Raw genomic sequence first — 115,343 nt, 5'->3', positions numbered from 1 at the left:
ATTTCAAACTTGGTGGAGTTTGGGGGCAAGAGCTTATTCATACAGTTGCCCTCACAATATTGATGCCAGTGCAAAAAGCCACTTGACCAATGGATGTATCGATATTGCCTGCAGGTGAAATCAGGTTGACTCGACTAACACCAGGCTGATGCAATGCTTGATAAATTCCTGATAGAGAAATGCCGTCATTAAATGAGTGACTTTTTTTTGTATATTCTTGGGCTGCCTTATAGCAGCTGTCTAAGACAATATTTTCATCTGGACCTTCATCAATAAAGATCTCAGCATCAATGCTGTAATTTAAAATCGATGCTGAATAAATGATTGGCTTGTCTGTTAAAGGTCGTACTGACTTGGCATTTAATGCAGTACTTACAACATTGAGTAAATCTTCTGGTGCAGTACCATCACTTTCATTTGAAAGAACATAAATATTGCAAATGCCAGTTGGATTACCGGCTTCATCTAATGGGGCGTATGGGTAAATGTCTTTGACACGTGGGTCAGCATTTAAACCGTGAAAAATATATGATCCTTCACTGCCTGCGGTCGTTTGACCTTCAGGTGCAAGTTGCACACGTTTACGCAAAGAATCATTAGATTCTTTGACTTCAGGTGTATTTTCTGTGGCTGGGCTAATAATTCGACGTTGAAGATTTCGTTCAGCTGCTTTGTGATCAAGATCATTGTCTTTTGCAAATGCAAGCAGTACTGCCAAAGCCTGTTCATTAGATTCTTTACGGACCAACATTTCACGATAAGCAAAAGCTTCAGCAAGCTTCATTGCTGGATCTGACTCAAGATAACGTTGAAAATTTGGCTGAACTTCTTCCATGCGCTGATAAAAATCTTCAAGACCTTCTTTTAAAATGGTCTCAAAATCAATCTGACGCACCACATCAGGTGGATTCAGCTGTGATAAATCAATTGCGGTTAAATTTGAATTTGCCATTTGTTGATCACTTATAAAGTTGCACCAAGATCCAATGGGATTTTTAAAGATTGGTTTTGATTGTTTGAAGTCATGGTCAGATCTAAATCAAGAACATGACGACCACCTTCAGATTCATAGAGAGAAATTGAATTTGGCATGACACGTGGTTCCCACTGCAAAATGGCATTTGCTGTGGCAGCTTTAAGCTGTAATGCCGTAATTTCATTAAAGGGTGCATCAATCAGCTGTGGAATAAGCGAACCATATTCACGACGCATGACACGTGAGCCAATTGGCGTGGTCAAAATATCGTGGATAGATTGACGGATCTGATCTAATTCATCGGCAACCATTGTGCCTTGCTCACGTGACATCATGGAATTGGTCCTCCAGAAGTTCCAGAACCAGGTTGAACACCTGAGGTCTTATGATTTTTCAGGCTGATATCTCCAGCAGTGACATCATCTTCAGTGCTGAAATGACCGGTTGAATGACTGGATCCTTGCACAAGTTGACTGCCACCTACGGTGTGATTGCCACTAATGACTGTGCTGCCATTGGTGGTTTGATTACCGTTTAGGGTTAAATCACCATTAATAGTTGTATTTCCATTCACAATGACACCACCATCAGCAGTCAAAACAGCAGTACCGCCACTTGGTAAAATTGCAGACAGATGATGGGCTGATACGTCATAAGCGATGACACAACCGTCAGCAAACATGCGGATTTTTTGATTGAGATCATCAGAAGGTGCAGGGTGGTCGTCGTTATAAAAGCCGTACAAGACAAAACTAGTTGGACCGATTTCACCGCAGGGTGATACAACAACGCATTCTTCACCATCCGATGGCATATCCCATGTGGCATCTGCACCTGAACGTACATTCAGACAGCGAATTTCAGGCGTGTCGATATCGCCAAGATTAACAATGACTCGTGGAATAGGTTTAGACGGATTGATGGTCTTGATAGTTCCAAAACGAATTAGATTTTCAAGACGACGATTAAGGTCAGCACTCATGCCAACACTTTGCTTTATAGGTTTCTACATTTCAGCTGAGTAAAGTTGTATAAACCTATTTTCACAAGATGAAAGAATTTAAAGTTTGATATGTTTTAGGAATGAGTCTTCAACCAATTTAATGTCTTGTTCAGTAAAACCAAGTAATTCACGTTTTGGATAGACCACATCTGGTGCACCTTTTTCTGCACGATCTTTTAAACCTTCCTGGTGCACACGTGCAATTCTAGCGACACGACCGACAAAGCCAATTGCAATAGAATCAGCATTGCTGAGTACTTTTAAATTGCTCGTATTCTTTATTTTTGTGAACATTTTTCTTTTGATTTTGCCTTTTTGCTCACGTAGGCGTTTACGTCGTGGGGTATAACTAGATCCGTCAGGATTTTTCTGTTCAGAAATTCGCTTTCCTTGGCTTTTTCTTAAATCACGACCAATTTGTTTGGCAAGTCTTGTACGTTCACCCATCGACAGCCGTTCTAATAACGGCTGAAGATAATTGGCCAATTCAAGTACATTGCTGCTCATGGATTTTTACCTGGTGGCATAAACGCCATTGAATAACCTTCTTTTTCAGCTGTGGTCCATGATGCTAATTCATGACCGGATGAATCAGTCAGTATGACGTTTGTAGGTTTTTCAAATGGTGTGTATTGCGGTTCAGCCGGATAACTTAATTCAAGTTTTCCTTCGGCATTCTTTTTCACAATGACACGTTCAGTCAGTGGAATTTGAAAGTTGATATCGTATTTACTGTTATCAATTAATTCAGCTTCAAAGGTGATCGACTGTTTGCCTTTTTCATGGTTGGCCATGAGCTCAGATTGATGTTCTGCAATCCATGTGAACAGCACAACACCAATCACATCAATATCACCGGCATAATCTGTGATAATGACATCAAGCGTATATGACTGCTCAAAACTAAAACCGCCTGCCATCGTGCTTCGCAAGCTGCCTTGGTTTGCAAAAATTAGTAAGCGGTCCTGATCTGGGCTTAGAACAGGAATCGCTTTTAATAGATATTCTCTTAAATGATGTGGCTTTTTCATGCAGCTTTAGCACTCTTATAGTTTGGATCGAGGCGATTCATCACACGTAAAAACTTGCTGTCATAGCCTAATTTTTTATAATTTCGACCGTTATACAGTGTAAAAACCACATGCCAATTTTCTTGACGTAATGCATCGATCAACTTCCAATGCTTATCATCAACTTCACCAGACTTGTTTTCACAGTAACGAAGGAATGCTTCAAACTGCAGGCTTTCACTTTGTTCATGTTGAGCCACAAAATCTTGCACAGATTTATAGCCAAGGTCTTTCCAATTCTCACCCATCAGCTGAAAACGGCCCCAACTAGCAGATTGCAACGCACACGATTCATCAAGCTGTTTTGCTTGACTTAAACGTGTGTACTCAGCAGATCCACCGTGATAACCACCGGTTTTTGTATTCACAATATTCGGATGTTTGGCCATCAATGCATTGGCTTTGGTTTTGCCTAATTTCTGATTCAAATAGAAATACATGCGATGACGTTCAAATAAGATTTTCGGTTTACCATTTGGCAAATATCCTTCACCCAGCGTTTCAACTTCAGCAATGGCTTTGATTACGATGACAGGCACACCCAAACGTTTGGCACCTTCAACTAAATCACTTTCTTTTAAAAGTTTACTGGTGCATTCACCACGTAGGGCTTTTAGTGTGTAGTCACCGACCAGTCCATCGACTTTCAGATTTTTCATTTTCTGAAATTGAATCACTGCATATTCAGTATTTTCACCAAAATCGCCATCAATGGTGATTGGTTTTTTATTGCGTCCAGTAATGCCATTTTTAATCAGCAGTTTTTGCAATTCAGTGACGGCTGAACCTTTTGAACCTAATTTTAAAATGCTCATGGTGTGCTCCTTATCATTGAAACGACATTGCCTTTACTTCGAAAAATAAAGACCACTAAGAACACCGCGAGAATGGCATCCCAAATCGTGACCGGATCTTTAATGAAAATGATATGAATGCTTTGTGCAAGGAATGCACCGATCAGAACAACTGCAAATAGTCGAAACGAACATTTTTGCAGGTGCAAACGATCAAAACATAAAATACGGAATGCACATGCCACATAGCACAGCACGGCAACGATGGAAAAAATTGTTTGTGCCAATGGCGACAACAGGAGTTGCATCATTTTTTATTCTCCTTTCCAAAAGTGTTGGACAGGGCAGAAAAGAACTTTGAAGTGGTGTTGAATATCTCAGTCAATGTCGACTTATTCACCCATTTCATGACCTTCACCAAAACAGGCAAGGCAAACATGCTGGTAAAGCAAGCAATGACCGTGTGACTGTTCACACCAGTTCGGTTGGAAATTTCAGGGGCTAAGGCATAGCCCAAGGCAACGGACAACATGAGCGAAAAAATACGTTTTCCGTAGCTCAGTGACACTTGGGTGTATGCCAAAAATGCTGCACCAATTACTGCACCAAACAGTGCATCACCATTCACGAATGGAAGGAGTGATACCAAGCCGGCAGAAGCGGTAATTGCGACAGTCGTTGATGTGGTTGGTTCAGCCATATTTTTGTTCTCAGTCCCAAAGCTGAATGCTTTGCGTTTTATTTTGTTGTGTTTGAAGTTCTGGTAACTGAACCTTTGTCCCCATCGGGAGAAATGGACCAAATTCAGATAAGTGTGGATTGGCTTCAAGTACTGCTTCGACCACACCAGATGAGCGTCCATAGTTGCGCCAACAAATAGCGTCAACCGTGTCATCTTGAAGTGCATAAACAGTTTTCATTTAGACCAGCTCCACATTCAAACGACGAATTTTTTTTAAATCACGAATGGCAAAGCGCAGATCACGACGATAGTCATCAATGGTTGGTGTCAATTCATCAGCTTTTTGGCCACCATTATTTGTGGTGTCATAAGCGCGATATTGTTCATTCAGTTCAGCACCAACAGCTGCAGCAACGGCACGGAAATATAAAACTTCAGTAATCGGTTTTGTGGTGGTACCTGAAGTAATGGTTTTTGTGCTGAGTTCAGCAAGTGTGGCTGCTTTTGATGTGAGTGATTCAAGTTGATCATTCACTTCAATGATGGCTGATTCGATGGCAGGGATTAAACGCTCATTGGTGACACTACTATCAAAGCGCAATTTTTCACGAATGGCTTTTGAAGAAATTTCAGGAAAGAATTCTTCACTGGTGATGACAACTTCTTCATTGTTGCGGTTGCCGTTTGCAATTAGTCCGGTCATTGTCATTCTCAAATAGTTGAGGGGTGGAGAATTGAGTTTGTAATTACGCATAAAAATGTCATTACAGCGTCAATTCTGCCCCTCGGTTGGCGCGGGGCACTCGTTACGTCGGATGAAACATCAAGTTGCCTTGATCATCGACGACCTGTGAACCATCAGCATTCAGCATCGGTTCAGGTGAATTTTTTAATTGTTCTTTGTAAAGTTTTTCAGCCTTTTTCAGATCAGTTTTACCGCCACAGTTTTCATTTTTTGCAATCGCCATTTTGAGGAATGCAACGGCTTCAGATCCACGATCTAACTGCAGGAAAGTACGACCAATACCTAAATATAATTTGGCGCGAATCTGGTCATGCATATCGTAATCAGCAGTTAATTGAGTGGCTTTTTCAAGAACATCAAGTTTAAAGACTTGGCCATCTTGATAAGCTTTGTGTGCAGCATTACCAATTTCTTCAGCAACAATACTTGCAGTACTGCGACTAAATGAATCAGGCATTTTTAAGTTTTGTTCTAAAGCATATTCAGCAAGGCTTAGACCTTGATTGAATAGACCACAGTCAAAGCACCACAGCATGATGGTGGTAATGACTTCATCCTGTTCAACTTTTGCGCCTGACTGAACAATACCCAACACATAAGGCATGTGCTTTGGAATAAGTTCTTTTTTCGCTTCAGCACGTTTTTCTTGCGACTGAATTGAACGTAAAACATGAATATCGTTTTTGAGTTCGGTCAGTTGTAATTGGTAGACGCTTGCGTCTGGACGTACACCACCAAATTCATCAGCCTTGGCAGCTTCAATCGCTGCCTTGGCTTTCAGTAGGTGTCGTCGAGCTGGACTCAACATAATTCACCTATTTATAGAATTTCGATATTTTCCACGAAACCTACTTTTTCGTAGTTTTCGATGACATACGCATCATTTGAAGATTGATATTCTTCAACTTGATCCAGTGATGAGTTATCAACAATTTGACGACGCTTGCCAGTTTCTTGGAAGTAAATTGACAAGTTGTCTAGTGATGTCACCAGTAGTGCATCATCTGGGAAGAATGGAACACGAACTGCTGGTAAACCACCAATTTGTTTTTGGCTTACTAATACTTGGCCAGCCAAAGTATCAGTGTTGTCAGATGCATCATTCACCAATGGGAAGTTTTTATCATTCAGCAATTGACGACCACAGATCACCACCAGATCGGTATCATCTTGATGGATCTCACCAATCAAGTTGCTGACAACATCGACAACCAGTGCATCTAAGTTTTTATAATCACCTGCTGCACCGATTTTTACTTTTCCTGATGCTTCAACCACTTCAGGCATATAGCGTTCAGGTGCATTTGTACGGATTTTTTGCAACCAGCCAATATTCACATCTTGAAGAAGTGGATTCGCTTGGCGGTCAGTCTGTGCAGCAGCACTTGTACCATTCCAGCCGATCATGATCATGTCTAGAGCAATCGCACGGTCAACAAATTTTTTCCAGCGCGCATAGAAATCTGGGAATTTTGCCCACGCATCTAATTTTTCGTAACGAATAGCCACGTCAAAATCGGTTTTATGGCATTTGTATGGATTAGACTTTAATCCAGTTGGATCTACTGGTGTACGTTTAGTTCCACCTTTAGTGTTTGAACGACCTGCGATGGTTGAACCTTGAGTCAAGCCAATTGCTTCACCTTCCAGATCATCAACTGGCTGCATATTAATTTGTTGAAGAAAGGCTGAAGACTCTTGAAGTGCATCTACCATCTTCTGAGCAATAGAAGGATCGACATTAAATTTGTCAGACGCAACAGCAACACCGTTGGCAGTTGCGATACTTAGCATAAGTGCTGAGTACTTTAAACGAGTTGTATTTTTCATCTTTAATTTCCAGTTATTTTAAGTATTTGACTTAAAAGTTTTGAATTTTAGTAATCAACTTTTTCAGAGAAGTTGCCAGTGTTTTCAGGGGCAGGTGGTGTACCTGGATTTTCTTCGCCTTCTAATTTGGCTTTCAGATCAGTGAAGTCTTTTTCCAATTTAGAATGCTTGGTTTTAAGTTCCGAAAACTCAGTTTCGACCTTTTGCAACTTGGTCTGACTTTCACCAAAGGTTTTGGCAATCGCTTCAAGTGAGTCAGATACTTCTTTGAATTGGCCTTTATTTTTATTGTCTTGTTCTTCTTGTTGTGGCTTCAGCCAACCCAAAACTTTAGAAAACAGTCCTTTTGCTTCTGTCTCAGGATCAGGACTGTCTTCAAACTGGAGATCCACTTCTTCAGCAGCAGTAAATAAATTGTCTTTATGCTGCTTTTTAGACGTGAATGGGTTTGCTTCAGGATTCTTAGAAGCAAATTCCATAATTTGTGTACCTAACGAAGCAGGCGTATCAGTGAATGCGATACCGACCAAATAAGCTTCATTGGTGTCAGCAAAACTTGGATTTACTTCAATAGAATTGAAAAGTTTTTGTTTTTTACCGTGCAGTTCAATCAGATTGTCGAATGCTTCAAGTTGTGCATATAAGCACCATTTTTTTTGACCGTTAATGTCATCTTCTTGTGCTTTAAGTCCAAGTACTTTTGCATAATTTCCAAATTCAGAACTTGGAGAAATTCCACGAATATGCTCGATATTCGCTAAAGCAGTATAAGTATTTGGGTCATAATTCTTGGCCATTTGTTGAATCCAAGAAGCTTCAATGATGCGACCATCAGTCGTGGCACCAGCGACAGCAACTCGGTAAAATTTGGATTTCTTCATTTCTGAATCCTGTGTCTATGTCGATAGATAAAATCTATTTAAAGTAGTTAGCAGAATCGGAAGAACAGCCAGAACATTCAATCTAAGTGGGTTGTATAAACACTATTTCACAATATCAGTGCAATGAATAAAAACTGATGTGTTGGCTTAATGAGCCAATGGATAATGCACTTAATACCCCGAAAAACGTGACCTTTGATAAACGCCTTCTAGCAAAATTTTTGTATTGGATGGGGTGGCGAATCAGCTCGATTGCAGATCACATCGACGAACCTGATAAAAACGTTCATGCTTGGAAAACACGTGACGAGTGGGATAAAGATGCACCTGTTGGTCGAGTCGGTGAAGCTTTAACTGCTCAACTGATCAAACTGATTATTCTTGAGAAAAAAACACCTGGTGATTACAAAGAAATTGATTTGCTCATGCGTCAGCTGGAGCGCATGGCACGAATTGAAAAATATGCTGATGGTGGCAATGAAACCGATCTAAATCCAAAACTAAAAAATCGAAATGCTGGACCACGTAAGCCAAAACAACCAAATGCACTGACTGAAGAACAAGTCGAAAAACTTCTTGAAGACTTTGATGACGGTTTATTTGAATATCAAAAAGTTTGGTACCGTGCTCGTGAACAGCGAAATCGTGCCTTATTAAAATCTCGTCAGATTGGTGCGACTTTTTATTTTGCACGTGAAGCATTGATCAAAGCTGTCACCACTGGTCGAAATCAAATTTTCTTGTCGGCATCGAAAGCCCAGGCGCATGGCTTTAAAACTTACATCAAAAACTTTGTCATGCAATCAATTGAAGTGGATCTGCAAGGCGATCCGATTTCAATCACGCTTCCATGCGGTAATACTGTTCAGCTGATTTTCTTGGGTACCAATGCCAAAACAGCACAGTCATACCATGGCGACTTATATTTTGACGAATTCTTCTGGGTACATGGCTTTGCCACACTGAAAAAAGTGGCATCGGCAATGGCTGCCCAAAAACAGTACAAAAAAACCTATTTTTCTACACCATCCAGTAAAACGCATGAAGCATACGCATTCTGGACAGGTGATGCTTTCAATAAAGGGCGTACAAAAGAAAATCGAGTTGAGATCGACACCAGTCACGCAAATTTAAGAGACGGTGCTTTATGTGGCGACAAAATGTGGCGACATATTGTCAATATTCAAGATGCCGAACGCCAAGGCTGTGATCTATTCGATATTGATGAATTGATTGCGGAAAACAGTCCTGAAGAATTTGCCAATCTTTATATGTGTGAATTCGTTGATGATGGCCACAGTGTTTTTCCGCTGTCCATCATTCAGCCATGTATGGTCGATTCATGGGAAGTTTGGTCAAAAGATTTTAAGCCATTGGCATTGCGTCCATTTGGTAATAAACCAGTTTGGATTGGATACGATCCAGCAGAAAGTGGCGACAGTGCAGGGCTTGTGGTCATTGCACCACCTGAACCTGATTATCCTAAATTCCGACTGCTTGAACATCACCAGTTCAAAGGCATGGACTTTGCCAGCCAAGCGCAATACATCAAAAAATTAACGACCAAATATAACGTCAAATATATCGGATTGGATAAGTCCGGTATGGGTACTGGTGTGGCGCAATTGGTTCTTGATTTCTTCCCGAATCTAACGACCTTCAATTATAGCGTCGATGTCAAAACACAATTGGTCATGAAAGCCATGGACGTGATCAACAAAGGACGCTTTGAATTTGATGCTGGATCCACAGACGTGGCCATGTCGATTATGGCGATTCGTAAAACACTGACGGCTTCACAAAGACAAATGACATTTGAAGCATCACGTGCAGAAAACATTGGTCATGCTGATTTGGCTTTTGCCATTTTCCATGCCTTTGCAAATGAGCCTTTGACCCTTGATGACCAAACAAAATCTAAAAAATCCTCTATGGAGATTTACTAATGTCCGACAGCAAAGTGCAGGCATTTACCTTCGGTGATGCTGAACCGGTGATGAATGGCCGTGACTTATCACAGTTCTATGAAACATGGCTGTGTGGCAATTACTATGAACCACATATCAGTATGAACGCTTTGGCAAAATCCTTTAAGGCAATGCCATATTTGTCGACTGCAGTGTTTTATAAAAAGAATCAACTGGTGTCGTCATTCACACCAAATAAATTGATCAGTTCATCTGAGTTTGAACGCATTGCTTTTGATTACTTGGTATTTGGTAATGGCTATTTACAGCGGATCGATAATCGATTGAATGAGCCACATCACTATGATGGACTCATGGCCAAGTACACCAGACGCATGAAAAACTCGAATGAGTTTTTGCAGCTGCTGAATGGTTTTGAAGAACACATTTTTAAACCTGGTACCGTCTGTCACATCAAAGGCATTGATGTCGATCAAGAAATTTATGGAACGCCTGAATATATCGCTGCACTTCAATCTGTTTGGCTAAATGAATCAGCGACTTTATTCCGTCGCAAGTACTACAACAATGGATCTCATGCCGGCTTCATCTTATACATGACCGATTCAGGAATTGATGATGATGACGTGGAAGGTTTAAAACAAGCCATGAAAGATTCACGTGGTCCAGGTAACTTCCGCAATTTATTCCTTCATGCACCTGGTGGGAAAAAAGATGGTTTGCAACTGATTCCGATCAGTGAATTGGCTGCAAAAGATGAATTCTTAAATATTAAAAATGTCACACGTGATGACGTTCTTGCATCCCAACGTACACCGCCACAACTTCTCGGAATCATTCCATCCAATGCAGGTGGATTCGGATCTATCAGTGAAGCACGTGAAGCCTATTGGTATTCCGAAATTGTTCCACTTCAAAATTTATTCGCCAACACAGTAAACGAATGGGCAGGTGATCAGATCATCCGCTTCAAAGAGTTTCATCAACTTCAATTCAAACAGGAAAAACAATAATGAATATTGCTTTGGCAATTAAAAATTGGAAATTCATCGTGATGGCTGCCTTGGCCATCGCTTTGGCATTTTCAGTCACCAGCTGCACAAGTAAGTCACATCAAATTGATTTACTCGAATCACAAAAAACTTTAGCTGAAACACAACGTGATTTGCTTGCATCGCAACGTGCCAATGAAGTGCATGAAGTAGAGCAGGCATGGTCGCAAGAACTTTTGGAGTCAGAACGAAATGCAAATAAAAACTTACAAGTTGCGTTGGCTGCTGCCAGTGACAGTGCTTTGGCTGTTGACCGGTTGTCAAAGCAGATCAGTGATACAAACAAACGTTTGTCCTCAGGTACCCATGAAGCCATCGTTGAATATGGAAAGACCTGCAACTTCGTACTCAAAACAATGGCAGACCGTGGTGGAGCAATCTCAGCAGCAGCTGATGGACACGCAATTGATGCAGAACGATTAGACCAGGCATGGCCACAGCAGGTGAAGCCAGATAAACAAAACTAATCACAGTATTTACACGAAAATAAAAGTCCTCCATGTGTGAGGGCTTTTTTTTGGCCAAAGTTTCCAAAACCACAGAATCCGGTTCAAGCCGGGCGGTTGACCCCCCACCTCACCTGGACAGTAAATATGTCGAATACTCTACAAAAATTCAGACCTGCACTTTCATAGTGAGAGCAATGCTAAACATTGCATACAAGACTATAAAAAGTAGGAAAACTCTTTCTACAAATCTCTACATCTACCCATCAAAATTCTACAGATTGAAATTCAGACTTTTAAGGCTCAAAGAATTTAGTGGTCAAACAAATTATTAAAAATTCCAGAAAAAGGTAAACAAGTGAAAATACACATGGAAATATTATATTAAGTATTTGATATTAAATGTTATTTATTGGTTACCTTTATGGGGTAATCTTAGGTAATCAAGATATTGGTTTTTAAAATAAGTTGTTTTAAATCAATTATATAAAAGGTAATTGCTAATTACCTTTTTTTTAGGTAATTAATTACTCTTAGATTACCTTAAAATTACCTTTTTATTTTAGTTTAAATATCTATAAAAAACATATAAATAAGCTAACTTTTTGTTATCAAGTTACCTTTGTTACCATTTCCCGATACCAATGTAAAAATTTATAAAATCTTTAATTTTGCATCAGCGTCTATTCTAATTTGTTCATTTATTTAAATCACTATATATCGATCTTTTTCCGCTTTTTATCCGCCAATTTCATCTTCTTAGCATTGTTTTTTAAAGCTAGTACGAGTCCGACCCTCGGGACCAAGATTCAAAGACCCCAAGCTGGTATTAAAGGCTTGGGGTTTTTTAATGCCAAATCATTTTTAATTTAAAATTTTATTCCGACAATAAATATAAAAGAGGATTGAATGTTAGATTTAATATAAAAGTATGACTAATTTTTTTAACGATCTTGCAGCTCTTTGCTCGGTTAGATAAAGCAAAAATATTTACTCATAGATGGAAATTCTATAGAGAGCAGTGAGTAGCGATAACTGATTATATCGACAATTATTATGAATAAGACAAAGAGAAGATTGTAAAGGATTGTGCTGCTCAGGCTTTAGTGTGTTCTGAAAAGGTAAGCCATCTTGAAGTTAATTAGTTCATTAAAGAATACCCATAAAGTCTTTTTACTATGATCAGATGCGATAATAGAAATATATGATGATTTAAACATTCAACATGTAGCTAAAAATAAATCTTCGATACATAATTCAATACGTTTAAATTTCATGAAATTTCACGTTTTGTTGCGAATTGATCTAATCAAGAATTGCCTTTTATGTTAAAGTTTGTTAATAGTAGTGATAGTTTTCACATTTTTTCTTATTAAAACGTAAATAACCGAATAACGATAATATCCGAGAGGCAAGCATGGCTATTCAATTACTAGAATTACAGCAAGCCGACAAGTTAAGTGCTTGTAAAATTTCTCTTTCTTTGGGTCTCACTTCAGAGCAAAATTTGCTTGAACAGTTCTTACAATTCAATAAAACATTAATGCAAGTCGGTAAAGCTTTACTTATTTTTCATCAAGAGCCTTATTTTTGGCATCACTGTTCAGAAAAGTTGACTGCAATTGACGCTACAAAAGTCACGAAAAGTTTGAATACTCTATTTGTAAATAATGATTTTATTGATGAAGCTCATCCACATTATTCAAATTTACTTTCGTTTGTACATGCGTTGAAATCTAAAGCACAATCCCTTGTCGCTGTTCATCTGAGGCATCCAGATCAGACCTCTTTAGGTTATCTAATTTTGTTTGATGAAGCTGTCCGAGATTTTAGTGCAGTTCAAAAACAACTTTTACAAGACCATTGTAAAAGCTTTATGCAAAAACTTGAATTGAAACTCAATCACGATGAACTCAAAGAATTATACGAACAAGAGTCTGCATTAAATTTTAGTAAGACAAAATTCTTTTCTATTATTTCCCATGATTTACGCGCTCCCTTCCATGGTTTATTGGGTTTTTCAGAGATTTTGGCTAAAGAGCGCGATACATTGGATGAATCTAGTATCCAAAACATCGCTGACTATCTCTATGAGACGTCACAGTCGACTTACAACCTGTTGGAAAGTTTGTTGAATTGGGCAATGGCTGAAGGTGGGCGTTTTGTATATCACCCAATAAATTTTAAATTAAGACAAATTACCGATATCGTGACCGATATTTTAAAAACCTTAGCGTTGAAGAAAAATATCCAATTGATCAATGAAGTAGATGAGAGTCTTAAAATCTATGCAGATATGAATATGGTGACTTCTTTGATCCAAAACCTTGTTTCAAATGCATTGAAATTTACGGATACGGATGGCGCAGGAAAAGTTTATATTCAAGCCCAACCTCAGGGCGAATTCGTGGAAATACGAGTGAAAGATTCTGGTTTGGGAATGACCGAAGAACAGATACAGAATTTATTTCAACCACGTATGACAGTGAGTTTAAAGGGCACAGCTGGTGAAAAAGGTGCGGGTTTAGGGCTTTCTTTGTGTAAGCGTTTTGTTGAGCTGAACCATGGTGAAATCAGTGTGACATCTCAAGAAGGTGAGGGCACCGTCTTTAAAGTTCGCTTACCTGCTGAACGCCAACATGCTGAATTATCTACCGAACAACATAAATCGAAAGCGAAATTAGTCTAAAGTGATTTTAAAGATAACGATGTAACTGATATAACTACTAGAGATGACCTGACATCAGTTGAGCTTTTTTATATGAATGCGGAACAGCTACATAAAACCTTAGTTGCAAGCCAATATGCAGAACAAGTTTTAAATTTATACCAATCAGAATTAGAACAAGCCTATAGCAAAGATCAATTTTCAACCTCTTTATCTACCGAAACGATTCACCAAACCGTCCAGGAAACGGTTGCAGTTCAGACTGATGAGCAAGCATGGATGAAGGCATTGCGTATTTTGCGTGCTAAATTAATGTTTCGTTGGATTTGGCAAGATGCAAACCAATTAACTGATGTGGTGACACTGACTCGAGAGCTTTCTGATTTTGCTGATGCTTGTATCTGTGTTGCGAAAGATTTTGCACGTAAACCATTGATTGCTAAACACGGTGAACCAATCGGTTATTCAGGTCAGGTTCAGGATTTGATTGTCATTGGAATGGGGAAACTTGGTGCAAAAGAACTGAATTTATCCAGTGACATTGATCTGATTTTTGCTTTTGATGAACAAGGTGAGACTAATGGTCGTAAATGTATTGATGTTCAGCAATTCTGTATTTTGTGGGGACAGAAGTTAATTTATCTGTTAGATCATATCACTGCGGATGGTTTTGTTTTCCGTGTAGATATGCGTTTACGTCCGTGGGGTGACGGTTCAGCTTTAGCGATCAGTCATACAGGTTTGGAAAAATATTTGAGCCAGCATGGGCGTGAATGGGAACGTTATGCATGGATTAAAGCCCGTGTGATTACAGGTGGAAAAGAAGGCGAAGATTTGATGGATATGGCTCGTCCATTCGTCTTCCGGCGTTATGTTGATTATTCTGCATTCGCTGCGATGCGTGAAATGAAAGCCATGATTGAGCGAGAAGTTCTACGCCGTAATATCGAAGATGATATTAAATTAGGCGCTGGCGGAATACGTGAAATCGAGTTTATCGTGCAAGTTTTTCAGTTGATCTATGGTGGTTCCCGACGTGAGCTGCAAGATCGACAATGTTTAGTTAACTTGCATCATTTGGGTGATGCTGAATTATTAGATCAGCAAGCTGTTTTTGATCTTGAAGATGCTTATTTGTTTTTAAGACGAGTTGAACATGCAATTCAGGCATTAAATGATCAACAAACTCAATCTCTACCGTCTGAACCTGAATTGCGCCAACGTATGATAGATACCTTGGGTTTTAGTGATTGGAATTCTTTCTTAAATGTTCTGAATCAAAAAAGAGATAAAGTCAAAGTTCAGTTTAAACAACTCATTCAAGAGAAAGAGTTCTCTGCTCCCATAGATGATTCTGTAGAACTAGAACAACGTCTGAATGCAGTTCTGGATGATGATGCTAAAAACTTGATCCAAAATTTTTGGCATGGGCAAGCACTACGTAAAATTCCTGCGAGTGCTTTAGAACGGCTTAAGAAATTTTGGCCTCATCTAGTCGAAGCCATTTTACAATCAGATCAACCTCAAATGGCTTTATTACGATTAATGCCCTTGGTTGAGTCTGTATTACGACGAACTGTCTATTTAGTCATGTTGATGGAAAGTCGTGGTGCTTTGCAGCGTTTAGTAAAAATGGCGACAGTAAGCCCGTGGATCTGTGAAGAGTTAACGCAATACCCCGTCTTGTTGGATGAGTTTCTTTCGATGGACTTTGGGTTGCCGCAACGCAAAGATTTAGAAGATTCCTTACGCCAACAATTAATGCGCATTGAAATTGATCAGGTTGAAGATCAAATGCGAGTATTGAGATTGTTTAAAAAGAGCAACGTACTCGCTGTAGCTGCTAGTGATGTCTTGGCTGAAAGTCATTTAATGAAAGTCTCAGATGCATTAACAGATATTGCTGAAGTATGTGTCCAAGCGACTTTAAATTTAGCTTATCAAGCGATTGCGCAACGTCATGGTTACCCTGTCAACAGTCAGGGTCAACGATGTGGTTTGGATGCGCAAGCTTTTGCCGTAATTGGTTATGGCAAGCTAGGTGGTATCGAGTTAGGCTATGGTTCTGATTTGGATTTAGTATTTATTCATGACTTTCAAGAGCAAACAGAGACTGACGGACGTAAAGGGATCAGTGGTGCAGAGTTTGCGATCCGTGTTGCTCAGAAATTTATGTCCTTGATGACTACTCAAACACTTGATGGTCGAGTCTATGAAATTGATACCCGGTTAAGACCGTCTGGTGAAGCAGGGATGTTGGTGACGAGTCTGAAAGCTTATGAGCAGTATCAGCAAAAAAGTGCTTGGCTTTGGGAACATCAAGCGCTCGTTCGTGCACGTTCAATTGCAGGTGAAAAAAGTTTATGTGAGCAATTTGAACGGATACGCTGTCAAATCTTAACTCAAGTTCGTGATGAAAATCAGGTACGTGAAGAAGTGTTAAAAATGCGTCAGAAAATGAAAGATCATTTGGGTTCATCTTCTGAGCAAAAAAAACATGGGATTTTTCATTTAAAACAGGACTCAGGTGGTATCGTTGACATCGAATTTATGGCACAGTATGCAGTGCTTGCATGGAGTGGGACGAATACAGATCTCGCCCATTTTTCCGATAATGTAAGAATTCTAGAAGATGCTGCTAAAGCAGGCTGCTTATCCAGTGAAGATGCCACAGCATTAATACACGCTTATCTCCGTGAACGAGCTGAGAGCCACCGTTTAGCACTTGCAAATCAATCTATGCAAGTTAATGCTGCGGATTGGCACGATACCCGCGAGATCGTTTGCAAGTTATGGCAAAGGTTAATTGATCCAAGTGCAATAGCATTGGAAAGTGAATGATTGTGTAAAAAAATGGAGTATGTGCGATGAGTTTGGCTGATCGTGATGGTTTTATTTGGCAAGATGGAAAATTAGTGGATTGGCGTGATGCAAAAATTCATGTCTTAACTCACACACTACACTACAGTATGGGCGTCTTTGAAGGTGTCCGCGCCTATGAAACCCCAAATGGTACAGCAATCTTCCGTTTGCAAGATCACACTAAGCGCTTATTAAATTCAGCAAAAATTTATCAAATGAATGTTCCATTTGATCAAGCGACATTAGAACAAGCACAAATTGACGTTGTTCGTGAAAATAAATTAGCGTCTTGCTACCTTCGTCCATTAATTTGGATTGGCTCTGAGAAACTTGGTATTGCTGCAACAGATAACACGATTCATGCTGCTGTAGCTGCATGGGGTTGGGGCGCATATCTTGGTGAAGAAGCGATGGCACGTGGTATTCGCGTAAAAACTTCTTCATTCACTCACCATCATCCAAACGTGACGATGTGTAAAGCTAAAGCATGTGGTAACTACACAGTTTCTATCTTGGCACACCAAGAAGTCGCACGTTCAGGTTATGACGAAGCAATGTTGCTTGACCCTCAAGGTTTCGTCTGCCAAGGCGCTGGTGAGAATGTATTCTTGATCAAAGATGGCGTATTACATACACCTGATTTGGCTGGTGGTGCATTAGAAGGAATTACACGTCAAACGGTGATCACGATTGCTAAAGATTTAGGTTATGAAGTGATCGAACGCCGTATCACACGTGATGAATTCTATATCGCTGACGAAGCATTCTTCACAGGTACAGCTGCTGAAGTAACACCAATCCGTGAGTATGATGACCGACAAATTGGTTGTGGTTCACGTGGTCCGATTACTACAGAAATTCAAAAGACTTTCTTTGATGCCGTCCAAGGTCGTAATGATAAATATGCAGATTGGTTAACTTACGTTAAATAAGTAAAACTCTGCGAAGAAAGCGAAGCTCATGCTTCGCTTTTTTATTGAAACAATGTCAATAGATTGCAATTAAATCATCATTAATCTTTCATCTAACTTCTTTAGCTTGGTCACTAAGATCAAGAATAAAATCAGAGAACGAATGAAGATTACTGTAGTGGGTGCTGGCTATGTGGGTTTATCAAATGCCTTATTGTTTGCTAAGCAGCATGATGTGGTTTTACTAGATATTGATAAAAGTCGCGTAAAGTTATTAAATCAAAAAGTTTCGCCGATTAGTGATACTTGCATACAACACTATTTAACTGAGTCGCATCTTGAGGCAACGACTGAAAAAGAGCGTGCTTATCAGGATGCTAAGCTGATTATTATTGCAACCCCAACAAACTATAATCCTGAAACCAACTATTTTGATACTTCTAATATTGAATCTGTCATCGATGATATTCAAAAAATAAACCCAAAAGCGCTGATGATTATTAAATCTACAGTGCCTGTGGGCTATACCAAAGAAATTTCGAATAAGCTGAAACTTAAGAACTTAATCTTTGCTCCAGAGTTCTTGAGAGAGGGGCAGGCCTTACAAGATAATCTCTACCCATCTAGAATTATCGTAGGTGAAAGATCTAAACGCGCAGAAAAGATTGCGAAATTGTATTTAAAAGCTACGGTCAGAAAGGATGCAGTTTTACTCTGTGTTGACTCAACTGAAGCTGAGGCCATTAAACTATTTTCAAATACATATTTGGCAATGCGAGTAGCATTTTTTAATGAGCTGGACACGTATTGTATAAAAAATAAACTAAGTGCTTTGGATATTATTAAGGGTGTGGGTTTGGATCAACGCATCGGTGATCACTACAATAATCCTTCTTTTGGTTATGGAGGTTATTGCTTGCCTAAAGATACCAAACAGCTTTTAGCTAATTATGATGATACTCCTCAAGAGCTGATTTCAGCGATCATTCGCTCTAACCAAACTCGCAAACAGGCGATCATTGAAGATATTAAGAGTCATAATGTTTCATGTGTGGGTATATTTCGCCTAACGATGAAAGCCGATTCAGATAATTTTAGAGAATCTGCTGTTCATGATGTATTACAAGGACTTGCTCAAGAGGGTATAAAGATTGTGATTTATGAGCCTACTTTGGATGCTAAAGAGTATTTTGGGCATCCGGTGATGAGTAGTTTACAAAGATTTAAATCGGCTTCTGATCTGATTATTGTCAATCGTATGGTGCCGATGTTCAGTGATGTCATGGAAAAAATCTACACGCGAGATTTATTTGGTATCAATTGATCAGGTGATAAAAACATAAATGGCTTGAAGGGTTTGACGAATTAATAATAAAAAAAGTTACAAGGTCTATGCTAAGATAGCTCAACATTCAGTGCATATTGTTTTGACGATTTGGGATTATTTCCCGCGCATTTAAAATAATATCTAAGGCATTTAAGGTTAGCAGATGGCAGACATTCAACAAGATTCGGCAGCTCATGAAGACAATATTATTTTGTGCATGAAATGGGGAACCAAGTACGGTGCCGAGTATGTCAATCGTTTATATAATATGGTGCAACGCCATCTTACTTTACCTTTTAAAATGGTGTGCTTAACGGATCGTACAGAAGGTATTGATCCGAATGTACAATGCTTCCCGATTCCTCCATTAGATTTGCCTGCAGGAAGTCCAGAGCGTGGGTGGAATAAACTCTCAACTTTTGAACCTGATCTGTATGGTTTAAAAGGCAATGCACTGTTTTTAGATCTCGATGTTGTCATCGTAGATAATATAGATTGCTTCTTCCAAGAACCAGGTGAGTTTCTGATTATTCATGACTGGAAGCGACCTTGGCGCATTACGGGGAATAGTTCGGTTTATCGTTTTAAGTTAGGAGCTTTTCCTGATATTTTGCCGTATTTTCGTGAAAATTTTGATGAAATCCGTCAGAAATTCCGTAATGAGCAAGCTTATCTATCTTGGTTTGTTCACAAAGAAGGAAAATTGAGTTATTGGAATGATCAGTGGTGTAAAAGCTATAAATATCATTGTCTAAGAAAAATTCCATTTGCTTATTTCCAAGCACCAGTAAAACCAGAAGGCGTTAAGATTATTATTTTTCACGGTGAAATTAATCCACCTGATGCAATCAATGGTGGTGGTGGTAAATGGTATCGTTATGTATTGCCATCAGATTGGATCAAGGATGCTTGGCAGTAAATCTGTATTTATGGAAGGTTTTGATTTATGAATCAGGGTTTGCATCCGCTTGATATCGTCATCGCATGGGTCGATGGGAATGATATCTCTCTGAAAAATAAACGCCGTCAATTTATGAATCAAAACGAACCATCAAATGCTTTGGGTGATACTCGTTTTGCAAGTAACGATGAAATCTATTTCTGCATCGCCTCAATTCTTAAGTATGTTCCATATGCAGGCACGATTTATGTCGTGACGGATCAGCAAACACCTTTGTGGTTAGACCAATTTTCCCAGCAAGGTTTATGTCCTGCTGAAAAAATAAAAATCGTTGATCATCTAGAATTATTTCGTGGATATGAGTTTGCTTTACCGACATTCAATTCACTAAGTATTGAAAGTATGTTGTGGAATATTGAAGGGATTTCAAATCATTTTATTTATCTGAATGATGATTTCTTTTTCAATCAACAGTCTGATTTAAGTGATTTTCTTATTGATGGTCAGATGGTGATATATGGACATTGGCAAGCAACACTCATCAAGAAAATGAAATATATTTTCCGAAAATTCTTACAGCAGAATTTTGGAAAGGTAGCTGAAGCGAAATATTCAACGGCTCAAATGTTGAGTGCAGATCGCGTGGGAATGACCAAATATTACGAAATTCATCATCGCCCTCATATTCTCAGTCGTGATTTGCTCAGTACTTATTTTAAGAATAATAAAGAGCTTTTAGACCAGCAAATTCAGTTCAAATTTAGGAACATTGATCAACTGTTACCAGTGGGATTGTCTAATCATTTAGCAATTCAATCTGATCAAGCCATTTTAAAAGATGATATTGATATTGCTTATTTAAAAGATGGTCGTAATTTGGAAAAATTTATATTAGCTTTATCTAATTCTGAGATTAAATTTGGCTGTATACAAAGTCTAGATCAATTGGAATCATTAGCTGAAGGACGCATCCGAGCCGCACTGATTCAAAAATTTACAGGGTTTTTACCCAGCCAAATTCAACCGACTACTGTGGTCTAAACGAAGGAAAGCAAATGAAAGTTGTGACTTATCTTATTAATTTAGACGGCAGTGATCAACGTTTAGCAAGTGCGACAGCTCAGCTCAATCAAGCGGGATGGGATTTTAGCCGATTCTCTGCTTATGATGGGCGAGGTAAAGCCTTATCTGAATTTGAAAACTACGATGATCTTGCTGCTCAGAAAATATTAGGGCGTAGTTTAATCAATTCTGAGTTGGGTTGTTATCTAAGTCACTACGGTTGTGCTGAAAAATTTCTAGAAACGGATGCCGATTATTTAGTTGTCTTAGAAGATGACATTGAAGTGTTGCCTAACTTTAAACAGAAGCTTGAATCTTTATTAAGTTATTTAGATCAACATAAAGAGTTGGATTGGTATACCGTCAATATTGCTGCTAAAAAGAAAAAATTAGCAAAAGACATTGTTGAGTTTGATCATTATACCTTGTGGCATGCATATTATTTCCCAATACGTGGTGTAGGCTTGGTTTGGTCTCGAAAAGGAGCTGAACAGTTTGTACAACTGGGTAAAATCATGACCGTTCCAGTCGATATTTTCTTCCAAAGTTGGTTAAGTAAAACAGGAAAAGGGCTTGGTGTTTGGCAGCCATTTGTGCAGCCAGCAGGTCTGGATAGTGATATTTTAGGTACTGTTGCTGCTCAAGGTATCAAACGGAAGCAACTTGAGAATCGAAGTGCTTCTCATGGATTTAAGAAGCAGAAGCGTATGTGGCGTGATCGCTTTTATGCAATTAAACATTTAATGTCTTGAGTCCTAGTTATAGACTGTAATAAATAATTTTCTTTATTTTGTTGAGTACATTTTATGAAGTTTTTTAAGAAGCTCTTCTATCTTTTGAAATTTTATACAATGTATTCAAACCAAAAAAGAGAAATAAATGAGTCAATAGATAACTACGCGGACCTGATCGTTCTCAATCCTGGTCAGCAAAATGCGGTTATTCCCAAAATTATCTGGATGTATTGGGAAGGACCAGTGGCTGGATTTGTGGAAAAATGTGTTGAGCAAGTTAAAAAGACCAATCCAGATTATGAGGTTCATTTTCTCACGCCAGACACAGTGAAAAACTTTTGTAATATTGATTTTGGTCGTTTCCCAAAGGCAACACCGCAACAAAAGGCCGATTTGCTCCGTTTTGAGTTGATTTATCAGCATGGAGGAATTTGGTTGGATGCAAGCATTCTGGTTTATGAAAGCTTAGACTGGATTCAGGAACTGATTGCGAAGAATCATACCAACAGCTTTGCCTATTACCGTGCCAAGAATACAACACTTAAAGATTTTCCCGTCTTAGAGAATTGGTTATTGGCCAGTGCAGAGAAAAATATTTTCTTTAAAGAATGGTTTGATGAACTGGCGAAAGCGATTGAAATGACGCCTAAAGCCTATTTGCAAAAACTGAAAGAAACAGAACCTGATTATCAGGATATGTTTCAACAGATTGGTCGTCTGGAATATCTAGTGGCGTATGTGGCCTGTCAGAAAGTGATGCGTAATCATTTGCCGAGTATGTGCTTAATTAACTGTGATCAAAATGCGCTGTATTTTCAGGTAAAGCACCAATGGGTGAAAGAAAAAGTGCTGATCGATATGGCAATCAATTACCCGCCTCAGCAAATGCCAAGGTTGATCAAGCTTGCAGGCAAGGAAAGAAAAACCCTGAGTCATTATTATGCAAAAGGGATGTATCTGGAAGGTTCATTATTGGACATTTGTTAACAATGGATGAGTAAATTAATAGTGAAAGAGAGAGGGGAAGGCGGTAAAATGAATCTTTTGAAGTATTAAACAGTTTGTTAAACTTCTTCCTGAGTAAAAGTAGCGTATTATGACTTTTAATATTGAATTGATCGAAGTATTTCTGAATTTTTTTACTTGATAACAGAACATTGAAACATATCAGATACGTTCTATATGTTCTGTTATATTGGTGTTGGGTGTAATGAAGTACAAGTGTTTAGAAAACTTTATCGACATTTGTCTCTTGCAAGTAATTCATATGAAATCAAATTTTAATATTTGATATTTTAAAGATATAGCAAAGTGAAGCAAATTAAACCGATTATAATGGCTGGTGGCAGCGGAACTCGTTTATGGCCATTATCGAGAACACAATTCCCAAAACAGTTTTTGAAACTTGGCTTAGATGGCTATACTTTATTACAGTCAACAATATTACGTTTGAAAAATTTAGATTGTGATGATCCCATCCTAATTTGTAATGAAGAGCATCGCTTTTTAGCAGCAGAACAAATGCGTGAGATAGGGGTTAATGCCAGAATTATACTCGAACCCGTTGGAAAAAATACTGCGCCAGCGATTGCCTTAGCTGCGATATTATTAAGGCAAAAACAAGAAAACAAACTTATGCTCGTTTTAGCAGCGGATCATGCGATTTCAGAACAGACCGCATTTGAAAATAGTATTAAAGATGCAATTGATTTAGCAAGTCAAAATAAATTGGTTACTTTTGGAATTGTACCGACACATGTAGAAACTGGATATGGTTATATTGAAAAAGGTACACCAATCGAACATGGTTTTAATATTGATAAATTTGTAGAAAAACCAGATCAAGCAACTGCCCAAGCATATCTAGAAAGTCAAAGATTTCTTTGGAATAGTGGCATGTTTATGTTTGAAGCAGAGCAATATTTAGAAGAGCTAAAAAAATATGCTTCTGATATTTTTCAAGCATGTAACTTATCTATGCAAAATATATGCTTAGATATTGATTTTATTAGAATTGATCAAATGGAGTTTGAAAAATGTCGTTCTGAATCTATTGATTATGCTGTCATGGAAAGGACAGCACATGCTGTTGTTATTCCTCTTGAGGCTGGATGGAGTGATGTTGGTTCATGGTCTGCTTTATGGGATATCAAGCCAAAAGATCATAATGGTAATGTAACAGACGGTGATGTGCTTTTGCATCATAGTCAAAATAACTATTGTTATAGTGAAAGTCGCCTAGTTTCATTGTTAGGTGTAGAAAACCTTGTTGTTGTAGAAACAAAAGATGCTGTACTGGTTGCTGATAAAAATAAAGTTCAGGATATTAAAAAAATCGTAGAGCAATTAAAAAATGATGATCGTAGTGAATATTACCGTCATAGAGAGGTTTATCGTCCATGGGGTAAATATGATAGTATTGACCAATCATCAAGATATCAGGTTAAGCGTATAACTGTAAAACCTGGTCAAAAATTATCTATACAAATGCATTATCATCGTTCTGAGCATTGGATTGTAGTTAGTGGAACTGCAAAAATTCATAAAGGAACGGAAAGTTTTTTATTAACAGAAAATGAGTCTGTTTATATTCCTTTAGGTGAAATTCATGCATTGGAAAATCCTGGTAAATTGCCGCTTGAGTTAATTGAAGTACAATCTGGAAGTTATCTGGGGGAAGATGATATCGTCCGTTTTGATGATTTATATGGAAGAACTTAAAATGGTGATACCTAAGATAATTCATCAAACCTATAGAGATCATAACTTACCAAATGAGATTACTATAGTCGTTGAAAACTTAAAAAAGTTAAATCCTGATTGGGAATATCGTTTTTATACAGATGAAGATATCTTAGAATATATAAAAAGAAATTTTGATGAAGAAATTTTAAGAACTTATCAAAGTATTAACCCTGTCTATGGTGCAGCAAAAGCAGACTTTTTTAGGTACTTGGTTTTATATAGAGAGGGTGGGGTATATATTGATATTAAAAGTACCTGTATATATCCTTTAAGTGAGGTTATTAAGCCCGATGATCGTTTTGTGGTGACACAATGGCAAAATGGTGTTGGACAAAAGAATGAAGGCGCTGGATTATTTTCACATTTGACTAAAGAACTAGAAATAAAAAATGGAGAGTATCAGCAATGGTTTATTATTGCAGAAAAGAATTCTCCAGTTATGAAATATGTATTAGATACAGTTATAAATAATATTAAAGGTTATAGAGCATGGAAATATAACTTTTATAGTTATGGTAAACGTGGTGTATTGTTTGTTACTGGGCCGATTGCTTATACGAAAGCGATTCATAATATTCAAGATAAATATTTAATTAGATTTGAGCGTTATGATATTGATGTTGGATTTTTATATAATGCATTAGAGGGAAAGTGCCATACGAAGATTCTTGGTAATCATTATGCTAAATATAAAGGTTATATTGTTAATCAAGGTATTATTTTAAATTTTCTTTCTTTAGTTTATATTTTTATAATCCGTCTTAGTCGGAATTTTTTGAAATTCATAGGTAAGTGGAAGGAGTAAGTTTTCATTTTTTAAGTGGAATGGAGACTTTATGTAATTAATTTAGGTGTTCGATGATTTGGGTTAATATTTCAAATATATTAAAAGTAGATAAGTTTAATGGGATTGCTCGGACAGAGTATGAATTATGTACTTATGCTTATAAATTATTTAAACAAGGGTATCCGATTAAATTTAGTACATTTGATGAGTGTCTAGGCTTTATTGAGATCAGTAGTGAAAAATTATCAGTTGTACTGCATAATTTAAAGAATGATTCTGTGGTGTTGAATGGTCGGTTAGCATTTAAGCCAAAATTAAAGCGAAGTATTTTAAAGCGACTTAATATAATTAAAATTTATTGTGGAACAGTTAATTACTGTTTCTCTAATGATGACTCTATTGTTTCAGTGGGGCAAAATCTCAGTTTTGGAGAAATGAGAGCATTTGGAATTGTAAAGAGTAAAATAAATATTCAATTGCGACTACTATGCCATGATCTTATACCTATTAACTACCCAGAGTTTTTTTTAAGTAAAAATACTAATCTGTTTTCAAATTATATGAAACAGACAATTAAAGTGGTTGATTATTTTTACTGTAATTCTGAATTTACAAAACAAGAGTTAACAGATTATCTTGTAAAAATGAAGGTAAAAAAACCACCAATGAATGTTATTACTCTGGGGTGTGATCTGTATACAAAGAAAATTAAAAGTCCGCTAAGTCAGACACTGCAGGAACTAATTAGTCAACCTTATTTATTATTTGTTTCTACGATTGAAATCCGAAAAAACCATAATTTGATTTATCAAATGTATTTGAAATTATTAGAACAAGGTGCTCAAAATCTACCTCGGATTTATTTTGTGGGAAAAAGAGGTTGGAAAGTTGAAAAATTATTAAATAGTTTAGATAATGACTCTAGAATTAAAGAGAAAATTTTTATTTTAGATCGTATATCTGACTCTGATCTTATTCAATTATATAAATATTGTTGGTTTACCCTCTACCCCTCATTTATTGAAGGATATGGACTACCTGTAGCTGAGAGCCTATCGTTTGGTAAATTTTGCTTGTCATCTGATGCAGGTTCTTTACCAGAAGTTGGGAAGAATTGGATTGATTATGCTGATCCATATCAATTGGATCAATGGGTTGAGAAGTTTTTATTTTTAATCAATCATCCAGAGTATATTGTTGAGAAAGAAAAAATAATTCGTGAACAATATCGTCAAGTTTCCTGGGAGGAATGTTCAAGGGAGATTTTAACCTCAGAATTAATTGATTTTAAACAAGAGCTTCCTATTATAACTTGAATTAATTATATAACTGGCAATTTGTATAAAATTGCCAGTTAATTTATTTTAAGGAGTAATTGAATAAAGCAATTTTTAAATTTTTTTAGTCAATATCCATGTTTGTAAAATGTATCTTCGTTGACTGATTGAATTCCTCTAAACCGCTTATATCCCCACATGTATTCAGTTGGAAAGCGGTTGATCATTTGCTCTACCGCTTTATTTAATGCAGTTGTCGCAACTTCTATATCTCGATCATAGAGTTCAGGATCATTGAGATCATCACAGTAGACCTCAAAACCTTCACCATCCTCTCTACGGAAACAACTTAATCCCACTAAGCGGCATTGAGTTTTTTGTGCCATTTTGCTGGCTAAAGTACTAGTTAAGCAGGGAATTCCAAAAAAAGGAACCACGACACCACCAGAGGGTTGAGGGACATGATCTGGCAGAATTACACTGAAACCACCTTGTTTGAGGTTTTTGAATAATGCTTTAACACCGTTGGCATCAGTTGGAACTAGTGTCGCGTTTAACCGTTGGCGAGCATGTAAAGCAAAAGCATTAAATCCTGAGTCTTTCATGGGTTTATACATAATGGTAGGAATACCATATTGGTGTACCCACGCATTCATCATTTCCCATGTACCGAGGTGAGGGGTAATAATTAAAGCACCACGCGGATCACTTAAAGCATTTGTTAATACTTCTAAATTATGTACAGTACGAATTTGCTGAATGCTCCATTCTGGAGGCATTGCCCAGCATTTCCCAGATTCGATATAACTTAAACATTGCTTCGTTACGCTTTCTTTAGCAAGCTTTTCACGCTCACTCTCAGGAATATCTGGATAAGCAAGACTTAGATTTACCCGTGTTTTCCAAAGCATACTTTTATTTGGATTTTGATTAATAAAGTAAGCCGCCACTTTTGCAATACTGCGCAAAAATGCTAAAGGTAGAATACGGAGTAAAGTGGTATAAAACGACATTGCGATTAATCTTGTTTATTCGCGTTGCCTTTGAGGACCATATAAATGAGGGCGACAAAGATGAGAAGTGCACCTGCTAAGCTACTAACGCAAAAATATAAAATGCGTTCATTGGTCGTCATATTGAAAAGTTCATTTGCTAAGATATAGCGCATAAAAAACCATTGTGCCAAAGAAAACACAATAATCACAATTGCATGTCGACGTACATCAGGACGCATTGCCATAACAATGACCTCTCAATAAAAAGCAGTTCATTATGCCACTAGCATAGATATTCTCAAAGTATAAATTATCGTACCAACACTCTCCAAAAGGAGGGGATCTGATAGCCATAAAAAAACCCTGTACGAGACAGAGTTTTATTTAATCCATAAAACTACAGATTATTTTTCTTCAGCTTTCGGCTTTTCACGTAAACGAATGCCTAAGTCACGCAATTGATTTGCTTCAACAGGAGCTGGAGCTTGAGTCAATGGACATTCAGCAGTCTTCGTTTTCGGGAATGCGATCACATCACGAATTGAAGATGCACCAGTCATCAACATGATCAAACGGTCAAGACCAAAAGCCAAACCACCGTGTGGAGGCGCACCATAACGTAATGCGTTCAATAAGAAGCTGAATTTTTCTTCCGCTTCTTCTTCGCCGATACCTAAAGCTTCAAAAATTGCTTTTTGCATTTCTAGTGTATAGATACGAAGTGAACCACCACCGATTTCAGTACCATTCAATACCATATCGTATGCAACTGACAATGCCGCGCCTGGATTGCTCTTCACTTCTTCAACACTTGATTTTGGTAGCGTGAATGGGTGATGAACAGATGTCCATTTACCATCATCAGTTTCTTCGAACATTGGGAAGTCAACAACCCAAAGTGGAGCCCACTCGCACGTTGCAAGATTCAAGTCATGACCGATTTTCACACGAAGAGCGCCCATCGCGTCATTTACGATCTTCGCTTTGTCTGCACCAAAGAATACGATGTCACCGTTTTCAGCACCAACGCGTTTGAGTAGGTCAAGTACGATTGGTTCGATGAATTTAACGATTGGTGATTGAAGACCTTCGATGCCTTTCTCAAGTTCATTGACTTTAATATAAGCCAAGCCTTTAGCACCGTAGATGCCTACGAATTTAGTGTATTCGTCAATCGCACTACGTGGTAGTGAACCTGCACCAGGAACACGTAACGCTACAATACGACCTTTAGGATCTTTTGCAGGACCAGCGAAAACTTTGAACTCAACGTCTTGCATTAAGTCTGCAACGTCAACCAATTTCAATGGAATACGCATATCTGGTTTATCAGAAGCATAATCACGCATTGCGTCGGCATAAGTCATACGTTCGAATTTATCGAATTTTACATTCAATAATTCGTTGAACATTTTAACTGTTAAGCCTTCCATTAAATCCATGATGTCATCGTCACTCATGAACGATGTTTCAACGTCGATTTGGGTAAATTCAGGCTGACGATCTGCACGTAGATCTTCATCACGGAAACATTTCGCGATTTGGTAATAACGATCAATACCACCGACCATCAACAATTGTTTAAACAATTGTGGTGATTGTGGAAGCGCGTAGAAACTACCATTTGAAACACGGCTTGGTACTAAATAGTCACGTGCGCCCTCAGGAGTTGCACGAGTCAAGATAGGTGTTTCAACGTCTAGAAAACCGTGATCTTCGAAATAGTTACGAATTAAGTTAGTAACTTTAGAACGGAAGCGTAAACGATCTAACATTTCTGGACGACGGATGTCCAAGAAACGATATTTCAAACGAATTTCTTCAGAAATATTGGTATTTTCGTCATTTAATGGGAATGGCGGAGTTTCAGAAGCAGCAAGAACTTCGATTTCTTTTGCCAAAACTTCAATTTGACCACTCACCATGTTGGCATTTTCAGTACCTTCATAGCGACGACGTACACGACCTGTAATTTTTAAAACAAATTCAGAACGTGCTTTATCCGCAGTAGCGAATGCTTCTGGTGTATCTGGGTCAATAACGACTTGAACTAAACCATCACGGTCACGCATATCAAGGAAAATCACACCGCCATGGTCACGGCGACGATGAACCCAACCGCATAGAGTAACTGTTTGATCGATTTGGGCTTCAGTTAAAGAGCCACAGTAATGAGTGCGCATCATATTGAATTATTTATCCAAACTATATTGGCTAGAAGGTGAATGCGTAAACAGCGCAGCACCAATGAAGGGGAGATTATGCCTTGTTGAACGTATAGTCTCAAGTCTTAATGCTTTAACAGAATCTTAAACATCCGCTTTTAATTAAAATGAGCTTTAGTTCTTATTTCGATCTAAAAATAATAGGACTAAACATGCGGCAGTAAATAGTATTAACCCTGTCTGAGTAAACTCATTAATTGATTTGCCGATAAAAAAATATCGTTCGGTGTTCCAAAGATCAGAATGGATGTGGTGACTATAGTCCCAGACAGATAACATCCCAGAAATTGTTGAAATTATTAAGCTTATGATCATGAATAGTTTAATTTTTACAGGAACAGCTTTCAGTTGCTTATGGGTATGGTAATAGCTTTTACACATGCAAAAGATAAAAGGTAAAGCCACAACAGATGAAGTAATTTGCAATATGAAATGTAAGGGATAATTTAAACCAAATATTGAAATATTCTGAGCCAGTAAATCTTTAAAAGCGAAAGTTCGAAAATCGAGATGCGTTAAACCATCCCATACTAAGTGGGTTGCGGTACCGATGATAATTGCAAAACAAGTCATTAATACGAAAGTGATGATTTGATCAAACGATTTAATATTTAGAGGATGAATGATTCCAAGTACTCGATACATCACAGGGCGATAGATCAGATACCAAAGTAAGCAGAAAAACAAACCTATCGGAAGATTCGGAAATAAAATACCTGACCACTGATGAGTTGTGTCAATACTTTCATCTGTAAATAAACGATATAGATCAGGTGTCATGCATCCAATCGCCAAAGTAGCAATAGGAAGATGTCCTTTAGTCAGTTTTGATAATGGTGGTGCAAGTACAGCGTGGGAAAGTGTAAAAGGCATATCGTTAGAAAACGAGTTTTTATGAAATCATGGAGCAGCAGTGTAGCAAATGTTTCGTGTTGTGATGTTTCTTATTGCAAATTGGATGAAATGTTATAATATAACAAAAATAAATTGATTCGAGATAATGTTCATGTTGTTTTATAAAAATATATTAACGCTGTCTATATTAGCAGCTGTTTCTGTAACAGCTTTTGCTGCTGAAAACGAAAAAGTTGAAAGCTTAGAAACGATTAGAATCAAAGCGCATCCATTGGAACAAACCTCACAGGATTTTGCGGTAGCCGATAGTGTGATTGATCAAGCTAAATTATCACAAGGTGCGGTAACCATTGGGGATGTACTTGGGCAACAAACGGGGATTTATTCAAATCAGTTCGGCGCTGGTTCAAGTCGTCCTGTCATCCGCGGTCAAGATGGTGCTCGAGTCAAAATCTTACAAAACTCATCTGAAAACATTGATGTATCGACATTATCACCTGATCATGCAGTAACTGTAGATCCTGCGTTAGCAAAACAGGTCGAAGTGATTCGTGGTCCTTCTACATTATTATTTGGTGCAGGTACAGTAGGTGGTTTAGTCAATGTGATTGACAGTAAGTTACCTACGCAAATGCCTGAAAAAGGTTATGAAGGAAATGTTGGATTACGCTACAACACGGGAAGTGATGAAAAGCTGGCAAGTGCTGGTGTTACAGTTGGTTTAGGCGATCAAGTAGCATTACGTGTTGAAGGTTTAAAACGTGATGCGAATAATTACATTGCACCCGATTATTTTCATGAAGGTGAAAAAGAGCGTCGAGTTGATAATACTTTTGCTGAAGGTCAAACTGTAAATGTTGGTTTGTCATGGATCTACGATCGTGGTTTTACAGGGATTTCTTACAGTAATCGTCAAGATAAATATGGTCTACCTGGCCATAGTCATGAATATGAAAGTTGTGAAGCTCATTTAGTTGGGACTCCACATTTACATTGTGGTGATCATGAACACGAAGATGAGCATGGTGGTGATCATCATGATGAATATGAAGGTGAACACGTACATGAAGCAGGACCGTGGATTGATTTAAAATCTGAACGTTATGACATTCGTTCTGAATTAGACAATCCGTTCAAAGGTTTTAAGAAGTTTAGAGTGCAAGCAAGCTATACAGACTATCAGCACGATGAAATTGAAGAAGATAAGATTGCTACTCGCTTCAAGAATAAAGCATATGATGGACGTGTTGAGTTGGTACATAACCCAATCGGAGCATGGGAAGGTGTGATAGGTACTCAGTATGGGCAACAGAAATTAAATTTAACGGGTGAAGAAGCATTTTTAGCGCCAAATACGACAAAAAAATGGAGTCTTTTTGCTCTAGAACATGCTCAATTCAATGACGTACATGTTGAGTTGGCAGCTCGTGTGGATCAACAAAAAATCGATATCGAAGATTCAAGTAAGAAAGATTTTGATGGTTCAGCATTTTCTGCTTCAGGTGCCGCTAACTGGGAATTTGCACCAGACTATAAACTTTCTTTAGTTGCATCGCATCAACAACGCCTACCACTAGCTCAGGAGTTATATGCTGATGGTAAACATTTTGCGACCAATACCTATGAGTTAGGAAATGATCAGCTCAAAAAAGAGCAGTCGAACAATGTGGAATTAGGCTTCCATTATGATAATAATCGTTTTGATTATCATATCCATGTTTATCATAACTGGTTTGATGACTACATTTACGCACAAACTTTAGATCGTTACGAAGACTTCCGCCTAGTAAAATATACTCAAGACAAAGCACGTTTTTATGGAGCTGAGGCAGAAGCTGCTTACCAAATTTCTCCTACATACAAAATCGGTGTGTTTGGTGATTACGTGCGTGGAAAAATCGACAATGAAAATGCTCCACGTGTTCCAGCGGGGCGTTTAGGGACTAAAGTAAATGCTGATTTTGGTGATGGTTTCACTGGATCTGCTGAGTATTATCATGTCTTTAACCAAGATAAAATCACGGCATATGAAACCGAAACACAAGGTTATAATATGTTGAATCTTGGTGTCGCATACTCGGGTCAATATAGTAATTTAGGTAATTATCGCGTTTTTCTAAATGCAAATAACCTTTTAGATGACCAAATTTATCAACATGCATCGTTCCTCTCAACGATCCCTCAAGTTGGTCGTAATTTTACAGTTGGTGTAAATTTTAACTTTTAATTTTCACTGAAATCTTATTGAAATATCAATCTATAAGCTCTAGCCTTGGTTCATTAGGCTAGGGCTTTTTTCTGTTTATATGCGCATCTTCCAAAGAATTCATCAAAAGTTAAACTGGTCAGGTCGACGTTACATGGCAGTGATTTTATGTATTTTAGCTATAGGATATATTGCTTCTGCAATTTATCATACGGTGAAACCTCTTCCTAAAGGATTGAATTTCACTGGTCAATTACGTCATGCCAATGTGAAATTTCTAGCAGACCAAACTTATGTAGATGCGCAAGGAAAGCAACATCTCGATCAGAAAATTTTTACTGAAATTTTTAAATTAATTGATGATGCACAAACCACAATTGTGCTGGATATGTTTTTGTTTAATCAAGAAGTAGGTCAATCCAAGGTTCAGCAAATCCCTTTGATGCAAAAATTAACAGATGCACTGATTCTAAAGCGACAACAGAACCCGGCCATTCAAATTGTATTGATCACTGATCCAATCAACTCTGTATATGGTGGGATTGCACCTGAACATTATCGTTTATTGCGCCAAGCAGGTATTGATGTAATCGAAACAGATTTGAAACCTTTACGTGCATCTAATCCACTTTGGTCTGGTTTTTGGTATATCTGTTGTCAGAATCTAGGCAATAGTTCAGAGGGTGGATGGCTAAAAAATCCATTTGGTGACGATAAAATCACTTTACGTAGTTATTTAGAACTCTTTAACTTCAAAGCAAATCATCGAAAAACTTTGGTTGTGGATACGGAACAAGGTTGGAAAAGCTTAGTGACTTCTGCAAATCCACATGATGGCAGTTCACATCATAGTAATGTTGCTTTAGTTGTAGATGGTCCAACTGCGGTTGATATGCTACAGACAGAGCAAGCAGTTGCATCTATGTCTAAGGGCTCAAGTCCTGTTGTGATCATGGGCGCATTTGCTGAGGATAAGAGCTTGCCACAAGTGCAGGTGCTGACTGAAAAAGCAATTTATGATGCTGTAATCAAGATGATAAATGGGGCTAAAGCTCAAGATCATTTAGATATTGCTATGTTTTATTTATCAGAACGACAAATTATTGAGGCACTTAAACAAGCTAAAAAGCGTGGTGTTGATGTGCGGATGATCTTAGATCCGAATAAAGATGCATTTGGTCGACAAAAAAATGGTATACCCAATCGACAAGTTGCTTCTGAATTGAATGCTGTTGGTATTCCGATTCGATGGTGTGATACTCATGGAGAGCAATGTCATAGTAAAATGCTGCTTAAATATAATCATCAGCATGCAGAGTTGATTCTTGGTTCTGCAAATCTAACTGCACGCAATTTAAAAAATTATAATCTTGAAACCAACATGAAAGTTGTTGGGAATACACAAGCACAGGTTTTTCGTGATGCAGAGACATATTTTAATTCATCGTGGAATAACCTAAATGGCCGTCAAATGACGGTTGATTATGCAAAGTATGCAGATGAATCAAAATTAAAATATTGGATATATCGTTTTATGGAATGGTCTGGATTGTCGACGTTCTAAAAAGAAAGAGGCTTATAGCCTCTTTTTTTATTATGGATTTGGTGGAATCAACTGATCCAAATCCTTATCAGCAAGTTGATCTAATTCACTTAGATCAGTTTGAATTTTCCACTGGCTTTCATCTTCAACAGGGTTGGGCAAACGTGCTTCAAGCCAATCACAAACGGTATTGGGATCAAATTCAGGATGGTTACATTGAATGACCCATGCCAAAAAGTCCTTTGCTTCACCATTCATATAGGGTGGTGGTGACACAGGGAAAAATTGTGTTGGTAAGCGCTCGTTGGTTGATAAGTAATTCAGAACATGTCCAAGTTCTTGAACAGTTTGCCATGCTAGTGCGTGTTCTACATTAATACTAAATTTAAACCACCACGCATGTTGCTCGTCTGTGCCATGTGCAATGATTCTTTCCTTTTGCACGCTTGGAATTTTAGAAAAGAAATCGTAAAGACGATCAAAATTCATTTCAGACACTGAACCACTCCAATACTAAAAAAAAGATATTAACATACTTAAGTTATGCTTCATTCAACATCAGCCCATCTTGTAAATTTTACTGGTTGTCGAAAAAAATATTATTACTACAGTGCTGGTGTTTTTCTGTACTAAACTAATTGTAGAAATCATTTTGAGGCACTAGAAATGAGGAAAAATAAACTTCAAATTTTGAGTTTAACTTTGGCGATCAGTGCTTTGCCAGCCTTAAGCTACGCAAATAACTGGAGCGGCTATCGAGGAGTTGAACGTCGTCCATATCATGAATCTCAACAAACTTATCAACCTCCAGCTCAAGATCCTTTTGCGTTCTCAAATCAGCGTTATACACCTACAGCACCACCGAAGGGGTATTATTATCAACCCTACCAAAATAATCACTACTCTTACCAATATCGCCCAAGTGTCAGTATTGAATACTATCCTGAGACTCACTCTGAACATACATATCACCGAGAGGCATTTGTAGTCGGAAATGAGTTACCAAGTGAGTTTCGGAGTGAGCGTTATGTGATCCGAGATTGGGATTATTATTCTTTACGCAAACCACCACGTGGACGCCATTGGGTGATGATCGATGGAAGATATTTTTTAGTGACTGATGATAATTTTAGAATCGAAATTATTCGATGAGCTTTAATACCTTAGGTTGAGATATCTCCATAGTTTCTCAGTATTGATTACAAAGTTTTGCAATCTCATTCGTTTTATTCATGGTTTCTCCTAGAGTTTTGCTTAATCTGAGTTCAGATCAAAACAGAGGATCAAACAATGAAAAAGACAGTTATGTTGTTGGTATCAAGTTTATTATTTGGTGCATCTGCTTCAGCAATGGCAGATTCAAATCGTTGGAACAATCATCACGACTATAAAGATCGTTATGAGCAGCGTTACGATCGAAATGACCACCGAAATGATCATAGAGATCCACCGCGATGGTCAAATGCAGATCGTGGAAACCATTATGGACAACGAGTAAACTTTAAACGTGGCGAGCGTTTACCATCGGAATTCCGTAGTAAACGTTATGTGGTTTCAAACTATCGCTATCATCGTTTATATCAGCCACCACGTGGTTATAACTGGATGCAAGTACAAGGAAAATACGTGTTGGTTGATTCAAAATATCGTGTTTATCGAATCGCATAACTTAATGAATTTAAAAGCAGCCGTAAGGCTGCTTTTTTATGCAAGCTCATCGTCTTGAGGTCGAGGTGTTTTATTTGCTGGAATTTGCTGTTCCTGCTCTTTGCCTCGGATCACAGAGGGGTAGTTCCATGAAGCAAAACGGACAATCAGAATAGCCAAAGCTAAGATCAAAATGGATCCTGTGATGATGACCTGATCCATAGATGCTTTGTGGTTATGTTGAATATCTGCGATAAGCAAGCGTGTAAGTGCTGTGATTGCAACATAAATCAGAAATCGTACAGGCATATGGTTGGTTTTGAAGTAAATTCCAACCATAGCGCCAAGCTCTAAGTAGATAAATAATAATAAAATATCATCAATCGTCGCATATTTTTTGACGGTTAAAATATCAATTACGGTATGAACTGCTGACCACGCGATCATACAGCCAATAATAAACAAAGCTAAATAATGGAATGCTTCAACGGCATAGTGACCAAATCTGTCAAATAAGCGTTGAATGCTTTCGAGTCTCTCTTTTGAAGTCGGCATAAAGATTAAATATTCTATAAAAATGTATAAAGATATTATGCAATTGTTGTGCAAAAATTTAATTATTGACATAAAAAGCTACCTAAACCAGATGATTTAGGCAGCTTCTAACATTACTTTACTTTGGAGTTAAGATTGATTTGTAAAATAGTCTTCACTGAAGTTCATGATGAGATCAGAACCAGCTTCAACTTTCTTAATGCGTGCCTCTAACTCAGGCAAGATACGAGTCACAAAGTATCGAGCTAAAGCAAGTTTGTTTTGATAGAAGTCACCTGACTTATCTTTAGCAGCAGCAGCAATTTTTGCAAACATGTAGCTGAAGCTGAGTAAGCCAACCGCATGTAAGTAATCTACAGCAGCAGAGTTAGGGAACTCTACATTCTCAGCTGCTTGCTCAATGATGAATTGAGTAACCGCTTCTACTTCAGTTGCTGCATCTAAAGTTGCATCTTTAATGAAGTTCAAATCTGCATCTAATGTATTTGCAAAGTCACGAATTTCAGCAATGTATTCAGCGATGAAAGCACCACCATTCTTAATCACTTTACGACCGATTAAGTCTTGTGATTGAACGCCGTTTGTCCCTTCATAAATTTGAGAAATACGAAGATCACGGATGCACTGTTCCATACCCCATTCACGAATATAACCGTGACCACCAAATACCATTTGTGCATCTAGCGTTGCTTGGAATGCTGTATCTGTTAGATAAGCTTTAGCGATAGGTGTTAAAAGCGCAACACGGTCATTGGCTTTTTTAACAGCTTCAGCATCGGTTGAGAACTTCGTAATATCGAGCTGTTGGCCTACATAAACAGCAAATGCACGTGATGCTTCATTGTTAGCACGTACGTTTAGTAACATACGACGAACGTCACCGTGAACTAAAATGCTGTCTGCAGGTTTGCTTGGTGACTGAACACCTGAAGCGCTACGACCTTGTAAACGATCAGTGGCGTATTGTGCAGCATTTTGATAAGCAAATTCAGAAGCACCTAGACCTTGGATACCCATCGATAAACGTTCATAGTTCATCATGACGAACATCGCTGCAAGACCTTCATTTTCTTTACCAACGAGGAAACCTTTAGCACCGTCAAAGTTCATGACACAAGTCGCAGACGCTTTGATCCCCATTTTGTGTTCGATTGAACCGGCACCAACTAAGTTACGTTCGCCTAAAGAACCATCTTCATTTACAAGATACTTAGGTACGATAAATAAAGAGATACCACGTGAACCAGCAGGAGCATCAGGTGTTTTTGCAAGAACTAAGTGAATGATGTTTTCAGCTAAATCGTTGTCACCACCTGTAATAAAGATTTTTGTACCTGTGATGTTGTAAGTACCATCTTCATTACGTTCAGCTTTGGTTTTAATAATTCCTAAATCTGTACCTGCATGCGGTTCAGTTAAGCACATCGTACCAGACCATTCGCCAGAGTAGATTTTAGGTAAATAAGTTTCTTTTTGCTCTTGAGATGCATAGCTGTTTAATGCCATACCTGCACCCACAGAAAGAAGCGGGTAGAGCAAGAATGATGGATTGGTTGCGAATAACATCTCATCAGCAAGAACAGTCAGCATTTTTGGCATTGCCTGACCGCCCCATTCCTCATCAGCACCTAAGCCAATCCAACCACCTTCGGCATATTGACGGAAAGCATCTTTGAAACCAGCTGGAGTGAATACTTCACCATTTTCCCAACGAGCGCCTTCTTCATCACCTGTACGGTTAAGAGGATGAGTTACATTCTGCGCAAATTTAGCCATTTCTTCTAAAATAGCTTCAGCCGTTGCCGCATCTACATGAGCAAGTTTTTCATTAGCTTGCCAAAATTGTTCTGCGTTAAATACATCATTTAAGATGAATTTCATGTCTGCTAAAGGAGCATTGTAAATTGGCATAATCGTTCCCTTCTAGGCACAGGCTCTGTGCAAAGTGATCAAATAAAACGAACAAATAAATGAATAATCTAAATTTAGCATTGATTAAACAAAAAAAGGACGGTCAAAACTGACCAGTCCTTTTTTTGTGATGAACGTTGCATCTCACTCTAATCTATGATTAGAACGCGAAGTGTTCCGCATCAAGTTCAAACAATGGCGCAACACCAGTTGAAAGTACATCTACATGCGAGCGAACACGTGGCAGGATCTTCTTGAAGTAGAAGCGAGCAGTCGCTACTTTCGCATTGTAGAAGTCAACATCAGTTGAGCCTTCAGCCAGTTTCTCCTGAGCAACAAGTGCCATACGTGCCCATAGGTAAGCAAGTGTGACATAACCAGAGAAGTACATGTAGTCAACCGCAGCTGCACCAACTTCATCAGGGTTTTGCATTGCACGCATACCGATTTGCATCGTGATATCGCCCCATTCTTTGTTTGCAGCAGCCAATGGTGCAAGGAATTCTTGCATTGCTGCGTTGTCTTTGTTCGCTTCAACAAATTTATGGATGATCTTAGTGAAGTCTTTTAACATTGCACCTTGAGTTTGCAATACTTTACGACCTAACAAGTCAAGTGCTTGAATTTCAGTTGTTCCTTCGTATATGCAAGCAATACGTGTATCACGTACAATTTGCTCCATACCGTATTCAGAAATAAATCCGTGACCACCAAATACCTGAACACCATGTTTTGCAGATTCAGAACCAGTTTCAGTTAAGAATGCTTTAGCGATTGGTGTTAACAGAGACAAGATGTTGTCAGCAAATTTACGCTCTTCTTCAGTTTCGCCTTTTTCAACGATATCTGCATACTGAGCCAATAAGTAAACAAGTGCACGACCACCTTCAGCAAATGCTTTTTGAGTTAAAAGCATATTACGAACAGCAGGGTGAACAATAATTGGATCTGCTTCTTTTTCAGGCGCTTTAGGACCTGAAAGTGCACGCATTGCTAAACGATCTTTCGCATATGCTAAAGCACCTTGGAAAGAACCTTCAGATGCAGCAAGACCTTGAACGGCTGTACCAATACGTGCAGTGTTCATGAATGTGAACATGCAGTTTAGGCCGCGGTTTTCTGGTCCGATCAAGTAACCTTTTGCTTTATCAAAGTTGATCACACAAGTTGCGTTACCATGGATACCCATTTTGTGTTCGATTGAAGCACAACGTACAGCGTTACGCTCGCCAACTGAACCATCAGCATTTACAAGGAATTTCGGTACGATGAACAGCGAAATACCTTTAGTGCCTTTAGGTGCTCCAGGTAAACGTGCAAGAACGATGTGAACGATGTTGTCAGCCATGTCATGTTCACCAGCAGAGATAAAGATTTTCTCGCCAGAAATTGCATAGCTACCATCATCATTTGGTTCTGCTTTGGTACGAATAATACCTAAGTCTGAACCTGCATGAGATTCAGTTAAGCACATTGTACCTGTCCAAACACCTGATACAAGGTTTGGCATATACGTCGCTTTTTGTTCATCAGAACCATGGTGTTCAATTGTACGAACAGCACCATGAGAAAGACCTGGGTACATACCCCAAGACCAGTTCGCTGTACCGACCATTTCAGAGATGGCAATCCCTAAAGAGTTTGGTAACGCTTGACCACCGAATTCTTCATCAGCAGATAAAGATGGGAAGCCAAGTTCGATATATTTTTGATACGCTTCTTTGAAACCAGTAGGCGTAGTGACAACACCGTCATTCCAAGTACAACCTTCACGGTCGCCTGATTGGTTGATAGGAGAAAGTTCATTCTCACAGAAATCTGCCGCTGCTTCTAAATATTGATCAACCAATTCACGGCTTACGGTGCCCTGAAATGCAGGCAGTTTTGCGTAATGTACTTCAGCATTTAATAATTCGTGCAATACGAACTGCATATCACGTAAGGGTGCTTTGTATTGTGGCATAGCGGGTTCCTCAATACTGGTCAAACCAGAGTTATAATCTTAGTCAATGATAAATGTGCCCAATTAATGGCACCATTTTGTACCCCTAATCGTGCAACAAGTTATAGTTTGGTACAAGCTATTACAGGTCATTTCTTAGTGACTGCGAAGTCAAAGATTGTCATTTTGTCTGTATAAGCACTGAGATTGTATGTGTTTTTTCTAATTTTTACTTGTACTGCTTGTTTAAAATCGTAAGCAGCTGTGTAGTGGTTATTTTGATCTGAATTAATGATGATAATGTAAGTGAGATCATCGGAATCAATATTTTCACGATTTATTATGGCGCAACTTTGCAAACTTTCATCAGGTTTTTATTTTTAGATTAATTTTTAGAAAATGAAAGTAACCAGTACTCTTGAGTAATTATTAGTTATGATTTTATAAGTGTCTCGTAAGCATTGATAAAAAAAGGCGCTGTGAAGCGCCGTAATGAAGAGGGTTAAGTAGTTGGATGCATTTGACGCTTAAATTGTGATTGATCAGGGCTGAAACGGACTTCACAAGTACCTTCGATGACACGATTATTCCATTGAATATTCACGCGTTCACCAATGCGCTTTCCTTGACATGCTTGTTCGATCTTCGCTTTTTGAGCTTGATGATGTTGACGCATTTGTTCACGTTGTTCTAAACGCTGCTCACGTTTAGCTTGCCACTCGGCACGCTGTTCAGGGCTAAGATTTTGGCGCTGCATTGTATGATGACGATGATGATCTCTATTCATATTTTGTTCAGCAGGCGTAGTGGATTGGCAAGCTGCTAAAGCTAGTGTTGAACCCAGAACTGTGCTTAAAATTGCAATCTGAGTCTTCTTCATTTTTTATCCAGTAAACTACTTGCTCATTGATGAGTTAAAGATTAGACAATAATGATGAAGAAACAATGGAGAGTTTTTTTCTGACATGTTGGTTACAATCAAAAGGTAGATCCATGTTGAGACTATATATTTGAGTATCCGTCGTATTCCTATAGCTTTACGCTTATTCCTAACCGTCTTGTTAACAACTTTGTTGATCGCCACGATTAGTTTGGGGATTTTACATTGGACGATGCAAAAGAACTTTGCTCGATATGTTGCCGATGTGGAAATGCAAAAGTTAGATCGTTTGATTGCCAATTTGGGGAATGTATATAACGTTTATCAAGATTGGGGGAATGCGATTCAGGCGCAAATTTTACAAATCGAAGGAACTGCCGCACCAGATGACTATGATCGTTTATCACAGTGGTGGTTGCGTCGTCAGTACGACATTGCTTTGCAGCAAAGATACTTTAATGAACACACTTTATTAAGCATGTCTCCAAGCTTATCGCAAAATAATCCGGAAATAAGAAATCGCCAAATTTTTAATACCGAAGAGCTGAATATCCTCAAGCAAAATCTGCCGTCGGAATATCAACCATTTGAGGGTTTAAAATTTCCATTAAGTCCAAGTCAATTTAAGTTAAAAAAAGATAGTTCTGAGCAAAAGTCTAATAAGCAAAATGATGATACTCAAAATGGAAAAAAACGTTTTGTTTCGATTCCAGATCGATTGGGATTGAGTTCTCGCTTGTCTCTTTATGATGCAAAACATCAATTTGTTGTTGGTGAACCCGCAACAGATCAAATCTCTTACCGTCCGATTATGGTAGGGCAACAAGTAGTGGGTTATTTAGGTTTAAAGCCTGTGCTTGATCAAGATGATGCCTCAAGTATTAATTTCTTTAGTAATCAGAAACGTTATTTATTCTTGGTTTATGTGCTGACTGTATTGTCGAGTTTGGTTGCAGCATTGTTGATGGCAACTTATTTTAAAAAGCCAATCCAGCGCTTATTAAAAGCGACCTCAGAATTGACCAAGGGTAACTATCAACATCAGGTAGCGGTTAAGCGTAATGATGAATTAGGCGATTTATCTAATCAGTTGAATCATTTGGCTGATATTTTGCATCAACATGAAGAGTCACGTCGTCAATGGGTTGCTGATACTTCGCATGAGTTAAAAACGCCTTTAGCTGTATTACAGGCACAAATTGAAGCGATGCAGGACGGGATTCGTAAGGCAACACCAGAGCACTTAAATGCCATGATGTTGCAAGTCTCTAGTTTGAAAAAATTAACTCAAGATTTAGCGGATTTGGCTCAAGCTGATGCTCAACAACTTAAATGTTATTTTGCTGATGTAAATCCTTGGGAGATTATTCAGCAAGAAGTTGAAAACTTTAAATCAACTTTTGAACAGCATCAGTTAGAAGTCTCACTTTCTGGCGAAGGAGCGATTCTTTCATTAGACCGAGATCGATTTAAGCAAATCATTGTTAACTTGTTCGGAAATAGTGTTCGCTATACCGAACAAGGTGGGAAAATACAGATTCATACTCAACAAAATGCTAAACAGTGGATATTGTATGTGGATGACAGCCCATTTGGTGTGAATGATGAGCAGTTAGCACGTTTAGGTGAGCGTTTCTATCGTGTTGATGATTCTCGTACTCGGAGTACGGGAGGGACGGGTTTAGGCTTGGCTTTGTCTTGTAAATTGGCACAAGCATTGGGTGGTTCACTGACATTTGAGCATTCACCATTAGGTGGTTTGCGTTGTGTTCTGACTTTTCCAAAACAAATCAAATAACTTTTTATTCCTCTATTTCTGAGGATGTGATGTATAGGATGTAGACCATGAAACATATTATGTTGGTTGAAGATGAAGTAGAGCTGGCACAGTTGGTTCGAGATTATTTAGAGGCTGCTGGTTTTGAAGTCAGCATGTTTCATGATGGTCAAGATGCTTATACTCAATTTCAGCAACGCAAACCAAGCCTGATGATTTTAGATTTGATGGTGCCACGTATGGATGGATTAACGATTTGTCGTAAAGTCCGTGAGCAATCAGATTTACCAATTATTATGGTTACTGCACGTACTGAAGAAATCGATCGTGTGTTGGGGCTGAATATGGGGGCTGATGACTATATCTGTAAGCCATTTAGTCCGAAAGAGTTAGTTGCGCGAGTTCAAGCCGTGTTACGTCGCCTAGAGCGAAAAGCTGAGCCTGAACAGAATGATTTATTCCGTATTGATAAAGCTCAGCAACGAATTTGGTATCAACAAAAAGCGCTGACGCTAACGCCAACAGAGTTCCGTTTATTAGAATTGTTTTTAGAGCATTTGGGGCAAGTATATTCACGGGCGCAATTATTAGATCATATTAACCCTGACAGTTTTGATGTGGCAGATCGTGTAATTGACAGTCATATTAAAAATCTTCGTCGTAAAATTACCGAAGCTGCCGAAACAGGTAATCGTCATGAATGGATTCAGGCCGTGTATGGGGTGGGTTATCGTTTTGAATATCCTGAATAATTTTATGCTAGCCTTATGGTCTTCATAAGGCTAGCTTTTCTTTTTTTAGAAACACACCAAGAAACACATGATTTGTGACTTATCTAAACTTACATTAATTGTATCGCCATCTTTGGAGATGGTCACAGGTTTCTCAAAAGAAGTCCCTTCTTTCACAATATAATTCCAACGAGCAATTTGGTCGTTTGAGCCGACATATTGATTCCCCACATAAACATCAGTTCGTCCAACGACTTCAGTATGGCTAACATTTTTTTCATAAGAAAAATTTGCAATGAGAATGTATTCACCAGCAGGTAAGTTGGTAAATTTAAAACGTCCTTGATCATCTAAGATACGCGTAGACATGAAATGTTTGAGAATAGATTCTGGAATATGAGTTGGCAGCTTTTGATCACGTTTAACTTTTTCATACCATGCTTTAAATTCATCTGTCATCCAGATTAAACCAACGGCTTGTGTTCCTTTGGGTGGATATTGTTTTTTTGCAAGAATTGCACCTTTGTAAAATGCTTGTCCTGTGATCGTTGAATTACCAACAGGGCGAATTTCAGCTGTTGCTTGTTTTAGTGATTTTATTTTGACCGCTTTACCCGCGAGACAATCCTGCATCGTTGTTCGTGCTTGAGCTAAACCATCATAGTCAAGTGTGTAAATCGTGGCATTGTTCAATTTTAATTGTAGGTTTTTTTCTTTATCACGCATAGATTTAAGCGTTTGCTGAATATCTCCTGTGTTAACTGCAAGCATACCTGTACTTGAACTTGGCAAAAGTTGAGCTTTTAGGGGTGTCGCAGCTAAATCTTGCTGTCGGAGTTCGACTCGCATTTCTTCTGCTGTATGTGTGGTAGGAATGTTTTTACCTTGAAATAGGATCGTTGCATGTGAAGTTTTTTTTGTAGCACCAAAAATAGAAAAACTGTTTTCAGTATCTTTAGTAGAAATAAATCGAATAGCACAGTTGAGTTTAGGCTGGTTTAAGTCTTGTTTTAGCATCCAAACGCCAAGAGGAGATCTTGAAATGATTTGTGTATCTTCATCAAACGAAGGTGCTGCATGCAGCAGACACGAACTGGAAAGTGCAAAAGCAAATAGTATTTTGGTAAGTGTGTTGAAAGGCATCTGAAAACTAATCCTAATCATGTGTAGTTTATTGTTTTAAACCCAATTCGCTATGTTTCATTTCAATCTGAATGTATATGCTAAATTCACCATGAATTCTAGTCACAAAAGCTGAGTGCTGATCCAAAATTTAAAATCACCAAATCTTGGGAAGAGATTATATTGTGTTGTTTGAATTTTATACAAATTGTACTATCTTAGGCCTAAGACTTAAAAGACTAACAACGAATTTGATTGTGAGCTTATTTTTTACATAACTTTATTGGGGTGTTTGGATGTGTAGAATTCTTTCACAAAGAGATAAATCTAATAAGAAAAATGAGGCTTTAATTTTATCCTGTGGATAACCACAGTATTATCCACAGAAAATGTGGATAGTTTGATAATGATTTTGCAGAAATAATCTACTGGTAAAGTACTTAGAGAATCAATGAACGGTCTAGTATTAAGCGTATTTTATTAATTTACAAAAGCTTATGCTGATTTTTTAAGTGCTAGGGGATATAAATCTAGATGATGAACTTATGCTGTGAATAAGCCTTGTCCAGTTTAATCATAATACTTATCTCTAACACAGCTTCAATGGGCTTGATTCAATTATGGATGAATAATTATTTGCGTGCCATTTTTAACAAGTTGCCAAATTTCATCCATATCAGCATTTGTCACTGCAATACATCCTAAAGTCCAGTCTTTACGAGGCATATAAGTGGAACTCGCAGGGAATGATGTTGCAGGAGTAGGAACAGTGCCATGAATCATCACATCACCACCAGCTGACTTTTGCCGTTGCTTTGCATAAGCGAGATCATTCGGATTTGGATAGGAGATATGCAAAGATTTATAATAAGCACTTTGAGGATTGCGCCAGTCGATTGTATAAGTGCCTTCTGGTGTTTTACCATCACCTTCAAATTGTTTATGCCCCATCGGATTGAAGCCTAAGCGGATCGGATAGCTTCGAATGACTTGATCATGGTGTTTGAGTTTCAGTTGCCGTTGTTGTTTAAAAACTTCTATTGTCGTCACAAGCTTAGTTTTATTAATCTCTTCTATTTCTTGAGCTGAAAGAGCTGGGTGAATAGGAGCTAAGTTAGGAATAAACTTTTCATATTTATAAAAAGCTAATCCTAACAAAATAACAAGTAATGCAAATCCAATAGCCAGCCCTAATTTCATACAATATCTTCTATGATGAACAACTTACTGATATCTCAGGTACATCACTTGGAAGTGGGGCAGTATCTTGTTCAGTTTCTAAGTCTAGTTGTCGTGTGTAGGGTTGATTTAGCAACTTGAATAAACGATCAACTTCACTAAAGTCTCCACGTTCCGCTTGTTCAATGGCTTTTTGAGCCATGTGATTACGCAAAATGTATTGAGGATTCACTTGTTTCATTACAGCATCTAATTCATCCGTATCCTGATGTTCTCGAATTGTTTGATACTGTTGGAGAAAGCTATCAAACTGACGGATATCTAAACAATCATCACGAAGAGCTTTATATTGCCTATCCTGAAGGCGAATAAAACTTTGCGTATAGTCCAATTGTTCTGTTTGTAATATTCGTAAGAATGCAAAACTGCAATCCAAGCTGTCTTTATGGAAATGTGGCAGTCCCATTTTTTGGCACAAGCCTTGACCATAATGCGCTAAAAAAGCTGGCTCAAACTGTTCTAAACATTTTGCCAAATCCAGTTTGAACTGTTCTTTTTGTTCAGGTTTGGCTAGTGGAATCAGATTATTTAACCACGTCCACAGATTCCAGTGTCCAATGCTTGGTTGATTCTGATAGGTATAACGCCCCTGATAATCTGAGTGGTTATTGATCCAATTCGGACGGAAACGTTCCATAAACCCATATGGACCGAAATCTAAAGTTGAACCTGTGATATTGAGATTATCAGTATTCATCACACCATGAGCAAAACCCACCAATTGCCATTTCGCGATCATGATTGCAGTACGCTCAATCACGCTTTGAGCAAATGCGAGTATTGGATTCTCTGATTGTAGGCATTCTGGATAATGCCATTCGATACATTTTTCAGTGAACTCGGTTAATAATTCAGGTGCGTATTGATTGATCCATTCAAAATGACCGAGACGAATATGACAGTCCGAAGTGCGTAATAACATCGCACCAAGCTCTAAAGTTTCACGTTGTACGCCTTGCGTAGAGGTAGTGAAACCTACCGCATGACTTGAAGCTACACCAAGTGCATTGAGTGCATGACCCGCAAGATACTCTCGAATTACCGAGCGAAGTACGGCACGACCATCACCCATACGCGAGTAGGGTGTAGAGCCAGCACCTTTTAAATGTAAATCGATCGTTTCACCATGCTTATTGAGTATTTGTCCGATCAATAATCCTCGGCCATCACCCAATTGTCCTGCCCATTGACCAAACTGATGACCCGCATAAACCATGGCTAAAGGTGGGAAGTCGCTGAAGGTTTTTTGACCGCTGCAAATTTCAACCCAGTTAGATTTATCATCTGCATTCCAAAGTAATTCATCTGCCAGAGCCTCATTAAAGTGACCTGCTTTTGCACCACGTAAAGGGCTTGGTTGTTGTTGGTGATAGAACTTAGGATTCAGTGAATTGTAACGGGGATTAAATTGCATAAAATAAGGTCAAGAGATGGGTTGAGTAATCACTATATCAAATATAGGTTTGAATAGGCGAATGCTTATAGGTATAAAAAATGGCCTCATTGAGAGACCATTTTGATTGAGTAAATTGATTACTCTGAAACAGGTGCTTTTTTGATATTTCGAACTAAAGTTTCTAAGCATTCACGGTGATGAGCAAGACGATGCTCAAGCAGTTGGAAATCAACTTTAAGCTTATGATCCATTTGATGAATCTTTTCAGCCATAGCTGCTTTTTTAGTTTGAAGTTCTTGCTCTTTCAACTTAGCCCAATCATTTAAGGTATTGGTAAATGCTTCATATTCTTGAGCAATACGTTGTTTCATCTGAGCAATATCTGTATTGACATCGTGACCATAAATCGCAAGGTCTTGTTCAGCATATTTAAACTTCATCGCAAGTTCGGCTTTTTGGATATTGAAGCTAGGAATGCGACGTAAGTTTTTGGCTAAACCAAGTTTAGAGCTTGTCCAAATTAACCATTTAGTAGGATCATATTGCCACCATTTCACGCCATTACGGTAATCGTATTGGAAGATATGGTGATAATTATGGTAACCCTCACCCCAAGTGAGAATCGCTAAAATGAAATTGTCACGTGCTGTGTTTTCGTCAGTATATGGACGTTTGCCCCACATATGACAAAGAGAGTTGATGAAGAAGGTAACGTGATGGCTAATGAATAAACGAATTAAACCACCAAGTATTAATACGCCCCAAACATCGCCAACAAGCCAACCGATTGGTAATAGAAGACCTGCATGCACTGCGATCACTAATGGAACATAATATTTATGTTGGAACATGACGAGCTTGTCATTTAACAAGTCAGGTGCATTTTTATAGTTTGGTTCAGCCGCAGGGTAGTTACGTAACATCCAACCCATATGTGCATACCAAAAACCGTTATTGATCGAATAAGGATCTTGATCGACATCATCAACGTGGCGGTGATGAGTACGATGACCTGAAGCCCAAAACAAAATACTGTTTTGAACCGCAAAAGTACCAGCAATCATCAGTAAGATTTTAAGAGGTAAAGCTGCTTCATAAGCACGGTGTGCCCATAAACGGTGATAACCAGCGGTAATACCTAAACTGCTTACAGCCAGTAAAAAGAACATGCTAATCCATGCGCCCATACTGAAGTCATGATGGTAGCTATAGATTGGAACCGTAATTAGCGCAACGATTGGTAAAAATACCAATGCAAAAATTGCAATCCAATTAATGGGTGCTTTCTTGAGTGGGGCGGAATTCATATCCGTCAGCGCTCCTAATAATCTTGTTTGCACAAGATAATAAAACTAAACGAGATAGCAAAACCAATCATGACGATATATTGCTATTTTATCACTGATATTAGCATGCCCAGATTCATAAGCACTAGTATTATTGTACAGTTGTATCGAAAGAACAGTAACAGAATTCATTTGTTAATATGGTCAATGAATTAAAAGGTGAACTAAATCAATGTCTGAGCAAATTACCGTGAAAAATATCATTTCTTATTTGAAGGCATTTTTTAACAAAAGTTTAATCATATCGACAGCTCTTGTGATTTCGGCTTGTCAAAGCCAACCACAAACGACCCAGTCTAAAACCTTGCAGCCAAAACGTGTGAATCAACTTCCAACGCTACAAGTTCGCAAGAGTACAGATGGCGTGCAAGATGTGACGTGGCAAATTACTCACATTCATAACAAAAGGGCATTATTCTTTAATCAATATCCAAATTTCGCTCTTAATTCTGCAACAAATCTGGTCTCTGGTTATACAGGGTGTAATAACCTATATGGTCGTTATACGTATAACTTTGCGCAACACAGATTAGATTTTGATGTGATGGCTGGACACAGTAGTTGTGACAAGGCTTTGGCCCAAGAAGCTGATTTAATGGACTCCATGCAGCGTGTGAAAAAGTTTCAGTTTGATGGGGCGAATTTATATTTGTTAGATGAAAAAGGTCAGCGTCTAATTCAAGCCCAACGCCAAAGATAAAGACGACATAAGTCGTCTTTTTTTACAGCTTGAGGTGTTGCAGCATGAGTTGAGGAACATCTGTAATCAACCCCTCTATACCGAGTTGTTGAAGATATTTTGCTCGATCAATGTCATTCACAGTCCAAACACTGGTTTTTAAATTCGCATGTTGGGTGAGTTTGATGATCTCATCAGTGACAAGCTGGTCTTTCCAACCTATTTGCTGACATTCATATTGTTGAGCAAGTTCAATGGCATATTCACCAATTGGGATTTCAACCAACAAACCGCGTTTATAGTGACTACGAATGTGTTGTAGGGCAGCTAAAATTTTGACATCAAAACTTGTGATCGTTGCTGAAGTCTCAAAACCTTTTAAATCTTGATGTAATTGCTCGATCAGGCGTTCGGCAGCAGCTTCATCTGCGACTGCTTTGATTTCCACTTCGATGTGGTCAAAATCTGTTAGGCATTCTAATACATGCGGCAAACTTGGGGTGTATTCTTCAAATATCCAATGCTGCCATTGATGGCGATGATCGAATTGTTGAGCTTCAGATAAATCGCAGCTTTCAACATGTTGTGCTCGACCTGTGGTACGCACAAAATCATCATCATGAATAACTACCAGTTGCCCATCTTTGAGTTGACGTACGTCAAACTCGACTGCACGTATCCCCAGTCCATGTAGATAGCGAAATCCACCTAGTGTATTTTCAGGGGCTTCACCACGTGCACCACGATGACCAATGATTCGCATTTCGACTCACCTTAGAAATAATTATGCTTGTTCAATGCTGTCATTAATGTTCTTTTGCCAGAGTACTTCGCTACCGCCTTCTGCACGTTGTAAAGCACGGGAAGCAACAAATAACCAGTCTGATAGACGATTCAATAGCTGTAAAGCCGTTGCTTGAATATTTTGATCACGACTGTGTACCGACATTAATGCACGTTCAGCACGACGACATACAGCACGTGCCTGATGTGCATAGCTACATGCCAGACTACCTGAAGGTAAAATAAACTCTTTGAGCATCGGCAGCGATTCGTTCATTTGATCAATTTCTTTTTCAAGGAATTCAATACAAATCGGTTGGAGTAAATGATAGTTTGGAATACAAACCTCACCACCTAAATCGAATAGCCAATGTTGAATAAGACTTAAGCTTTTGTCCCATTGGGCTTTGCTTTCTATTTGGCTAGCTGTGATCTGAGCACGAAGTACACCTATCGTTGCATTCAGTTCATCAACATCACCTAAGGCTGTAATACGCAAATCATCTTTAGCTACACGTGAACCATCTCCAAGCCCTGTTGTACCTGAGTCGCCAGTGCGAGTGTAGATTTTACTTAAACGATGTCCCATCAAACTGTCCTACCAATAAAAAGGGGATAATGTCGGTCAAAACATTACCCCGAAAATGGAGTTAATAAAATATTTTTAGGATATTATTGCGCGATTAATAACGGAACGTAACGCCTGCTGAAGCTAGACGACCACCGTTAACGTAGTAAACACCACCACCGTTATAAGCGGTTTTGTAGTTCACATCACCGATGTTCTCGAGATTAGTGAAGATTCTGATCATTGGCGTTGGTTGCCAATATGCATTGACATTAGTAGTTACGTAACCTGGTGTTGTGGTTGGGGTGGTTGAAGGCCAGTCGGCAAAATCTTTAGATTTAGATTTCGCAACGATAGATGCTGAAATACCGTAGATTCCATCATCCCAACCAGTGGTTAACGTTAAGCTTTGTTTCGGACGACGATTTAACTCTTTATTTGTTTCATCATCTTTGGCTTGAACATAGGCATATGTTGTATCTAAAAACAACTCATCTTGTTGCCACTTAAATGATGCTTCGCCACCTGTAAACGTTGCTTTGTTAACATTAATCAGTTTGCCTGCTTGGAAGCTAATTAAATTATCCACTTTGTTACGGTAAACCGATAACCCCAAATCAATACCATAGTTTAGCTTTTGGTCTACACCAATTTCATAAGAAAAACTTTCTTCTGGTTTTAGGTCAGGATTGGCGCCCCAAGACATCGCATACAGATCATTTGTAGTTGGCGCGCGGAATGCAGAGCCAATATTCGCATAAACACTTGTTAGTGGTAATACTTGGTATCTGATCGCACCTTGACCTACAGTATGTGTACCAAACTTATCGTTATCCTCAACACGAACACCAACTTGAGTTTCTATGCCATTTTGTTGATATTGATGCTGAAGAAAATAACCAACGGTATCGATAGATTCTCTGTATTTTACGTCTTCTCCACCCCAAAGATTTTTAGAGTACACATCACCTTTAATGTCTTTAAAGGTTGAACCCAATAAAATGTTTTGTGCAGGTGTGAATTGCCATTTGGTATAGAGTTCTGCCTCTTGAGTCGTGCTATATACGTAGTCAGGAGAATTATTTTGATTCAGGTCGTCTTTATACTGTGATAGTCGTGCATGTACAGCTAAGTTCTCTAGAATATTGGCACGCGCTTTTAGGTTAATCGCTTCATTTTTAAAGTCTTGAGAAACTAAATTGCCGTAATTGTCGTAGTCGCTGTAGCCTTCATTTTCACTATAATCAACAGAAGCAGCATAGTTTTCTTGTTCTACACCAATTTTTGCACTATAGCCTTTTTGATCAAAACTCGCTTTCTTCGAGTTTTTAGCATCAGTGACAGGCGTACCATCAGTTTCTAAACGTTGACCACGCAGTTGTGCATAAAAACCATTTTCTGCTAGGTCTGCACCAATTACAGATTTATAAGTTTTATTTTCACCGATCTCACCTGTTACAAAAGCTGAAGTTTTTTCAGGTGTTTTTGAAATGAGTTGCACTACACCGCCAATAGCATCCGCACCGTATAAAACAGATGCTGGACCTTTTAATACTTCAATTTGTTTGATGTCAGTGGTATCAATAAATGGAAGAGAAGCGGCACCAGATGTATTTGAGTTAAGGCGAACACCATCTCTTAATAATAGTGTGTGATTTGAATTAGTGCCTCGTAAAAAGATTGAGGCTGCTTGTCCGTAACCACCGCTTTGGACCATATTGATTGAGGCATCTGTTTGTAACAATTGCGGTAATGATGCAATTGGAGATTGCTCAAGAATCTTCGGTTCTATGATGTTGATACGGGCAGGGACATCACTAATTTTTTGTTCTGTACGTGTTGCTGTGACCACGATCGTATCGAGTGATGCAGTTTTATTAGTTGATACGGTTTGAGCAAAAGCAGTTGAACTTAACCCCATCGCAATAGCGATAGCCCCAGCCAAATGTGCCGGTTTTAAATGTGTAGACATGATGTCGCTCCATACATTCACCCATCGTGAATGTTAATGTGGAAGTAAACAACAAGCAGGTCTCCGGACTTCACTATATCATCACAATCGTGATGCTATTAATCATCTTCCCACATCATTCAGATGCAGTGATTTGGCTTAGAGCTGAGATTAATAATTCGGTGTTACCGTTGCGAGGGCAGTGTTGGATTTGCACCAACTTCCCTATAAGCAAAAGATTTTGCTTTAGACTTGTTGCGAGATTGAGCGCAGTATAAAGTGTTCACGTTTTTTAAACAATCGCATTTCAGACTGAACTTTGCCCCAAGCTGGTTAAATTGGATTACAATGCGGTGCAATCAAATTTTAATGCTAAAATTGGACTTATTATGCGCCAAATTCAAAGCCGAACTCGCGCCAAGATTTGTGGCATCACACGTGCACAAGATATTCAAGCCGCAATAAGTGCTGGCGCAGATGCAATTGGTTTGGTTTTTTTCCCTCCGAGTCCAAGGCATGTCACTATTGAAAATGCACAGGAACTTGCGAATCTCGTTCCTCCCTATGTGCAATTGGTGGGTTTATTTGTCAATGCAAGTGCACAAGAAATCCAAACGGTGCTTGATTCAGTTCCTTTAGATGTATTACAACTACATGGTGATGAAACCCCTGAGCAATGCCAACAAATTGCTGCGCAATGTAAGCGCCGTTGGTACAAAGCGATTCAAGTTAAGCCTGATTTAGATGTTGTGACTGAAATTCAACGTTATGAAGCTGCGGGAGCCAGTGCAGTACTTTTAGATGCATGGCATCCTCAGTTAAAAGGTGGGACGGGGCATTGTTTCGATTGGAATCAATTTCCTCAACTTGATATCCCACTGATTTTGGCAGGCGGTTTAACCCCTGAAAATGTGAGTGAAGCTATACACACTACGGCTGCTTTTGCTGTAGATGTGAGCGGAGGCGTAGAGTCCGCAAAAGGTATAAAAGACCAACAACTCATTGAAAAATTTATGCAAGGAGTCCAACGTGGATCAGCAAAATAATGTGATTGACTACACCCAGTTTCCAGATGCTCAAGGGCATTTCGGTATTCATGGTGGACGTTTTGTGTCAGAAACGCTGATGGCTGCGCTTGAAGATTTAGAAAATCTTTATAATCGTATGAAAAATGATGAAACGTTTTTGGCTGAGTTTGATCGTGATCTTGCGTACTATGTTGGTCGTCCTAGTCCTCTTTATCATGCTGAGCGATGGTCTCAGCACCTCGGCGGTGCGCAAATTTACTTAAAACGTGAAGACCTAAACCATACTGGCTCTCACAAAGTAAATAACACGATTGGTCAGGCATTATTGGCAAAACTTTCGGGCAAAAAACGAATCATTGCTGAAACAGGTGCTGGTCAACATGGTGTAGCAACCGCAACAATCGCTGCTCGCTTGGGTATGGAGTGCGTGGTGTACATGGGTGCTGAAGACGTAAAGCGTCAAGCGATGAATGTATATCGTATGCGTTTGCTTGGCGCAAAAGTTGTACCAGTGCAAAGCGGATCCAAAACTTTAAAAGATGCATTGAATGAAGCGATGCGTGATTGGGTAACCAATGTCGATACGACATATTACGTAATTGGTACAGTTGCAGGGCCACACCCATATCCACAACTTGTACGTGATTTCCAGTCGATTATTGGACGTGAAGCGCGTCGCCAAATCCTTGAGCAAGCGGGTCGTCTTCCTGATGCATTAGTTGCTTGTGTCGGTGGTGGTTCAAATGCGATGGGCTTGTTCTATCCATTCCTGAATGATCAAGATGTCAAAATGTATGGCGTTGAAGCTGCTGGTTACGGTATTGAAACAGGCAAACATTCTGCTCCATTAAATGCAGGTCATGTTGGTGTATTGCATGGTAACCGTACTTACCTCATGTCTGATGCACAAGGTCAGATCATTGAAACACACAGTATTTCCGCAGGTTTGGATTATCCTGGTGTTGGACCAGAACACAGTTTCTTGAAAGATATGAAACGCGTTGAATATGTTCCGATTATGGATGATGAAGCTCTGCAAGGTTTCCGTGATCTCACCAAAATTGAAGGAATTATTCCTGCTTTGGAAAGTTCACATGCGATGGCGTATGTCACTAAACTGGCACCAACAATGTCAAAAGATCAAATCATTATTGCGACTGTTTCAGGTCGTGGTGATAAAGATTTAATGACGGTAGCCCGTATTGATGGCGTCGAAATGGTTGAAATGTAAGTCAACCTCATGCCAAGTTTGTTTATGGTGATGTTGGGTGGTCGACATGCTAAAGCCATTACCGAAGTCCATGATGTGGTTATGGCAATCGGTGATGATGTGCAGGAGATCATTCCTCAACTGAAGCAAGCTTGGTTTGGTGAGTTGAAGGGTTTACATATTGACGCTTGGGCTCAGTTTTCTGGAGTTCAGACGCAAGGTGTAGATTATCAAATTCACTTCGCGCTTGCTGCCCCAGCAGTAGACGAGCAAAAGTTATATTTGATCAATCTCGGCGGATATTCAGCAAATCAATTTGGCGAGTTACATCGTTATCACTTGGTGGTTGCTACAAATACTACTCAAGCTAAACAGATTGCGAAGCAGTTGATTCCACCAGAGTGGGGTAAACCACATACTGACCGTGTTATTGAGGTGGATGATTGTATCCCAATCGATCATGTTGCAGGGCGTTATGTGCATTTAGTGAAAGGTCTGTTTAAGCCGATAACTTGGCAAAATACTTATCTTCCAATTGATTAAATATCATAAAAAATGGGGAGACGAAAGCTTCCCCATTTTTTTATGTGAACTACTGAATAACTTTAATACGGTTGGTTTCAGGTGCTTGAACAGGTGAATTTTGGTTGATGTATTTTTCTAATGCATCAATGTCTTGTCCACCACCTACACGATTGGTTCCTTTTGTGAGTACAGTAAAGTTATCGCCACCATCTGCAATAAAACTATTTACGGTGACTCGATAAGATTTGCTATCCATTAAAGCCTGCCCAGAAATCATAATTTGAGTAGCACGTGGGACAGCAGTTGCATCTTTTTTATAAGCATAACTCAGCTCTTTAGACGGCTGTAATATGCGCGGTCGATCAGCATTTGCCCCAGACCATTGTTGTTCTAATAGTTCACGGATTTGTTGGCCAGTCAGACTTAAAGTGACAATCGAATTACCAAAAGGTTGTACTGCAAATACGTCTCCAAAAGTGATTTGATTATTACTGTTGGTTTGAAGGTCAGCACGTACCCCACCTGGATTCATTAATGTGAAATCAGAGCCTTGATTGCTTGCAGTTAAAGCTGCTGCTTGTTGGGCATCTGCAATTAAATTACCTAAAGCGGTTTCACCACTTTCAGCTGCATTTCGATTAATGACTGTAGTCGCAGTGCCTACGATACGTGCAGAAATTGTAGTTACAGCTTGACGATATTTATCAAGAATTGCTTCGATATTTGGTGTTTTGTTAAATTTCTCATATAAGTTAGTCAAGTTAACTGTAGTCGTTCCAGACGTATATGCTTCGCTTTGAATAGGTACTTGTTGAGCATCTTTCTTGATGACATCCCCAGTTTTACCATCGAGCTCAAGTTTAATGTTGGTAATTGCTGTGCCGTATTGTCCTGCTGAGGTCAATAGAAATGGCTTTTGTGGGTTTAAGGTTGAATAGTCACAGATATAAGACTGGTGGGTGTGTCCTGAAACCACGACATCAACCGCAGTATCTAAACGATCTAATATTCCAGTCAAAGGTCCACTTAATCCTGCGCAGGTTTTCGCATTAAATTTAGTACTTGGCGCTACACCCTCATGTACCACTACAACAATTGCTTCAACCCCTTGCTTTTTTAACTCAGGTATAAGTGAATTGACAGTCTCTGCTTCATCATGAAAATCAACATCTTTGATACCTGCCGCTGAGACAATTGTTGGTGTTGCTTCTAAGGTTAAACCAATAAACGCAACAGGGATATTGCCATAGCGCTTAATTTTATATGCAGGAAATAGTGTTCTTTTGGGATCAGCTTTCAAAGAGACATTTGCTGCTAAAAAGTTAAATTTTGCACCAGCGAAATCTTTGTTAATTTGGCAAGGTTTAGTGGTGGTATATTGCTGACAACCACCATTTTGCAAACGACGTAATTCATCAGTTCCACGATCAAATTCATGATTACCAACCGCGTTAAAATCAATTTTGATTTCATTCATGGTTTCAATGGTCGGTTCATCCAAGAATAGAGATGAGGTAAGTGGAGAGGCACTAATTAAATCACCCGCAGATACTACGGCATTGTTAGGATATTGAGCACGGAGTTTATTGATTGCATCTGCAAAATAACTGACACCACCTACAGGAATTCGTACCGATTTATTCGTGTCAGTGGGGTCTTCAGCCTCAATAAAACGTTTTGGTGGTTCTAAATTACCGTGAAAATCATTGAAAGCTAAAATATTAATACTTTGATTTTGTCGTTCTGGTTGGGTTGCGGAGCTATTTTGATCATCGTTGTCGTTACATGCTGTCAGTGCTAATACTATGAATCCCAACGCGTTGACTTTTAATAATGGATGTAGAGTCATGTTTTTTGATCGAGTGGTATAAGATTGTTTTTTAAAATAAAACTTGAGTATGAATATTTGATGAAATATTAAGCTAAAATACATCTTGCTGCTCACTCGCATGAGTCTGAACTTATTTGAGTAATTTTGATGGTTCGAGATAATGCTTGAGAAATCATAGAGCTTGGACTTTATGACGGCAATAGATGCAATGACGCAATCATGGAAATCGACAATGGATTTGATACAAACAAATGGTCAACCTCGTTATGGACGATTCGAACACGTTCCATCACGTATTAATTTAGATGACTATATTTATAAAACCCCTTATGGTCAGGTATTAAAAGGTTGGCGAAAACAGCTTAAATATAAGAAGTTTAAATTCTGTGGATTACAACATGAGCATTATAGCATCGGGATTGCGATTGTTGATTTGTCATGGGCAGGGCATGCTTTTTATTATGTGTATGATCATCTCTCGCAAAAAGTCATTGAGTGGAATGCGATACAGCCTTTGGCTTTAAAAACACAACTGGACGAACAGCCTTTGTTTAGTCAAAGTTTTTTTAAAAAGTCTGCCTACCAATTTGATATGCAACATGCGAATGGTGTGCGTTATATTCAAGTGACAAAACATGGCGAAACACAGCTGAAAGCACGGATTTTTTGCGCAGGAACTGATGCTTTGAGTATGTGTTCACCGACAGGTATTAATGGATGGACGTATACACAGAAGCAAACCACTTTAGCTGTTGAAGGTTTTTTTATTAGTCCTGATCAGCAACGCATCGACTTTAATGAACAAAGCCTAGCAGCTTTAGATGATACTTGTGGTTTTCTTCGCCCAGAAACTGCTTGGTTTTGGTTGTCGTGTCAATTTAGAGATCAACAAGAGCGACGGATCGGTTTAAATCTAGCGTCAGGTGTGAACGAAAGTTTTGGCAATGAAAATGCTTTGTGGGTCAATGGTCGTCTCTATCCGCTCAATGATGTTTTATTTGAACAGCAAAACGAAACAACATGGTCAATTCGTTCTTTAGATCAACGTCTCAACCTACTTGTTGAAACAGGGTGGTGTCGTTTTGAAAATATTAATTTGCGTTTGATTGGCAGTCAGTTCAATCAATGGCAAGCGAAAGTAACAGGGACGATTGATTTGGAAGCGGTTGAACCTGTTGTTCTAAATGAACAATATGGTTTATTAGAGCAGCATTACGCGAAGTGGTAGGTTCTAAAAAAACCTCCCGTTTAAAGGGAGGTTTTTTATGGTTTATAATCCAGCCTGCCAAAAGGCTTCGCCCGCAGCAATCGGATCATTAGTTTTTGCTAAGGTATCGATCCAAACATCATATTGACGAATAATCGGATGCTGATTGGGATGAAAGTCTTCTTTGAACCAATCGCTGTATTGTTCACGTTTAGAAGTCAAAATACCTTTTCGACCAAAGAACCAAGGTAAACCTTTACGTGCTAAATCTAGGCGTTGTTTTAAATTAAAACCATCTTTTTTCAGCATGACATCGGTACGATACATCGTAAAACCAAACATCAGAACTGTAGTGAGTACTAATGCTGAGCGACGTGTGAACTCAGATACATCGCCCACTTCTTTCATGACATCAAAGGCAACATCACGGTGCTCCATTTCCTCGATCGCATGCCAAGCAAATAGCGCTCGAACAAAGGGATCAGCATCCGCAAGAGTTTCCTTTTTACTGTAGAAAGTATCTGCCATGAGCGCTGTCAAATGTTCCGCTGCGGCAGTCATCGCAATGTTGTACTGTGGCGAACGATATTTGAGTTCAAATTTAAAAATTTTCTTCAAACGATCAGTGAACTGATCAACAGGCATACCTTGCTCTTTCATGACCTCATTCATTTTGTCATGGGCAATACCGTGTTGTGCTTCTTGACGAATAAAGTCAGCCACACGTGCTTGCAAGTCAGGATCTTTGATTTTGTCACGAAACAAACGAACAGACTCGATGAAATAGCGCTCCCCATCTGGGAATGTCAGACTCAATGCATCGAACATACGAGTACGGAATGGATCACCACCAAACCAAAAGCGTGGTGCTTCATTAAGGTGAAAATCTAGTTTTGTTCTTACAATTGGATCAACTTGATAGGAAACATGTGCATTCATCTTTGCTCTTCCTTTTTCTTTTTCATGTACTCAGTATGGAAAAAGTCCGATGAAATGTTTTGACAGTTACAGCCAAGTTTTATACAAATAACGACATATCAGGATGAGATTGGCATATGTCAGTTAAAATTATAATTGGATATTTGCGATTGTTTAATCGTGTTCTTCAACAAGAGCAAGTCGATTTGTCTAAAGTTGTGGAACAAGAATTATGGTTAACATTTCAAAATTGTTTAGAACATCCTGATAAGCAAGATTTTGATGTAGAACGATATGTTGTACTTCTACAAGCAGCACAAAGTTATTTTTCGCGGCCCATTACACTTGTTTTGGCTGAACATGCTAACTTGCAAGATTTAGGGCTAATGGGATATTTGGCTTCAACCAGTTTAGACTTACAACAAGCATTGCAACTCTTACAACGATATTATTCTTTGGTCTTTAAGCAAACAAATCTGGAACAGTTGAGCGTGCAACAGTTTGCCGAGTACATCCAAATTGTTTGGGGAGCATCGTATAGTGACTATCGTGAGATGTATGAACTGAATTTGGCATTGATCTTTAAAATTGCGCAATCCATCGTACAAGATGCCCTTGTTCCACCTCAAAAAATACAGTTTGGTTATCTTCCTCATACGGCATTGTATCATTATGAAAAGTTTTATGGATGTCCTATTCATGTGCAAGCAGGGCAATATGCCATTCGATTTTCAAATCAAATTTTAAAAGCGAAAAGTATTGCAGGAGATCAACAGCTTAATCATGTGCTATCCACACAGGCACAACAATCTTTAAATAGTGTGACTTCTTCTGAGTCACAGCAACAACAATTTAGACAGAAAATACAAACTTATATCGAGCAGGGATTGGCTCAACAAGAAGAGGTCTTGCAAAGCTATGTTGCAAAGCGTTTGCATTGTTCTGAGCGAACTTTGCAACGTCAACTAAAAGCTTATCAACTTAACTTTCAGGATATTTTAGATCAATATCGTTTAGAACAAAGTAAGTTGTATTTGCAGCAAGGAAAATCCCTTTCTGAAATTGCTGAACGGCTAAATTATGCAGATCAAAGTGCATTTGGACGTGCTTTTAAACGGTGGACTGGCGTGACACCGAAGCAGTTTTTAAAGTCTCTTTAATTTTAAAATCAAAACTAAAGAGACTTTGCAAATGTTTAAGATGTTTTTAATCGTGGATAATTAAACAAGATCGCTAAAATCGCAAATACGGCAAGAATCCAGCAATAGTAAATATGTCCGATTAACTCGACTGGCGAGAGCTTTGCAATTGAGCAAGCCAAAAGCAATTGTGCACCGTAGGGAATAATGCCTTGAATCACGCAAGAAAAAATGTCTAACAGTGCTGCACTACGTTTCGGATCAACGCCATATTCTTTAGCCACTTCACGAGCCATATCGCCTGATAAAATGATCGCAACTGTATTATTCGCAACAAACAAATTGGAGAAGACTACAAGAAAACTAATGCCCAACTCCCCAGCACGCTGACGACCAAATTTAAATAGACGGGTAATACGATAAATTTTTTCGATTAACCACTGTAAACCACCTTCTTTTTGCATCAAAGCTGACAGACCCCCAAGTAACATTGATAGTAGTGCAACTTCAAACATTCCCACGAAGCCATCATAAATAGAAGAATTTAATTTCAATAAATCAAATTCAGGCTTTTCAATCAGACCGATGATTCCAGATAGCACCACTCCAGTCATTAAAACTGCAAGTACATGTAATCGGCTGAATGCTAGAAAAAAGACCGCTAGATAAGGCAAAATTAACCATAAATCATAAGTTTTTGATTGAATTGATTCCGCTTGTTGGCTGAGTAGCACATAAGCAATCAAGGTCATGATGGCAGCAGGTAAAGCAATCCAAACGTTGACTCTAAATTTATCTCGAAGTTCGACATTTTGACTTCTTGTGGCAGCAATCGTTGTATCAGAGATCATGGACAGATTGTCGCCAAACATTGCACCACCAACGACAGCTCCAATCGCATAAATTGGTAAAATGTCAGTCGCTTGAGTAAAACCAAAAGCAATCGGTGCACAAGCAGCAATAGTACCCATAGAAGTACCCATAGCAGTAGCAATAAAGGCTGAAATGATAAACAGCATGGGTAACACAAATTCAGCTGAAATCAATGACAAACCTAATTGAACTGTGGCATCAACGCTTCCAATGGCACTTGATACACTTGCAAAAGCTCCAGCCAACATGAATACCATGAACATTAAAATAAGGTTCGGATGACTTGCGCCTTGAAGAAACTCTTCGATGGCTGTGTTGAGTTTCTGTTTGTATAGCAGTAAAGCTAAAATGATGGCAGGGATTGCTGCGACTGGCGCTTTTACTTGATAAAAGGCAAATTCTGTCCCAATCATTGAATGATAGAGACCACTCCCGAGAAAGATGATCAAAAATACCAATAAAGGTAACAAAGCAAGCGCATTGCTTTGCACTTTTTCCTGAGAGTAGGCAGACATAAAAAATAAAAGAATATTTAAAAATTGCGCCTAGTATAAAGGAGCTTTGGTGATTTCTAAAATGCAGGTGGTTTTCTTGAAAATTAGGAATCTTTGATCATTGAGAATTCAGCCAAAATATAGATAAATGTGTCAGGGCTGTTGTAAGTAGCAATATTCACGTTGCAATCACGTCAAAACCTGTTCAATGAGCAAAAAATAGCGTTACAATGCAGTGTTTTTGTATGTCTACAAACAACTCCTCAATTTATATAAATCAAGGAAAGCATAATCCTATGTCACGTCTTGCCACTCGTTTTGAACAGCTTAAATCTCAGCAACGTAAAGCGCTTGTTTCTTATGTTATGGCAGGTGACCCGCATCCACAGGTAACTGTTCCATTACTTCACCAAATGGTTGAAGCTGGCGTCGACGTTATTGAGTTAGGTTTACCATTCTCAGATCCGATGGCTGATGGTCCAGTCATTGCACTAGCTGCTGAGCGTGCATTGGCAGGTGGAACCAATACACTAGATGCGTTGGATATGGTCAAAGCCTTTCGTGAAAAAGATCAAACCACACCTGTTGTTTTAATGGGATATTTGAATCCTGTTGAAGTGATTGGTTATGAAAAATTTGTTGCATATGCAAAAGATTGTGGTGTTGATGGTGTACTTCTTGTGGATCTTCCACCTGAGGAATCTAAGCAGTTTGGTGAAGTCTTAAAACAAAATGAGATGGATCAAATTTTCTTATTAGCACCAACATCAACTGATAAGCGTATTCAGCATGTGGTGAATCATGCGAGTGGTTTTGTTTACTATGTGTCATTAAAAGGTGTGACAGGTGCAGCAACATTAGATACCTCAGAAGCTGCAGCTCGTATTGCGAAAATCAAAACCATGACCAATGTACCAGTTGGTGTTGGATTTGGTATTAGCGATGCTGCATCTGCAAAAGCAATGGGTCAAGTTGCTGATGCCGTGATCGTCGGTAGTGCTTTCGTTAAATCTTTTGCGACATTGCCAGCAGATGATGCTGTGCAAGAGACGGTAAATAAAGTGAAGGAGCTTCGAGCTGCGCTCGATGAGTTAGTATGAGTCAAGAGTTAACAACAGGGAAGGTTCTTAGCCCTTCAACGCCTTGGATTGAGCGTCAAGTCCCTGGTATTCAAGTTGCTACTGAGCAGCAGACATTCAAAGCAACTTTTACTGAGCCTACGATTGAATGCCCAGAGTGTCATGCATTGGTGACACGTACAGCAATGTCTTTCAATGCTTATGTTTGTCCTCAGTGTGACGAACACTTACGTATGCGTGCTCGTGATCGCTTAAACTGGTTTTTTGATCAAGTTAATGCAGAGTTGGGACAAGAGTTTGCTGCTAAAGACCCATTAAAATTTGTGGACAGTAAACCTTATCCTGAGCGTATGCGCGAAGCTCAAGATAAAACAGGTGAAACAGAAGCTTTGGTTGTGATGCAAGGTTCACTCAAAGGTTTAGACCTAATCGCTTGTGCTTTTGAGTTTGACTTCATGGGTGGCTCAATGGGGACAGTCGTAGGTGATCGTTTTGTCCAAGCGGCTGAACGAGCAATTGAATTACGTCAACCTTTAATCTGTTTTGCTGCATCGGGTGGTGCTCGTATGCAAGAGGGTATGTTGTCTTTGATGCAAATGGCACGTACTTCAGCCGCGATTCAGCGAATGAAAGATGCACGTCTTCCGTATCTGGTTGTGTTGACACATCCTGTCTATGGTGGTGTTACCGCTTCACTCGCGATGTTAGGCGATGTACATATTGCTGAACCTAAAGCGATGATTGGATTTGCAGGTAAGCGCGTAATTGAGCAAACAGTTCGTGAAAAGTTAGAAGAACCATTCCAACGTGCTGAATATTTGCTTGATCATGGTGTGGTCGATCAAATTGTTCATCGTCATGCATTACGTGATACTGTATATAGACTTGTTGCTAAATTGATGAACTTACCTTGACACAGCAAACACCACATTCTGATGATACATTAACAACATGGCTCGATTATTGGAGCCATGTTCACGTTACGGGCATTGATTTGGGATTGGAACGCGTTATTCCAGTTGCTGAAAAGCTTGGAGTAATGAAACCCAATGCAAAAGTTTTTACGGTTGCAGGGACCAATGGCAAAGGCTCAACGACAACAACGCTTGCTGCGATTTTAAATGCGCAAGGTTATAACGTGGGGCTTTATCAATCGCCGCATATTTACCGTTTTAATGAGCGGTTAAAGTTAGCGGGGCAAGAGGTTGATGATCAAAGTCTTATCGATGCTTTCGTACTCGTAGATCAAGCACGTCGTGAGTGTGGATTAAGTTTATCTTTCTTTGAAGCAACCACTTTGGCTGCTTTTTTGATTTTTAAACAAAAGCAATGTGATGTATGGGTACTCGAAGTAGGACTCGGTGGTCGCCTAGACGTGGTCAATGTGATCGATCCTGATATTGCCGTGATTACCAATATTGGTTTGGATCATGTGGATTGGTTGGGCGATACAATTGAAAAAATCGCTTTTGAAAAAGCTGGAATTATTCGTCCGAATATTCCCGTGATTTTTGGTGGTAATCAACCTTTACCGCAAGCGATACAAGATAAAGCGCTTGAATCTAACGCTAATCTATACGCATTAAACCGAGATTATTTTTATCAATTAAATGATGACGGTCTGTCATGGTGTTTTGCTTCTTCAGGTACAACATTAAAGTTGCCGACAGGACATTTGGCAATTGAAAATATTTCAACTGCCGTTGCTGCAATCTTAGTAAGTGGTTTGCCTATTTCTCAATCCACAATTGCTCATGGTATTCAGCATGCTTCATTGCAAGGACGATTTGAAATTCGTCAAATTCAAAACAAAACCGTCATTTTTGATGCTGGGCATAACCCTCATGGTGTCGAATTTTTGTTGAACCAGTTGCGAAAATTCTTAAAATACAATAAACAGTACACAGAAGTTGTGGCTGTATTCTCAATGTTGGCAGATAAAGATATTGCATCTGTAACTGATTTACTAAAAACAACAGTAAAAAATTGGTTTATTGCTACTTTAGATGTGCCTCGAGCTGCGCCAATGCAACAGATAAATGAAGCATTGGCAGGTCAACAGGTGCACGAATTTAGCAGTATCCAGCAAGCGTTTGAAATCGTGTTGAAACAATGTAATAACAATCAACTGATTTTAGTCTGTGGTTCGTTTCATACTTTAGAAGCGGTCTGGGAGTATTTAGAAGAATGTCAATGAATAACAAACAACGTTGGATGGGCGGCGTTGTTCTACTTGGAGGAGGTGTTTTATTGGCAGCCTTACTTCTCAAGGGCAATGAAGAAATAGAGCAAGACAAAGCACAAGCAACAATCTCTCATCCGATTCCCAAAACTCAATCAAACTCAAATACCGCACAACCTTTACAAGATGGTGAAATGGTTTCACTCCAACCACTTGCTGTGGATGTAGAAACTGAAAAGCGATTACTCGAAGAGCAGCGCCTCGCTCGTGAAAAAGCTGTTGCAGAGCAAGAAGCCAGAGCCGCTGAGTTCTTGAAAATGCAACAAGAAGCTGAAGCTGCTGCTGCGCGTAAAGCTGCTGAAGAATATGCAGCTTTAAATGCACGCCGTAGTTCAGAGCAAGAAAGTTCAGATAATATTCCTCCTGAACTTGCAGAAGATGACAAAGCAAAAGCTCAGCGTCTTGCTGAGGAAAAGCGAAAGTTAGATGAAAAAAAGAAAGCTGAACAACAAAAGCAAGATCAACTTAAGTCAGATGCTGAAAAGAAGTTAGCGGAAGAGAAACGTAAAGCTGAAGCTGAGAAAAAAGCAGCGGAAGAGAAACGTAAGGCTGAAGCAGATAAAAAAGCTGCTGAAGAAAAACGCAAAGCGGAAGCTGAGAAAAAGGCAGCAGAAGACAAGCGTAAAGCTGAAGCTGACAAAAAAGCGGCTGATGATAAAAAACGTAAAGCTGAAGAAGACGCCAAAAAGAAAGCTGAGGCTGAAAAAGCACGCGATCTTATGGAAAATGGCGATAAGAAGTGGATGGTTCAAGTGGCATTGGCTGCAAACCAAGCAAATGCAGATGCTGTCGTATCCAAGCTACGTGCTAAAGGCTATAAAGTCACAACCAGTTCTACCTCGAAAGGTATTCGTATTATGGTTGGACCTGCCAAAGATCGCGATGTTGCTGATGCAACTCGGAAAAAGATTTCTTCTGATGAAAGTCTGAATATGAAATCAGCTTGGGTAATTGACTGGGTTCCACTAGATCAAAGATAAAAAGTTGTTTAAGTAAGCTAAGTATCTTTGAAGTTGAGCTGATTGTGCGTTTTTCATCGAATAGGAGATGAAGTAATGGAACAAACGGATTTAAAGATACTTGAAAAATTTAGTTTTTCGCCAGACTCAGCAATTGGAGCATTGTCTGGCGTTGCTTACTTAGGCGACTACTTATATTTCGTTGGGGATGATGTTCGTTACTTATTAAAAACTAGCCTAAAAAATAAAATTACTGCAACAACAACTTTTGAAAAAGTCCCTTTATTGGAGTCATCTGAGCAAGAAGCTCTCACCGTATTAAGCAAAGCAGAAAAGCCTGATTATGAAGCATTAAGTTGTATCATTTTTAATGAACAACTTCATTTATTGGTTATGGGCTCAGGTTCGACTGAAAAGAGAAAGCAAGCTCTGTTGTATAATCCATCTAATCATCAAGTTCAGACTTTGCTCGATAAGTTGGATTATGATTATTTGCAGCACTGCGTTGCACTCACAGGCGGAGCAGATTTAAATATAGAAGCAGTATGCTCAGATAATCATCATCTTTATATCTTCCAACGTGGCAACATTAATCACTTTCATGGTGTTTTAGTATTTGATCTAGAAAAAATTCAAGCACATAAATCTTTAGAAAATGCTCTTATACGTTCATTTAATCTCACATTGCCTGAGATTAATGGTTCAGTAAGCGGTATTTCAGATGCTTATTTTCTTGTAGATAAGAATTTGATCGTTGCAACTGCAGCTGTCGAGCAAACCTTAAATACCTACGATGATGGTGCAGTGTTAGGAAGTTATATTTTAGTGCTCTCACCGAAAGGGGAAGTGCTAGATTCCTTTTTGATCCAAGATGCTGAGGGAAACTCTTTAGCTATTAAGGTTGAAGGAATAACTTGGCTTGAGTCAAATGCTGATGGAGAGGTCTTCTTATTAGTCACCGATAGTGATGGCGGTCTTTCCGAAGTGATCACGGTTTTGCTCAAGAATTCGGTTTTTAGCAAACTAGATACTTAGAGATTAGGTTTTATTGGTGATCTCACAATCTGAAAAAAGATGTATTTCTAGAGTCTTAATTATTCTAATAATAGTGAGAGGTTTTTTGCCAAGAAAATCCACCTCTCAAGTGAGTTTTTAAGTTTTAACTTGAAGGGTTGGATAATTGCTGCTGAATCCATTGTACATTTTCTGAGGTAAATAGATTTTCAATGTTTTTCCAAATGATATGGTAGCCATATCCTCCTTGTTTCATTTCTTGGACTGCATTTTCAATTGACCAATTTTCAAAAATAATACGATACATCGCAATGGTTGCACCTGTTCGATCTGATCCGTGATAACAATGAACAAGGACTTTTTGATTATTGTTTTTTGCAATCTGAATAGCTTGCATCGCTTGAAGTAAGTCTTGGCGATTAATTGCCCATGTTTGAATTGGTATATGTACTAAATTTAGCGATTGATTTTGGAGAACTTTTGCATCTTCATTTCGAGCTCTTAAATTGATCACCGTTTCAATCTGATATTTTTTTAGTAAAGGTATTAACTCAGAATTGGGTTGTTCACTGCGATAAACATCCTGACTGATCTGATAAAAATTATGCGTATCCGAGATTAAAGCCCCCCAATTTTGAGGGCGTTGAGATTGCTCTATACTCGGATGTGTCATACATCCATGTAGACTTAATGTTGAAACAACAAAAACAGTAATAAATATTCTTTTCATTTTATTGATAGCGATTAAATTCATAAGGGTCGTGGGCACAAATTAACTCAATGTTGGGTTCATGTTGAGCGAGATATTGTAACTGTTTAAGGTTTTGCAAACGTAGTTGGTTATCTTCAGCCAATAATCGTTCAGTGAAATCTAAAGCTCTGAGCTTGTTTTTTGGGTTTAGCTCAAGATGAGTGTAATAGGCATCGCCACAGTACAACATCCAGCCATCGGCCTTTTTAATCGCAATTCCACAGTGCCCAGCGGTATGTCCAATTAAGGGAATCATTAAAATTTCATCGTGAAATAACGGAAGCCCTTTAACTTTTTGCAAGTTAAACCATGGCTCGCCATCATTATGTTCAGCAAAGTTCCAATAGCGATGCTGTTTAAACTGTTCAGTCTTATAACGAAGTTTGCCTTTGGTTGTAAGTGATTGAGTGGCATTAAATTCCGCTGCTAAGAGATGCACTGTTGCATTTGGAAAATCAGAAATTCCACCAGCATGATCAAAATCTAGATGGGTCACAAAAATATGTTTTACATCACTCGGGTTAAAACCAAGTCGCTGTATCTGCTGAATGGCAGTTAGTTTTAGGTTGGGTACAATTGAGCCAAATTGTTTAAGTAAATTCCCTAAACGCTGTTCAGTATGCAGATAGTCTTGAAGTCCTAAGCCTGTATCAATTAAGACTAGACCGCGATCAGTTTCAATGAGGAGACAATGACAGACTAGATGTGCTTTCCAACCTTTTTGACCAAACAGCGGGGCGCAAACTGGACAGAAACTTCCACAGTGCAAATGATGAATGTTATAAATCATAGCGTTCTTATTTTATTAAAGTTTAAGAATTCTCTTATAACGTATCAAATAAGAAAACTAAAATGAAATTTTATAAGCTTAAAAAAATGCCTATCGATATGATAGGCGCTGGAGTTTGAAAATAAAATTTTGTTTTAATAAGTGGTTTGGTATGGTGCGTTGAATATTTTTATACGATGTATCTCATCAGTCTTGCACTTCGCTCAAAACCTTGAATTAGCTTCAATCTTACTCAGGCTGAGGCGTGAGACGTAAATAAGGTTTTACAGCAGTGTAACCCTTTGGAAAACGTTGTTTAATTTCCTCCTCATCTTTGAGTGATGGGACAATAACAACATCTTCACCGTGCTGCCAGTTTGCTGGAGTCGCCACTTTGTGATGATCTGTCAACTGTAATGAGTCAATTACACGTAATACCTCATTAAAGTTTCGACCAGTTGATGCAGGATAGGTAATAATCAAACGAACCTTTTTATTGGGATCAATAATAACCAATGAGCGCACGGTTAGAGTTTCACTGGCATTAGGATGGATAAAATCATACAGCTCTGAAACTTTACGATCTTTGTCTGCAATAATCGGGAAATTCACCGTTGTGTTTTGAGTTTCATTGATATCCTGAATCCAGCTTTTATGTGATTCCACATCATCCACAGATAAAGCGATTGCTTTTACGCCTCGTTTTGTGAATTCATCTTTGAGCTTTGCGGTGAACCCCAGTTCTGTCGTACAAACAGGTGTAAAATCAGCAGGATGTGAAAATAAAATCCCCCAGTGGTTACCTAGAAACTCATAAAAATCAATTTTTCCTTCGCTCGATTCTTGTTGGAAATTTGGAGCAATATCACCTAAACGTAATGTCATACTTCGTCCTCAGAACATTTCTAATCTTATGTATGTTGGATTAATATGCGCCAGAAGGCATAGAAGTAAAAATATTGTTTTTTGATTTTTTTATGAGTTTAAAAGATATAGAGCTGGGTTTGGTTGGAAAATTGATCGGAAATTCACATTTTAGTCGATGTAACTTATAGTCAAATTTGCTACATTAACTGACTTTGGTTGCTTGTGGTCAGAATTGCCTCGCAGATTTTTTTACCTGTTTGGATGCAAAGCCCTTGTAGTTCTTATTTCTGACTCCATAATAACAGCTAAGAAAAAATTACCTATTTAAACAAACAGGATTAGAGAGTTTATTCATGTTGGCAAGTCTGATCGGAGGTATCTTCGGTACTAAAAATGAGCGTGAGCTCAAACGCATGCGTAAAATTGTTGAACAAATCAATGCGCTTGAACCGACGATATCTGCTCTTAACGATGCAGACCTTTCTGCAAAAACTCAAGAATTCAAAGAAAGATTTAAAAACGGTGAAAGCCTAAATAAATTATTACCTGAAGCATTTGCAGTTTGTCGTGAAGCTGCAAAACGCGTGATGGGAATGCGTCACTATGATGTTCAGTTGATTGGTGGTATCACACTGCACGAAGGCAAAATTGCTGAGATGCGTACAGGTGAAGGTAAAACCCTGATGGGTACTTTAGCGTGTTACCTCAATGCATTGAGTGGTCAGGGTGTGCATGTCATCACAGTCAATGACTATCTTGCACAACGTGATGCTGAACTCAACCGCCCATTATTTGAGTTTTTAGGTTTAAGCATCGGTGTGATTTATTCGATGCAAATGCCTGCTGAGAAAGCACAAGCTTATTTAGCAGACATTACTTACGGTACGAACAACGAATTTGGCTTTGATTATCTTCGTGACAATATGGTGTTTTCTCTACAAGAGAAAAAACAACGTGGTTTAAGTTATGCGATCATCGATGAAGTAGACTCGATCTTAATTGATGAAGCACGTACACCATTGATTATTTCAGGTCAAAGTGAAGATTCATCGCATTTATATCAGTTAATCAATAGCATTCCTCCAACATTAAAACCTCAGAAAGAAGAAAAAGTGGCTGATGGCGGACACTTCTGGGTTGATGAGAAACAACGCTCAGTTGAAATGACTGAGGTTGGTTACGAGACTGTTGAGCAAGAGTTAATCCGTATGGGATTACTTGCTGAGGGTGAAAGTCTTTATTCTGCTGCGAACCTAAATCTGGTTCACCATGTCACTGCTGCGATTCGTGCGCATTATCTATACCAAAAGAACGTTCACTACATTATTGGCATTAATCCTCAGACTCAAAAAGAAGAAGTGATTATTGTTGATGAAAGTACGGGTCGTACGATGCCTGGTCGTCGTTGGTCTGAAGGTTTACACCAAGCGGTTGAAGCCAAAGAAAATATGGAAATTCAGCCTGAAAACCAAACTTTGGCAACCACAACGTTCCAGAACTATTTCCGTTTGTATAAAAAGCTTTCAGGCATGACAGGTACAGCTGATACTGAAGCTGCTGAAATGAAAGAAATCTACGGTTTAGATGTTGTTATTATCCCAACTCACCGTCCGATGGTGCGTAAGGATCACAACGACTTAATTTATTTAAATCGTAACGGTAAATACAACGCAATTATCGAAGAAATTACCAATATTCGTAAGCAGGGTGTTGCGCCGATTTTGATTGGTACTGCAACGATTGAGGCGAGTGAAATTTTATCTGCAAAGTTATTACAAGCAGGTATTCAACACGAAGTCCTCAATGCAAAACAACATGAGCGTGAGGCGGACATTATTGCTCAAGCAGGTAGTCCAAACGCCGTAACGATTGCAACAAACATGGCAGGTCGTGGTACGGATATTTTGCTTGGTGGTAACTGGAAAGCCAAACTCGCAAAAATTGAAAATCCTACGCCAGAAGACGAAGCTCGTTTACAAGCGCAGTGGGAAAAAGATCACGAAGATGTATTGAACTCAGGTGGTTTGCATATCATCGGTTCAGAGCGCCATGAATCACGTCGTATTGATAACCAGCTACGTGGTCGTGCGGGTCGTCAGGGTGACCCTGGTGTTTCTCGCTTCTACTTATCGCTTGAAGATGATTTGATGCGTATCTTTGCGGGTGATCGTGTTGTTGCCATGATGCGTGCAATGGGCTTACAGGAAAATGAAGCCATTGAACATAAAATGGTGAGTCGTTCTATTGAAAATGCACAGCGTAAAGTTGAAGCCCGTAACTTTGATATTCGTAAAAACTTATTGAAGTATGATGATGTAAATAATGAACAACGTAAAATTATTTACTCACAACGTGATGAGATTTTGGCAGAAAGTACATTACAAGATTATATCGAAGAGATGCATAAAGAGGTGATGAAAGGCGTTATCGCGAACTTCATTCCACCTGAATCAATCCATGACCAATGGGATATTCCTGGTCTAGAAACCGCTTTACGTACGGATTTAGGTATCGAGCTTCCTGTACAGCAGTGGTTAGATCAAGATCGCCGCTTGGATGAGGAAGGTCTGATTGCACGTATTTCTGATGAAGTGATTTCACGTTATCGTCAACGCCGTAATCAAATGGGTGATGAATCTGCTGCGATGTTAGAGCGTCACTTTATGCTGAACTCTTTAGATCGCCATTGGAAGGATCATTTAGCTGCGATGGATTATTTACGTCAGGGTATCCACTTGCGTGGCTATGCTCAGAAAAATCCAGAGCAGGAATATAAGAAAGAAGCATTTAATTTGTTTGTGAACATGTTGGGTATTATCAAATCAGACGTTGTGACTGATTTATCTCGTGTTCATGTACCAACAGCAGAAGAATTGGCTGAGCTTGAAGCACAACAACAACGTCAAGCTGAATCAATGCGTTTATCATTTGAACATGATGATGTAGATGGTTTAACGGGTGAAGTGACTGCATCTGAAGAGCCTGAATATACAGTGAATAATGCTCCATTCCCAGTTCCAGAAAGCCGCAATGCACCGTGTCCTTGTGGTTCGGGATTAAAATACAAACAGTGTCACGGTAAAATTTAAACTTCGATATCGTTTGATAAAAAAAGCAGGGTTAATCCCTGCTTTTTTTACGAGAAGTAACTTGAGTCGTTAAGTGCTTTATAGTTTCATTATTCAATAGAATGACTTTGACTGAATTCGCATGAAACGCGGGAAGACAATGAAAAAACCATTACAACTTTTAATTTTAGCGAGTGTTGCGGTATCAAGTGTAGGCTTTGCTAATGAAGCACCACAAGCAACGACCACAACCACAGTCGACAAAGTACTTGCAGCAAAGGGCCCGACGACAGCTGAAGCTCAAGTTAAACGTGAAGTGACCACAGTAATCAGCCCTCGTACAGGGATTCGATATACACTTGGAGATACAGGGAATCGCCCAATTGTTTTGCAAACAGCGGCTATCGCACCTGCTAACTCTGCCAATATCAATCGTATCGTAGCTGCTAACCCGGCATTATCTGCAAAGAGTCAGGAAAAGGCGAAGATCGCACTCATCGGTGAAGCCGCAGTACAAGCTGCTGATGCAGCCGCTGCTCAAACAGCAAGTGCTCAAGCACCACAAGCTACCAATCAATAAAAGTTTCAACAAAAAAGGAGATGCATCTGCATCTCCTTTTTTTTACAGCTAATTAAAGAAAGCTAGGTAATAAAATCAGACCAATAATGATTGCAAACATCAGCCATTTTGCAAGATAGTAAACTTTACGATTACGTTGTTTTAAACCACGACCATAATGATGTACGGCATAGCCATACTTGAAAATTCGATTGATAAAACCTGTTTTATCTTGATCATCATTCGGTGAACTTGCAGCTGACATAACATTCCGACCAAACCAATGATTGATCTTCTGAGCCCAGCCCCATTTCATTGGACGCTCGATGTCACAGAATAAAATAATACGGGTCTGATCCGTTTTATTTTCAGCCCAATGTACAAAAGTCTCATCAAAAACGGTTGCTTCACCATCGCGCCAGCTATAGCGTTCTTGATCAACTTCAATAAAACAGTCATCGCTGTTAGGTGTTACTAAACCTAAATGATAACGAACTGAACCCGCATAAGGATCACGATGTTTACCTAAATAACTTCCAGATGGAAGTTCAGTAAACATTGCTGCTTTTACTGAAGGAATACTTTCTAACAAGGCAACTGTCTTAGGGCAAAGTTGTTGAGCTGATGGATGGCTAGCTTGATACCATTTTAAATAAAAACGTTTCCAACCACGTTTGAAGAAGGTGTTAAAACCAGCATCATTATTCTTTTCAGCTGCTTTAATTTGATTTTGTAGCTGGATTGCTTCTTCACGGATTACTTGCCAATTGTCCTGTAATGGTTTGAGCTCAGGAAACTGCGCCACATCAAAGAATGGTTGGTTCGGTAATTTGGAGAAACCAGTCATAAACATATTAACTGGTGCTAGAAATGTCGAATGGTCGAATAATTGTCGAGATGCTTTTAATCGTTCTTTGCCACGATAATAAGTGTATAAAAAACTGACCAAAAATACGGCAACGATAATCACTGCGTACATGAGCACAATCATCTAAAAAAAGGGAGTCGCGTATTTTAGCACAAAAAATATTAGCGGGAGAGATGTTGTAGCGATTGCAAACAGGTGAGTAGAGTTGCCTGATAAATGGTTTGAGTGAACCTCTCATGACGTTCACTCAATAAGAACATATAGATTAGACTTGGTTATTTACATCATCGTGTTTGGTTTCACGGATGAACAAAAACGCGATTAATGAAAGAATTGACGCTAAACTCAAATACATTCCTACAGCACCTAAACCATAGCTTTCAGCAAGTTTGGTTGCAATATAAGGAGCAAAGGATGCACCAAATATACCTGCCAAGTTGAAAGTTAATGCTGAACCTGTATAACGGACTGATGTTGGAAAAATCTCAGAAAGTACAGTTCCAATCGGTCCGTAAGTGAGTCCCATGATTGATAGACCAATACATAAAAATAGGAACACAAGTAATGGGCTACCTGACCCTAAAAGCGGCGCAAAACAAAGTCCAAATAAGGCTGATAAGATACAGATAGCAACCGATGTATTTTTACGTCCAAACTTTTCAGCAAGAATCGCTGAAACAGGAATGAAGGCTGCAAAGCAAAGTGTTGCGATCAATTGTAATTCAAGGAAATCACCGCGAGCATATCCCAGTTTTGTTGTACCCCAGTTGAGTGCAAAAACAGTTGTGAGATAGAACACGACAAAAGTACAAATCGCAGCAACAGTACCCAAGACCAACATTGGGAAATGTTTCGTCATAACCTCTTTGAATGGGACATTAACTTCTTTTTGTTTGTCTAAAACTTTTTGAAATGCAGGAGTCTCATGCAATTTCAGACGGATATAGAGACCAACCAGAACTAACACCGCACTTGAGACGAATGGAATACGCCAGCCCCAAGTCATGAAATCTTGTTCTGACATAAAAGCATTCAATAATAGGAAAGAACCTGTTGCGAGGATAAAACCAATCGGGGCACCCAGTTGAGGGAACATGCCATACCATGCACGTTTGCCTTCAGGTGCATTTTCAGTCGCCAGTAGAACAGCACCACTCCATTCACCACCAAGACCGAGACCTTGACCTAAACGGCATAAAGCTAATAGTAAAGGAGCTGCAAGACCAATTTGTGCATAGGTTGGCAGTAAACCGATACAAACGGTTGATATCCCCATAGTGAGTAAAGCTGCGACTAAAGTTGCTTTACGTCCAATTCGATCTCCCAAATGTCCAAAAATTGTGGCTCCGATCGGGCGAGCAATAAAGGCAATTGCAAAAGTTGCGAGGGATTTTAGTACAGCGGCACCATCACTACTTTCTGGGAAAAATAAATGAGGAAAAATTAAAACGGCTGCAGTTGCGTAGATATAGAAGTCAAAAAACTCAATCGTGGTACCCACGAGACTGGCAAATAATACCCTTGTTTTTGAATTGCTTGCCACTTCGGGGGTGACAGTCGTAGTGCTAGACGACATACGAGACCTTATTTTATTTGATCAAGACACAGAAATATGGACTTGAGAATTTCTTGAATGCAAAGTCTACTCATGAAACTAGTGTCATTTCTTTTGGCCTGTCGACAGGAGTTAAAGTACATAACAGTAGATTGCAAGAAAGTGTAAACCTGCCCCGATTAGCACAAATACATGCCAAATTGCGTGGGTATATCTTACCTTTTTTAAAGCATAAAACAATGTGCCGACAGTATAAGCAAGCCCACCCGCAATCAATAACTGGATTACTTCTTTTGATAGATAACGTTGCATATCATCCATAACCAACACGGCTAACCACCCCATGATGATATAGGCAGCTAAAGATACTTTTTGAAAACGATGAATCAGGATCAGTTTAAATACGGTACCAATCAAGGCGATGATCCATAGTGCAATTAATAAATAATGTGCTTTCGCTGTCGGGATTGCGATACTTAGAAAGGGGGTATATGTTCCTGCAATCAGATAATAAATCGCAGTATGGTCAAGTTTTTTATACCAGTAGCGTTTCATTCCATCCTGAGAGAAATGGTAAAGCATAGAACTGCTGAGGAGTAATACAAGACTGAACCCATATACCCATAAACTCATCCATTGTCCGAAAGGTAGTCCATATCCTTTGATAATTAGAAACACCGATGCAATTAGCGCCAGAACTGCACCAATCCCGTGACTATAGGCATTAATTAATTCTTCTTTGGGATCATAATTGGTTAGAAAATTAGCGTTCATTGAGCTTCTAATAGTATAAAAATACAACTGTATCGTAATGCAATTTCCCTTTTAAAGTAAGACGCTATAAAATTTAGTTTCTATTTGTCAGGTTTTCACTATGTTTGCGCCCAAATTTTCCTTTGAACAAGAACAGCAATTTTTCTTGGAGATTCAGCAATCTATTGAAAACAATAGTTTTGATCGATTGATCTTGAGTCAATACAAGGGCGAAATGACAGATTTAGAAAAAATGACTTTTCGCATTATTGAACTGCAAAATCAAAGTATGCTGTCCTGTTTATATCATTATAAAACGCAAGATATTACTAAGAATTATCCGATTGAAGAGGGATTAGAGAAAATAGCCGAGCTGTTGGCTCAGTCGAAACAAGCTAATCTATTTACAATGCATCAAGATATTCAACTGAAAAAAAACAAAAAGAAAGCCATGTTGAATGCACAGAAAAAGCAAATCAGTGTAAACCAAGTTCAACAGCATCACGATCGTGAAAAACATCGATTTGTTCAGCAACAAAGTCCATTTCTTAAACATCTTGGAATTACCGATGAAAAGGCACAACTCATTCCAAGTATGGCGCGCAAGTGGAAACAGATTAATAAGTTTATTGAAATTTTTTCAAATGCTTATGAGCAAATTGATGCTTCTCAACAAGAACTTAATATTGTTGATTTTGGTTCAGGAAAAGGGTACTTAACTTTTGCTTTGTATGATTATTTATTAAAGCAAAATAAAACTCCGTTAATCACAGGTGTTGAACTGCGTTCGAATCTTGTACAGTTTTGCCAAAAAGTTGCAGATGATGTTGGCTTTAATCATCTTGATTTCTTTGAAGGTGACGTGCGGAGCTATGCCCCAGAAAAGCTAGATGTCATGATTGCACTACATGCTTGTGATGTAGCAACCGACTTTGCAATTCATACAGGAATTCGTCTGAATGCTTCAATGATCATGTGTGCGCCATGCTGCCATAAAGAGCTGCGACCTCAATTAAAAAGCCCAGAGGTTTTACAACCGATGCTTCAGTTTGGCATTCATGCAGGGCAGCAGGCAGAAATGCTGACAGATACATTACGTGCTTTGTTGCTTAAGGCTTACGGCTATGAAACAAAAGTTTTTGAATTCGTTTCACTGGAACATACCAGTAAAAATAAGATGATTTTAGCGACCAAGCGTAAAGATGTTCAGCAGCCTGATCCGAAAATTATGCAGCAAATTCAAGCCTTAAAACAGATGTATGGTATCCAAAAACAAAGCTTGGAATTGCTGTTACAAGATCAAATGCCGATCGAAAATTTAGGTTGTAAGTGCTAATTAAGCTGAGATCGAGATGTTTATAGTCCAAAGTGGTCACTGGGATAAGTTAGAGCAAGACGCAAAGTTCATTCGAAAACAAGTTTTTATAATTGAGCAGAACATTCCTGAAGAAGAGGAGTGGGATGATCAAGACATGATTTCAGATCATTTTGTTGTCTATGATCAAGATCAACCAATTGCGACTGCGCGTTTATTACAAAACAATAGTGTAGGGCGTGTGGCTGTACTCAAAGCTTATCGCGGACAAGGAATTGGACGTATGATTATGTTAGAGATTATTCAGCTTGCACATCAACAAGATCGAACATTTCTTCAATTATCCTCACAAGTTCACGCCATTTCATTCTATGAAAAATTAGGATTTTCGATACAAGGGGATGCATACGATGAGTGTGGAATTCCTCATATAAAAATGCAGTTGGTGATTGAAACTAAAAAACACTGAAACGAAGATTTAGATCATAACTTGCTCGATCGATGCTCAGATCGAGCAAGTTATATTTCTTTATTGATGTTGCTGATGTTGGGTTTCAACCTCTGAGCTTGCTTGAGCATTTTCTTGAGCGATTGCTTTTTGTTGTTCTGCTGCTCGCTGTGCTCCAGGCATATAATCTGGTTCATTGCTCATAGCTAAGTAGAAGAAACTGAGAAAAATTGTACTAAGTACCCCAACGATAATGACAAATTTCCAACCTAATACGGTTTCACTTGAATCGTTGTGAGAGTTTGAGCGATTACTCATAAAAAATTCCAAAAATAAAATAAATAAAAAACTTGCTAGAACAACATCATTTAATCAATTTGATAAAAAGCCTAAACATTATATGGTTTTATAGTTTGTTTTGGGCTATCTGATGATTTGTATTATTGATTGAAACTTGAAAGTTGATTCGCAAAAGAGAATAGTCTGAAATTAATATTTAGGGCTAAATCTAAGCGATTATTTAGAATTAGATATGATTTACATAAGTTTCCAAGTCTTCAATATTATAGTATTCAAAGACTTGGAATAAGCGTGATGATTATAGGGCGTTCCAATCTTCAATAGCTTTGAAGCCTGTTTCTAGACCAATATCATAACTATAACGAATCTTGGCTTTATTCTTGGTGAGTCGACCCGCCATATGTTTTAAGTCGGGTGGGCAAACCTCCAATATTTTTTGTTCAGATGCTGTTCTAACAAATTCAACAGATTCATTATAGCGTTGCGTTCTTGCTAATAAACTTTTGGCAAAACCATGTCGTTGCTTGAATGCATACCTTGCAAGTAGTTGATCACCTTTACTACTGGCTTTGTAGTAATTTTTGGGGCGAGTTCTCAGTACCATGAGTTTAGATACATTGGTTTGTTTCGCCGTCCAAAGTACGGGGAGAGCATCTGCGACTCCGCCATCAAAGTAGGGTTCACCAAAAACTTCTACTGCTTGACGGGTAAGCACAGGAATAGAACTTGATGCACGTAATCCATCGAGAATGTTGTCTTTGGAGGCTTTGATATATGTTGCATCTCCTGAAATAGCATGGGTCAATACCATGTAGAACTCAGGATGATTGGCAAATAATTGAGTTTGATTGAGTGGATTTTCTTTTTCAACCACTTCCCACATCCATTTCAAATCAAGTAAGTCACCACCTTTGAAGAAGCGTCCATAATGAATGAATTCGGATCGAAGAGAATGATCTAAATAGATTTGTAGGGTGCGACCTTGTTGAGCTGCGAGGTAATTAGCGACATTGGTAGAACCAGATGAAACACCAACACAAAGATCAAATGGATTAAATTGTTGCAGTAAAAATGCATCTAAGACACCGCTGGTAAATGCGCCGCGCATTCCACCACCTTCAACGACCAGTGCTTGACGATTTTGTTGAAGCATTCAATATCTCGAATAGGATGATAAATCCCTGTTTAACACGGATTTATCATCTTCGACAAGAATACTTTAGTGATTGTGTTGCTGATCCTCGCTATGTTGAGCTTCGCCATTTGCTGGAGATTGTGACATTTCAGCTGCTGCCGCTGCTTTTTTTTGATTCATTGGCATATAGTCAGGCTCATTATTTATGGCTAAATAAAAAATCACCATAAAGATAAAGCTTAAAATGCAAGTGATGATCAGTGCTTTCCAACCCCACGGCGAGGTTTCAGGACATAATTTCTCAGACATAAGACAAATTTCCAAAGGACAAAAAGTAAAGCAGAATTGGTATATTTATAGCACAATTTGTGATGGATTAGACGTAATTCGGTTTTATATCAATAAATACAAAAAAGCTCATATCAGTTAAAGAAACTGATATGAGCGTAAAGTGAAGAGAGTGAAAAAATTATTGAATCATTTCTTTCTTCTGCGCTTTGTTTTTTAACAATTGTGGTGGATTGAAACGTTCACCATATTTAGCAGCCAATTCTTCTGAACGTTGTAGTGATTTTTCAATCCCATTTTGATTTAGGAATTGAATTGCACCACCAGTCCATGGAGCAAAACCGATTCCAAAAATTGAACCGACATTGGCGTCAATTACTGATTCTAGAACACCTTCTTCATAGCAGCGTAAGGTATCGAGTGCTTGAACAAACAAGAAGCGATCAATCATATCTTGTTCAGAAATATCATTCGCTTTCGTCCAACGGCTGAGCCCATCCCACAAATGTTTTTTGCCATTTTCTGGATATTCATAGAAGCCAGCACCTGCTGCTTTACCTTTACGATTTAGCTCGTGAATCATGGTGTGAACCACTTCATCTACAGGGGTTTTCGGTAAGTCTTTCCCTTCAGCTTGCAATGCTTTACGCGTTTCGCTTGCTACATGCTCAGTCAGAGTTAGAGATACTTCATCCTGAATCGCAAGAGGACCAACAGGCATACCCGCTTTGAGTGCTGCCATTTCGATTTTCGCTGGATGTACTCCCTCAGCAAGAAGACGCATACCTTCTTGAATGAACGTACCAAACACACGACTGGTAAAGAAACCACGACTGTCATTCACCACGATTGGTGTTTTAGCAATTTGTTGTACAAAGTCATAGGCTTTAGCTAATGTTTCAGCTGAAGTTTCTTTGCCTTTGATGATTTCGACCAATTGCATTTTGTCGACTGGGCTAAAGAAATGTAAGCCAATAAAGTTTTTAGCATCTTTACTTGCTGTTGCTAGACCTGTGATCGGTAAGGTAGACGTGTTCGATGCAAAGATTCCATCTTCCGCTAAATACTGCTCAGCTTCTTGAGTCACCTTGGCTTTGAGTTCTTGATTTTCAAATACTGCTTCAATGATTAAGTCACAGCCTTGTAGATCAGCTGCATCAGCAGTAGCCGTAATAAGCGCTAACACTTGATCACGTTTTTCTGCGGTCATACGACCTTGTGAAACACGTTTATCAAGTAGCTTTTGTGAATAAGCTTTGCCTTTCTCTGCATTTTCTACAGACACATCTTTGAGTACGACAGGAATTCCTTTGATTGCGGTTGAATAGGCAATCCCTGCACCCATCATACCTGCACCTAAAACACCGACTTTTTTCGCTTGCCATTTAGCAACTTCAGCAGGACGACTCGCACCTGATTTAATTGCATTTAGACCATGCCAAAACGTACCGATCATGTTCTTCGACACTTGACCGACAGTCAGTTGCGTAAAGTAACGTGATTCAATACGAAGCGCGGTATCTACATCGACTTGTGCACCTTCAACTGCAGCCGCCATGATCGCTTCAGGAGCAGGGTAGCAACCTTTGGTTTTGTCACGTAGCATGGCAGGGGCAATTGCAAGCACTTGCGCAACCGAAGGCGTTTTAGGATCACCACCAGGGATTTTGTAGCCTTTCACATCAAATGGTTGCTGTGATTTTGGATTAGCTTTCACCCAAGCAATTGCTTTTTCTAACAGCTCTTGTTCATTCTCAGCCGTGTCATGTACCAAACCAAGAGATTTTGCTTTATCGACACCAAATTGCTTACCTTCCATGAGGAACGGGAATGCATTTTGTAAGCCGAGCAGACGCACCATACGGACGATACCACCACCACCAGGAAGTAGTCCTAAAGTCACTTCAGGTAAACCAAATTTAGTTTTTGGATCATTAATCGCAATACGATAATGACAACCTAAAGCGATTTCCCAGCCACCACCAAGCGCAGTGCCGTTTAAAGCTGCAACAACAGGCACACCTAAAGTTTCGATTGTGCGTAAGTCACCTTTGAGTTTTTCAATCATCTTGAAAAATTCAGTAGCGTGTTCAGGTTGTACCTGAATCAGCTCATCTAGGTCACCACCAGCAAAGAAGGTTTTCTTAGCTGAACGGAAAATAATACCTTTCAGATCAGTTTCAGCTTTAAGCTTTTGACTGACTTCATCTAAAGCATCACGGAACTCTGCATTCATGGTGTTTGCAGATTGACCAGATGAATCAAGCGTAAGAATTACAATATTGTCAGCGTTTTTTTCGTATTTAAGAGCGCTCATGTTGTTCTCCTTACACCAACTCGATAATGGTAGCGATACCCATACCACCACCGACACATAATGTTGCTAGACCGCGTTTTTTACCTTGACGCTCTAATTCATCTAGCAAAGTTCCTAGAATCATGGCACCTGTTGCACCCAATGGATGTCCCATCGCAATTGCACCACCATTGACGTTGACTTTCTCAGCAGGAACTTTCAGTTCTGTAATAAAACGCATCACCACAGCTGCGAAAGCTTCATTCACTTCAAATAAATCAATATCGTCGATGCTTAAGCCTGCTTTTTCTAATGCTTTACGTGCAGCAGGAGCAGGACCAGTCAACATAATGGTTGGATCTGTACCGACTAATGCAGTTGCAAGCACCTTGGCGCGAGGTTTTAAACCTTGCTCTTTGACTGCTTTTTCAGAAGCCAATAACACCACCGCAGCACCATCGACGATACCTGATGAGTTACCTGCATGATGGACGTGATTGATTTTTTGAGCTTCAGGATACTTCTGTAAAGCAACAGCATCGAAGCCCATTTGACCCATCATTTCAAAGCTAGCATTCAGTTTTGCTAAACCTTCAACTGTGGTATTTCCTTTGATAAACTCGTCTTTTTCTAAGATTGTTACACCTGCATGATCTTTCACAGGCACTACGGATTTATCGAAATAACCATTTGCTTGAGCAGCAGCGGCCTTTTGTTGTGAACCCACTGCAAAAGCATCTACATCTGCACGGCTATAACCATCTAAAGTTGCAATCAAGTCTGCACTCACACCTTGTGGTACAAAAGATGATTTTAAATTGGTTTCTGGATCAAGCGCCCATGGACCACCATCAGAACCCATTGGAATGCGTGACATTGACTCCACACCGCCAGCAACCACAACATCTTCCCAACCTGAACGAACTTTTTGTGCTGCCAAGTTCACAGCTTCTAAACCAGAAGCACAGAAACGGTTGATTTGTACGCCTGCGACATCATCATTCCAACCTGCAGCAATCGCAGCAGTTTTGGCAATATCCCCACCTTGATCACCAATCGGTGTCACACAACCGAGAACGATATCATCGACTTTAGATGTGTCGAGTTGATGGCGTTGTTGTAATTCATTCAATAATGTTGTGAGTAAAGTAATTGGTTTTACTTCATGTAATGAGCCGTCTTTTTTTCCTTTTCCGCGTGGTGTGCGAATGGCATCAATAATATAGGCCTCGCTCATAGCTGTTCCTTGTATTGCCTTAAATTAAAATCATTGTGCTTCGAGTGTACTCAATTTAAGTGTCAGTGCAATGATGATAAACATTGGTAAGTTTGATGTTTTTCGCCAATTCAGTTCACTATTGAATAGTTGAAATATTTAGTAAAATGCATGTCCATAATTCAACATAATTTGCTTGATGAAATTTATTAATATTATTGGTACTACGGGTTCTGGCAAATCTACGCTGGCTCGAAAGTTGGCGGAAAAATTAAAAATACAATATATTGAACTGGATGATTTGCTATGGCTAGATGATTGGCAAGAATCTTCAAATGATGCATTTTTTTGCAAACTTAAACTGAGTATGGATGCAGCATCAACGGGATGGGTGATCGATAATCTTTATTCACGCAGTATTGATATGATTTGGTCTGAGGTGGATACGGTCATTTGGCTAGATTATTCTTTTTCTGTTAACTTTTATCGTCTTACTAAACGGACTTTGTGGCGTATTTTAAGTCGTGAGCGATTATGGAAAAACTCGAATAATAGAGAGAACTTGAAAATGGTATTCTCCCCAAAATCGATTTTTTTATGGATGTTTCAGAAATATCCACAAAATAAGAAAAGGTATTTAGCGATGATGAATAACCCCAAATACCAGCACATACGATTTATTCACCTAACTTCGCCTCGGAAGACAGCTGCTTTCTTAAAACAAATAAGTGGTGATTGATAATTAGCATTAAAATCAGGGTATTGGCTATGTTTTTTCAAGATAATTTTTGGGCTTTACGGCTGTAATACTTGTTATTAGATTGCTTATCAATGAGTTTTTTTCAAAACAATCTCTTTAAAAAAACAGATTAAAATCTGAGATTAAACTATTGATTAGACAAGTTTAAATGAAAGAATTGGCTATATTCAGATTCATTATATTCAGCAAAGGCTTGACCCTCTACGAAACCAAATTTCTTGTATAGATGAATTGCTGCATCAAAGTGGGAGTCTTTCCCCGTTTCTAAACTCACTTTTTGAAAATTGCTATGTTTAGCAATTTTCAAAAGATAATCGAGTAAGTGTGTCGCTACACCTTGACGTAGATGTTGGGGATGAGTCCGCATCGATTTAAGTTCAGCATGATAGGGGTTAAGCTCTTGAATCGCGCCACAACCAAGAAGCTGATCATCACGCCAAAGAGTATAAAATCGAATGGAGTCTTTTTGTAGGCTGCTGAAATCGAGTGCAAAACTATGCTCAATAGGTGTGTTCTGATGCATGCCGTGCAAATGAATGCGTATGAGGTCTTGAACTTGAGGGTCTGAAAAATCGCCTTTTTTGATTATCATTATTTATCGTGATTGTTGAGGAATATAGTGGATTAATACCATATTTTTCAACAAGTGTTCAACTTTTTAGGGTTGAACACTTTGTCTGATTTAAGTTAATTGTGATGCCCATGCAACTGACGATATAAACCTGGGGTAACACCAGTCCATTTTTTAAAGGCGCGGTGAAAGGTACTAGTTTCACTAAAGCCAACTTGTTGAGCAACATCTTCTAAAGTGAGGTTTGGAGTGAGCAATAAATGAATCGCAGCGTCACGACGTAAGGCATCTTTGACACCTTGATAGCTTTTACCTTCCGCAGCCAAACGACGACGTAATGTTTGAGGAGATAAATACAACATAGATGCCACATCATTTAAAGTTGGCATTTCTTCGCCGATTTGGCTCTTCAATACATCACGGATACGCGAAGTGAGTGAGTTGGTGTTTTTGAATTTCACTAGAAGTTGTGCTGGTGCGGCTTTTAAAAACTCTTCTAAAGTTTTTTCATCCTGACGAATAGGTAGATCTAAATAATCTGCAGCAAAGGTAATTTCTGTACGCGGTGCGTCAAACTGCATCACTGGTGCAAAAAATAGCGCATCATATTCATCAGCATGGTTAGGGCGTTCATAACCAAAATGGACGCGCTCCAAAGGTAAGCGACGTTCGATTAACCACGAAGCAAGACCATGCCAAATCATCAGCATACTTTCCGTAATAAAATGATCAGGGTCAAGCGCTTTAGGAATGTGAGGTACTAAACGAGCTTCGTGTTTATCACGCTCTAAACTTACAGACCATTCATCACCGAATAATTTGTAAAATTGTGAGGAAAGTTCGAGTGCTTGTCCAAGTGTTTTCGAATGTATGATCAATTGGCACATGATCGCAAATGTACCTAAACGACGTGGTTGAACATCGAAACCAACGTGTTCGTCTTGGGTGACCATCCATAACATTTTGACAAAGCGAGTGTATTGCTCTGGGGAGATTCGAGCTTTAGGTTGACGAAGCAATTCTGCTTCAATACCGACATGTGAAAGTAATGTTTCAACGTCCATGCCTAGGCGTTTTACACCTGTTAAAGCCGCATTCACGAAGTGGATGCTGATCGTATCACGGCTCATATTGAATCCTTCAGTTTCTTTACTATTCACGATAATTGACCTAAATAACCGTCTAAAATATCTAATTGAGCAATTGACAAGAAAAAATTGTTGCTCACTAAGTACATGTTAAATTGCCGAAACTATCAAGGTAAATGGCTGAACATGACATTGTTTTTGTGTTTATCCGAACCTAGTATAAAAGAAAATTTGAACAATATGAGTAAAAATTATTATGCCAACTGCTTTAAAGGGATTGAAAGTTCTAGATTTTTCTACTTTGTTGCCTGGTCCATTCGCAAGTATGTATCTTGCAGACATGGGTGCAGAAGTTATCCATGTAGAATCTCCGAGTCGTCCAGATTTGGTTCGAATCATGCCACCTTATGCCAATGGTCAAGCCACTGCGCATAGTTATCTTAATCGAAATAAACAGTCCATTACGCTTGATCTAAAACATGCTGCAAATATTGAGTTAATTAAAAATAAAATTTCAGAGTTTGACATCCTGCTTGAACAATTTCGACCAGATGTGATGCGTCGATTAGGGTTGGATTATGAAACGCTTGCTGAGATCAATCCTCGATTAATCTATTGTTCTATTACAGGTTACGGTCAAACAGGTGCATATAAAGATCGTGCAGGGCATGATATTAACTATTTAGCTTTAGCTGGTATTTCGGGTCATAGTGGTCGACAAGATAGTGGACCACCTCCATTGGGTGTACAGATTGCGGATGTCGCAGGAGGTTCTTTGCATGCGGTTATTGGGATTTTAGCTGCTGTAGTTGAGCGTCAGCGTAGTGGTATGGGGCAATACATAGATATTTCTATGACGGACTGTGTGGCTAGTTTAAATAGTATGGCCGCCTCAGCAAGTTTGGCTGGTCAGACACCGCAAGGTCCTGAGCAAGGGATGCTGAATGGTGCTATTTTCTATGACTATTATGAAACCAAAGATGGTCGTTATTTCTCTGTAGGAAGTTTAGAACCACAGTTTATGGCTGGGTTAGCTGCTGCATTAGATTTACCTATATTGATGGCAAAAGGTAGTTCTTTTGACCCCGAAGATCGTCAAGTGATTAAACAAGCCTTAAAGGAAAAGTTTAGATCCAAAGATTTTGCTGAGTGGCAATCAATTTTTTCGCAATTAGATATTTGTGTGGAGCCAGTGTTGAGCTTAGATGAAGCTTTGACTTCACCGATTGCAAAACAACGCGGTTGGGTGGTCGATGTGCCTTTATCTGAAAATACAGATCAAACTGAGCCTCAATTAGCATGCCCAATCAAATTTTCACGTTCTCAAATGCGCTATCAATTTATCGGACAAGGTTTGGGTCACGGAAAATGGTAGAAAATATGTGCATACAATCACAACTTGGTAAAATATTGCACATTTAATCAAGTGATTAACATTTTGAATAAATTAATCAATTAAAAATGGGCGTAACCTTTTATATACAAAAACATAAAAGGTTACGTAAACATGACAATCTCTAAATCATGGGTTGTATCTTGTTTATCCGTTCTTTCATTGAGTCTTTTCACACATCACACTCAAGCAGCTTCTTCCGCATTTGATCCTCATGGTCAATGGCTGTTGGGTGATTGGAACGGTCAACGCACTGCGTTACAAGATCAAGGTTATAACTTTTCTGCTGATTACACAGGTGAATTTGCAGGGGTTTTAGATTCTAAACAATATTCAAGTCATGGCAGTGAATTCACTGGGCAACTGGCTTTAGGCACACACTTTGACTTAAATAAAATTTTAGGTTGGCAAGACACTGAAGCTCAAATCACTGTGACCTATCGAGATGGCCAATCATTGTCCCAAACTGCAGATGGTTTACAAGGACATCTAAGTTCTACCCAAGAAGTTTGGGGGCGTGGTCAAACTTGGCGTTTAACTGATCTGTGGATCAAAAAGAAATTTTTAGATCAAGCTTTAGATATCAAGGTGGGACGTTTTGGTGAAGGTGAGGATTTCAACAGTTTTAACTGTGATTTCCAAAACTTGGCATTGTGTGGCTCTCAAGTCGGCAATTGGGTGGGTGATCAATGGTACAACTGGCCTGTCAGTCAATGGGCATTGCGAGTCAAATATAACCTGCAGCCAGATTTATATGCGCAAATTGGTGCGTATGAATATAACCCAGAGAACTTACAGCGTGGTAAAGGCTTTAATTTAAGTACAGATGGATCACATGGTGCGATTATTCCAGCTGAGCTGGTCTGGGCACCAAAACTAGGTCAACAATCTCTTTTAGGTGAATACCGTTTTGGTTACTACTACAGCACTGCCGATGCTGCTGAAATTGAAAACCCAAGCAAAACTGAACATAAACAAGGCGGTTGGTTTACTGCCAAACAGCAATTAACACGTCATGATGATCAATCTGATCGTGGTTTAACTGGTTTTGTGAATCTCACAGTACATGATTCAAAAACCAACTCCATCAAAGATATGCAAAATGTTGGATTGGTTTATAAAGGTCTGCTCAATCAGCGTCCACAAGATGAACTAGCACTCGGCGTAGCACGTATTCATGCCAATGACAAAAACAATCCTTTATTGGATGAAGAATACAATACTGAGTTGTATTACGGCATCCATGCAACTAATTGGTTGACCATCCGTCCAAATATTCAATATGTACACCATGTCGGTGCCTTGAAAGATGGCGATAAAACATGGGTGGGTGGCATCAAGTTTCAAACCATTTTTTAAGTGTTTTATTCGGAGTTCTATAGCTCATGTTTGCAACTCAATCGGACTATAGAACGCTTTAGCTTTTCAATTGAATGTTAAGTGAATTGATCATTTGCTTAGTCATTCTAATAAATACAAAGATGCAAGGTGATCTTATGAATCAATCTGCTTCAAAATCAGGATTGCGAACGTTGACGGTAATGATCCTTGCCCTCATTGCTTTGTTCCTGCTTATTGGTGGTGTATGGCTCGCAGCTATTGGTGGGTCTTTTTATTATGTGATTGCAGGTGTGTTGTTACTCATCGTAGCAGTACAACTTTATAAGCGTGCTTCTGGTCCGCTATGGGTCTATGCCGCTTTAATGTTAGGAAGTGTGATTTGGGGTGTTTGGGAAGTTGGAACGGACTTCTGGGCACTGGCTCCACGTCTTGATGTTTTGGGGGTGTTGGGTTTGTGGTTGTTAGTACCTGCTGTAACACGAGGTATTGATAAACTTGGCTCAAGTAAGGTTGCGCTATCATCGACTTTAGTTATCGCTATTGTGGTGATGGTGTACTCGATCTTTAATGATCCTCAAGAAATTAATGGTGTGATTCAAACACCTCAACCTGCACAAGCGAAGGCAGTTGATGGTGTAGCACCTGAGGACTGGCCTGCCTATGGTCGTAGTCAAGGAGGGGAGCGTTATTCTCCTCTGACTCAAATTAATGACAAAAATGTCAAAGATTTGAAAGTTGCTTGGACATTCCGTACAGGTGATTTTAGAACTGAAAATGACTCAGGTGAAACAACTAATCAGGTGACACCAATTAAAATCGGCAACAATATGTATATGTGTACGCCACATCAACATTTGATTGCACTTGATCCCGCAACAGGCAAAGAAAAATGGCGTTTTGATCCAAAACTTAAAACGGACAAGACTTTCCAACATTTAACTTGTCGTGGTGTGATGTATTACGATGCTGCAAACACCACTGAGTTTGCAACCAGTTTACAGGCGAAAAAATCAACTTCGACTGAATGTCCTCGTAAAGTTTTTGTTCCGGTTAATGATGGTCGTTTAGTTGCGGTGAACGCAGATACAGGTAAAGCATGTTCTGACTTCGGTCAAAATGGCGAAGTGAATTTACAAGAATTCATGCCATATGCCTATCCAGGTGGCTATAACCCAACTTCACCAGGTGTTGTATCTGGTACTACAGTGGTAATTGCAGGTTCAGTGACCGATAACCATTCGAATAAAGAGCCATCAGGTGTGATTCGTGGTTATGACGTGAATACTGGTAAGTTGCTGTGGGTATTCGATACGGGCGCTGCTGATCCGAATGCAATGCCAGGTCAAGACACAACATTTGTGCATAACTCGCCAAATGCATGGGCGCCACTTGCTTATGATGCAAAATTGGACATCGTCTATGTACCGACAGGTGTAGGTACACCTGATATTTGGGGAGGCGACCGTACTGAGTTGAAAGAGCGCTATGCGAACTCAATGCTGGCGATTAATGCAAGCACAGGTAATCTAGTTTGGAGTTTCCAAACCACACATCATGATTTGTGGGATATGGATGTACCGTCACAACCTTCATTGGCGGATATTCAGGATAAATCTGGTCAAACGGTCCCTGCGATTTATGTCTTAACTAAAACAGGAAATGCCTTTGTTTTAGATCGTCGTAATGGTCAGCCTATAGTACCGATTACTGAAAAACCAGTTCCGCAAACAGTGAAGTGGGGACCACAAACTAAAGGTGAGTTCTATGCTAAAACTCAACCATTCTCTGACTTTAACTTAGCACCTAAAGATAAATTAACAGATAAAGACATGTGGGGTGCCACCATGTTTGACCAGTTAATGTGTCGGGTGAAGTTTAAACGTTTGAATTACGATGGTATTTATACACCACCTTCTGAAAATGGCACTTTAGTATTCCCTGGTAATCTCGGTGTATTCGAATGGGGCGGTATGTCAGTGAATGCTGATCGTCAAGTTGCAGTCATGAACCCGATTGGCTTGCCATTCGTAAGTCGTTTAATTCCAGCAGATCCAAACCGTCAAGCAGTCGCACGTGGTGCGGGTACAGAGCAGGGCATGCAACCGATGTATGGTACGCCATATGGTGTAGATATTAGTCCGTTCCTGTCTCCATTCGGTTTGCCTTGTAAGCAACCTGGTTGGGGCTTTGTTGCTGGTGTGGATTTAAAAACACATGAAGTGGTTTGGAAAAAACGTATTGGTACGATTCGTGATAGTTTGCCAAATCTATTCCAATTACCACCAGTGAAAATTGGAGTACCAGGTTTAGGTGGTTCGATTTCAACAGCAGGTAATGTGATGTTTGTTGGGGCGACTCAAGATAACTACATCCGTGCCTTTAATGTTTCAAATGGCGATAAGTTATGGGAAGCTCGTTTACCTGCAGGTGGTCAGGCAACACCAATGACTTATGAAGCTAACGGTAAGCAATATGTCGTAATTATGGCAGGTGGACACGGTTCATTTGGTACTAAAATGGGTGATTATCTCGTTGCCTATGCTTTACCAGATAAGAACTAATTTCATTTGGAAATTGAATGTAAAAGCTCAGATTCGTCTGGGCTTTTCCTTTTTGTAGTCATTAGATAGGCTTATCAATAAAACCGTTATTAAATATGCAAAAAAAGCATTTTATTGATGAAACAAAGCTCGTTATGCTAAACGCCTTTATAATGAATGACTAGCCATACGCCATGTATTTATATACGGATTTCGATCAACAACTGATTAACCAACGCGTTGCTCAGTTTCGCGATCAAACAGAACGCTATTTAGCAGGAAAATTGACCGAAGACGAATATCGTCCATTACGTTTGCAAAATGGTTTATACGTGCAACGTTATGCGCCGATGCTCCGTATCGCCGTGCCGTATGGCTTGATGAATACTAAACAACTTAGAAAAATTGCTGAAATCGCGACTCAATACGATCGTGGTTATGCTCACGTTTCAACACGTCAAAACATTCAGTTAAACTGGCCGGCATTAGAAAATGTTCCAGATATTTTAGCTGAACTTGCGACAGTGCAAATGCATGCTGTACAAACCTCAGGTAACTGTATCCGTAACACCACCACTGATCAGTTTGCGGGTGTTGTTGCAGGTGAAATTGCTGACCCGCGTCCTACATGCGAATTGATTCGTCAGTGGAGTACATTCCACCCTGAATTTGCATTCTTACCACGTAAGTTCAAAATCGCCGTTTCTGCTCTTGAAGAAAAAGATCGTGCTGCAACAGCATTTCATGATATCGGTGTTTATATCGTACGCAATGATGCTGGTGAGATTGGTTATAAAATTATGGCGGGCGGTGGCTTAGGTCGTACACCAATTATTGGTAGCGTCATTCGTGAGTTCTTACCACGTGAAGATTTGATTGCTTATCTTGAAGCGACTTTGCGTGTATATAACTTACATGGCCGTCGTGATAACAAATATAAAGCACGTATCAAAATTTTAGTTAAAGCACTTACGCCAGAAGTCTTTGCTCAAAAAGTTGAGGCTGAATTTGAGCACACACGTGAAGCTCTAAGAATTCAACCAGAAATCTTAAAAAAATTGGATGAAGAATTTACACCATTCGATTATCAAGACTTAGAAGATGAGGATTTCACAGCATTATTCGCTGAAAATCCAAAGTTCAAACAATGGTACAACGTCAATACTAATGCTCATAAAGTTAAAGGTTATCGTATCGTTACGATTTCTTTGAAGCGTGCTGGTATTGCTCCTGGTGACGTAACATCAGAAGAAATGAACTTAATCGCTGATTTAGCAGATAAGTATACGTTTGGCGAGTTCCGTACTACACATGAACAAAATATTTCATTGGTAGACGTACCACAGAAAAATTTATTTGAATTGTGGCAAACGCTTGAACAGCACAACATGGCTCGTGCACATATTGGTTTTATTACCGATATTATTTGCTGTCCAGGTGGTGATTTCTGTTCATTAGCTAACGCAAAATCAATTCCTATTTCAGAAGCGATCACACGTCGTTTTGAAGATCTTGATACCATTTATAATTTAGGTGAACTAGACCTAAATATCTCAGGATGTATGAATGCTTGTGGTCATCACCATGTAGGCAATATTGGTATTCTTGGTGTAGATAAAAAAGGTGCTGAGTTCTATCAAATCACTTTAGGTGGTAATGCGAATCATGATGCATCTATTGGTGATATTTTAGGACCATCTTTTGCTGCAGATGCTGTACCCGACGTGATCGAGGAAATTTTGAATACTTACCTAGATTTACGTACTGAAGGTGAGCGTTTTATCGATACATACCGTCGTGTAGGGATTCAGCCATTTAAGGAGCGTGCTTATGCTTAATACATCGCTACAAGTGCTTTCTAAAGATGGCACGATTGCAGACAATACTTATCAAGTGATTGCAGAAGATGGAGCAATTCCCCAAGGTGATGTTGTTTTAACAACAGCTCAATTGAATGAATTGCCAAATATACAAGGTAAAAAAGCGTTGTATATCACTGTAAATGATTCACCTGAAACACATCAGTTCCCTTTAAGCGTATTAGATGCAATATTCATTGAATTTGCTGGTTTTAATGATGGTCGTGGATATTCATTCGCAGCATTATTGCGTCGTCAAGGATATCAAGGTGAGTTGCGTGCAGTTGGTGATATCTTTAAAGATGTTTTAAATTATTTAAAACGCTCTGGGTTTGATACCTTTGTAGTAAAAGAAGGTAAAGATATTCAGGAAGCAGCAGCTGGTCTGCAGGACTTTACAAATCCTTATCAAGCTTCAACAGCTGTACCTCAAGCAAGCTATCAAACTGGTGCATAAGCCACCCGTAATCAATAAGCTGAACTAAGGTTCAGCTTTTTTGTTTTGTAAAATTGGATTAATCAAGAGCTGAAAAATAACAATGCTAACTCTCTTATCAAAAATCAATCCAGGTGTAATTTGGCTATTAATCGCTATAGCAACTGATGTACTTTCAACTTTTTATTCAGCCAAAGCAAATGGATTGGTCAATAAGCTGGATCAAGGTATTGCTTTGGTGCTGTATCTTATTTCGTTTACTTGCGCTGCGATTGCTTTGAAATATATGCAAGCAGGAATTTTATATGTACTTTGGTCTGGTATCGGTGTAATTGCCACAGCAGCACTAGCAAAAGTTTTTTTGGGGCAGAATATTGATTTAGCGGGTTGGATTGGAATCGGTTTTATTACCATCGGTTTGATGATAATTGCACAATACTCAAATATTGATGTTTAAAAGTACTATCAAAAAAGTTTCTTTTGATAGTACTTAAGACTTTTCTTATATATCTTCTAACTGACAATTCACCATCCATTTAATGCCGAACTGATCAGTAAAAGCACCGTAAAGCGCACCCCAGAAAGTTCTCTCAAGTTGCATTTCAATATGACCATGAACGGAAAGCTGATTGAATAGACGGCGTGCCTCAGTTTCATCATGTTCAATATTAATAGAAATATAATGATTGTTTCCTTGAATAAAACCTGCATTTGGGGCACAGAATTGATCGTTTACATCTGATCCCATTAATACTGTATATTCATTGATTGGTAAAGATACATGTAAAATTAAGCTTTTATCTGCCTCAGATAAAGTTACACCTTCTGTCGGTGGCATATCTCCATAACGGCTAATCATTGCAAATTCACCGCCAAAAACTGATTGATAAAAAATAAAAGCTTGTTCTGTTTGTCCTTTAAAGTTCAAATAGTGATTGAGTTGCATTTTTTGCTCCTTGTTGTTTTTTTATACACTGCATAACGTACCGATATTTGAACGCTGGGTGAATTATTTTTTGTAATTATAGAAAACAGAAATCCTGTATATAGCAGGATTTCTGTTGCAACCTTACTATTATTTAATAGTAAGGTTCACACGTTATTTTTAGAGTAGTTCAATCGCAACAGCAGTCGCTTCACCACCACCGATACATAATGCTGCAACGCCTTTCTTACCGCCAGTACGCTTGAGTGCGTGGATTAATGTAAGAATGATACGTGATCCCGTAGAACCAACAGGGTGGCCTAAAGCACAAGCACCACCATTGATATTCACTTTTTCAGCATCTAGTTTAAAGTCATCGATTGGGCACATTGTCACCATAGCAAAAGCTTCATTGATTTCCCAAAGATCAACTTCTTGTGCATCCCAACCTGCTTTCTTCAATACTTTCTCAATCGCACCAACAGGAGCAATTGTGAATTCAGAAGGGTGTTGAGAGTTAGAAGCCGTAGCGATGATTTTTGCTAAAGGTTGTAAACCACGTGCAGAAGCAACATCTGCTGAAGTAAGTACAAGTGCAGAAGCACCATCAGAGATAGAGCTTGCATTTGCAGCGGTAATTGTACCGTCTTTTGCAAATGCAGGTTTCAAACTTGGAATTTTATCAATTTTTGCATTTAATGGTTGTTCATCTTGATCAACAACAACATCACCTTTACGGCTAGAAACAGTTACTGGAACGATTTCATCTTTGAAATAACCTTCAGTAATTGCTTTTTGTGCACGTTGTAAAGAGCGAATTGCAAAGTCATCCATTTGCTGACGGGTATAGCCACGAGTATTTGCCATATCTTGTGCAAATGAACCCATTAAACGACCTGTTTCAGCATCTTCTAGACCATCAAAGAACATATGATCTTTAATTTCACCATGACCCATGCGGTAACCTGCACGGGCTTTTGGTAAGACGTAAGGAGCATTGGTCATTGACTCCATACCGCCAGCAACAACGATCTCTGCGCTACCTGCTTTGATCATATCTGCTGCTTGCATCACTGCTTTCATACCAGAGCCACACAATTTGTTAATTGTTACAGCACCTGTAGAGTCAGGTAAGCCTGCTTTACGCATTGCTTGGCGCGCAGGTCCTTGTTTTAGTCCCGCTGGAAGAACACAACCCATGATAACTTCTTCAACATCAGTTGGTTGTAAGCCTGAACGTGCGATCGCTTCTTTGATCGTGATAGCGCCTAATTCAGGTGCTGTGGCACTCGATAAAGCACCTTGGAAGCCGCCCATAGCTGTACGAGCGCCATTTACAATTACGATGTCAGTCATTGTATGTCTCCAGACTTATAATTTGCTGAGAATGTTCAAAACCTATGCAGTATATTAAAAAAACTCTGTCAATAAAGTGTTTTACATCGTATTCGCTAGACTGAGGAGTTTTTTAGCAGGTGGAAATTTCTTGAGTACGAACATGCCCCATATTACTTAAGATGATTTGGACATGGTGGTTTGATCGACTAGAACAATAATAGAAACTGCCATTTGAACCACGTGGTAACCCCGTATCTCCCTGAAAGGTGAGTGAGTTAATATTTAGAGTTCCACGCCATGCCAATGAGCCATATTTAGGTTGGACTGGATTTGAATACAGAATAGTTTCTGTGTTATCACGTCTTTTATTACGATTAGCGTCAAGGAAACCAATAAATCCATGATTCCAATCGCTACTACAAGAACTAAAGTCTTGAGTTGCACACAACGTCACATTTTTCTGATGAGTCTGTGCATCGGATTTGGCTTTTTGTATGTAAATTGTGAGAGTCTTTTTAATTTGTTCTACTTCATTTGAAATTAATATTTCGATGAAATATGGATGTGCTAGGCTGACTAAAATTGCGGAAATTGCAATCGTTATGATGATTTCAGGCAGCGTAAAGCCGGAAAATTTAAACATAATATTACCTGTTGGTGTTTCTGTAATTTTTTTATTAACAAAGTGTTAAGTAATTACTGTATTTATTAAATTAAGTTTAGTATTAGAAAACTAACCATTACTTCATCAAGCAAATACTGCTAAAATTGAAGAAAGCGAACAATAAGCTATTCGAGCTTTAGAGTTGAATTGAAAATTTACTGAACTACAACGGAAATTGTAAGAAATTTTGTCAATAATTTACGAGGTTAAAGTTATCAAGCACTTGGAAAATTCATCAAGTGTTTGTATGATTCAAAGTGAAGTGAATAGCTTAAAAATAATACTGTGAACACTTCTGTGTTTATGGGGCCAAAACTCATAGGCTAAGCTTGAACAACAAACAATTGTTATCTCTGGAGGATATCCATGAAATTGAGTCGTATTGCACTTGCTATGCTTGTTGCTGCTCCTTTAGCTGCTGCTAATGCGGGTGTAACAGTAACTCCATTAATGCTTGGTTACACATTCCAAGATTCTAAGCACAACAACAGCACTGAAAACTTAACAAATGCTGGTGAGTTACAGGACGATTTATTCGTTGGTGCAGCTCTTGGTGTTGAATTAACACCTTGGTTGGGTTTTGAAACTGAATACAACCAAGTTAAAGGTGACGTTACTAGTGCAGCACCGAATGGTGAATACAAGCAACAACAAATCAACGGTAACTTCTATGTTACTTCTGATCTAATCACTAAAAACTACGATAGCAAAATCAAGCCATACGTATTATTAGGTGCTGGTCATTATAAATATTCTTTCACTGATGCTAACGAAGCTCAATTGGGTCGTGTTGGTCGTGGTTTGAAAGAAGAAGGTACTTTAGGTAATGCTGGTTTTGGTGCTTTCTGGCGCTTAAATGATGCTTTATCTCTTCGTACAGAAGCTCGTGGTACTTATAATATCGATGAAGACTTCTGGAACTACACAGCTCTTGCTGGTTTAAACGTAGTTCTTGGCGGTCACTTGAAGCCAGCTGCCCCAGTAGTAGAAGTTGCTCCAGTTGAACCAGTACCAGTTCAACCACAGCCGCAGCCACAAGAATTGACTGAAGACCTTAACATGGAACTTCGTGTATTCTTTGATACGAACAAGTCTGACATCAAGCCACAATACAAATCTGAAATTGCTAAAGTTGCAGAGAAGTTAGCTGAATACCCGAATGCGACTGCTCGTATTGAAGGTCACACAGATAACACTGGTCCACGTAAGTTAAACGAACGTTTATCTTTAGCTCGTGCTAACTCTGTTAAATCAGCTCTTGTAAACGAATACAACGTTGATGCATCTCGTTTGTCTACTCAAGGTTTCGCTTGGGATCAACCGATTGCTGACAACAAAACTAAAGAAGGTCGTGCTATGAACCGTCGCGTATTCGCTGCGATCACTGGTAGCCGTACTGTTTTAGTTCAACCAGGTCAACAAGCTCAATAATTGAGTTTTTGAACTAAAAAAAGCGACTCTTATGAGTCGCTTTTTTATTGCCAAATTTAAGATAAATAAACATTTTAATTCTCCACACTTTTGAATCTTATATATTCAAGATTTAAGATAAAAATTACCAAACACCTTTACTTAGTTGTTGTTTGGTTTGTTGACGATCCCGACGATGTTGTGCACGAGGCTTCTCAGTTTCATGTATTCCACCTTTCTGTAGTAAAGGGGATAATGCGACGGGATTGCGAACTTTGATTTTAGGCATTTCTTTAAGTTTCATTTATTTAACCTTTTATACATAGAACTTGTTTAAGCGTGTGAATGATCTCGATGAGATCCGATTGATTCTGCATGACTTGATCGATGTCTTTATAAGCGCTAGGAATTTCATCAATTACACTTGGATCTTTTCGACATTCGATTCCTCGAGTTTGTTGAATTAAATCATCTTGGCTAAATAACAATTTTGCCTTATGACGACTCATTCTCCGACCTGCACCATGTGAACATGAGCAGAATGCTTCAGGATTTGCTTTACCTTTAACAATATAAGAACGTGTACCCATAGAACCAGGAATAATTCCTAATTCATCAAGTCCAGCACGAATTGCACCTTTACGTGTTATAAAAAGATCTTCACCGAAATGATTCTCTCGACTGACATAATTGTGGTGGCAATTTATAGCTTCTTTAGTGAGTTGAAAGGGTGGAAGTAGGGGGCGAATGGCTTCTAAAATTAATCGCATCATTTCACGACGATTTTCAAAAGCATATTCTTGAGCCCATTCAACGGCTTCAACATAATCATTAAAACTACATGATCCTTCTGCGAAATAACTTAAATTTTTATCAGGAACATGACCAAAGCGATGTTGAGCTTCTTTCTTGGCCAGTTCGATAAAATACGTGCCGATCACATTACCTAATCCACGACTACCAGAATGTAACATGACCCAAACATCTTGATTTTCGTCTAAGCAGAGTTCAATAAAATGGTTGCCACCACCTAAAGTTCCAAGTTGTTTTTGCCAAGTTAAATCAAAATTTCTGAGCATTCTTATTAAACCAGGATGTTTTTTTACGATTGGTTGTAAGCGTTTTTCTAACGGAATAATGCTAGATGCTTTCGCTTTAACTTGTTTATGTAACTCAAATCCTACGGGAACTTTTCGTTCGATTGCATTACGCAATGATGAAAGATTATCAGGAAGTTGCGAAGCTTTTAAATTGAGTCGAATCGCATTCATACCACAGCCAATATCTACGCCCACAGCTGCGGGTATAATTGCATGTTTAGTTGGTATAACGCTTCCGACTGTCGCACCTTTACCAACATGTACATCGGGCATGACTGCAATATGAGAATAAACAAATTGCAGCTGTGCCATCTTCTTCAGTTGTTCAATGCTCTCATTATCAATATCGTTAGTGAATATCTTCACAGGTACACCGTATTGAGCTTCAGCATTGAGTATTTTTTGTATGCCCATTTTTATTTCTCGATTAGCGAAATTTCTGTCCGAATAGGCATAAAAAAACCTAGCGAATGCTAGGTTTAGAAGAGCATTCGGACAAGTGATCATTTGATTTGTCACTTGTCCGTGAGACGACACAGTGCCAAATCTTAAAGTGTTTTCCTTTGTAGTAATGGCATGTGTGTCCTCCTATATAAATTGCCGATGAAAATATGAGCGTGAATTTTACTCTTATTTCTCAAAGGGTCAAGTGAAATTAAGATTTATTATTCACCTTCTTTCACATTCATCTCTTTGTAAGCAATGAGTTTGGTCTTGTGTTTCCACTTATACCCTAACCAAATTGCAAGAAATAGCGGAATACTGATATAGGTTGAAAGTAGTCCTAACCAGTCAATTTTTCCACCAATCAGGGCTTGATAGTTCTGACCTAAAATAATGATGGAACAGAGAATAAATGCAAACCACGGTGCAAATGGAAAGAATTTTGCACGATAAGCGAGGTCTTCTAACTTATGACCTTGAGCTAAATAGCCTTTGCGGAAACGATAATGTGATATTGCTATGCCTAGCCAGACGATAAATCCACACATCCCAGACATATTAAGTAACCAGTTAAAAACTTGTTGCTCACCGATAAATGTCGTTAGGAAACATAATGCTGCAACTGCTGTAGTTGCATACAGTGCATTCATTGGAACGCCACGTGTATCTAATTTGGAGAACCACTTTGGCGCACGACCTTCTTTAGCCATATCAAATAGCATACGGGTAGAAGAGTACATTCCAGAGTTACCCGCAGATAAAATTGCACTCAGAATAACTGCATTCATTAAGCTTGCAGCAAATGCGAATCCTGCTTTTTCATAGAGAAGAGTAAATGGAGAAAGTGCAATATTTTCACTTTCTGCGGCATGCAGTAACAAAGGATTATCGTAGCTGACCAGTGTACCAATGATGAAAATACACAAAATATAGAAAAGTAGAATTCGCCAAAAAATCTGTTTGATCGCCAAAGGAATCGTTTTCTTAGGATCTTTTGATTCACCAGCAGCTACACCGACCATTTCAGTACCTTGAAATGAGAACCCTGCGATCATTGCAACACCAACCAGTGCTTGTAATCCACCAACGAATGGCGCATCACCTTTAGTCCAGTTGCTAAATGCAGAAACATTTGGAGTCAGCATAATTTTTGCAATCATTGCGATACCGATGATGATAAATACAATAATGGCAATAACTTTAATCATTGAAAACCAGAATTCACTTTCACCAAAGCCTTTGACCGTCATTGCATTGATTGCAAAGATCACAGCCAAAAATACAGCACTCCAATAGAAGCCAGAAATTTCTGGAAACCAAAATTTCATGATGAATTGGACGGCTACTAATTCAAATGCGACTGTAATCGCCCAGTTGTACCAATAGTTCCATCCTAAAGCAAAACCAAAACCTTCTTCTACATAGCGACTACCATAGGTGAAGAAAGCACCAGAACTTGGGTTATGAGTTGCAAGCTCACCTAAACTAGTCATCAAGAAATAAATCATGATTCCAATAAGTGCATAGGCGAGTAGCGCACCGCCAGGACCTGCGGTAGCAATCGTAGAACCTGAAGCAAGGAATAAGCCTGTACCAATCGATCCACCGATGGCAATCATATTGAGATGGCGTGCCCCAAGCTTACGCTGTAGGTGTTGAGGAGCAGAAATATCGCTCATAAGATTTCCTTAAACCGAATAAGGGTCAGTTGACACTTAAAATTACGTGTTAGGTTGAGATGTCAACCAACCTTGCCTGCACAGGCATATAATACTTTGAATCCCTGCTGATCAGCTTTCACTTCACATTGACCAAATTGTTGTTCAATGAGGGGAGGATAATTGAGAAAGCGATTGGCTACGATCCACAGTTCACCCGAACTTTTTAAATGCGATTTTGCTAAGCGACACAGAGTTTCACTTGCATCGTAATTAGTATGTATGCCTTGATGAAATGGTGGATTACTTACAATTGCATCCAAATCTTGAGGGGCGTCACTAAAGCCAGTAACTGGTTCAAGATTTAAATTTTCCAAGTTTAAGCCATTCTGTTCAAATGTGAACTTGGTTGACTGTAATGCAAAGGCATCAACATCAAGTGCAAAAATATGCTGTTCTGGGTTTAATTTGGCTAGATAGGCACTAATCACGCCAGCGCCGCAACCAAAGTCGGCAATCTTACCTGATTTTACTTCTTGAAGGTAAGGGAGCAAAACTGCTGTACCTACATCCAAATGATCTTGACTAAATACACCAGGAAGTGCGCAAATCGTGAGTGATTGCTGGTCGATTTGAATCGTATAGGTTTTTAACCAGTCTCGTAGTGATTTAGGTTGTGCTAATTTTTCGAGTGGCATCTGCCAAAGTTGGCAATGGCGTGCACTATCTAATTTGATAGCTTTTCCATATTGCTGTAATTGTTTAGCAGCACGTTCAATCCCACCTTTTTTCTCACCAACTAAAAAGACTGATTGACCTAGCTCTAAATGGCTGGCAACAGTATGCAAAATATAGTTTAAAAGCTCTTTTGATTTTGGAACAAAAATAACCACCTGATCATAGCGATTTGCTGGAAAATCAACGCAAAAATTTGATTTTATTTCTGCGTTTAGAAAGCCTTGATGATCTGCAAAGTTCCATGTCCAAACGGAAGCTTCGACTTCGACGGGTAAGCTTTTTACGAGCTGATCATTTGGGGCATTGATGAATAAAACTTGCCCTTTTAAATAATCTTGTTGACGTATGACAACTTCACTACGTGGATCCATATTGATCTCTCATCAAAAACAAAGCCCAGTCGTGAAACTGGGCACTTGCAATTGTTAACGAATTATTTTTGAGTTTCAGGTAAAACAATATTCAAAATCAAGGCTGCAATACCACCTGTTGCAACACCTGAGCTGAAAATATTTTTAAATAATTCAGGAAGGTGTTCTAGGATTTGTGGTACTTGTGCTACCCCTAAGCCTAGTGCTAATGAGATTGCAATAATTAACAATGCACGACGATCTAAATGGATCGTTGATAAAATATTAATACCAGATGCAGCCACGGCACCGAACATCACCATCACAGCACCGCCAAGTACCGCTTGTGGAACCGCTTGAATCACAGCAGCCACAGCAGGGAATAAACCTAATAAGATCAATAATGCTGCAATCCAAAGACCTACATAACGGCTCGCAACACCAGTCAACTGGATCACACCATTATTTTGTGCAAATACAGAACTTGGAAAAGTATTGAAAATACCTGCTAAGAAAGAGTTGGCACCATTAACTAGAACACCACCTTTGATGCGTTGCATCCAAATGGGGCCATCTACAGGTTGATTGGAAATTTTGCTGGTTGCTGTGACATCACCAATTGCTTCTAGAGAAGTTACTAGATAAATAAAAGCCATTGGAATAAACAAGCTCCAAGAAAAGCTCAATCCAAAATGCATTGGTGTTGGGATTTGAATAATCGGGGCTTCTTGTAATACGGAAAAGTTTAAATGTCCCATAAATCCAGCAAGTACATAACCGATGACTAAAGCGATCAAAATTGCTGAACTTTTCACCCAAATAATGCGAATTCTATTCAGTAAAATGATAATCCCCAAAACTGTACATGACATAATGAGATTATCTGCGTTTGCAAAGGTATTATCCTGCATTGCGGTATAACCACCACCCATGCTAATCAGTCCTTCTTTGATCAATGTTAGACCAATCAACAGAACGACGATTCCTGTAACGAGAGGAGTAATCAGCTTTTTTACCCAAGGTAAAATTTGAGATACGCCCATTTCGATAAATGAACCAGCGATTACGACACCAAAAATGGCAGCCATAACTTGTTCGACAGGTGTGCCAGCGGCTACCATTGCGCTACCTATACCAATGATAGGACCAATGAAATTAAAGCTAGTTCCTTGAACAATAAGTAATCCAGCGCCAAATGGACCAACTTTCTTACATTGCAAGAAAGTCGCGATCCCTGAAATGATTAATGACATAGAAAGAATCATATTGGTGTCTTCGCGAGACACACCTAATGCCAAACAAATCAATAATCCAGGGGTGACAATTGGCACTAAAATCGCTAAAAGATGTTGAAGCGCCGCTAAAAAAGCAATAAAAGGTTTCAGTCGATCATTTAGCCCATAGACTAGATCGAGCGGTTGTTCAGAGTGGGGATTTGACATGGGAGCATAAAAAAGCGGTAAGCATTAGTTGATTATTCTAATAGACTTAGACTACTTTACCAACGATTCTGTAACTATTCGTCAGAAAAAAATTGCTCTGTCAATAAACTGTCACTACTAAACTTTAGTATTTTTCTGTATAATTTGCCCTCAAATTTAAAGCGTATCGAATTTTACATGTCAGATATTAAAACTCTCCGTAACATTGCCATTATTGCGCACGTCGATCATGGTAAAACGACTCTTGTAGACAAACTTTTACAACAATCAGGTGCTCTTGGTGATCGCGCAGGCGAGATTGAACGTGTTATGGATTCTAACGCGCTTGAGTCTGAACGTGGTATTACCATTCTTGCGAAAAACACTGCAATCAAATGGTTAGATAAGCGTACTGATACTGAATACCGTATCAATATCGTGGATACCCCGGGACACGCAGACTTCGGTGGCGAAGTTGAACGTGTAATGTCGATGGTTGACTGTGTATTGCTTCTTGTTGACTCACAAGAAGGTCCAATGCCACAAACTCGTTTCGTAACGCAAAAAGCGTTCGCACGTGGTTTGAAGCCAATCGTAATCATTAACAAAGTTGACAAGCCAAGCGCTCGTTGTGACTGGGTTATTGATCAAGTATTCGACTTATTTGATAACTTAGGTGCATCTGATGAGCAATTGGACTTCCCAGTTGTTTATGCTTCAGGTCTTCGTGGTGTGGCTGGTCCATCACCAGAAGAATTAGCAGATGATATGACACCGTTGTTTGAAACGATTGTTGATATCGTAGAACCACCAGCAGTTGATGTTGATGGTCCATTCCAGATGCAGATTTCATCACTTGACTATAACAGCTTCGTCGGTGTTATCGGTGTTGGTCGTATTCAACGTGGTTCTGTAAAATTAAACACTCAAGTCACTGTAATTGATAAGGATGGTAAGACACGTAATGGTCGTATCCTTAAAATCATGGGTTACCACGGTCTAGAGCGTGTTGATGTTGAATCTGCTTCTGCTGGTGATATCGTTTGTATCACAGGTATTGATGCACTCAATATTTCTGACACGATTTGTGATCCGAAAAATGTTGAAGCATTACCTGCATTGTCTGTTGATGAACCTACAGTTTCGATGACGTTCCAAGTGAACAACTCACCATTTGCGGGTAAAGAAGGTAAATTCGTTACTTCACGTAATATCCGTGAACGTCTTGATCGTGAATTGATTCACAACGTTGCATTACGTGTTGAAGATACTGATAGTCCAGACCGTTTCAAAGTTTCAGGTCGTGGTGAACTTCACCTTTCAGTATTGATTGAAAACATGCGTCGTGAAGGCTTTGAAATGGGCGTATCACGTCCACAAGTCATCATGAAAGAAATCGATGGTGAAAAACAAGAGCCATACGAAAACGTAACTTTTGACGTTGAAGAACAGCATCAAGGTTCTGTAATGGAACAAATGGGCTTCCGTAAAGGCGAAATGACCAATATGGAAGTTGACGGTAAAGGCCGTATCCGTATTGAAGCAACTGTACCTTCACGTGGCTTGATTGGTTTCCGTTCTGAATTCTTAACCATGACTTCTGGTACAGGGATCATGACATCAAGCTTCTCGCATTACGGTCCAGCGAAAGCAGGTACTGTTGCGAAACGTCAAAATGGTGTGTTGATTTCTATGGTTCAAGGGACTTGCTTGGGCTATGCACTCTTTACACTTCAAGACCGTGGTCGTTTATTTGCTAAGCCACAGCTTGAAGTATATGAAGGCATGATCATTGGTATTAACTCACGTTCAGATGATATGGTTGTTAACCCAACCAAAGCGAAGCAATTAACCAACGTTCGTGCATCAGGTACTGATGAAGCACTGACTTTAACACCTGCATTGGAATATACGCTAGAACAAGCGCTTGAATTCATTGAAGATGATGAGTTAGTTGAAGTAACACCAAAATCAATTCGTATTCGTAAGCGTTACTTGACTGAAAACGAACGTAAGCGTAACCGTGATAAATAATTTTTCTTAACTGAAAAAGAAAAAACCGCTAATTCTATTTAGCGGTTTTTTATTATATAAGATAAATGAATACATCATGCTTAAGTTCATATTTTTATTACAATAAAATATGTTGTTAAAGTGTGAAATAACTTTGTTTTTTTTAGAATAATATTAAATTATCAATATTATGATGAATAACTGTGCCTATGTAATAAACAATGCAAAAGTAGGTGCGATCACGTCAATTCTGGAGAGTTATAAATGAGTATTATTCAAGAATTTAAAGAATTTGCCATCAAAGGTAATATGATGGATCTTGCCATTGGTGTCATCATTGGTGGTGCATTTGGTAAAATTATTGATTCATTGGTGAAAGATATCATCATGCCACTTATTTCAGTTATTACTGGTGGGGGTGTTGATTTTACGCAGAAGTTTATTGTGCTAGGAGACAATCCAAATAATTTACAGTCTTTAGATCAATTAACGAAAGCAGGTGTCAATGTTTTAACCTATGGTAATTTCTTAACCATCTTTATTAATTTCATTATTTTGGCATGGGTTGTGTTTCTTATGGTGAAAGTAATGAATCGTATGCGTAAACAAAAAGAAGCAGCACCAGCGCCTACACCAGAAGATATTCAGTTGTTACGTGAAATCCGTGATGAATTGAAAAAACAGGGTTAATAGACCTTGATACAGAAAACGGCATTTGATATGCCGTTTTTTTATTGTAGATTGGAATAAAATTAGCTAAAGAACGATAGATGAATAATCGTTTTTACATAGAAAACTTTCTACATTCATTTTAAGATGCGGAGCGTATTGCTAGGGGATTAACCAACATGAACAGATTATTTGTTTACGGCACACTTTGTCCAAATCGAGAAAATTCGCATATTTTAGGAAATATAGGTGGTGATTGGCAAAAGGCACAAGTACATGGAACTGTGCATGTACTTGATTGGGGGCCTGACAAAGGTCTGCCAGCCATTGTGCTCAATGAAAATGATCCTTTAGTTGATGGCTATCTTTTTAGTACAGAAAAGTTAGAGCAAAACTGGCAAATGTTGGATGATTTCGAAGGCTTCCAATATCAACGCGTTGTTGCACCAGTGATATTAGATTCAGGTGAAAAAGTTGAAGCTTGGACTTATGTCATGCAGCCAAAGATTTGAATACGTTACTGGAGGGGCGCAGAAATACTTTACTTCGAAGGCTATCTCAGCCCATCCATACGAAATTTAATCTCAACTAAGTGAAAGCCAAATTGGCTTTTGATTGGACCATGTAAAATACGCTCGGCTGCAGTAAAAACTAACTTATCAATCACAGGCACAAGCTGTCCTTTTTTTACTTCACCCAGTTCACCACCGCGTTTAGCTGAATTACAGGTTGAATATTGTTTGGCAATTTTGCTGAAATCAGCACCTGACTGAATTCGTTTTTTTAACTGTTCAGCAAGATCTTTATCTTTTACTAAAATATGTCGAACGATTGCGGTTTGCATGAAATTAGTCTCCCTCAAATAGATTTGCAACTAAGCTTTGGTGGATTTTAGAGGCTGACACTGCGGGCAAAATACACTGGCACGTTGACCAAGTTTTAAATTCTCCAGTGTGGTTTCACAGTTCACACACATTTCACCAGCTCGACCATAAGCAAGGAGTGTTTGTTGGAAGTATCCATTTTCACCCATTGCATTGGTATAATCGCGTAATGTAGAACCACCTAGCTCAATTGCATGCTTTAGAATGCGTTTTACTTCAATCACTAAGCTTTCAATTTGCACTAAACTCAATGTTGAAGCGGGTTGTGCAGGATGTATACCGACATTGAATAAGCTTTCAGTCGCATAAATATTACCAACGCCTACTACATTATGATTATCCATTAAAGCAATTTTGATGCCGACATTCTTTTTTGAGAGTTTTTCAAATAAATAAACAGCGTTAAATTCATCACTTAGCGGTTCTGGCCCTAAGGTATCGATCAATTTCTCTTGATTGTTTTGATCTAACCATAGAATACAACCAAAGCGACGTGGATCATGATAGCGAAGCTGTTGATCTTCGAAGTCGATTAGAAGATGATCATGTTTACGCAATTCTTCGTTTGCTTCACATAAACGAAAGCTGCCTGACATACCTAAGTGCCATAGCATCTGATCTCGTTCAAATTCAGCCAAAATATATTTAGAACGACGTTTAAGCGCCATTAAACGTTGCCCAATCAGTTTGTTCAAATCATCGGGTATAGGCCAACGTAAACTTGAGTTATAGACCTGTATTGATTGGACTCGTTGTTCTAAGAGTGGGAGTAAACTGGTCTTAGTAGTTTCAACTTCTGGAAGTTCAGGCATATTCAGCTCAAGTTGTTTTCAACAACAATACAATGAGGGTAAATGTTTCATTTACAATTATGCTGATATTTATTTTTAATTGCGAATCATGATGAAAAAATACTTTGATCTTTTCGCTAAGGTTAAATCTCTAACACAACAATAAAATAATCAAAATTTAGCTTTAAGAAACTATTTCATCATCGCCACACAGAAATAAGGAATACCCATGCCTTCACTAAAAATTAACTTGTTATACAGTTCAGTTGCAATAACTATGGGCATGGCAAGTACTTTTGTATGGTCAGAGGAATCTAGTAATGATCAAATTGAACCTTTACCTGTAATTAAAGTCGAAGCTACTCGTACTGACACGCCTTATATGCAAACACCAGCATCTGTTTATCGAATTGATGCCCCTAAAAATGATCAATCTTTGCAGGTTAATTTAACAGAACTTGTTAAGGGGATTCCGAGCGTTCAATTACGTAATCGGGAAAATTATGCTCAAGACTTGCAGCTCTCAATGCGTGGTTTTGGTGCTAGATCGACCTTTGGGGTGCGGGGAATACGTTTATATGTTGATGGAATACCTGCAACGATGCCTGATGGGCAGGGGCAAACTTCTAACATTGATATGAATAGTTTGAGTCATTTAGAGGTTTTGACTGGACCATTTTCTTCACTGTATGGTAATTCATCTGGTGGAGCTGTTCTTGCAACTACTCGAGAAGGGCAGGGTAAGGATTCTGTAGAAATGAGTTATTCAGGCGGCAGTCATAACAAAAATCATGCAGGGCTAGTTTTACAAGGGGGCGCTAAAAATCAAAATGAGCCGAGCTATATCATTAGTTCCTCATATTTTAATACGGATGGTTATCGCGATCATAGTAGCGCAGAAAAAGTCTTAAATAATGCGAAACTGACATGGAATTTGGAAGATGGCAGTAAAATTAATTGGGTTACTAACTATGTGAAGATTCATGCTGATGATCCACAGGGATTAAATAGAACTCAGTGGCAACAAAATCCTCGTCAAGTTAATGATGCTAATAATACTTACAATGTTCGTAAAGATATTGAGCAAACTCAGACAGGTGTAACTTGGTCTAAGCCGATTAATGATCACAATGAATTATATGCTATGGCTTATTTTGGTAACCGCCAAGTCACGCAGTATCAATCTATACCACGTGGAACAATAACGTTAGACGATAAGGGTAATCCAGTTTACTCAGGTCAAAGAAATCCTAATCATGCTGGTGGTGTGATTGATTTTGAACGTAATTATTATGGTGCTGATTTCCGCTGGACAGTTAATGAATTATTACCTAATACAAAATTCAGTGCAGGGATTGCTGTCGATAGTATGGATGAGGATCGTAAAGGCTATGAAAACTTTAATTTAGTCAACGGTAATCCATCTTATGGTGTAAAAGGTACATTACGCCGTGATGAAGACAATAGTCTGTGGAATGTTGATCCTTATCTACAAGCTTCGTGGCAGTTTTTACCGACTTGGCGTTTAGATACAGGTGTACGTTATAGCAATGTGCATTATAAATCAAAAGATCATTTTACTGCTGAGCCTGATCAGTATGGAACAGTCAATGGTGATGACAGCGATAAAACTGATTACAACAAGGTCTTACCATCGGCAGTTCTAAGTTGGCAAATAATGCCTGAGTTATTGGCTTATGTCAGTTACGCTAAAGGTTTTGAAACCCCAACCTTTACTGAAATGGCTTATCAAACAGATTCAACGAAATCTGGATTTAACTTTGATTTAAAACCAGCAACCAGCGATAACTACGAATTGGGTTTAAAATCACAAAATCAGCTCGGTGATTTTACGCTGGCTGTTTTCCAGAGCAAAACCCAAAATGATATTGTTTCTGCGGGTACTTCTAATGGACGTTCGACATTTAGAAATGCAGATAAGACTCTTCGTGAGGGAGTTGAATTTAGTTGGAATAAAAAGTTATGGAAAGATCTAGAGATCAACACGAGTTATAGCTATTTAGATGCTAAGTTTGATGCTGCCATTCCTGCTGTTGGCGCAGTAAAGGCTGTTCAAAAGGGGAACGTCATTCCAGGAATTGCAAAGAACCAAGCTTTTCTTGCTTTAGCGTGGAAACCAGAACAGGGCTTCTATACAGGGATTGATGCCCAATATATGGATAAGGTCTATGTAGATGACATAAACAGTGATACAGCACCAAGTTATACTGTTGCTTCAATTTATACTGGCTATGCATGGAAGTATGCAGATTGGCGCATTAATGGCTTTGCGCGTATAGATAACCTGTTTGATAAAAACTATGCAGGCTCTGTAATTGTAAATGATAGTAATAGCCGTTTCTTTGAACCTGCAGATGGCCGGAACTGGAGTGCTGGTCTAAAAGTCTCTAAACAATTTTAAAATTATAAATATTGGCAGCACTTTTTTATGTGCTGCCAATATATGATTACTTTTTAGGTGGTTGAGTTGCTACTGGTGCTGCTTTTTGAGCGGCAATAGCTTGTTCAACTTTTTCCAAAGATTCTTTAGCATTTGGAATATTTTGGGCTGCTAAGGTCTTGAATATTTTTTGAGCTTCAGGAAGATTTTGGTCAACTACATCTCCGTTCGCCATCAAATTCCCAAGAACCATTAACGATGGTGCATATCCTTTAGAGGCTAAAGAGCGAAAGCTGTTCACAGCAACCTGCTGTAGGACAGGATTTTTATTTTTATTTCCCATACCTAGATCGTAGATCGCCTTTAGGTGTATCGCTGGATAATAATTCTTTTGTATCAATGGACGTAGCTGTCGAATCGCCAATTGGTCGTACTCTGGTTTTCCTTGAGCAAATAATATCGTTGCCACCTCTACACCAGCTTCTTCTGAGCCTTGTTTCGCAGCTTTATCTAAATATATTTTATACTTCTGTATGTCTTTCGTGATACCAATATTGCTTTTACCATATCGATATATTTGTGCGAGTTCATAACTCGCCTTGCCAAATCCTTTATTTGAGGCATCTTGAAAGTATTCAAATGCCTTTTTTTCATCTTTTGATGTGCCTAAGCCTTGCTGAGTCATAGAGCCAAGATTATAAATTGCTTGAGCATTACCCGATACCGCAATTCGCTGAATTTCTTGGAAAGCAGCTGTGTAGTTTTTTGCTTCATAAAGTTGGTTTGCTTTAGAAAATATTACATCAGCATTACCTTTTTCTGCAGCAAATACTGAGTTACAGGTTATGGCAATTAAGCTAGCAATAAGCAATTTTTTCATCTTCTTTCCTTTCAGTTTGGTCTGCTATCACTCCTTTGCGTAGCAGAAAGCAATCTTTAACCCTAATCATAAATTTATAATCTGAAATGTAAATCTTGATTTTGTATAAGTGTTGAATGCAATTTATTGGCTTAATCAGAGTATTAATTTCTCTAAATCTATGAAAAATATAATAACGAGTCTTAATAGAAATAACCTTATTCAAACTCTATGGAGATACTGTGAATTAATCATAAATATTCTTTACATTATGAAAGTTTAGCTTTCTAAGCAGTTACTAGTTTTGTTGCAAATCAACAGGAATTGCTGCAATTCGAATTACATTTTTTAAGAAAAACAGATATCTACTCAAAAGGTTAAATTACTGCATGAAGATTTTCGAACAGCTTGAATAATGTGCTTATCGTCATTCAATAGATTTCATTAAGGAGTTGTAGTAAAGGATAACCATGTTATTACAGCTCCAAAAATGAAAAAGGTCTTTACAACTGTTAACTTGGTCTTGCTACATCACCATTCAAAGCCTCTGGTAAATCTAGGATATCTAGTCCTAATTCTTCTAAAGCTGTTGGCTTGGCAATCACGAGCGCTAAATAACCATCATTAATATTTACACTATTTACAACTTCAACATCCTTATTTAGCTGTGTTGCTGGAGCAGGCAGATCACCTTTGGCATGAATTAGATGTAACCAGTGTTTAGGTTTAGCTTTAAACCAAAGACGAGCTACAATTTCTTGACCTAAATAACAGCCCTTATCAAAATGTACGCCGTCTCGCTGATGTAATCGTAATTCTTGTGGCTGGAATAAGTGTTCTGTTGTTTTGCTAATCCAAGCTTGCCCTGACTTGATCGCTTCAATCTGCCAAGTATAGATATCCGTTTCATTTGAAGAAAATTCTGTTTGGATTCCATGTATAGTTGGAAAAACAGAACCTATTTCTTCTAATTTCATCTTAGAAAAAGCACCAAATTTCTTAATGTGCTTGGCAAACTCTTCAGCTTGATCGTGAGTCGTAACTAGTTCAAAACTTTCTGTATTTAGCTTTTTTATCCACAAACCAAAATGAATTCGTCCTTTTAAATCGCAAATAGCAGTGTAGCGACTTTCATTTAAAGCTAAACGTTCAACATGAACTGTCACCTGACCTTGTAAAAATTTTTGTGCATCAACACCATTTAAACTAAAAGCCGTAAAAGTAAGCTCACTCATTGATCGATCCTAAACTATTTGTTCATCTAAAAACATAAAGACATTTTGCGCCATTTTTTATAAAAATGCAGCCTGAAATTCTCGATAATCGTAGCCAAATAGAAGATTAGAAGTGTCGCTAACATTTTGAAAACCGCTATGATATTTTTAGTCAATAAAACTATGCATTAAAAATAAAAATTCAACTCATAAGATGATAGGGAATCAATAATGGCTAATCATTTTGGACTTAACCGAGAGCAAATCGCTCGTGCAGCGATGCGAACAGCATTAGAAAATCAACAAGCTGAAGATAGTGTCGAGTTATTTATTCAACATCACCTCGAAGAGATTGAACCTGATTATTGGGAAAAGCATTTTGGAACCAGTCAACCCAATTGTTTACAAGTTCTAGAACACTTAGTGCTTGTTCATCAATTTGAAGATGAAGACCTAGAAACAATGGAAATGTTGGATTTTAGCTTACCAGAAGAAGTAACTAACTATGTTATTTGCGTGAGTTTTGATGCTAAAGGTGAAGTGGTTGATATCTCTATGGAAAGTTAGTTTTGTCTTTTCAGGTGGTGTTTAATGGATATTCAAATTAAGAGAATTTATGAGGATTATGAAAAATCAGATGGGTTAAGGATCCTTGTTGACCGTTTATGGCCAAGAGGAGTATCAAAGGAAAAAGCACATCTTGATTTATGGTTAAAGGAAATAGCACCATCAACACAATTACGTACTGCATTTTGCCATAAAGTAGAAAATTGGTTGGAATACCAAGATAAATATTATGAAGAATTGTCTAGGAATCCATGTATTACTGAGTTGGTACACTTGGCTGAAAAAAATAAGCTAACCCTTATATGCTGCAAAGGATCCAAACTTGAATCATGCTTTGGTGCTTAAAAATTTTATATTAGCTAAGGAAAAATGAATTTTTATAATTTTAACAATACTTAAAATGATGTTTTGAAAAAAATTGTCTTTGATTCATAATAGCATTTTGAGTTTCTTTTATGTCTTTGCCAAATTGTCCAAAATGCCAATCAGAATATACTTATCAAGAAGCTGATTTATTTATTTGCCCTGAGTGTGCACACGAGTGGAAAGAGGGTTCTGTTGCCACAAATGAATCAGAAGAAATCATTAAAGATGCAAATGGTAATGTATTGGTTGATGGGGATAGTGTTACTGTTATTAAAGATTTAAAAATAAAAGGTTCGTCTTCTGTTGTAAAAGTTGGTACAAAAGTAAAAACGATTCGTTTAGTTCACGGTGCAAGTGATGGTCATAATATCGATTGTAAAATTGATGGTATAGGCGCTATGAAACTTAAAGCTGAATTTGTAAAGAAAGCGTAGTTTAAGCATAAGAAAAGCAGCAGAAATGCTGCTTTTCTTATAAATTACTAAATGAGAACAAAAAACAATCTTCTATAGTTTTCTACTCAACTATATTGAAACAACAATTTATAAATAACAACTCCGATAAGAGAGGTTCTCATGGCAGGTTGGTTTGAAGTCAGTCAAGCGAATGATGGGCAGTATCACTTTGTTTTAAAAGCAGGGAATGGTGAGCCCATTCTAAATAGTGAACTTTATAAAACAAAAGCCGCAGCGCTCAATGGTATAGCATCTGTTCAAAAAAATAGTCCAGATGATGGGCGATATGAGCGAGTGGTAGCAAAAAATGATAAACCTTATTTTAATTTAAAAGCAGCGAATCATCAGGTGATTGGAACTAGCCAATTGTATTCAAGTGAACAATCACGCGATAAAGGGATTGAATCTGTTAAAAATAATGGTTCATCAGAGACCATAAAAGATTTAACTGCCTAAATTTAGAAAATAAAAAAAGCCGTTTCAAAAACGGCTTTTTTACTATCTGATAATTAGCAATTAACCAGCAAGTTTTTTGATTAACTCTTCTTTACTTAGATTAGTTGATTCTTCATCACGACGACCTTTGTATTCAAAAGTACCAGCGTCTAAGCCTTTTTCACCGATTACAATACGATGAGGAATACCCATCAATTCAAGATCAGAGAACTTAACACCAGGGCGTTCATTACGGTCATCTAATAACACGTCATAACCTTGGGCTTGTAATTCAGCATAAAGTGCTTCTGCTGCCTCAAGAGTACGCGGCGATTTATGAGCATTCATTGGAACGATTGCAACTTCGAATGGTGCGATTGCTTGTGGCCAAATAATGCCTTTATCGTCAAAGTTTTGCTCAATTGCTGCAGCAACTACACGTGTGACACCGATACCATAGCAACCCATTGTGACAGTAAATGGTTTCCCATCTTCGCCAAGTACTTTACAAGCTAATGCTTCAGAATATTTCGTACCGAGTTGGAAGATATGACCAACTTCGATCCCTCGTTTAATCTGCAAAGTACCTTTACCATCTGGTGATGGATCGCCTTCAACCACATTACGAAGATCATAAACTTCACTATACTTCGCATCTCGTTCCCAGTTTAAGCCAGTAGCATGCTTATCAACTTGGTTAGCACCCGCGATAAAATCAGATAATACAGATGCTGCACGATCAACAATTACGGTTAAGCCTTTTTCTACAAGTCCCTGAGGACCACAGAAGCCAGCTGTTAAACCATTTTGCTTTAATTGTTCTTCTGTAGCAAAGCTCAGAGGCGCTGCAATAAGAGGATGTTTTTCAGCTTTAATCTCATTCAGTTCGTGATCACCGCGTAAGAAAAGTGCAA

General features: G+C 38.7%; 109 protein-coding genes, 1 pseudogene and 1 riboswitch (2 of these 111 cut by a window edge). Of the genes and pseudogenes, 51 read left to right on the top strand and 59 right to left on the bottom strand.

Features of this window, described 5'->3' with window-relative positions; translation table 11 throughout:
- The 14 genes from IRT38_RS15710 to IRT38_RS15645 form a co-directional block, all read right to left on the bottom strand.
- Window positions 1-41: the 5' portion of a phage tail protein I gene (locus tag IRT38_RS15710; protein ID WP_194598200.1), read on the bottom strand. It extends 559 nt beyond the left edge of the window; the window shows 41 of its 600 coding nt (coding positions 1-41); it begins with the start codon at window positions 39-41; its stop codon lies off the left edge, out of view.
- On the bottom strand, window positions 38-952 hold the full coding sequence (locus tag IRT38_RS15705) for a baseplate J/gp47 family protein (protein WP_194598199.1): 915 nt from the start codon (window positions 950-952) through the stop codon (window positions 38-40). Before IRT38_RS15705 ends, IRT38_RS15710 begins: the two co-directional genes overlap by 4 nt.
- An 11-nt stretch (window positions 953-963) precedes the next feature.
- Window positions 964-1,311 (bottom strand): GPW/gp25 family protein, encoded by a 348-nt coding sequence (locus tag IRT38_RS15700; protein WP_194598198.1) that lies wholly within the window; start codon window positions 1,309-1,311, stop codon window positions 964-966.
- Window positions 1,308-1,958 (bottom strand): phage baseplate assembly protein V, encoded by a 651-nt coding sequence (locus tag IRT38_RS15695; protein WP_194598197.1) that lies wholly within the window; start codon window positions 1,956-1,958, stop codon window positions 1,308-1,310. The genes IRT38_RS15700 and IRT38_RS15695 overlap by 4 nt, the downstream gene beginning before the upstream one ends.
- 78 nt (window positions 1,959-2,036) lie before the next feature.
- Window positions 2,037-2,486, bottom strand: a complete 450-nt coding sequence (locus IRT38_RS15690; RefSeq protein WP_194598196.1) for a phage virion morphogenesis protein — start codon at window positions 2,484-2,486, stop codon at window positions 2,037-2,039.
- Entirely contained in the window at window positions 2,483-3,010 is a 528-nt protein-coding gene (locus IRT38_RS15685) for a phage tail protein (RefSeq protein WP_194598195.1), read from the bottom strand. The genes IRT38_RS15690 and IRT38_RS15685 overlap by 4 nt, the downstream gene beginning before the upstream one ends.
- The gene (locus IRT38_RS15680) at window positions 3,007-3,864 is read right to left on the bottom strand and encodes an N-acetylmuramidase domain-containing protein (protein ID WP_194598194.1); all 858 of its coding nucleotides are present in this window, start codon (window positions 3,862-3,864) and stop codon (window positions 3,007-3,009) included. Before IRT38_RS15680 ends, IRT38_RS15685 begins: the two co-directional genes overlap by 4 nt.
- Window positions 3,861-4,154, bottom strand: a complete 294-nt coding sequence (locus IRT38_RS15675) for a phage holin family protein (protein WP_194598193.1) — start codon at window positions 4,152-4,154, stop codon at window positions 3,861-3,863. The genes IRT38_RS15680 and IRT38_RS15675 overlap by 4 nt, the downstream gene beginning before the upstream one ends.
- On the bottom strand, window positions 4,151-4,543 hold the full coding sequence (locus IRT38_RS15670) for a putative holin (RefSeq protein WP_002060577.1): 393 nt from the start codon (window positions 4,541-4,543) through the stop codon (window positions 4,151-4,153). The genes IRT38_RS15675 and IRT38_RS15670 overlap by 4 nt, the downstream gene beginning before the upstream one ends.
- Before the next feature lie 10 nt (window positions 4,544-4,553).
- Entirely contained in the window at window positions 4,554-4,763 is a 210-nt protein-coding gene (locus tag IRT38_RS15665; protein ID WP_194598192.1) for a tail protein X, read from the bottom strand.
- A complete protein-coding gene (locus IRT38_RS15660; protein WP_194598191.1) occupies window positions 4,764-5,228 on the bottom strand; it encodes a head completion/stabilization protein in 465 nt (154 codons plus the stop codon).
- Between the two features lie 103 nt (window positions 5,229-5,331).
- Window positions 5,332-6,078, bottom strand: a complete 747-nt coding sequence (gpM, locus tag IRT38_RS15655; RefSeq protein ID WP_004670239.1) for a phage terminase small subunit — start codon at window positions 6,076-6,078, stop codon at window positions 5,332-5,334.
- An 11-nt stretch (window positions 6,079-6,089) separates the two neighbouring features.
- Window positions 6,090-7,100, bottom strand: coding sequence for a phage major capsid protein, P2 family (locus IRT38_RS15650; RefSeq protein WP_137311828.1), 1,011 nt, complete (start codon window positions 7,098-7,100; stop codon window positions 6,090-6,092).
- A gap of 47 nt (window positions 7,101-7,147) precedes the next feature.
- Window positions 7,148-7,981, bottom strand: coding sequence for a GPO family capsid scaffolding protein (locus IRT38_RS15645; protein WP_194598190.1), 834 nt, complete (start codon window positions 7,979-7,981; stop codon window positions 7,148-7,150).
- A gap of 158 nt (window positions 7,982-8,139) precedes the next feature.
- Between IRT38_RS15645 and IRT38_RS15640 the strand changes: the two genes are divergently transcribed.
- The 14 genes from IRT38_RS15640 (at window position 8,140) to IRT38_RS15575 (ending at window position 26,720) form a co-directional block, all read left to right on the top strand.
- A complete protein-coding gene (locus IRT38_RS15640) occupies window positions 8,140-9,927 on the top strand; it encodes a terminase large subunit domain-containing protein (RefSeq protein WP_409514098.1) in 1,788 nt (595 codons plus the stop codon).
- The gene (locus tag IRT38_RS15635; RefSeq protein WP_004996164.1) at window positions 9,927-10,922 is read left to right on the top strand and encodes a phage portal protein; all 996 of its coding nucleotides are present in this window, start codon (window positions 9,927-9,929) and stop codon (window positions 10,920-10,922) included. Before IRT38_RS15640 ends, IRT38_RS15635 begins: the two co-directional genes overlap by 1 nt.
- Window positions 10,922-11,428, top strand: a complete 507-nt coding sequence (locus tag IRT38_RS15630; RefSeq protein ID WP_194598188.1) for a hypothetical protein — start codon at window positions 10,922-10,924, stop codon at window positions 11,426-11,428. Before IRT38_RS15635 ends, IRT38_RS15630 begins: the two co-directional genes overlap by 1 nt.
- A gap of 1,396 nt (window positions 11,429-12,824) precedes the next feature.
- Entirely contained in the window at window positions 12,825-14,096 is a 1,272-nt protein-coding gene (locus IRT38_RS15625; protein ID WP_194598187.1) for a sensor histidine kinase, read from the top strand.
- 72 nt (window positions 14,097-14,168) lie between these two features.
- Window positions 14,169-16,916 carry a bifunctional [glutamate--ammonia ligase]-adenylyl-L-tyrosine phosphorylase/[glutamate--ammonia-ligase] adenylyltransferase gene (gene glnE, locus IRT38_RS15620; RefSeq protein WP_194598186.1) on the top strand — a complete coding sequence of 916 codons (2,748 nt, stop codon included), beginning with the start codon at window positions 14,169-14,171 and terminating at the stop codon, window positions 16,914-16,916.
- A gap of 26 nt (window positions 16,917-16,942) precedes the next feature.
- A complete protein-coding gene (locus IRT38_RS15615) occupies window positions 16,943-17,869 on the top strand; it encodes a branched-chain amino acid transaminase (RefSeq protein ID WP_004950342.1) in 927 nt (308 codons plus the stop codon).
- Between the two features lie 142 nt (window positions 17,870-18,011).
- Complete coding sequence (locus tag IRT38_RS15610) at window positions 18,012-19,172, top strand: nucleotide sugar dehydrogenase (protein ID WP_004908945.1); 1,161 nt, start codon at window positions 18,012-18,014, stop codon at window positions 19,170-19,172.
- 166 nt (window positions 19,173-19,338) lie between these two features.
- A complete protein-coding gene (locus tag IRT38_RS15605) occupies window positions 19,339-20,094 on the top strand; it encodes a hypothetical protein (RefSeq protein ID WP_004950347.1) in 756 nt (251 codons plus the stop codon).
- A 27-nt stretch (window positions 20,095-20,121) separates the two neighbouring features.
- Window positions 20,122-21,117: a Stealth CR1 domain-containing protein gene (locus IRT38_RS15600; RefSeq protein ID WP_004964093.1), complete on the top strand. Its 996-nt coding sequence runs from the start codon at window positions 20,122-20,124 to the stop codon at window positions 21,115-21,117.
- A gap of 14 nt (window positions 21,118-21,131) precedes the next feature.
- Window positions 21,132-21,890: a glycosyltransferase family 25 protein gene (locus tag IRT38_RS15595; RefSeq protein ID WP_004908939.1), complete on the top strand. Its 759-nt coding sequence runs from the start codon at window positions 21,132-21,134 to the stop codon at window positions 21,888-21,890.
- Between the two features lie 54 nt (window positions 21,891-21,944).
- A complete protein-coding gene (locus IRT38_RS15590) occupies window positions 21,945-22,859 on the top strand; it encodes a glycosyltransferase family 32 protein (protein WP_075696793.1) in 915 nt (304 codons plus the stop codon).
- Window positions 22,860-23,207: 348 nt separating this feature from the next.
- Window positions 23,208-24,593 (top strand): mannose-1-phosphate guanylyltransferase/mannose-6-phosphate isomerase, encoded by a 1,386-nt coding sequence (locus IRT38_RS15585; protein WP_075696792.1) that lies wholly within the window; start codon window positions 23,208-23,210, stop codon window positions 24,591-24,593.
- Window positions 24,580-25,422: a glycosyltransferase family 32 protein gene (locus IRT38_RS15580; RefSeq protein ID WP_167543106.1), complete on the top strand. Its 843-nt coding sequence runs from the start codon at window positions 24,580-24,582 to the stop codon at window positions 25,420-25,422. The genes IRT38_RS15585 and IRT38_RS15580 overlap by 14 nt, the downstream gene beginning before the upstream one ends.
- 53 nt (window positions 25,423-25,475) lie before the next feature.
- On the top strand, window positions 25,476-26,720 hold the full coding sequence (locus IRT38_RS15575; RefSeq protein ID WP_075696791.1) for a glycosyltransferase family 4 protein: 1,245 nt from the start codon (window positions 25,476-25,478) through the stop codon (window positions 26,718-26,720).
- An 89-nt stretch (window positions 26,721-26,809) separates the two neighbouring features.
- Here IRT38_RS15575 and IRT38_RS15570 read toward each other — a convergent pair whose 3' ends face one another.
- From IRT38_RS15570 to IRT38_RS15555, 4 genes are all read right to left on the bottom strand, one after another.
- On the bottom strand, window positions 26,810-27,694 hold the full coding sequence (locus IRT38_RS15570) for a lysophospholipid acyltransferase family protein (protein ID WP_075696790.1): 885 nt from the start codon (window positions 27,692-27,694) through the stop codon (window positions 26,810-26,812).
- A 5-nt stretch (window positions 27,695-27,699) separates the two neighbouring features.
- On the bottom strand, window positions 27,700-27,921 hold the full coding sequence (locus IRT38_RS15565) for a hypothetical protein (protein WP_004908914.1): 222 nt from the start codon (window positions 27,919-27,921) through the stop codon (window positions 27,700-27,702).
- Window positions 27,922-28,080: 159 nt separating this feature from the next.
- The gene (gene aspS / locus IRT38_RS15560; RefSeq protein ID WP_004950367.1) at window positions 28,081-29,862 is read right to left on the bottom strand and encodes an aspartate--tRNA ligase; all 1,782 of its coding nucleotides are present in this window, start codon (window positions 29,860-29,862) and stop codon (window positions 28,081-28,083) included.
- Window positions 29,863-30,015: 153 nt separating this feature from the next.
- Complete coding sequence (locus tag IRT38_RS15555; RefSeq protein WP_194598185.1) at window positions 30,016-30,774, bottom strand: DUF4184 family protein; 759 nt, start codon at window positions 30,772-30,774, stop codon at window positions 30,016-30,018.
- A gap of 133 nt (window positions 30,775-30,907) precedes the next feature.
- On the opposite strand from IRT38_RS15555, the gene znuD reads away from it, so the two are divergent.
- The gene (gene znuD / locus IRT38_RS15550; RefSeq protein WP_136695195.1) at window positions 30,908-32,983 is read left to right on the top strand and encodes a zinc piracy TonB-dependent receptor ZnuD; all 2,076 of its coding nucleotides are present in this window, start codon (window positions 30,908-30,910) and stop codon (window positions 32,981-32,983) included.
- A gap of 79 nt (window positions 32,984-33,062) precedes the next feature.
- Window positions 33,063-34,526 (top strand): phospholipase D family protein, encoded by a 1,464-nt coding sequence (locus tag IRT38_RS15545; protein WP_194598184.1) that lies wholly within the window; start codon window positions 33,063-33,065, stop codon window positions 34,524-34,526.
- A gap of 30 nt (window positions 34,527-34,556) precedes the next feature.
- Here the strand turns inward: IRT38_RS15545 and IRT38_RS15540 are convergent, their stop codons facing one another.
- Window positions 34,557-35,003, bottom strand: coding sequence for a hypothetical protein (locus tag IRT38_RS15540; protein ID WP_004908900.1), 447 nt, complete (start codon window positions 35,001-35,003; stop codon window positions 34,557-34,559).
- 168 nt (window positions 35,004-35,171) lie between these two features.
- On the opposite strand from IRT38_RS15540, the gene IRT38_RS15535 reads away from it, so the two are divergent.
- The gene (locus IRT38_RS15535) at window positions 35,172-35,657 is read left to right on the top strand and encodes an RcnB family protein (RefSeq protein WP_004964059.1); all 486 of its coding nucleotides are present in this window, start codon (window positions 35,172-35,174) and stop codon (window positions 35,655-35,657) included.
- Window positions 35,658-35,795: 138 nt separating this feature from the next.
- Window positions 35,796-36,173: an RcnB family protein gene (locus IRT38_RS15530; protein WP_004964056.1), complete on the top strand. Its 378-nt coding sequence runs from the start codon at window positions 35,796-35,798 to the stop codon at window positions 36,171-36,173.
- Between the two features lie 36 nt (window positions 36,174-36,209).
- Here IRT38_RS15530 and IRT38_RS15525 read toward each other — a convergent pair whose 3' ends face one another.
- The 4 genes from IRT38_RS15525 to IRT38_RS15510 all read right to left on the bottom strand — a co-directional run bounded on the left by IRT38_RS15525 (window position 36,210) and on the right by IRT38_RS15510 (window position 41,440).
- On the bottom strand, window positions 36,210-36,707 hold the full coding sequence (locus tag IRT38_RS15525; protein ID WP_004950384.1) for a phosphate-starvation-inducible protein PsiE: 498 nt from the start codon (window positions 36,705-36,707) through the stop codon (window positions 36,210-36,212).
- A 129-nt stretch (window positions 36,708-36,836) separates the two neighbouring features.
- Entirely contained in the window at window positions 36,837-38,618 is a 1,782-nt protein-coding gene (locus IRT38_RS15520) for an acyl-CoA dehydrogenase C-terminal domain-containing protein (protein WP_194598183.1), read from the bottom strand.
- Window positions 38,619-38,778: 160 nt separating this feature from the next.
- Window positions 38,779-40,581 carry an acyl-CoA dehydrogenase C-terminal domain-containing protein gene (locus IRT38_RS15515; protein ID WP_194598182.1) on the bottom strand — a complete coding sequence of 601 codons (1,803 nt, stop codon included), beginning with the start codon at window positions 40,579-40,581 and terminating at the stop codon, window positions 38,779-38,781.
- Between the two features lie 481 nt (window positions 40,582-41,062).
- Window positions 41,063-41,440 (bottom strand): hypothetical protein, encoded by a 378-nt coding sequence (locus IRT38_RS15510; protein ID WP_004908890.1) that lies wholly within the window; start codon window positions 41,438-41,440, stop codon window positions 41,063-41,065.
- A 130-nt stretch (window positions 41,441-41,570) separates the two neighbouring features.
- Between IRT38_RS15510 and baeS the strand changes: the two genes are divergently transcribed.
- Together baeS and IRT38_RS15500 are read left to right on the top strand one after the other, a co-directional pair.
- On the top strand, window positions 41,571-43,238 hold the full coding sequence (gene baeS / locus IRT38_RS15505; RefSeq protein ID WP_194598181.1) for a sensor histidine kinase efflux regulator BaeS: 1,668 nt from the start codon (window positions 41,571-41,573) through the stop codon (window positions 43,236-43,238).
- A gap of 47 nt (window positions 43,239-43,285) precedes the next feature.
- Window positions 43,286-43,969, top strand: coding sequence for a response regulator (locus tag IRT38_RS15500; RefSeq protein ID WP_100834006.1), 684 nt, complete (start codon window positions 43,286-43,288; stop codon window positions 43,967-43,969).
- A gap of 45 nt (window positions 43,970-44,014) precedes the next feature.
- On the opposite strand, the gene IRT38_RS15495 is transcribed toward IRT38_RS15500, so the two are convergent.
- The 4 genes from IRT38_RS15495 to IRT38_RS15480 form a co-directional block, all read right to left on the bottom strand.
- Window positions 44,015-45,091: a hypothetical protein gene (locus IRT38_RS15495; RefSeq protein ID WP_194598180.1), complete on the bottom strand. Its 1,077-nt coding sequence runs from the start codon at window positions 45,089-45,091 to the stop codon at window positions 44,015-44,017.
- A 597-nt stretch (window positions 45,092-45,688) separates the two neighbouring features.
- The gene (locus tag IRT38_RS15490; protein ID WP_194598179.1) at window positions 45,689-46,270 is read right to left on the bottom strand and encodes a murein L,D-transpeptidase family protein; all 582 of its coding nucleotides are present in this window, start codon (window positions 46,268-46,270) and stop codon (window positions 45,689-45,691) included.
- 10 nt (window positions 46,271-46,280) lie between these two features.
- Window positions 46,281-47,723 carry a protein adenylyltransferase SelO gene (locus IRT38_RS15485; protein ID WP_194598178.1) on the bottom strand — a complete coding sequence of 481 codons (1,443 nt, stop codon included), beginning with the start codon at window positions 47,721-47,723 and terminating at the stop codon, window positions 46,281-46,283.
- 119 nt (window positions 47,724-47,842) lie between these two features.
- Entirely contained in the window at window positions 47,843-49,012 is a 1,170-nt protein-coding gene (locus tag IRT38_RS15480; protein WP_004950413.1) for an acyl-CoA desaturase, read from the bottom strand.
- Between the two features lie 211 nt (window positions 49,013-49,223).
- On the opposite strand from IRT38_RS15480, the gene IRT38_RS15475 reads away from it, so the two are divergent.
- Window positions 49,224-49,751 (top strand): META domain-containing protein, encoded by a 528-nt coding sequence (locus IRT38_RS15475; RefSeq protein ID WP_194598177.1) that lies wholly within the window; start codon window positions 49,224-49,226, stop codon window positions 49,749-49,751.
- Window positions 49,752-49,773: 22 nt separating this feature from the next.
- On the opposite strand, the gene IRT38_RS15470 is transcribed toward IRT38_RS15475, so the two are convergent.
- From IRT38_RS15470 to IRT38_RS15460, 3 genes are all read right to left on the bottom strand, one after another.
- Complete coding sequence (locus IRT38_RS15470) at window positions 49,774-50,493, bottom strand: glycerophosphodiester phosphodiesterase (RefSeq protein WP_194598176.1); 720 nt, start codon at window positions 50,491-50,493, stop codon at window positions 49,774-49,776.
- A 21-nt stretch (window positions 50,494-50,514) separates the two neighbouring features.
- Window positions 50,515-51,102, bottom strand: a complete 588-nt coding sequence (locus IRT38_RS15465; RefSeq protein ID WP_004950418.1) for a cob(I)yrinic acid a,c-diamide adenosyltransferase — start codon at window positions 51,100-51,102, stop codon at window positions 50,515-50,517.
- 94 nt (window positions 51,103-51,196) lie between these two features.
- A complete protein-coding gene (locus IRT38_RS15460) occupies window positions 51,197-53,053 on the bottom strand; it encodes a TonB-dependent receptor plug domain-containing protein (protein WP_194598175.1) in 1,857 nt (618 codons plus the stop codon).
- A 36-nt stretch (window positions 53,054-53,089) separates the two neighbouring features.
- Window positions 53,090-53,303, bottom strand: a riboswitch (cobalamin riboswitch).
- A 118-nt stretch (window positions 53,304-53,421) separates the two neighbouring features.
- Between IRT38_RS15460 and IRT38_RS15455 the strand changes: the two genes are divergently transcribed.
- The 3 genes from IRT38_RS15455 to IRT38_RS15445 are packed head-to-tail and all read left to right on the top strand — an operon-like array spanning window position 53,422 to window position 55,813.
- Window positions 53,422-54,078 carry a phosphoribosylanthranilate isomerase gene (locus tag IRT38_RS15455; protein WP_153569610.1) on the top strand — a complete coding sequence of 219 codons (657 nt, stop codon included), beginning with the start codon at window positions 53,422-53,424 and terminating at the stop codon, window positions 54,076-54,078.
- Window positions 54,062-55,291, top strand: coding sequence for a tryptophan synthase subunit beta (gene trpB, locus IRT38_RS15450; RefSeq protein WP_194598174.1), 1,230 nt, complete (start codon window positions 54,062-54,064; stop codon window positions 55,289-55,291). The genes IRT38_RS15455 and trpB overlap by 17 nt, the downstream gene beginning before the upstream one ends.
- Window positions 55,292-55,300: 9 nt before the next feature.
- Window positions 55,301-55,813, top strand: a complete 513-nt coding sequence (locus IRT38_RS15445; RefSeq protein ID WP_004950425.1) for a DUF1543 domain-containing protein — start codon at window positions 55,301-55,303, stop codon at window positions 55,811-55,813.
- A 49-nt stretch (window positions 55,814-55,862) separates the two neighbouring features.
- Here IRT38_RS15445 and IRT38_RS15440 read toward each other — a convergent pair whose 3' ends face one another.
- Window positions 55,863-57,644 (bottom strand): bifunctional metallophosphatase/5'-nucleotidase, encoded by a 1,782-nt coding sequence (locus tag IRT38_RS15440; RefSeq protein WP_194598173.1) that lies wholly within the window; start codon window positions 57,642-57,644, stop codon window positions 55,863-55,865.
- Between the two features lie 214 nt (window positions 57,645-57,858).
- On the opposite strand from IRT38_RS15440, the gene IRT38_RS15435 reads away from it, so the two are divergent.
- Window positions 57,859-58,854, top strand: coding sequence for a DUF2804 domain-containing protein (locus IRT38_RS15435; protein WP_125318598.1), 996 nt, complete (start codon window positions 57,859-57,861; stop codon window positions 58,852-58,854).
- A 42-nt stretch (window positions 58,855-58,896) separates the two neighbouring features.
- Here the strand turns inward: IRT38_RS15435 and IRT38_RS15430 are convergent, their stop codons facing one another.
- Window positions 58,897-59,772, bottom strand: a complete 876-nt coding sequence (locus tag IRT38_RS15430; RefSeq protein WP_194598172.1) for a metal-dependent hydrolase — start codon at window positions 59,770-59,772, stop codon at window positions 58,897-58,899.
- A 116-nt stretch (window positions 59,773-59,888) separates the two neighbouring features.
- On the opposite strand from IRT38_RS15430, the gene IRT38_RS15425 reads away from it, so the two are divergent.
- The gene (locus IRT38_RS15425; RefSeq protein ID WP_194598171.1) at window positions 59,889-60,911 is read left to right on the top strand and encodes an AraC family transcriptional regulator; all 1,023 of its coding nucleotides are present in this window, start codon (window positions 59,889-59,891) and stop codon (window positions 60,909-60,911) included.
- A 35-nt stretch (window positions 60,912-60,946) separates the two neighbouring features.
- Here IRT38_RS15425 and IRT38_RS15420 read toward each other — a convergent pair whose 3' ends face one another.
- A complete protein-coding gene (locus tag IRT38_RS15420) occupies window positions 60,947-62,278 on the bottom strand; it encodes a Na+/H+ antiporter NhaC family protein (protein WP_194598170.1) in 1,332 nt (443 codons plus the stop codon).
- A 275-nt stretch (window positions 62,279-62,553) separates the two neighbouring features.
- Between IRT38_RS15420 and trpA the strand changes: the two genes are divergently transcribed.
- From trpA to IRT38_RS15395, 5 genes are all read left to right on the top strand, one after another.
- Window positions 62,554-63,357, top strand: coding sequence for a tryptophan synthase subunit alpha (gene trpA, locus IRT38_RS15415; RefSeq protein WP_004908864.1), 804 nt, complete (start codon window positions 62,554-62,556; stop codon window positions 63,355-63,357).
- Window positions 63,354-64,250, top strand: coding sequence for an acetyl-CoA carboxylase, carboxyltransferase subunit beta (gene accD, locus IRT38_RS15410; protein WP_004908863.1), 897 nt, complete (start codon window positions 63,354-63,356; stop codon window positions 64,248-64,250). Before trpA ends, accD begins: the two co-directional genes overlap by 4 nt.
- Entirely contained in the window at window positions 64,247-65,533 is a 1,287-nt protein-coding gene (folC, locus tag IRT38_RS15405) for a bifunctional tetrahydrofolate synthase/dihydrofolate synthase (RefSeq protein WP_194598169.1), read from the top strand. Before accD ends, folC begins: the two co-directional genes overlap by 4 nt.
- On the top strand, window positions 65,524-66,558 hold the full coding sequence (locus IRT38_RS15400) for an SPOR domain-containing protein (protein WP_194598168.1): 1,035 nt from the start codon (window positions 65,524-65,526) through the stop codon (window positions 66,556-66,558). Before folC ends, IRT38_RS15400 begins: the two co-directional genes overlap by 10 nt.
- 75 nt (window positions 66,559-66,633) lie before the next feature.
- Window positions 66,634-67,572: a DUF6929 family protein gene (locus tag IRT38_RS15395; protein WP_194598167.1), complete on the top strand. Its 939-nt coding sequence runs from the start codon at window positions 66,634-66,636 to the stop codon at window positions 67,570-67,572.
- 124 nt (window positions 67,573-67,696) lie between these two features.
- Here IRT38_RS15395 and IRT38_RS15390 read toward each other — a convergent pair whose 3' ends face one another.
- The 3 genes from IRT38_RS15390 to IRT38_RS15380 all read right to left on the bottom strand — a co-directional run bounded on the left by IRT38_RS15390 (window position 67,697) and on the right by IRT38_RS15380 (window position 69,956).
- A complete protein-coding gene (locus IRT38_RS15390; RefSeq protein WP_194598166.1) occupies window positions 67,697-68,281 on the bottom strand; it encodes a dual specificity protein phosphatase family protein in 585 nt (194 codons plus the stop codon).
- Between the two features lies 1 nt (window position 68,282).
- Window positions 68,283-69,092: an MBL fold metallo-hydrolase gene (locus tag IRT38_RS15385; protein WP_194598165.1), complete on the bottom strand. Its 810-nt coding sequence runs from the start codon at window positions 69,090-69,092 to the stop codon at window positions 68,283-68,285.
- A gap of 228 nt (window positions 69,093-69,320) precedes the next feature.
- Window positions 69,321-69,956, bottom strand: a complete 636-nt coding sequence (locus IRT38_RS15380; protein ID WP_099949110.1) for a peroxiredoxin — start codon at window positions 69,954-69,956, stop codon at window positions 69,321-69,323.
- Between the two features lie 335 nt (window positions 69,957-70,291).
- Here IRT38_RS15380 and secA point away from each other — a divergent pair, with 335 nt between their 5' ends.
- Together secA and IRT38_RS15370 are read left to right on the top strand one after the other, a co-directional pair.
- The gene (secA, locus tag IRT38_RS15375; protein WP_194598164.1) at window positions 70,292-73,027 is read left to right on the top strand and encodes a preprotein translocase subunit SecA; all 2,736 of its coding nucleotides are present in this window, start codon (window positions 70,292-70,294) and stop codon (window positions 73,025-73,027) included.
- A 139-nt stretch (window positions 73,028-73,166) separates the two neighbouring features.
- Complete coding sequence (locus IRT38_RS15370; RefSeq protein WP_099949109.1) at window positions 73,167-73,586, top strand: hypothetical protein; 420 nt, start codon at window positions 73,167-73,169, stop codon at window positions 73,584-73,586.
- Between the two features lie 52 nt (window positions 73,587-73,638).
- Here IRT38_RS15370 and lpxO read toward each other — a convergent pair whose 3' ends face one another.
- The 3 genes from lpxO to trhA form a co-directional block, all read right to left on the bottom strand.
- Complete coding sequence (gene lpxO / locus IRT38_RS15365; protein WP_035338465.1) at window positions 73,639-74,544, bottom strand: lipid A hydroxylase LpxO; 906 nt, start codon at window positions 74,542-74,544, stop codon at window positions 73,639-73,641.
- A gap of 154 nt (window positions 74,545-74,698) precedes the next feature.
- Window positions 74,699-76,009, bottom strand: coding sequence for an MFS transporter (locus IRT38_RS15360; RefSeq protein ID WP_004908848.1), 1,311 nt, complete (start codon window positions 76,007-76,009; stop codon window positions 74,699-74,701).
- 111 nt (window positions 76,010-76,120) lie between these two features.
- Entirely contained in the window at window positions 76,121-76,762 is a 642-nt protein-coding gene (gene trhA / locus IRT38_RS15355; RefSeq protein WP_194598163.1) for a PAQR family membrane homeostasis protein TrhA, read from the bottom strand.
- Between the two features lie 100 nt (window positions 76,763-76,862).
- On the opposite strand from trhA, the gene IRT38_RS15350 reads away from it, so the two are divergent.
- Together IRT38_RS15350 and IRT38_RS15345 are read left to right on the top strand one after the other, a co-directional pair.
- A complete protein-coding gene (locus IRT38_RS15350) occupies window positions 76,863-78,077 on the top strand; it encodes a class I SAM-dependent methyltransferase (RefSeq protein ID WP_194598162.1) in 1,215 nt (404 codons plus the stop codon).
- A gap of 16 nt (window positions 78,078-78,093) precedes the next feature.
- Complete coding sequence (locus IRT38_RS15345; RefSeq protein ID WP_194598161.1) at window positions 78,094-78,525, top strand: GNAT family N-acetyltransferase; 432 nt, start codon at window positions 78,094-78,096, stop codon at window positions 78,523-78,525.
- Window positions 78,526-78,585: 60 nt separating this feature from the next.
- On the opposite strand, the gene IRT38_RS15340 is transcribed toward IRT38_RS15345, so the two are convergent.
- The 5 genes from IRT38_RS15340 to IRT38_RS15320 form a co-directional block, all read right to left on the bottom strand.
- Window positions 78,586-78,822: a hypothetical protein gene (locus IRT38_RS15340; protein WP_004963976.1), complete on the bottom strand. Its 237-nt coding sequence runs from the start codon at window positions 78,820-78,822 to the stop codon at window positions 78,586-78,588.
- Between the two features lie 280 nt (window positions 78,823-79,102).
- On the bottom strand, window positions 79,103-79,957 hold the full coding sequence (locus tag IRT38_RS15335; protein ID WP_194598160.1) for a patatin family protein: 855 nt from the start codon (window positions 79,955-79,957) through the stop codon (window positions 79,103-79,105).
- A 66-nt stretch (window positions 79,958-80,023) separates the two neighbouring features.
- Entirely contained in the window at window positions 80,024-80,248 is a 225-nt protein-coding gene (locus IRT38_RS15330) for a hypothetical protein (RefSeq protein ID WP_194598159.1), read from the bottom strand.
- A gap of 160 nt (window positions 80,249-80,408) precedes the next feature.
- The gene (locus tag IRT38_RS15325) at window positions 80,409-82,544 is read right to left on the bottom strand and encodes a 3-hydroxyacyl-CoA dehydrogenase NAD-binding domain-containing protein (protein ID WP_194598158.1); all 2,136 of its coding nucleotides are present in this window, start codon (window positions 82,542-82,544) and stop codon (window positions 80,409-80,411) included.
- Between the two features lie 10 nt (window positions 82,545-82,554).
- Window positions 82,555-83,760 carry an acetyl-CoA C-acetyltransferase gene (locus IRT38_RS15320; protein WP_194598157.1) on the bottom strand — a complete coding sequence of 402 codons (1,206 nt, stop codon included), beginning with the start codon at window positions 83,758-83,760 and terminating at the stop codon, window positions 82,555-82,557.
- A 178-nt stretch (window positions 83,761-83,938) separates the two neighbouring features.
- On the opposite strand from IRT38_RS15320, the gene IRT38_RS15315 reads away from it, so the two are divergent.
- Complete coding sequence (locus IRT38_RS15315) at window positions 83,939-84,478, top strand: AAA family ATPase (RefSeq protein ID WP_194598156.1); 540 nt, start codon at window positions 83,939-83,941, stop codon at window positions 84,476-84,478.
- A gap of 148 nt (window positions 84,479-84,626) precedes the next feature.
- Here the strand turns inward: IRT38_RS15315 and IRT38_RS15310 are convergent, their stop codons facing one another.
- Window positions 84,627-85,091 (bottom strand): GNAT family N-acetyltransferase, encoded by a 465-nt coding sequence (locus IRT38_RS15310; protein ID WP_194598155.1) that lies wholly within the window; start codon window positions 85,089-85,091, stop codon window positions 84,627-84,629.
- Window positions 85,092-85,186: 95 nt separating this feature from the next.
- The gene (locus IRT38_RS15305) at window positions 85,187-86,200 is read right to left on the bottom strand and encodes an AraC family transcriptional regulator (protein WP_004908826.1); all 1,014 of its coding nucleotides are present in this window, start codon (window positions 86,198-86,200) and stop codon (window positions 85,187-85,189) included.
- Window positions 86,201-86,414: 214 nt separating this feature from the next.
- On the opposite strand from IRT38_RS15305, the gene IRT38_RS15300 reads away from it, so the two are divergent.
- From IRT38_RS15300 to IRT38_RS15275, 6 genes are all read left to right on the top strand, one after another.
- A complete protein-coding gene (locus tag IRT38_RS15300; RefSeq protein ID WP_194598154.1) occupies window positions 86,415-87,533 on the top strand; it encodes a CaiB/BaiF CoA transferase family protein in 1,119 nt (372 codons plus the stop codon).
- A 132-nt stretch (window positions 87,534-87,665) separates the two neighbouring features.
- The gene (locus IRT38_RS15295) at window positions 87,666-88,910 is read left to right on the top strand and encodes a carbohydrate porin (protein WP_194598153.1); all 1,245 of its coding nucleotides are present in this window, start codon (window positions 87,666-87,668) and stop codon (window positions 88,908-88,910) included.
- Between the two features lie 137 nt (window positions 88,911-89,047).
- The gene (locus IRT38_RS15290; RefSeq protein ID WP_194598152.1) at window positions 89,048-91,453 is read left to right on the top strand and encodes a glucose/quinate/shikimate family membrane-bound PQQ-dependent dehydrogenase; all 2,406 of its coding nucleotides are present in this window, start codon (window positions 89,048-89,050) and stop codon (window positions 91,451-91,453) included.
- 173 nt (window positions 91,454-91,626) lie between these two features.
- Window positions 91,627-93,270 (top strand): nitrite/sulfite reductase, encoded by a 1,644-nt coding sequence (locus IRT38_RS15285; RefSeq protein ID WP_004908811.1) that lies wholly within the window; start codon window positions 91,627-91,629, stop codon window positions 93,268-93,270.
- The gene (locus IRT38_RS15280; RefSeq protein WP_151690704.1) at window positions 93,263-93,748 is read left to right on the top strand and encodes a DUF934 domain-containing protein; all 486 of its coding nucleotides are present in this window, start codon (window positions 93,263-93,265) and stop codon (window positions 93,746-93,748) included. Before IRT38_RS15285 ends, IRT38_RS15280 begins: the two co-directional genes overlap by 8 nt.
- 82 nt (window positions 93,749-93,830) lie before the next feature.
- A complete protein-coding gene (locus tag IRT38_RS15275) occupies window positions 93,831-94,184 on the top strand; it encodes a DMT family transporter (protein WP_004908805.1) in 354 nt (117 codons plus the stop codon).
- Between the two features lie 45 nt (window positions 94,185-94,229).
- On the opposite strand, the gene IRT38_RS15270 is transcribed toward IRT38_RS15275, so the two are convergent.
- The 3 genes from IRT38_RS15270 to IRT38_RS15260 all read right to left on the bottom strand — a co-directional run bounded on the left by IRT38_RS15270 (window position 94,230) and on the right by IRT38_RS15260 (window position 96,633).
- Window positions 94,230-94,673, bottom strand: a complete 444-nt coding sequence (locus IRT38_RS15270) for a VOC family protein (RefSeq protein WP_087539796.1) — start codon at window positions 94,671-94,673, stop codon at window positions 94,230-94,232.
- Between the two features lie 159 nt (window positions 94,674-94,832).
- The gene (locus tag IRT38_RS15265) at window positions 94,833-96,008 is read right to left on the bottom strand and encodes a thiolase family protein (RefSeq protein WP_005402111.1); all 1,176 of its coding nucleotides are present in this window, start codon (window positions 96,006-96,008) and stop codon (window positions 94,833-94,835) included.
- A gap of 112 nt (window positions 96,009-96,120) precedes the next feature.
- Complete coding sequence (locus tag IRT38_RS15260; RefSeq protein WP_004950507.1) at window positions 96,121-96,633, bottom strand: GspH/FimT family protein; 513 nt, start codon at window positions 96,631-96,633, stop codon at window positions 96,121-96,123.
- 387 nt (window positions 96,634-97,020) lie between these two features.
- On the opposite strand from IRT38_RS15260, the gene omp38 reads away from it, so the two are divergent.
- Window positions 97,021-98,085 (top strand): outer membrane protein Omp38, encoded by a 1,065-nt coding sequence (gene omp38, locus IRT38_RS15255; RefSeq protein WP_004963936.1) that lies wholly within the window; start codon window positions 97,021-97,023, stop codon window positions 98,083-98,085.
- A 124-nt stretch (window positions 98,086-98,209) separates the two neighbouring features.
- On the opposite strand, the gene IRT38_RS15250 is transcribed toward omp38, so the two are convergent.
- The 5 genes from IRT38_RS15250 to IRT38_RS15230 all read right to left on the bottom strand — a co-directional run bounded on the left by IRT38_RS15250 (window position 98,210) and on the right by IRT38_RS15230 (window position 103,796).
- A complete protein-coding gene (locus IRT38_RS15250) occupies window positions 98,210-98,368 on the bottom strand; it encodes a hypothetical protein (RefSeq protein ID WP_004963933.1) in 159 nt (52 codons plus the stop codon).
- Between the two features lie 4 nt (window positions 98,369-98,372).
- Window positions 98,373-99,578: an RtcB family protein gene (locus IRT38_RS15245; protein ID WP_125272093.1), complete on the bottom strand. Its 1,206-nt coding sequence runs from the start codon at window positions 99,576-99,578 to the stop codon at window positions 98,373-98,375.
- Between the two features lie 251 nt (window positions 99,579-99,829).
- Window positions 99,830-101,287 (bottom strand): amino acid permease, encoded by a 1,458-nt coding sequence (locus IRT38_RS15240; protein ID WP_004950518.1) that lies wholly within the window; start codon window positions 101,285-101,287, stop codon window positions 99,830-99,832.
- 62 nt (window positions 101,288-101,349) lie between these two features.
- Window positions 101,350-102,375: a class I SAM-dependent methyltransferase gene (locus IRT38_RS15235; protein ID WP_005402116.1), complete on the bottom strand. Its 1,026-nt coding sequence runs from the start codon at window positions 102,373-102,375 to the stop codon at window positions 101,350-101,352.
- A 62-nt stretch (window positions 102,376-102,437) separates the two neighbouring features.
- On the bottom strand, window positions 102,438-103,796 hold the full coding sequence (locus IRT38_RS15230; protein WP_194598151.1) for a uracil-xanthine permease family protein: 1,359 nt from the start codon (window positions 103,794-103,796) through the stop codon (window positions 102,438-102,440).
- Window positions 103,797-103,973: 177 nt separating this feature from the next.
- Between IRT38_RS15230 and typA the strand changes: the two genes are divergently transcribed.
- From typA to IRT38_RS15215, 3 genes are all read left to right on the top strand, one after another.
- Window positions 103,974-105,809 carry a translational GTPase TypA gene (gene typA / locus IRT38_RS15225; RefSeq protein ID WP_112986186.1) on the top strand — a complete coding sequence of 612 codons (1,836 nt, stop codon included), beginning with the start codon at window positions 103,974-103,976 and terminating at the stop codon, window positions 105,807-105,809.
- A gap of 243 nt (window positions 105,810-106,052) precedes the next feature.
- A complete protein-coding gene (gene mscL / locus IRT38_RS15220) occupies window positions 106,053-106,478 on the top strand; it encodes a large conductance mechanosensitive channel protein MscL (protein ID WP_151814596.1) in 426 nt (141 codons plus the stop codon).
- 158 nt (window positions 106,479-106,636) lie between these two features.
- Entirely contained in the window at window positions 106,637-106,969 is a 333-nt protein-coding gene (locus tag IRT38_RS15215) for a gamma-glutamylcyclotransferase family protein (RefSeq protein WP_126131736.1), read from the top strand.
- 41 nt (window positions 106,970-107,010) lie between these two features.
- Here the strand turns inward: IRT38_RS15215 and IRT38_RS15210 are convergent, their stop codons facing one another.
- Window positions 107,011-107,301, bottom strand: coding sequence for a peptidylprolyl isomerase (locus IRT38_RS15210; RefSeq protein WP_004908776.1), 291 nt, complete (start codon window positions 107,299-107,301; stop codon window positions 107,011-107,013).
- Window positions 107,302-107,331: 30 nt separating this feature from the next.
- A complete protein-coding gene (gene mutM, locus IRT38_RS15205) occupies window positions 107,332-108,153 on the bottom strand; it encodes a bifunctional DNA-formamidopyrimidine glycosylase/DNA-(apurinic or apyrimidinic site) lyase (protein WP_194598150.1) in 822 nt (273 codons plus the stop codon).
- A 208-nt stretch (window positions 108,154-108,361) separates the two neighbouring features.
- Here mutM and IRT38_RS15200 point away from each other — a divergent pair, with 208 nt between their 5' ends.
- On the top strand, window positions 108,362-110,554 hold the full coding sequence (locus tag IRT38_RS15200) for a TonB-dependent receptor family protein (protein WP_194598149.1): 2,193 nt from the start codon (window positions 108,362-108,364) through the stop codon (window positions 110,552-110,554).
- 46 nt (window positions 110,555-110,600) lie between these two features.
- Here the strand turns inward: IRT38_RS15200 and IRT38_RS15195 are convergent, their stop codons facing one another.
- Entirely contained in the window at window positions 110,601-111,413 is an 813-nt protein-coding gene (locus IRT38_RS15195; RefSeq protein ID WP_194598148.1) for a tetratricopeptide repeat protein, read from the bottom strand.
- A 491-nt stretch (window positions 111,414-111,904) separates the two neighbouring features.
- Entirely contained in the window at window positions 111,905-112,627 is a 723-nt protein-coding gene (locus tag IRT38_RS15190) for a YgfZ/GcvT domain-containing protein (RefSeq protein ID WP_194598147.1), read from the bottom strand.
- A gap of 210 nt (window positions 112,628-112,837) precedes the next feature.
- On the opposite strand from IRT38_RS15190, the gene IRT38_RS15185 reads away from it, so the two are divergent.
- The 4 genes and pseudogenes from IRT38_RS15185 to IRT38_RS15170 all read left to right on the top strand — a co-directional run bounded on the left by IRT38_RS15185 (window position 112,838) and on the right by IRT38_RS15170 (window position 114,450).
- A complete protein-coding gene (locus tag IRT38_RS15185) occupies window positions 112,838-113,173 on the top strand; it encodes a DUF2004 domain-containing protein (RefSeq protein WP_004963907.1) in 336 nt (111 codons plus the stop codon).
- A 24-nt stretch (window positions 113,174-113,197) separates the two neighbouring features.
- Window positions 113,198-113,546 (top strand): annotated as a pseudogene (locus IRT38_RS15180) (DUF488 domain-containing protein).
- 82 nt (window positions 113,547-113,628) lie between these two features.
- A complete protein-coding gene (locus IRT38_RS15175) occupies window positions 113,629-113,973 on the top strand; it encodes a zinc ribbon domain-containing protein YjdM (RefSeq protein ID WP_194598146.1) in 345 nt (114 codons plus the stop codon).
- A gap of 141 nt (window positions 113,974-114,114) precedes the next feature.
- Window positions 114,115-114,450: a YegP family protein gene (locus IRT38_RS15170; protein ID WP_194598145.1), complete on the top strand. Its 336-nt coding sequence runs from the start codon at window positions 114,115-114,117 to the stop codon at window positions 114,448-114,450.
- Window positions 114,451-114,510: 60 nt separating this feature from the next.
- On the opposite strand, the gene IRT38_RS15165 is transcribed toward IRT38_RS15170, so the two are convergent.
- Window positions 114,511-115,343, bottom strand: the end of a protein-coding gene (locus tag IRT38_RS15165) for a proline--tRNA ligase (protein WP_194598144.1). 883 nt of this gene lie beyond the right edge of the window; only the last 833 of its 1,716 coding nucleotides appear in the window; its start codon lies beyond the right edge, outside the window; it ends in the stop codon at window positions 114,511-114,513.

Origin of the sequence: Acinetobacter sp. SK-43 (assembly GCF_015351505.1) — a bacterium.
Taxonomy (GTDB): Bacteria; Pseudomonadota; Gammaproteobacteria; order Pseudomonadales; family Moraxellaceae; genus Acinetobacter; species Acinetobacter junii.
The sequence above is the reverse complement of the archived record's forward strand: the minus strand, read 5'-3'. Positions and strand labels throughout refer to the sequence as shown.

Excerpts from the sequence above, each read along its gene's own strand:
- IRT38_RS15370 (WP_099949109.1), top strand. The coding sequence starts at position 73,167 with ATGAAAAAACCATTACAACTTTTAATTTTAGCGAGTGTTGCGGTATCA.
- IRT38_RS15485 (WP_194598178.1), bottom strand. The coding sequence starts at position 47,723 with ATGCAATTTAATCCCCGTTACAATTCACTGAATCCTAAGTTCTATCAC.
- IRT38_RS15335 (WP_194598160.1), bottom strand. The coding sequence starts at position 79,957 with ATGCTTCAACAAAATCGTCAAGCACTGGTCGTTGAAGGTGGTGGAATG.
- IRT38_RS15675 (WP_194598193.1), bottom strand. The coding sequence starts at position 4,154 with ATGATGCAACTCCTGTTGTCGCCATTGGCACAAACAATTTTTTCCATC.
- IRT38_RS15195 (WP_194598148.1), bottom strand. The coding sequence starts at position 111,413 with ATGAAAAAATTGCTTATTGCTAGCTTAATTGCCATAACCTGTAACTCA.
- IRT38_RS15665 (WP_194598192.1), bottom strand. The coding sequence starts at position 4,763 with ATGAAAACTGTTTATGCACTTCAAGATGACACGGTTGACGCTATTTGT.
- IRT38_RS15475 (WP_194598177.1), top strand. The coding sequence starts at position 49,224 with ATGTCTGAGCAAATTACCGTGAAAAATATCATTTCTTATTTGAAGGCA.
- IRT38_RS15290 (WP_194598152.1), top strand. The coding sequence starts at position 89,048 with ATGAATCAATCTGCTTCAAAATCAGGATTGCGAACGTTGACGGTAATG.
- IRT38_RS15625 (WP_194598187.1), top strand. The coding sequence starts at position 12,825 with ATGGCTATTCAATTACTAGAATTACAGCAAGCCGACAAGTTAAGTGCT.
- IRT38_RS15395 (WP_194598167.1), top strand. The coding sequence starts at position 66,634 with ATGGAACAAACGGATTTAAAGATACTTGAAAAATTTAGTTTTTCGCCA.
- IRT38_RS15400 (WP_194598168.1), top strand. The coding sequence starts at position 65,524 with ATGTCAATGAATAACAAACAACGTTGGATGGGCGGCGTTGTTCTACTT.
- IRT38_RS15530 (WP_004964056.1), top strand. The coding sequence starts at position 35,796 with ATGAAAAAGACAGTTATGTTGTTGGTATCAAGTTTATTATTTGGTGCA.
- IRT38_RS15445 (WP_004950425.1), top strand. The coding sequence starts at position 55,301 with ATGCCAAGTTTGTTTATGGTGATGTTGGGTGGTCGACATGCTAAAGCC.
- IRT38_RS15170 (WP_194598145.1), top strand. The coding sequence starts at position 114,115 with ATGGCAGGTTGGTTTGAAGTCAGTCAAGCGAATGATGGGCAGTATCAC.
- trhA (WP_194598163.1), bottom strand. The coding sequence starts at position 76,762 with ATGAACGCTAATTTTCTAACCAATTATGATCCCAAAGAAGAATTAATT.
- IRT38_RS15210 (WP_004908776.1), bottom strand. The coding sequence starts at position 107,301 with ATGCAAACCGCAATCGTTCGACATATTTTAGTAAAAGATAAAGATCTT.
- IRT38_RS15615 (WP_004950342.1), top strand. The coding sequence starts at position 16,943 with ATGAGTTTGGCTGATCGTGATGGTTTTATTTGGCAAGATGGAAAATTA.
- IRT38_RS15595 (WP_004908939.1), top strand. The coding sequence starts at position 21,132 with ATGAAAGTTGTGACTTATCTTATTAATTTAGACGGCAGTGATCAACGT.
- IRT38_RS15610 (WP_004908945.1), top strand. The coding sequence starts at position 18,012 with ATGAAGATTACTGTAGTGGGTGCTGGCTATGTGGGTTTATCAAATGCC.
- IRT38_RS15300 (WP_194598154.1), top strand. The coding sequence starts at position 86,415 with ATGCCAACTGCTTTAAAGGGATTGAAAGTTCTAGATTTTTCTACTTTG.
- IRT38_RS15520 (WP_194598183.1), bottom strand. The coding sequence starts at position 38,618 with ATGCCAATTTACAATGCTCCTTTAGCAGACATGAAATTCATCTTAAAT.
- IRT38_RS15305 (WP_004908826.1), bottom strand. The coding sequence starts at position 86,200 with ATGAGCCGTGATACGATCAGCATCCACTTCGTGAATGCGGCTTTAACA.
- IRT38_RS15345 (WP_194598161.1), top strand. The coding sequence starts at position 78,094 with ATGTTTATAGTCCAAAGTGGTCACTGGGATAAGTTAGAGCAAGACGCA.
- IRT38_RS15235 (WP_005402116.1), bottom strand. The coding sequence starts at position 102,375 with ATGGATCCACGTAGTGAAGTTGTCATACGTCAACAAGATTATTTAAAA.
- IRT38_RS15525 (WP_004950384.1), bottom strand. The coding sequence starts at position 36,707 with ATGCCGACTTCAAAAGAGAGACTCGAAAGCATTCAACGCTTATTTGAC.
- znuD (WP_136695195.1), top strand. The coding sequence starts at position 30,908 with ATGTTGTTTTATAAAAATATATTAACGCTGTCTATATTAGCAGCTGTT.
- IRT38_RS15325 (WP_194598158.1), bottom strand. The coding sequence starts at position 82,544 with ATGAGCGCTCTTAAATACGAAAAAAACGCTGACAATATTGTAATTCTT.
- IRT38_RS15315 (WP_194598156.1), top strand. The coding sequence starts at position 83,939 with ATGAAATTTATTAATATTATTGGTACTACGGGTTCTGGCAAATCTACG.
- IRT38_RS15245 (WP_125272093.1), bottom strand. The coding sequence starts at position 99,578 with ATGGGCATACAAAAAATACTCAATGCTGAAGCTCAATACGGTGTACCT.
- IRT38_RS15250 (WP_004963933.1), bottom strand. The coding sequence starts at position 98,368 with ATGAAACTTAAAGAAATGCCTAAAATCAAAGTTCGCAATCCCGTCGCA.
- IRT38_RS15470 (WP_194598176.1), bottom strand. The coding sequence starts at position 50,493 with ATGCGAATCATTGGTCATCGTGGTGCACGTGGTGAAGCCCCTGAAAAT.
- IRT38_RS15185 (WP_004963907.1), top strand. The coding sequence starts at position 112,838 with ATGGCTAATCATTTTGGACTTAACCGAGAGCAAATCGCTCGTGCAGCG.
- IRT38_RS15280 (WP_151690704.1), top strand. The coding sequence starts at position 93,263 with ATGCTTAATACATCGCTACAAGTGCTTTCTAAAGATGGCACGATTGCA.
- IRT38_RS15340 (WP_004963976.1), bottom strand. The coding sequence starts at position 78,822 with ATGAGTAATCGCTCAAACTCTCACAACGATTCAAGTGAAACCGTATTA.
- IRT38_RS15640 (WP_409514098.1), top strand. The coding sequence starts at position 8,140 with ATGGATAATGCACTTAATACCCCGAAAAACGTGACCTTTGATAAACGC.
- gpM (WP_004670239.1), bottom strand. The coding sequence starts at position 6,078 with ATGTTGAGTCCAGCTCGACGACACCTACTGAAAGCCAAGGCAGCGATT.
- IRT38_RS15350 (WP_194598162.1), top strand. The coding sequence starts at position 76,863 with ATGTTTGCGCCCAAATTTTCCTTTGAACAAGAACAGCAATTTTTCTTG.
- IRT38_RS15330 (WP_194598159.1), bottom strand. The coding sequence starts at position 80,248 with ATGTCTGAGAAATTATGTCCTGAAACCTCGCCGTGGGGTTGGAAAGCA.
- IRT38_RS15190 (WP_194598147.1), bottom strand. The coding sequence starts at position 112,627 with ATGAGTGAGCTTACTTTTACGGCTTTTAGTTTAAATGGTGTTGATGCA.
- IRT38_RS15705 (WP_194598199.1), bottom strand. The coding sequence starts at position 952 with ATGGCAAATTCAAATTTAACCGCAATTGATTTATCACAGCTGAATCCA.
- IRT38_RS15230 (WP_194598151.1), bottom strand. The coding sequence starts at position 103,796 with ATGTCAAATCCCCACTCTGAACAACCGCTCGATCTAGTCTATGGGCTA.
- glnE (WP_194598186.1), top strand. The coding sequence starts at position 14,169 with ATGAATGCGGAACAGCTACATAAAACCTTAGTTGCAAGCCAATATGCA.
- IRT38_RS15570 (WP_075696790.1), bottom strand. The coding sequence starts at position 27,694 with ATGTCGTTTTATACCACTTTACTCCGTATTCTACCTTTAGCATTTTTG.
- IRT38_RS15660 (WP_194598191.1), bottom strand. The coding sequence starts at position 5,228 with ATGACCGGACTAATTGCAAACGGCAACCGCAACAATGAAGAAGTTGTC.
- IRT38_RS15685 (WP_194598195.1), bottom strand. The coding sequence starts at position 3,010 with ATGAAAAAGCCACATCATTTAAGAGAATATCTATTAAAAGCGATTCCT.
- IRT38_RS15580 (WP_167543106.1), top strand. The coding sequence starts at position 24,580 with ATGGAAGAACTTAAAATGGTGATACCTAAGATAATTCATCAAACCTAT.
- IRT38_RS15590 (WP_075696793.1), top strand. The coding sequence starts at position 21,945 with ATGAAGTTTTTTAAGAAGCTCTTCTATCTTTTGAAATTTTATACAATG.
- IRT38_RS15240 (WP_004950518.1), bottom strand. The coding sequence starts at position 101,287 with ATGAGCGATATTTCTGCTCCTCAACACCTACAGCGTAAGCTTGGGGCA.
- IRT38_RS15605 (WP_004950347.1), top strand. The coding sequence starts at position 19,339 with ATGGCAGACATTCAACAAGATTCGGCAGCTCATGAAGACAATATTATT.
- IRT38_RS15380 (WP_099949110.1), bottom strand. The coding sequence starts at position 69,956 with ATGACATTACGTTTAGGTGATATTGCTCCAAATTTCCAACAAGAATCG.
- typA (WP_112986186.1), top strand. The coding sequence starts at position 103,974 with ATGTCAGATATTAAAACTCTCCGTAACATTGCCATTATTGCGCACGTC.
- IRT38_RS15700 (WP_194598198.1), bottom strand. The coding sequence starts at position 1,311 with ATGATGTCACGTGAGCAAGGCACAATGGTTGCCGATGAATTAGATCAG.
- IRT38_RS15265 (WP_005402111.1), bottom strand. The coding sequence starts at position 96,008 with ATGACTGACATCGTAATTGTAAATGGCGCTCGTACAGCTATGGGCGGC.
- IRT38_RS15690 (WP_194598196.1), bottom strand. The coding sequence starts at position 2,486 with ATGAGCAGCAATGTACTTGAATTGGCCAATTATCTTCAGCCGTTATTA.
- IRT38_RS15385 (WP_194598165.1), bottom strand. The coding sequence starts at position 69,092 with ATGATTTATAACATTCATCATTTGCACTGTGGAAGTTTCTGTCCAGTT.
- IRT38_RS15260 (WP_004950507.1), bottom strand. The coding sequence starts at position 96,633 with ATGTTTAAATTTTCCGGCTTTACGCTGCCTGAAATCATCATAACGATT.
- IRT38_RS15695 (WP_194598197.1), bottom strand. The coding sequence starts at position 1,958 with ATGAGTGCTGACCTTAATCGTCGTCTTGAAAATCTAATTCGTTTTGGA.
- IRT38_RS15645 (WP_194598190.1), bottom strand. The coding sequence starts at position 7,981 with ATGAAGAAATCCAAATTTTACCGAGTTGCTGTCGCTGGTGCCACGACT.
- IRT38_RS15200 (WP_194598149.1), top strand. The coding sequence starts at position 108,362 with ATGCCTTCACTAAAAATTAACTTGTTATACAGTTCAGTTGCAATAACT.
- IRT38_RS15455 (WP_153569610.1), top strand. The coding sequence starts at position 53,422 with ATGCGCCAAATTCAAAGCCGAACTCGCGCCAAGATTTGTGGCATCACA.
- IRT38_RS15545 (WP_194598184.1), top strand. The coding sequence starts at position 33,063 with ATGCGCATCTTCCAAAGAATTCATCAAAAGTTAAACTGGTCAGGTCGA.
- IRT38_RS15270 (WP_087539796.1), bottom strand. The coding sequence starts at position 94,673 with ATGCAACTCAATCACTATTTGAACTTTAAAGGACAAACAGAACAAGCT.
- IRT38_RS15535 (WP_004964059.1), top strand. The coding sequence starts at position 35,172 with ATGAGGAAAAATAAACTTCAAATTTTGAGTTTAACTTTGGCGATCAGT.
- IRT38_RS15310 (WP_194598155.1), bottom strand. The coding sequence starts at position 85,091 with ATGATAATCAAAAAAGGCGATTTTTCAGACCCTCAAGTTCAAGACCTC.
- omp38 (WP_004963936.1), top strand. The coding sequence starts at position 97,021 with ATGAAATTGAGTCGTATTGCACTTGCTATGCTTGTTGCTGCTCCTTTA.
- IRT38_RS15285 (WP_004908811.1), top strand. The coding sequence starts at position 91,627 with ATGTATTTATATACGGATTTCGATCAACAACTGATTAACCAACGCGTT.
- IRT38_RS15630 (WP_194598188.1), top strand. The coding sequence starts at position 10,922 with ATGAATATTGCTTTGGCAATTAAAAATTGGAAATTCATCGTGATGGCT.
- IRT38_RS15175 (WP_194598146.1), top strand. The coding sequence starts at position 113,629 with ATGTCTTTGCCAAATTGTCCAAAATGCCAATCAGAATATACTTATCAA.
- IRT38_RS15215 (WP_126131736.1), top strand. The coding sequence starts at position 106,637 with ATGAACAGATTATTTGTTTACGGCACACTTTGTCCAAATCGAGAAAAT.
- trpA (WP_004908864.1), top strand. The coding sequence starts at position 62,554 with ATGTCACGTCTTGCCACTCGTTTTGAACAGCTTAAATCTCAGCAACGT.
- IRT38_RS15585 (WP_075696792.1), top strand. The coding sequence starts at position 23,208 with ATGGCTGGTGGCAGCGGAACTCGTTTATGGCCATTATCGAGAACACAA.
- IRT38_RS15575 (WP_075696791.1), top strand. The coding sequence starts at position 25,476 with ATGATTTGGGTTAATATTTCAAATATATTAAAAGTAGATAAGTTTAAT.
- mscL (WP_151814596.1), top strand. The coding sequence starts at position 106,053 with ATGAGTATTATTCAAGAATTTAAAGAATTTGCCATCAAAGGTAATATG.
- IRT38_RS15495 (WP_194598180.1), bottom strand. The coding sequence starts at position 45,091 with ATGCCTTTCAACACACTTACCAAAATACTATTTGCTTTTGCACTTTCC.
- IRT38_RS15360 (WP_004908848.1), bottom strand. The coding sequence starts at position 76,009 with ATGTCGTCTAGCACTACGACTGTCACCCCCGAAGTGGCAAGCAATTCA.
- IRT38_RS15435 (WP_125318598.1), top strand. The coding sequence starts at position 57,859 with ATGGATTTGATACAAACAAATGGTCAACCTCGTTATGGACGATTCGAA.
- IRT38_RS15440 (WP_194598173.1), bottom strand. The coding sequence starts at position 57,644 with ATGACTCTACATCCATTATTAAAAGTCAACGCGTTGGGATTCATAGTA.
- IRT38_RS15650 (WP_137311828.1), bottom strand. The coding sequence starts at position 7,100 with ATGAAAAATACAACTCGTTTAAAGTACTCAGCACTTATGCTAAGTATC.
- IRT38_RS15390 (WP_194598166.1), bottom strand. The coding sequence starts at position 68,281 with ATGAAAAGAATATTTATTACTGTTTTTGTTGTTTCAACATTAAGTCTA.
- IRT38_RS15425 (WP_194598171.1), top strand. The coding sequence starts at position 59,889 with ATGTCAGTTAAAATTATAATTGGATATTTGCGATTGTTTAATCGTGTT.
- secA (WP_194598164.1), top strand. The coding sequence starts at position 70,292 with ATGTTGGCAAGTCTGATCGGAGGTATCTTCGGTACTAAAAATGAGCGT.
- IRT38_RS15500 (WP_100834006.1), top strand. The coding sequence starts at position 43,286 with ATGAAACATATTATGTTGGTTGAAGATGAAGTAGAGCTGGCACAGTTG.
- IRT38_RS15680 (WP_194598194.1), bottom strand. The coding sequence starts at position 3,864 with ATGAGCATTTTAAAATTAGGTTCAAAAGGTTCAGCCGTCACTGAATTG.
- IRT38_RS15480 (WP_004950413.1), bottom strand. The coding sequence starts at position 49,012 with ATGAATTCCGCCCCACTCAAGAAAGCACCCATTAATTGGATTGCAATT.
- IRT38_RS15295 (WP_194598153.1), top strand. The coding sequence starts at position 87,666 with ATGACAATCTCTAAATCATGGGTTGTATCTTGTTTATCCGTTCTTTCA.
- accD (WP_004908863.1), top strand. The coding sequence starts at position 63,354 with ATGAGTCAAGAGTTAACAACAGGGAAGGTTCTTAGCCCTTCAACGCCT.
- IRT38_RS15430 (WP_194598172.1), bottom strand. The coding sequence starts at position 59,772 with ATGAATGCACATGTTTCCTATCAAGTTGATCCAATTGTAAGAACAAAA.
- IRT38_RS15635 (WP_004996164.1), top strand. The coding sequence starts at position 9,927 with ATGTCCGACAGCAAAGTGCAGGCATTTACCTTCGGTGATGCTGAACCG.
- mutM (WP_194598150.1), bottom strand. The coding sequence starts at position 108,153 with ATGCCTGAACTTCCAGAAGTTGAAACTACTAAGACCAGTTTACTCCCA.
- IRT38_RS15490 (WP_194598179.1), bottom strand. The coding sequence starts at position 46,270 with ATGAAATTAGGGCTGGCTATTGGATTTGCATTACTTGTTATTTTGTTA.
- IRT38_RS15460 (WP_194598175.1), bottom strand. The coding sequence starts at position 53,053 with ATGTCTACACATTTAAAACCGGCACATTTGGCTGGGGCTATCGCTATT.
- IRT38_RS15555 (WP_194598185.1), bottom strand. The coding sequence starts at position 30,774 with ATGCCTTTTACACTTTCCCACGCTGTACTTGCACCACCATTATCAAAA.
- IRT38_RS15465 (WP_004950418.1), bottom strand. The coding sequence starts at position 51,102 with ATGGGACATCGTTTAAGTAAAATCTACACTCGCACTGGCGACTCAGGT.
- lpxO (WP_035338465.1), bottom strand. The coding sequence starts at position 74,544 with ATGTACGCAGTGATTATCGTTGCCGTATTTTTGGTCAGTTTTTTATAC.
- IRT38_RS15275 (WP_004908805.1), top strand. The coding sequence starts at position 93,831 with ATGCTAACTCTCTTATCAAAAATCAATCCAGGTGTAATTTGGCTATTA.
- IRT38_RS15320 (WP_194598157.1), bottom strand. The coding sequence starts at position 83,760 with ATGAGCGAGGCCTATATTATTGATGCCATTCGCACACCACGCGGAAAA.
- IRT38_RS15565 (WP_004908914.1), bottom strand. The coding sequence starts at position 27,921 with ATGGCAATGCGTCCTGATGTACGTCGACATGCAATTGTGATTATTGTG.
- IRT38_RS15515 (WP_194598182.1), bottom strand. The coding sequence starts at position 40,581 with ATGCCACAATACAAAGCACCCTTACGTGATATGCAGTTCGTATTGCAC.
- IRT38_RS15420 (WP_194598170.1), bottom strand. The coding sequence starts at position 62,278 with ATGTCTGCCTACTCTCAGGAAAAAGTGCAAAGCAATGCGCTTGCTTTG.
- IRT38_RS15670 (WP_002060577.1), bottom strand. The coding sequence starts at position 4,543 with ATGGCTGAACCAACCACATCAACGACTGTCGCAATTACCGCTTCTGCC.
- IRT38_RS15600 (WP_004964093.1), top strand. The coding sequence starts at position 20,122 with ATGAATCAGGGTTTGCATCCGCTTGATATCGTCATCGCATGGGTCGAT.
- aspS (WP_004950367.1), bottom strand. The coding sequence starts at position 29,862 with ATGATGCGCACTCATTACTGTGGCTCTTTAACTGAAGCCCAAATCGAT.
- IRT38_RS15510 (WP_004908890.1), bottom strand. The coding sequence starts at position 41,440 with ATGAAGAAGACTCAGATTGCAATTTTAAGCACAGTTCTGGGTTCAACA.